At 62.3% G+C, this 115,343-nt stretch carries 99 protein-coding genes, 3 tRNA genes and 4 pseudogenes (2 of these 106 running past the window's edge); 54 read left to right on the top strand and 52 right to left on the bottom strand.

Annotation, left to right across the window (positions count from 1 at the left end; genetic code table 11):
- A pseudogene (locus VC352_RS25250) lies at positions 1–590 on the top strand (HAMP domain-containing protein); its annotated part reaches 163 nt to the left of the window's first position; the annotation flags it as partial.
- Positions 582–1,445 (top strand): methyl-accepting chemotaxis protein, encoded by an 864-nt coding sequence (locus tag VC352_RS25245; RefSeq protein ID WP_416340065.1) that lies wholly within the window; start codon positions 582–584, stop codon positions 1,443–1,445. The pseudogene VC352_RS25250 and the gene VC352_RS25245, both read left to right, overlap by 9 nt.
- Here the strand turns inward: VC352_RS25245 and VC352_RS01245 are convergent.
- Positions 1,435–1,635: a hypothetical protein gene (locus VC352_RS01245; RefSeq protein ID WP_322977763.1), complete on the bottom strand. Its 201-nt coding sequence runs from the start codon at positions 1,633–1,635 to the stop codon at positions 1,435–1,437. The two genes, VC352_RS25245 and VC352_RS01245, sit on opposite strands and share 11 nt — an antisense overlap.
- A 116-nt stretch (positions 1,636–1,751) precedes the next feature.
- Here VC352_RS01245 and VC352_RS01240 point away from each other — a divergent pair, with 116 nt between their 5' ends.
- On the top strand, positions 1,752–3,005 hold the full coding sequence (locus VC352_RS01240; protein WP_322977762.1) for an OprD family porin: 1,254 nt from the start codon (positions 1,752–1,754) through the stop codon (positions 3,003–3,005).
- A gap of 37 nt (positions 3,006–3,042) precedes the next feature.
- Here the strand turns inward: VC352_RS01240 and VC352_RS01235 are convergent, their stop codons facing one another.
- The gene (locus VC352_RS01235; RefSeq protein WP_322977761.1) at positions 3,043–4,542 is read right to left on the bottom strand and encodes a PLP-dependent aminotransferase family protein; all 1,500 of its coding nucleotides are present in this window, start codon (positions 4,540–4,542) and stop codon (positions 3,043–3,045) included.
- A 120-nt stretch (positions 4,543–4,662) separates the two neighbouring features.
- On the opposite strand from VC352_RS01235, the gene VC352_RS01230 reads away from it, so the two are divergent.
- Positions 4,663–5,868, top strand: coding sequence for an NAD(P)/FAD-dependent oxidoreductase (locus tag VC352_RS01230; protein WP_322977760.1), 1,206 nt, complete (start codon positions 4,663–4,665; stop codon positions 5,866–5,868).
- Between the two features lie 39 nt (positions 5,869–5,907).
- On the opposite strand, the gene VC352_RS01225 is transcribed toward VC352_RS01230, so the two are convergent.
- Together VC352_RS01225 and VC352_RS01220 are read right to left on the bottom strand one after the other, a co-directional pair.
- Complete coding sequence (locus VC352_RS01225) at positions 5,908–6,798, bottom strand: chemotaxis protein (RefSeq protein WP_322977759.1); 891 nt, start codon at positions 6,796–6,798, stop codon at positions 5,908–5,910.
- Positions 6,799–6,855: 57 nt separating this feature from the next.
- Positions 6,856–7,878, bottom strand: a complete 1,023-nt coding sequence (locus tag VC352_RS01220; RefSeq protein ID WP_322977758.1) for a zinc-dependent alcohol dehydrogenase family protein — start codon at positions 7,876–7,878, stop codon at positions 6,856–6,858.
- 218 nt (positions 7,879–8,096) lie between these two features.
- Between VC352_RS01220 and VC352_RS01215 the strand changes: the two genes are divergently transcribed.
- From VC352_RS01215 to VC352_RS01200, 4 genes are all read left to right on the top strand, one after another.
- On the top strand, positions 8,097–9,011 hold the full coding sequence (locus VC352_RS01215; protein ID WP_322977757.1) for a LysR family transcriptional regulator: 915 nt from the start codon (positions 8,097–8,099) through the stop codon (positions 9,009–9,011).
- Between the two features lie 243 nt (positions 9,012–9,254).
- Positions 9,255–10,493, top strand: coding sequence for a multidrug efflux RND transporter periplasmic adaptor subunit MexE (gene mexE, locus VC352_RS01210; protein ID WP_322977756.1), 1,239 nt, complete (start codon positions 9,255–9,257; stop codon positions 10,491–10,493).
- Positions 10,494–10,522: 29 nt separating this feature from the next.
- The gene (locus VC352_RS01205) at positions 10,523–13,702 is read left to right on the top strand and encodes an efflux RND transporter permease subunit (RefSeq protein ID WP_322977755.1); all 3,180 of its coding nucleotides are present in this window, start codon (positions 10,523–10,525) and stop codon (positions 13,700–13,702) included.
- The gene (locus VC352_RS01200) at positions 13,699–15,087 is read left to right on the top strand and encodes a TolC family protein (protein ID WP_322977754.1); all 1,389 of its coding nucleotides are present in this window, start codon (positions 13,699–13,701) and stop codon (positions 15,085–15,087) included. Before VC352_RS01205 ends, VC352_RS01200 begins: the two co-directional genes overlap by 4 nt.
- Before the next feature lie 71 nt (positions 15,088–15,158).
- On the opposite strand, the gene VC352_RS01195 is transcribed toward VC352_RS01200, so the two are convergent.
- The 3 genes from VC352_RS01195 to VC352_RS01185 all read right to left on the bottom strand — a co-directional run bounded on the left by VC352_RS01195 (position 15,159) and on the right by VC352_RS01185 (position 17,854).
- The gene (locus VC352_RS01195; RefSeq protein WP_322977753.1) at positions 15,159–17,009 is read right to left on the bottom strand and encodes a diguanylate cyclase; all 1,851 of its coding nucleotides are present in this window, start codon (positions 17,007–17,009) and stop codon (positions 15,159–15,161) included.
- Positions 17,010–17,108: 99 nt separating this feature from the next.
- Positions 17,109–17,531: an MAPEG family protein gene (locus VC352_RS01190; protein ID WP_322977752.1), complete on the bottom strand. Its 423-nt coding sequence runs from the start codon at positions 17,529–17,531 to the stop codon at positions 17,109–17,111.
- Positions 17,528–17,854, bottom strand: coding sequence for a DUF2834 domain-containing protein (locus tag VC352_RS01185; protein ID WP_322977751.1), 327 nt, complete (start codon positions 17,852–17,854; stop codon positions 17,528–17,530). The genes VC352_RS01190 and VC352_RS01185 overlap by 4 nt, the downstream gene beginning before the upstream one ends.
- Before the next feature lie 106 nt (positions 17,855–17,960).
- Between VC352_RS01185 and VC352_RS01180 the strand changes: the two genes are divergently transcribed.
- Together VC352_RS01180 and VC352_RS01175 are read left to right on the top strand one after the other, a co-directional pair.
- Positions 17,961–18,773, top strand: a complete 813-nt coding sequence (locus tag VC352_RS01180) for a helix-turn-helix domain-containing protein (protein WP_322977750.1) — start codon at positions 17,961–17,963, stop codon at positions 18,771–18,773.
- Positions 18,774–18,801: 28 nt separating this feature from the next.
- Positions 18,802–19,149 carry an MmcQ/YjbR family DNA-binding protein gene (locus VC352_RS01175; RefSeq protein ID WP_322977749.1) on the top strand — a complete coding sequence of 116 codons (348 nt, stop codon included), beginning with the start codon at positions 18,802–18,804 and terminating at the stop codon, positions 19,147–19,149.
- Here VC352_RS01175 and VC352_RS01170 read toward each other — a convergent pair.
- The 3 genes from VC352_RS01170 to VC352_RS01160 form a co-directional block, all read right to left on the bottom strand.
- Positions 19,138–20,001: a hypothetical protein gene (locus VC352_RS01170; protein WP_322977748.1), complete on the bottom strand. Its 864-nt coding sequence runs from the start codon at positions 19,999–20,001 to the stop codon at positions 19,138–19,140. The genes VC352_RS01175 and VC352_RS01170 overlap by 12 nt on opposite strands.
- 100 nt (positions 20,002–20,101) lie before the next feature.
- Positions 20,102–20,815, bottom strand: a complete 714-nt coding sequence (locus VC352_RS01165) for a DUF1294 domain-containing protein (protein ID WP_322977747.1) — start codon at positions 20,813–20,815, stop codon at positions 20,102–20,104.
- Complete coding sequence (locus tag VC352_RS01160; protein ID WP_322977746.1) at positions 20,812–21,642, bottom strand: undecaprenyl-diphosphate phosphatase; 831 nt, start codon at positions 21,640–21,642, stop codon at positions 20,812–20,814. Before VC352_RS01160 ends, VC352_RS01165 begins: the two co-directional genes overlap by 4 nt.
- Positions 21,643–21,744: 102 nt before the next feature.
- On the opposite strand from VC352_RS01160, the pseudogene VC352_RS25240 reads away from it, so the two are divergent.
- From VC352_RS25240 to VC352_RS01140, 5 genes and pseudogenes are all read left to right on the top strand, one after another.
- Positions 21,745–22,647 (top strand): annotated as a pseudogene (locus VC352_RS25240) (cache domain-containing protein); the annotation flags it as partial.
- A gap of 123 nt (positions 22,648–22,770) precedes the next feature.
- Positions 22,771–23,505: a methyl-accepting chemotaxis protein gene (locus tag VC352_RS25235; protein WP_416340064.1), complete on the top strand. Its 735-nt coding sequence runs from the start codon at positions 22,771–22,773 to the stop codon at positions 23,503–23,505.
- Between the two features lie 10 nt (positions 23,506–23,515).
- Positions 23,516–24,130 carry a hypothetical protein gene (locus VC352_RS01150; RefSeq protein ID WP_322977744.1) on the top strand — a complete coding sequence of 205 codons (615 nt, stop codon included), beginning with the start codon at positions 23,516–23,518 and terminating at the stop codon, positions 24,128–24,130.
- Between the two features lie 50 nt (positions 24,131–24,180).
- A complete protein-coding gene (pnuC, locus tag VC352_RS01145; RefSeq protein WP_322977743.1) occupies positions 24,181–24,750 on the top strand; it encodes a nicotinamide riboside transporter PnuC in 570 nt (189 codons plus the stop codon).
- Positions 24,747–25,271 carry an AAA family ATPase gene (locus tag VC352_RS01140; RefSeq protein WP_322977742.1) on the top strand — a complete coding sequence of 175 codons (525 nt, stop codon included), beginning with the start codon at positions 24,747–24,749 and terminating at the stop codon, positions 25,269–25,271. The genes pnuC and VC352_RS01140 overlap by 4 nt, the downstream gene beginning before the upstream one ends.
- Here the strand turns inward: VC352_RS01140 and VC352_RS01135 are convergent.
- Positions 25,265–25,732: a DUF3429 domain-containing protein gene (locus VC352_RS01135; RefSeq protein ID WP_322977741.1), complete on the bottom strand. Its 468-nt coding sequence runs from the start codon at positions 25,730–25,732 to the stop codon at positions 25,265–25,267. The two genes, VC352_RS01140 and VC352_RS01135, sit on opposite strands and share 7 nt — an antisense overlap.
- A 65-nt stretch (positions 25,733–25,797) precedes the next feature.
- On the bottom strand, positions 25,798–27,048 hold the full coding sequence (locus VC352_RS01130) for a sigma-54-dependent transcriptional regulator (RefSeq protein WP_322977740.1): 1,251 nt from the start codon (positions 27,046–27,048) through the stop codon (positions 25,798–25,800).
- A 227-nt stretch (positions 27,049–27,275) separates the two neighbouring features.
- Between VC352_RS01130 and VC352_RS01125 the strand changes: the two genes are divergently transcribed.
- From VC352_RS01125 to VC352_RS01100, 6 genes are all read left to right on the top strand, one after another.
- Positions 27,276–29,150 (top strand): di-heme-cytochrome C peroxidase, encoded by a 1,875-nt coding sequence (locus VC352_RS01125; RefSeq protein ID WP_322977739.1) that lies wholly within the window; start codon positions 27,276–27,278, stop codon positions 29,148–29,150.
- Between the two features lie 39 nt (positions 29,151–29,189).
- Positions 29,190–30,356: a catalase family protein gene (locus VC352_RS01120; RefSeq protein WP_322977738.1), complete on the top strand. Its 1,167-nt coding sequence runs from the start codon at positions 29,190–29,192 to the stop codon at positions 30,354–30,356.
- Between the two features lie 221 nt (positions 30,357–30,577).
- Positions 30,578–30,847 carry a hypothetical protein gene (locus tag VC352_RS01115; RefSeq protein WP_322977737.1) on the top strand — a complete coding sequence of 90 codons (270 nt, stop codon included), beginning with the start codon at positions 30,578–30,580 and terminating at the stop codon, positions 30,845–30,847.
- Positions 30,848–30,964: 117 nt separating this feature from the next.
- Positions 30,965–31,966 (top strand): GlxA family transcriptional regulator, encoded by a 1,002-nt coding sequence (locus VC352_RS01110; RefSeq protein ID WP_322977736.1) that lies wholly within the window; start codon positions 30,965–30,967, stop codon positions 31,964–31,966.
- A 10-nt stretch (positions 31,967–31,976) separates the two neighbouring features.
- Complete coding sequence (locus tag VC352_RS01105; protein ID WP_322977735.1) at positions 31,977–32,213, top strand: DUF1272 domain-containing protein; 237 nt, start codon at positions 31,977–31,979, stop codon at positions 32,211–32,213.
- Positions 32,207–32,716, top strand: a complete 510-nt coding sequence (locus VC352_RS01100) for an HPP family protein (RefSeq protein ID WP_322977734.1) — start codon at positions 32,207–32,209, stop codon at positions 32,714–32,716. Before VC352_RS01105 ends, VC352_RS01100 begins: the two co-directional genes overlap by 7 nt.
- Positions 32,717–32,774: 58 nt before the next feature.
- Here the strand turns inward: VC352_RS01100 and nfuA are convergent, their stop codons facing one another.
- From nfuA to VC352_RS01085, 3 genes are all read right to left on the bottom strand, one after another.
- The gene (gene nfuA, locus VC352_RS01095; protein WP_322977733.1) at positions 32,775–33,359 is read right to left on the bottom strand and encodes a Fe-S biogenesis protein NfuA; all 585 of its coding nucleotides are present in this window, start codon (positions 33,357–33,359) and stop codon (positions 32,775–32,777) included.
- Between the two features lie 66 nt (positions 33,360–33,425).
- The gene (locus tag VC352_RS01090) at positions 33,426–34,448 is read right to left on the bottom strand and encodes an acyltransferase (protein WP_322977732.1); all 1,023 of its coding nucleotides are present in this window, start codon (positions 34,446–34,448) and stop codon (positions 33,426–33,428) included.
- A gap of 149 nt (positions 34,449–34,597) precedes the next feature.
- Complete coding sequence (locus VC352_RS01085; RefSeq protein WP_322977731.1) at positions 34,598–36,877, bottom strand: fatty acid cis/trans isomerase; 2,280 nt, start codon at positions 36,875–36,877, stop codon at positions 34,598–34,600.
- 281 nt (positions 36,878–37,158) lie between these two features.
- Here VC352_RS01085 and metH point away from each other — a divergent pair, with 281 nt between their 5' ends.
- Both metH and osmE read left to right on the top strand, forming a co-directional pair.
- Positions 37,159–40,878: a methionine synthase gene (gene metH, locus VC352_RS01080; protein ID WP_322977730.1), complete on the top strand. Its 3,720-nt coding sequence runs from the start codon at positions 37,159–37,161 to the stop codon at positions 40,876–40,878.
- 149 nt (positions 40,879–41,027) lie between these two features.
- The gene (gene osmE / locus VC352_RS01075) at positions 41,028–41,360 is read left to right on the top strand and encodes an osmotically-inducible lipoprotein OsmE (protein WP_322977729.1); all 333 of its coding nucleotides are present in this window, start codon (positions 41,028–41,030) and stop codon (positions 41,358–41,360) included.
- 205 nt (positions 41,361–41,565) lie between these two features.
- Here osmE and VC352_RS01070 read toward each other — a convergent pair whose 3' ends face one another.
- Positions 41,566–41,865 (bottom strand): DUF1883 domain-containing protein, encoded by a 300-nt coding sequence (locus VC352_RS01070; RefSeq protein WP_322977728.1) that lies wholly within the window; start codon positions 41,863–41,865, stop codon positions 41,566–41,568.
- A 138-nt stretch (positions 41,866–42,003) separates the two neighbouring features.
- On the opposite strand from VC352_RS01070, the gene VC352_RS01065 reads away from it, so the two are divergent.
- The 3 genes from VC352_RS01065 to VC352_RS01055 are packed head-to-tail and all read left to right on the top strand — an operon-like array spanning position 42,004 to position 45,028.
- Positions 42,004–43,029 carry a DUF5924 family protein gene (locus VC352_RS01065; RefSeq protein WP_322977727.1) on the top strand — a complete coding sequence of 342 codons (1,026 nt, stop codon included), beginning with the start codon at positions 42,004–42,006 and terminating at the stop codon, positions 43,027–43,029.
- A gap of 15 nt (positions 43,030–43,044) precedes the next feature.
- Positions 43,045–44,103 carry an RNA methyltransferase gene (locus VC352_RS01060; RefSeq protein ID WP_322977726.1) on the top strand — a complete coding sequence of 353 codons (1,059 nt, stop codon included), beginning with the start codon at positions 43,045–43,047 and terminating at the stop codon, positions 44,101–44,103.
- A 28-nt stretch (positions 44,104–44,131) separates the two neighbouring features.
- A complete protein-coding gene (locus VC352_RS01055) occupies positions 44,132–45,028 on the top strand; it encodes an alpha/beta hydrolase (protein ID WP_322977725.1) in 897 nt (298 codons plus the stop codon).
- A 17-nt stretch (positions 45,029–45,045) separates the two neighbouring features.
- Here the strand turns inward: VC352_RS01055 and VC352_RS01050 are convergent, their stop codons facing one another.
- Genes VC352_RS01050 through VC352_RS01035 form a run of 4 tightly spaced genes read right to left on the bottom strand, consistent with a single transcriptional unit; the run spans position 45,046 to position 48,835 of the window.
- Entirely contained in the window at positions 45,046–46,122 is a 1,077-nt protein-coding gene (locus tag VC352_RS01050) for a polyamine ABC transporter substrate-binding protein (protein WP_322977724.1), read from the bottom strand.
- 52 nt (positions 46,123–46,174) lie between these two features.
- The gene (locus tag VC352_RS01045) at positions 46,175–46,516 is read right to left on the bottom strand and encodes a cupin domain-containing protein (protein ID WP_322977723.1); all 342 of its coding nucleotides are present in this window, start codon (positions 46,514–46,516) and stop codon (positions 46,175–46,177) included.
- 39 nt (positions 46,517–46,555) lie between these two features.
- Entirely contained in the window at positions 46,556–47,962 is a 1,407-nt protein-coding gene (locus tag VC352_RS01040; RefSeq protein WP_322977722.1) for an FAD-binding oxidoreductase, read from the bottom strand.
- Positions 47,963–48,007: 45 nt separating this feature from the next.
- On the bottom strand, positions 48,008–48,835 hold the full coding sequence (locus VC352_RS01035) for a nuclear transport factor 2 family protein (RefSeq protein ID WP_322977721.1): 828 nt from the start codon (positions 48,833–48,835) through the stop codon (positions 48,008–48,010).
- Between the two features lie 108 nt (positions 48,836–48,943).
- Here VC352_RS01035 and VC352_RS01030 point away from each other — a divergent pair, with 108 nt between their 5' ends.
- Positions 48,944–49,156, top strand: a complete 213-nt coding sequence (locus tag VC352_RS01030) for a DUF2970 domain-containing protein (RefSeq protein WP_322977720.1) — start codon at positions 48,944–48,946, stop codon at positions 49,154–49,156.
- Here the strand turns inward: VC352_RS01030 and VC352_RS01025 are convergent, their stop codons facing one another.
- Positions 49,157–50,221: an ABC transporter substrate-binding protein gene (locus VC352_RS01025; protein ID WP_322977719.1), complete on the bottom strand. Its 1,065-nt coding sequence runs from the start codon at positions 50,219–50,221 to the stop codon at positions 49,157–49,159.
- Positions 50,222–50,640: 419 nt separating this feature from the next.
- Between VC352_RS01025 and VC352_RS01020 the strand changes: the two genes are divergently transcribed.
- Entirely contained in the window at positions 50,641–52,299 is a 1,659-nt protein-coding gene (locus tag VC352_RS01020; RefSeq protein WP_322977718.1) for a nitrite/sulfite reductase, read from the top strand.
- Positions 52,283–52,780, top strand: coding sequence for a DUF934 domain-containing protein (locus VC352_RS01015; protein ID WP_322977717.1), 498 nt, complete (start codon positions 52,283–52,285; stop codon positions 52,778–52,780). The genes VC352_RS01020 and VC352_RS01015 overlap by 17 nt, the downstream gene beginning before the upstream one ends.
- Before the next feature lie 57 nt (positions 52,781–52,837).
- On the opposite strand, the gene VC352_RS01010 is transcribed toward VC352_RS01015, so the two are convergent.
- Together VC352_RS01010 and sohB are read right to left on the bottom strand one after the other, a co-directional pair.
- Positions 52,838–53,827, bottom strand: a complete 990-nt coding sequence (locus VC352_RS01010) for a YhdH/YhfP family quinone oxidoreductase (protein WP_322977716.1) — start codon at positions 53,825–53,827, stop codon at positions 52,838–52,840.
- Between the two features lie 30 nt (positions 53,828–53,857).
- Positions 53,858–54,877 carry a protease SohB gene (sohB, locus tag VC352_RS01005; RefSeq protein ID WP_322977715.1) on the bottom strand — a complete coding sequence of 340 codons (1,020 nt, stop codon included), beginning with the start codon at positions 54,875–54,877 and terminating at the stop codon, positions 53,858–53,860.
- 230 nt (positions 54,878–55,107) lie between these two features.
- Between sohB and VC352_RS01000 the strand changes: the two genes are divergently transcribed.
- The 4 genes from VC352_RS01000 (at position 55,108) to VC352_RS00985 (ending at position 58,290) form a co-directional block, all read left to right on the top strand.
- Positions 55,108–55,806 carry a histidine phosphatase family protein gene (locus VC352_RS01000; RefSeq protein ID WP_322977714.1) on the top strand — a complete coding sequence of 233 codons (699 nt, stop codon included), beginning with the start codon at positions 55,108–55,110 and terminating at the stop codon, positions 55,804–55,806.
- A gap of 56 nt (positions 55,807–55,862) precedes the next feature.
- Positions 55,863–56,174 carry an SCP2 sterol-binding domain-containing protein gene (locus tag VC352_RS00995; protein ID WP_003459932.1) on the top strand — a complete coding sequence of 104 codons (312 nt, stop codon included), beginning with the start codon at positions 55,863–55,865 and terminating at the stop codon, positions 56,172–56,174.
- A gap of 265 nt (positions 56,175–56,439) precedes the next feature.
- Entirely contained in the window at positions 56,440–57,507 is a 1,068-nt protein-coding gene (locus VC352_RS00990; protein ID WP_322977713.1) for a phosphotransferase family protein, read from the top strand.
- 15 nt (positions 57,508–57,522) lie between these two features.
- The gene (locus VC352_RS00985; protein WP_322977712.1) at positions 57,523–58,290 is read left to right on the top strand and encodes an SDR family oxidoreductase; all 768 of its coding nucleotides are present in this window, start codon (positions 57,523–57,525) and stop codon (positions 58,288–58,290) included.
- Between the two features lie 129 nt (positions 58,291–58,419).
- Here the strand turns inward: VC352_RS00985 and VC352_RS00980 are convergent, their stop codons facing one another.
- A complete protein-coding gene (locus tag VC352_RS00980; protein WP_322977711.1) occupies positions 58,420–59,067 on the bottom strand; it encodes a hypothetical protein in 648 nt (215 codons plus the stop codon).
- Positions 59,068–59,168: 101 nt separating this feature from the next.
- On the opposite strand from VC352_RS00980, the gene VC352_RS00975 reads away from it, so the two are divergent.
- On the top strand, positions 59,169–59,948 hold the full coding sequence (locus VC352_RS00975; protein ID WP_322977710.1) for a TSUP family transporter: 780 nt from the start codon (positions 59,169–59,171) through the stop codon (positions 59,946–59,948).
- Positions 59,949–59,978: 30 nt separating this feature from the next.
- Here the strand turns inward: VC352_RS00975 and nudC are convergent, their stop codons facing one another.
- The 7 genes from nudC to VC352_RS00940 form a co-directional block, all read right to left on the bottom strand.
- Positions 59,979–60,800 (bottom strand): NAD(+) diphosphatase, encoded by an 822-nt coding sequence (nudC, locus tag VC352_RS00970; RefSeq protein WP_322977709.1) that lies wholly within the window; start codon positions 60,798–60,800, stop codon positions 59,979–59,981.
- Complete coding sequence (locus VC352_RS00965) at positions 60,800–62,479, bottom strand: ferrous iron transporter B (RefSeq protein WP_322977708.1); 1,680 nt, start codon at positions 62,477–62,479, stop codon at positions 60,800–60,802. The genes nudC and VC352_RS00965 overlap by 1 nt, the downstream gene beginning before the upstream one ends.
- Positions 62,480–62,525: 46 nt before the next feature.
- Positions 62,526–63,338 carry a crotonase/enoyl-CoA hydratase family protein gene (locus VC352_RS00960; protein WP_322977707.1) on the bottom strand — a complete coding sequence of 271 codons (813 nt, stop codon included), beginning with the start codon at positions 63,336–63,338 and terminating at the stop codon, positions 62,526–62,528.
- A 201-nt stretch (positions 63,339–63,539) separates the two neighbouring features.
- Entirely contained in the window at positions 63,540–65,783 is a 2,244-nt protein-coding gene (locus VC352_RS00955; protein ID WP_322977706.1) for an arginine/lysine/ornithine decarboxylase, read from the bottom strand.
- A 192-nt stretch (positions 65,784–65,975) separates the two neighbouring features.
- Positions 65,976–66,710 carry a DNA polymerase III subunit epsilon gene (gene dnaQ, locus VC352_RS00950; protein ID WP_322978137.1) on the bottom strand — a complete coding sequence of 245 codons (735 nt, stop codon included), beginning with the start codon at positions 66,708–66,710 and terminating at the stop codon, positions 65,976–65,978.
- 100 nt (positions 66,711–66,810) lie between these two features.
- Complete coding sequence (rnhA, locus tag VC352_RS00945; RefSeq protein ID WP_322977705.1) at positions 66,811–67,260, bottom strand: ribonuclease HI; 450 nt, start codon at positions 67,258–67,260, stop codon at positions 66,811–66,813.
- Between the two features lie 43 nt (positions 67,261–67,303).
- Positions 67,304–68,062 (bottom strand): class I SAM-dependent methyltransferase, encoded by a 759-nt coding sequence (locus VC352_RS00940; protein ID WP_322977704.1) that lies wholly within the window; start codon positions 68,060–68,062, stop codon positions 67,304–67,306.
- A 138-nt stretch (positions 68,063–68,200) separates the two neighbouring features.
- On the opposite strand from VC352_RS00940, the gene gloB reads away from it, so the two are divergent.
- Positions 68,201–68,974: a hydroxyacylglutathione hydrolase gene (gene gloB / locus VC352_RS00935; protein WP_322977703.1), complete on the top strand. Its 774-nt coding sequence runs from the start codon at positions 68,201–68,203 to the stop codon at positions 68,972–68,974.
- 156 nt (positions 68,975–69,130) lie between these two features.
- Positions 69,131–70,723: a lytic transglycosylase domain-containing protein gene (locus VC352_RS00930; RefSeq protein ID WP_322977702.1), complete on the top strand. Its 1,593-nt coding sequence runs from the start codon at positions 69,131–69,133 to the stop codon at positions 70,721–70,723.
- Positions 70,724–70,734: 11 nt separating this feature from the next.
- Here the strand turns inward: VC352_RS00930 and VC352_RS00925 are convergent, their stop codons facing one another.
- Positions 70,735–72,177 carry an HDOD domain-containing protein gene (locus tag VC352_RS00925; protein WP_322977701.1) on the bottom strand — a complete coding sequence of 481 codons (1,443 nt, stop codon included), beginning with the start codon at positions 72,175–72,177 and terminating at the stop codon, positions 70,735–70,737.
- 181 nt (positions 72,178–72,358) lie between these two features.
- On the opposite strand from VC352_RS00925, the gene VC352_RS00920 reads away from it, so the two are divergent.
- The 7 genes and pseudogenes from VC352_RS00920 to fabI all read left to right on the top strand — a co-directional run bounded on the left by VC352_RS00920 (position 72,359) and on the right by fabI (position 80,876).
- Positions 72,359–74,188: an extracellular solute-binding protein gene (locus VC352_RS00920; protein WP_322977700.1), complete on the top strand. Its 1,830-nt coding sequence runs from the start codon at positions 72,359–72,361 to the stop codon at positions 74,186–74,188.
- A pseudogene (locus VC352_RS00915) lies at positions 74,185–74,832 on the top strand (ABC transporter substrate-binding protein); the annotation flags it as partial. The gene VC352_RS00920 and the pseudogene VC352_RS00915, both read left to right, overlap by 4 nt.
- Positions 74,833–75,087: 255 nt before the next feature.
- Positions 75,088–76,341 (top strand): annotated as a pseudogene (locus VC352_RS00910) (extracellular solute-binding protein); the annotation flags it as partial.
- A gap of 1 nt (position 76,342) precedes the next feature.
- Positions 76,343–77,416: a microcin C ABC transporter permease YejB gene (locus VC352_RS00905; RefSeq protein WP_322977699.1), complete on the top strand. Its 1,074-nt coding sequence runs from the start codon at positions 76,343–76,345 to the stop codon at positions 77,414–77,416.
- Between the two features lie 2 nt (positions 77,417–77,418).
- Positions 77,419–78,438 (top strand): ABC transporter permease, encoded by a 1,020-nt coding sequence (locus VC352_RS00900; protein ID WP_322977698.1) that lies wholly within the window; start codon positions 77,419–77,421, stop codon positions 78,436–78,438.
- Position 78,439: 1 nt separating this feature from the next.
- On the top strand, positions 78,440–80,053 hold the full coding sequence (locus tag VC352_RS00895; protein ID WP_322977697.1) for an ABC transporter ATP-binding protein: 1,614 nt from the start codon (positions 78,440–78,442) through the stop codon (positions 80,051–80,053).
- A gap of 28 nt (positions 80,054–80,081) precedes the next feature.
- Positions 80,082–80,876, top strand: coding sequence for an enoyl-ACP reductase FabI (gene fabI / locus VC352_RS00890; protein ID WP_322977696.1), 795 nt, complete (start codon positions 80,082–80,084; stop codon positions 80,874–80,876).
- 89 nt (positions 80,877–80,965) lie between these two features.
- On the opposite strand, the gene VC352_RS00885 is transcribed toward fabI, so the two are convergent.
- The 9 genes from VC352_RS00885 to VC352_RS00845 form a co-directional block, all read right to left on the bottom strand.
- Positions 80,966–82,813, bottom strand: coding sequence for a SurA N-terminal domain-containing protein (locus tag VC352_RS00885; protein WP_322977695.1), 1,848 nt, complete (start codon positions 82,811–82,813; stop codon positions 80,966–80,968).
- Between the two features lie 200 nt (positions 82,814–83,013).
- Entirely contained in the window at positions 83,014–83,286 is a 273-nt protein-coding gene (hupB, locus tag VC352_RS00880; RefSeq protein ID WP_003282502.1) for a nucleoid-associated protein HU-beta, read from the bottom strand.
- Positions 83,287–83,421: 135 nt separating this feature from the next.
- Positions 83,422–85,818 carry an endopeptidase La gene (gene lon, locus VC352_RS00875; protein ID WP_322977694.1) on the bottom strand — a complete coding sequence of 799 codons (2,397 nt, stop codon included), beginning with the start codon at positions 85,816–85,818 and terminating at the stop codon, positions 83,422–83,424.
- Positions 85,819–85,967: 149 nt separating this feature from the next.
- Positions 85,968–87,248 (bottom strand): ATP-dependent Clp protease ATP-binding subunit ClpX, encoded by a 1,281-nt coding sequence (gene clpX / locus VC352_RS00870; protein WP_159971142.1) that lies wholly within the window; start codon positions 87,246–87,248, stop codon positions 85,968–85,970.
- A gap of 107 nt (positions 87,249–87,355) precedes the next feature.
- Entirely contained in the window at positions 87,356–87,997 is a 642-nt protein-coding gene (gene clpP / locus VC352_RS00865) for an ATP-dependent Clp endopeptidase proteolytic subunit ClpP (RefSeq protein ID WP_024308001.1), read from the bottom strand.
- A 94-nt stretch (positions 87,998–88,091) separates the two neighbouring features.
- Positions 88,092–89,402, bottom strand: a complete 1,311-nt coding sequence (tig, locus tag VC352_RS00860) for a trigger factor (protein ID WP_322977693.1) — start codon at positions 89,400–89,402, stop codon at positions 88,092–88,094.
- 127 nt (positions 89,403–89,529) lie between these two features.
- A tRNA-Leu gene (locus tag VC352_RS00855) sits at positions 89,530–89,614 on the bottom strand.
- A gap of 56 nt (positions 89,615–89,670) precedes the next feature.
- Positions 89,671–89,746 (bottom strand) — tRNA-His (locus tag VC352_RS00850).
- A 37-nt stretch (positions 89,747–89,783) separates the two neighbouring features.
- Positions 89,784–89,860 (bottom strand) — tRNA-Arg (locus VC352_RS00845).
- A gap of 269 nt (positions 89,861–90,129) precedes the next feature.
- On the opposite strand from VC352_RS00845, the gene folD reads away from it, so the two are divergent.
- Positions 90,130–90,984 carry a bifunctional methylenetetrahydrofolate dehydrogenase/methenyltetrahydrofolate cyclohydrolase FolD gene (gene folD, locus VC352_RS00840; RefSeq protein ID WP_322977692.1) on the top strand — a complete coding sequence of 285 codons (855 nt, stop codon included), beginning with the start codon at positions 90,130–90,132 and terminating at the stop codon, positions 90,982–90,984.
- Positions 90,985–91,121: 137 nt separating this feature from the next.
- Here the strand turns inward: folD and VC352_RS00835 are convergent, their stop codons facing one another.
- The 6 genes from VC352_RS00835 to VC352_RS00810 are packed head-to-tail and all read right to left on the bottom strand — an operon-like array spanning position 91,122 to position 97,061.
- Positions 91,122–92,864, bottom strand: coding sequence for an ABC transporter substrate-binding protein (locus VC352_RS00835; protein WP_322977691.1), 1,743 nt, complete (start codon positions 92,862–92,864; stop codon positions 91,122–91,124).
- A gap of 51 nt (positions 92,865–92,915) precedes the next feature.
- Positions 92,916–93,188: a DUF2160 domain-containing protein gene (locus VC352_RS00830; RefSeq protein WP_119691160.1), complete on the bottom strand. Its 273-nt coding sequence runs from the start codon at positions 93,186–93,188 to the stop codon at positions 92,916–92,918.
- 12 nt (positions 93,189–93,200) lie between these two features.
- The gene (locus VC352_RS00825; protein ID WP_322977690.1) at positions 93,201–94,001 is read right to left on the bottom strand and encodes a carbohydrate ABC transporter permease; all 801 of its coding nucleotides are present in this window, start codon (positions 93,999–94,001) and stop codon (positions 93,201–93,203) included.
- Positions 94,002–94,009: 8 nt separating this feature from the next.
- Positions 94,010–94,873 (bottom strand): carbohydrate ABC transporter permease, encoded by an 864-nt coding sequence (locus tag VC352_RS00820; protein WP_268183774.1) that lies wholly within the window; start codon positions 94,871–94,873, stop codon positions 94,010–94,012.
- The gene (locus VC352_RS00815) at positions 94,870–95,967 is read right to left on the bottom strand and encodes an ABC transporter ATP-binding protein (protein ID WP_322977689.1); all 1,098 of its coding nucleotides are present in this window, start codon (positions 95,965–95,967) and stop codon (positions 94,870–94,872) included. Before VC352_RS00815 ends, VC352_RS00820 begins: the two co-directional genes overlap by 4 nt.
- Positions 95,967–97,061 carry an ABC transporter ATP-binding protein gene (locus VC352_RS00810; RefSeq protein ID WP_322977688.1) on the bottom strand — a complete coding sequence of 365 codons (1,095 nt, stop codon included), beginning with the start codon at positions 97,059–97,061 and terminating at the stop codon, positions 95,967–95,969. The genes VC352_RS00815 and VC352_RS00810 overlap by 1 nt, the downstream gene beginning before the upstream one ends.
- A gap of 260 nt (positions 97,062–97,321) precedes the next feature.
- On the opposite strand from VC352_RS00810, the gene VC352_RS00805 reads away from it, so the two are divergent.
- Together VC352_RS00805 and blaPRC are read left to right on the top strand one after the other, a co-directional pair.
- Positions 97,322–99,157, top strand: a complete 1,836-nt coding sequence (locus VC352_RS00805; RefSeq protein WP_322977687.1) for a sigma-54-dependent Fis family transcriptional regulator — start codon at positions 97,322–97,324, stop codon at positions 99,155–99,157.
- Positions 99,158–99,251: 94 nt separating this feature from the next.
- Entirely contained in the window at positions 99,252–100,391 is a 1,140-nt protein-coding gene (gene blaPRC, locus VC352_RS00800) for a PRC family class C beta-lactamase (protein ID WP_322977686.1), read from the top strand.
- A 177-nt stretch (positions 100,392–100,568) separates the two neighbouring features.
- Here the strand turns inward: blaPRC and cysS are convergent, their stop codons facing one another.
- Together cysS and VC352_RS00790 are read right to left on the bottom strand one after the other, a co-directional pair.
- Entirely contained in the window at positions 100,569–101,954 is a 1,386-nt protein-coding gene (gene cysS, locus VC352_RS00795; RefSeq protein WP_322977685.1) for a cysteine--tRNA ligase, read from the bottom strand.
- Complete coding sequence (locus VC352_RS00790; RefSeq protein WP_322977684.1) at positions 101,954–103,618, bottom strand: glutamine--tRNA ligase/YqeY domain fusion protein; 1,665 nt, start codon at positions 103,616–103,618, stop codon at positions 101,954–101,956. Before VC352_RS00790 ends, cysS begins: the two co-directional genes overlap by 1 nt.
- A gap of 159 nt (positions 103,619–103,777) precedes the next feature.
- Between VC352_RS00790 and VC352_RS00785 the strand changes: the two genes are divergently transcribed.
- Both VC352_RS00785 and lpxH read left to right on the top strand, forming a co-directional pair.
- The gene (locus tag VC352_RS00785) at positions 103,778–104,275 is read left to right on the top strand and encodes a peptidylprolyl isomerase (RefSeq protein WP_322977683.1); all 498 of its coding nucleotides are present in this window, start codon (positions 103,778–103,780) and stop codon (positions 104,273–104,275) included.
- Positions 104,276–104,279: 4 nt separating this feature from the next.
- Entirely contained in the window at positions 104,280–105,002 is a 723-nt protein-coding gene (gene lpxH, locus VC352_RS00780) for a UDP-2,3-diacylglucosamine diphosphatase (RefSeq protein WP_322977682.1), read from the top strand.
- A gap of 57 nt (positions 105,003–105,059) precedes the next feature.
- Here the strand turns inward: lpxH and VC352_RS00775 are convergent, their stop codons facing one another.
- Positions 105,060–105,911, bottom strand: a complete 852-nt coding sequence (locus tag VC352_RS00775) for a LysR substrate-binding domain-containing protein (protein WP_322977681.1) — start codon at positions 105,909–105,911, stop codon at positions 105,060–105,062.
- Positions 105,912–106,044: 133 nt separating this feature from the next.
- Here VC352_RS00775 and VC352_RS00770 point away from each other — a divergent pair, with 133 nt between their 5' ends.
- A complete protein-coding gene (locus VC352_RS00770) occupies positions 106,045–107,241 on the top strand; it encodes an MFS transporter (RefSeq protein ID WP_322977680.1) in 1,197 nt (398 codons plus the stop codon).
- 9 nt (positions 107,242–107,250) lie between these two features.
- On the opposite strand, the gene VC352_RS00765 is transcribed toward VC352_RS00770, so the two are convergent.
- Positions 107,251–107,904 (bottom strand): tRNA-(ms[2]io[6]A)-hydroxylase, encoded by a 654-nt coding sequence (locus tag VC352_RS00765; RefSeq protein ID WP_322977679.1) that lies wholly within the window; start codon positions 107,902–107,904, stop codon positions 107,251–107,253.
- Between the two features lie 155 nt (positions 107,905–108,059).
- Between VC352_RS00765 and VC352_RS00760 the strand changes: the two genes are divergently transcribed.
- Complete coding sequence (locus VC352_RS00760; protein WP_322977678.1) at positions 108,060–108,923, top strand: universal stress protein; 864 nt, start codon at positions 108,060–108,062, stop codon at positions 108,921–108,923.
- A 64-nt stretch (positions 108,924–108,987) separates the two neighbouring features.
- Here the strand turns inward: VC352_RS00760 and VC352_RS00755 are convergent, their stop codons facing one another.
- Positions 108,988–109,464: a DUF1289 domain-containing protein gene (locus tag VC352_RS00755; protein ID WP_322977677.1), complete on the bottom strand. Its 477-nt coding sequence runs from the start codon at positions 109,462–109,464 to the stop codon at positions 108,988–108,990.
- 403 nt (positions 109,465–109,867) lie between these two features.
- Between VC352_RS00755 and acnB the strand changes: the two genes are divergently transcribed.
- From acnB to alaC, 4 genes are all read left to right on the top strand, one after another.
- A complete protein-coding gene (gene acnB, locus VC352_RS00750) occupies positions 109,868–112,477 on the top strand; it encodes a bifunctional aconitate hydratase 2/2-methylisocitrate dehydratase (RefSeq protein ID WP_322977676.1) in 2,610 nt (869 codons plus the stop codon).
- Positions 112,478–112,714: 237 nt separating this feature from the next.
- Positions 112,715–113,926: a CmpA/NrtA family ABC transporter substrate-binding protein gene (locus VC352_RS00745; protein ID WP_322977675.1), complete on the top strand. Its 1,212-nt coding sequence runs from the start codon at positions 112,715–112,717 to the stop codon at positions 113,924–113,926.
- An 18-nt stretch (positions 113,927–113,944) separates the two neighbouring features.
- Complete coding sequence (locus VC352_RS00740; protein ID WP_322977674.1) at positions 113,945–114,523, top strand: ANTAR domain-containing response regulator; 579 nt, start codon at positions 113,945–113,947, stop codon at positions 114,521–114,523.
- Positions 114,524–114,652: 129 nt separating this feature from the next.
- Positions 114,653–115,343, top strand: the 5' portion of a protein-coding gene (gene alaC, locus VC352_RS00735; protein WP_322977673.1) for an alanine transaminase. It continues 539 nt past the right edge of the window; 691 of the gene's 1,230 nt are visible here — the first part of the coding sequence; its start codon is at positions 114,653–114,655; its stop codon lies off the right edge, out of view.

Below are 115,343 nucleotides of genomic sequence, written 5' to 3'. Positions count from 1 at the left end.
TGCACGACGCCCTGCGTGCCGATGTGCTTGCCGCCTTCACTACCTCGCCGAGCGACAAGGCCGGCGTGCAACAGGTGCGCGACGACCTGGCCGAGCACAGTGCGTGGTTCCAGAAGGCCATGGATGCCAATGCCAAGCTGCCGTTGCCGACGGAGATCCGCAACGCCATCGATGCGTCACAACCGGCCCTGGCGGCCTATATCAGCCAGGCCAAAAGCATTGTCGACAAAGCACTGGCCGACCCTGTTGCAGCGCGGGCCGACATGCCGGCCTTCCTCGCCAGTTTCAGTGCGCTGGAGGACAAGAACGAGGCGCTCAGCAGCCTGATCGAGGCGCACACCGTCGAGGCCCGTGAGGCGGGTCAGGCTGCCGTCAGCCAGGCGGCGATCATGCTGGTGTTGGGCATCGCCCTGACCTGCGCCCTGCTCGGTCTGATCACCTGGCAACTGATGCGTAGCGTCCTACGTCCGCTGGAAAAATCCGTGCAGGCTGCGCGGGCCATCGCTCGTGGCAATCTGCGTGAACGGATCGACGTCGACAGCGATGACGAGACCGGTCAATTGCAGCGTGCGCTGGTCGAGATGCAGAGCAATCTGCGGCAGATGATCGACAACATCCGCCAGCAAAGCGAGCAGTTGCAACAGACTGTCGGCAGCCTGGATGACACCTCGCAGCATATCCTGCACTCCGCCAACGCGCAGTCCGAGGGTGCGACCAGCATTGCGGCAGCGATGGAGCAGATGATCCAGAACATTGCCCAGATCGCCCACCATACTCGCGATGCCCAGAGCATTTCCGCACAGTCCGAAGGGCTGGCCGGCAGCGGCGGCCAGGTGATTCTCGACGTGGTCGAGGGTATGAATCGCATAGCCACAGCCGTCAACGAATCGTCCACGACCATCACCGCCCTCGGCCAATCGTCCGAGCAGATCTACTCGATCATCCAGGTGATCAAAGGCATCGCCGAACAAACCAACCTGCTTGCGCTCAACGCGGCCATCGAGGCGGCGCGTGCCGGCGAAGCCGGGCGCGGCTTCGCCGTGGTCGCGGATGAAGTACGCAGCCTGGCGGCGCGCACCGCGCAATCGACGCAGGAAATCACCGCGATGATCGAGCGCATCCGCAGCAGTACCGGGGATGCTGTTACCAGCATGCAGACCGGCGTGACCAGCGTTGGCGAGGGCGTGGCGCTGGCGCGCCAGGCGGGTGAGTCGATCAGCGCGATTCGCAGTGGCACGCAGCACGCGGCGCAGGTGGTGGAGGAGATTTCGCACAACATCGACGAGCAGAGCAAGGCCAGCCAAGAGGTGGCGCAGCGCGTCGAGCAGATCGCGCAGCTGTCGCAGCACAACACCCAGACCGTCCATCAATTGACCACAGCGGCGCATGATCTCGGCCTGGTCGCTCAGGGCATGCAGAGCTCGGTGCAGCGCTTCAGTACCTGATGCAGGGTAACGGCACATAAAAAAGGCCGCCGGGAAAACCCGAGCGGCCGAAGTCATAACCAAAGGAGATGAAGCGGAGCCAGAACAGCGGCTCAAGGGAGGAGTCGAGCCGCTGTCCGAAAACTTCATCGGGGGCAAGCCTAACGCCATCCGGCCGATTCGCCCCATCGAAGGGATCGATAGTGTTCATCGATCATCATCAATGGCCCACCTCAAGCACCGGTGATAACTCTTAGCGGCCGCTCTAGGCCGGGCCTTGCCTCGATGCAGGGCGCGCTCAAGAACACACCGACACCGGGAGCAATCATGTTCAAGAAACACAGCCTGACGCTGGCCTGTGGCCTCGTGCTCGGCCTGCCACTGGCACATGCCAGCAGCCAGTCCGACGCCAATGGCTTCATCGAGGACGCCAGCCTCGACCTGTTGCTGCGCAACAGCTACTTCAATCGCGATTACAAAGACCGCACTGCCGATGCCAAAACCTGGGGGCAAGGTTTCATTGCCACCTTCGAGTCCGGCTTCACTCAGGGTACGGTGGGCTTCGGCGTCGACGCCTTCGGCCTGCTCGGCATCAAGCTCGACAGCGGCCGTGGCCGCAATTACAGCGCCTTCTTCGACACCTACGATGACGGCCATCCGGTCGATGAACTGTCCCAGGCCGGCGGTGCGGTGAAGATGCGCATCTCCAACACCGTGATCAAGTACGGCAACCAATTCCCTTCCCTGCCCGTGCTGGCCTATGACGACAGCCGCCTGCTGCCGCAGTCCTTCACCGGCACCCTGATCACCAGCAATGAGATCGAAGGGCTGGAACTCAATGCCGGCCGCTTCACCGCCGACAGCCCGATGGGCGACTCGGCGCGCGACCCCAACCGCCTCAAGAGCATCGACGTGCTCGGTGGCAGTTACCAGTTCAACGATGATTTGAGCGTGGCGCTGTATCACTCCGACCTGGAGGATCAGTACAAGCGCTACTACGCCAATGCCAACTACACCCTGGCCCTGGCAGCCGAACAGGCGCTGAATTTCGACTTCAATATCTACCGCACCAAGTACGACAACGGCTCTACCGCAGCACAAGCCTTCGGCGGTGACGGCCAGGGCGATCGCAACACCATCTGGAGCCTGGCAGCGAAATACAGCGTGGGCGCCCATGCGTTTATCGTTGCCCATCAGCGCAGCAGCGGCGACGCGGGCTTCGCCTATGACTTCGGCGATGGCGGCAGCAGCATCTACCTGGCCAACTCCTACTACTCGGACTTCAACCTGAAGGACGAGAACTCCTGGCAGGCCAGCTACGAGCTGAACTTCAGCGAGTACGGCGTCCCCGGCCTGCGCTACAAGTTCGCCTACGTGCGCGGTGACAACATCGACACCGGCAGCGATAACGAAGGCACCGAGCGCGAGATTTTCAACCAGGTCAGCTACACGGTGCAGAACGGCCCGGCCAAGGATCTGTCGCTGCGCCTGCGCAACTCCATCTACCGCTCCAGCACCGATGTAGGGCCTGATCTGAACGAGATTCGTGCCTTCGTCGAATACCCGCTGAGCATCCTCTGACGGCGCCCTGCCCCGGCGACTATCGCCGGGGCAGGCATCACGCCCGCAACGCGTTGCCGAGCACCCTCGCCGCTTCGTCGATGGCGCGCTCGTCATAGGGCGCGAAGCCCATCACCAGCCCCGGTGAGCGTGCGCTGACGCAGTAGCGCGCTAGCGGTATTGCCTCGATGCCAGCAGCCTGGATCTGCGCGAAAGCCTTGGCCTCGTCGTCCACCTGCAGGTTACAGGCGATGTCCAACCCGGCGCGGATCTCGGGTACCTCGATCACCCCCTGCCAATGGCGCTGCGCCGCTTCGGCGAATGCCTCGGCACGCAGGGCGTAAATCTTGCGCATGCGCCGCACGTGGCGGTCGAAATGCCCCTCATGGATGAAGTCGGCCAGCACGGCCTGCGACAGGCTGTTGGCGTGCCGTGCGGTGAGAGCCGCAGCGCGGGTAAAACACTCCACCAGATGAGCCGGCAGCACCAGATAGGCCAGGCGAATGGCCGGAAACAACAGCTTGCTGAAGGTGCCGGCGAGTATCACCGAGTGCTCGGATGCCGCCATCGAGCGTAGCGCCGGGATCGGCTTGGCGATGAAGCGGTACTCGCTGTCGTAATCGTCTTCGAAAATGTAGCTGCCTTCGCGCTGCGCCCATTGCAGCAAGGCCAGGCGCCGCGAGGGCGACAGCTCACCACCAAGCGGTGCCTGGCGCGACGGCGTGACATAGGCCAGACGCGCCCGTGGCGCCAGACGCATACCGTCGTCCACACACAGCCCCTGGCTATCCACCGGTACGTCAATACGGCGCACACCCGCTACGTCGAGCAACTGGCGCGCGCCGGGGTAGCCCGGATCTTCCATCCAGACCTGCGAATCGCCGGGTACCAGCAGGCGCAAACACAAATCGAGCCCCTGTTGCACGCTGGCGATCACCAGGATGCGCTCGGCCGACACCTGTACGCCGCGGGCGATGGACAGGTAGCTGGCAATGGCTTCACGCAGCGCCGGCAGGCCGGCAGGATCGGAGTCGAGCAATAGCGACAGGCGCGATGCGCGCAGTTGCTGAGTATGCAACTTGCGCCAGGTGTCGATGGGAAAAGCCTGGACATCACCCCGATGCGGAAAGAACGGCCGCAATCCTGGCGCCGATGAGCGTCTGGCGAAGATGGGGTCGATGGCATCAAGACGTTCGATCCAGGGCGTGTCTGGTGCCGTGCGTGACATCTCCTGGTGCGGCAACACCTTGCGCCGTACGTAACCGGCGTTGAGCGTGGCATCCGGCAATACGGCGCTGACCCGCGTACCACTGCCGGTACGAGCCTGCAGATACCCCTCCGAAAGCAATTGCTGATAGGCCGCCTGCACCGTGCCACGCGCGATCTGGTAGTGCTCGGCGAGTTGTCGCGTGCTGGGCAGCTTGCTGTCCGCCGGCAACCGGCCACTGAGTATCGCCGTGCGCAGTGCTTCGTAGAGCCAGCGCTGCAGACTGATGCCCGGCTCCGGTGTGCTCAAGGGCAGAAAGAGCACTTGCGGTGGTACAGGTGGAGTTGGCATGGGGCCCCCAATTGGGTCAATACTTTTCAGCAATAATGGATCATTACACTGATCCAAGCCAACGCCAGAATCGCCCAGCAATCGATCGGAACTCATCCTTTCCCTGACTGGAGCGAAACCATGAAGCAACAGATCCTGATCATCGGCGCCGGCTTCGGCGGTATGTGGAGCGCACTCAGCGCCGTCCGCCTGCTGGATCGCCACCAGCGCCTCGACATAGCGGTCACCGTGCTGGCCCCGCAAGCCGAATTGCGTGTACGTCCACGCTTCTACGAAGCCGACCTGGCCACTACCGTCGCCCCATTGGGCCCGTTGTTCGATGCCGTTGGCGTGCGCTTCATGCAGGGCTGCGCGACCCGCATCGACAGCGCTGCACGTCGCGTAAGTTACCGAGACGCCAGCGGTAACAACGCCCATCTGCCTTATGACCGGCTAATCCTGGCCAGCGGCAGCCAGGTCTCACGCCCGCCTGTCGCAGGGATCGACCGTTTCACCTTCGATGTCGACAGCCTGGAGTCGGCGCAGAAGCTCGATGCTCATTTGCAGAGCCTGCGCCAGCAGCCGGACAGCCCGGCGCGCAATACCGTGGTGGTGGTTGGTGGCGGCTTCACCGGTATCGAAACCGCCATGGAAATGCCGGCCCGCCTGCGCGCCATCCTGGGCGAACAGACCGATATTCGCGTGATAGTGATCGACATGGCGAAACAGATAGGCGGCGCCATGGGCCAGGAGATCGCCACGGTGGTCGCGCAGGCCAGTGACCAGCTCAGCCTCACCTGGAAGCTCGGCAGCCCGGTTACACAGGTCGAGGCGGATGCTGTGGTGCTCGACAACGGCGAGCGTATCGCCGCCAGCACGGTGATATGGGCGGTCGGCGTGCAGGCCTCGCCGCTCACCCAGCAAATCACGGGCGAACGTGATTTGCATGGCCGCCTGCATGTCGACCGCAACCTCAAGGTGCTTGGCCAGGACGCGATCTACGCCACCGGTGACACGGCCTACGCGGCCGTAGACGATGCCGGCAACCATGCGCTGATGACCTGCCAGCACGCCATCGCCCTGGGACGTTCGGCGGGCAACAATGCCGCCGCCGATCTGCTCGGCGTGGCACCGATCCCCTACAGCCAGCCCAAGTACGTCACCTGCCTGGATCTCGGTGCCTGGGGCGCGGTGTACACCGAAGGCTGGGAACGCAAGGTGGTACTCACTGGCCAGGAAGGCAAGGCACTGAAGACGCAGATCAACACCGAGTGGATCTACCCACCAGCGGCCGAACGTGACACTGCACTGGCCGCTGCTGATCCACTGATTCCTGTGGTGGCCTGAAGACAGGTGCGTAACACCGTTAGAGATCGAGCGCGGACCTCAGCGCTCGCTCATATGACGGAAAGCATCCAGCGTGGCACGAGTCAGATCCACTGCGGAGAACTTGGTCAGCACGGCATTGGCGCCGACCAGGCGGGCTTTCTCGGTGTTCATGGTGCTGTCGAGGGAGGTGTGCAGGAGGACGTAGGTGCCACCGATGTCGTGGCTGCGGCGAATTTCCTGAACCAGGTTGTAGCCATCCAGCTCAGGCATCTCGATGTCCGACACCAGCAGCTCGAAGGGCATGCCGGCCTGCTGGTAATCATGCAGTTGCTGCAGCGCCGCCTGGGCGCTGCGCACGGCCGTGCAGTCCAAACCCAGTTGGCGCAGGACGTTGAGCGTCTGCTGCAGAGCAACCTGGGAATCGTCGACGATCAGTACGCGCCGGCCTTGGAGCAGTTGCGCGTCCTGTTGCTCCAGCAACTGGCCAACTGGTGCTTCTTCCACTGGAGGCGCGATGTCGTGCAGCACCTTCTCGATATCGAGCACCTGAACGATGCCGTCTTCGAGTTGCGTGACGCCGGTAATGAAGGCGCGACTGCCAGAGCCGGCAGGTGGTGGGCGCACGTCGCGGGTCGAGCACTGCACGATGCGCTCGACGTTCTTCACATGCAGGCCCTGACGCGAGCGGCTCAGCTCGGTGACGATCAGGCAGCCGTCATCTTCGCTGTTGCCGCCACGCTCGCCGATGGCGCTGGCCAGGTCGATCACCGTAACCGCCGAGCCACGCAGCGTGGCGATACCCAGGACATTGGGGTGACGGCTGGGCAGCTTGGTCAGGGGCGGACAAGGGATGATCTCGTTGACCTTGAGCAGGTTGATCCCGAGCAGCCTGCCGCTATGCAGACGAAACAACAATAGCGATAGCGCGTCGCCGGTGACGAGACTCATTGGGGGTTCCTTGAACTGTCGAAATCTAGGGGTATAGCGACCGCATGGCCGCGGACTTTAATCCGCAGCCAGCTTAAGCGCGACCCGCCCACGATCCGGGCAGGTTTCCATGTAACGGTGCGCAGCGACAAAATCGTTGAAATCGAACACCTTGTCGATCACCGGCGTCAGCAGGCGATCAGCCGTCATCTGGTTGATGTGCGTAAGGGCACGTTGCACGGCTTCGTCATTGGGCTCGATGCCCAACTCCGGACAGCCGGTGAAATCCAGCACGCAATGACGGAAGAACTGCAGGTGTTTCTTGAATGCGGCACAGGCCGGGAAAGCGGTGTCATTGCCACCGTTGTTGCCGTACAGAATCAGCTTGCCGCGTGGTGCGGCGATGTCGCCGAGCAGCTTCATCTGCGGGCCGGCACACTGATCGAGGATGACTTCGACACCCTTGCCCTCGGTGTAACGCTCGATCTCCAGCACCAGATCCTGCTCTTCGGTGACGATCACCTTGTCCGCTCCCAGCGAACGCAAGAACTCGCGGTCGTCCGGCGAGCTGGTGGAGACGACCACCTTCGCACCCAAGGCCTTGGCCAGTTGCACGGTCTGCGGTGCCAGGCAGCGGGACGCCTCGGTGATCAGCACATGCTGACCGGGCTTGAGGTGAGCAAGATCGATCAGAGCCAGGTAGCCGAACAGCAAGGCGCTGTAATGCACGCTGGCTTCGACCGGGCTGAGCACATCCGGGTAACGAGTCAGGGCATGCCGGGGCATCAATACCAGATCGCCCCAGGTCGGATAACGGTTAGGCGTGCTGGCGGGAAAACCCGCAACGGCGGTGCCGACTTCCAGGCCTTCTACGCCTTCGCCCAGCGCGGCCACGGTGCCAGCCAGTTCGAAGCCGGTACCGGCCGGCAACTTGGCCTGCTCGGCCGCCAGGTTCTGCCGCCACAACACGTCCTTCCAGCCCAGCCCGACGGCCTGCACGCGCACCAGCACTTCACCCGGACCGGGTACAGGCGTCGGAACCTCTTCGTACTGGAGCACATCGGCATCGCCGAACTTATGAAAACGGATCATGCGGGACATCGCTTACCTCGAGCTTGATCGCGGATTAACACTTCAATGACTGTGGACTCTATCCGCTGTGTGGCGGTGGCACTATCCGACTCTATCGATAGTCGTCATGCCTGTCAGTGATTCGGCGCCTTTCAATACGCCTCGCACTGCCCGTACTATTGCCGGGGCAAAGGCTCTCATTTGCACCGCCGTGCTGACAAGGCCCGTTTTCCTCGGATGGTATCTGGATGAATCGCAACGACCTGCGTCGCCTCGATCTGAACCTGCTGATCGTCTTCGAAACATTGATGCACGAGCGCAGCGTAACCCGGGCAGCAGAGAAGCTCTTTCTCGGTCAGCCAGCGATCAGCGCCGCGCTCGCACGCCTGCGCACCCTGTTCGATGATCCGCTGTTCGTCCGCACCGGCCGCAGCATGGAGCCGACTCCGCGTGCGCAGGAGATCTTCGCCCTGCTCTCGCCGGCCCTGGACTCCATCTCTACGGCGGTCAGCCGCGCCGCGGACTTCGACCCGGCCACCAGCAAGGCGGTATTTCGCATCGGTCTGTCCGACGATGTCGAGTTCGCGCTGCTGCCCGCCCTGCTCCGCCGTCTGCGCGCCGAAGCGCCTGGCGTGGTGCTGGTGATCCGCCGCACCAACTACCTGATGATGCCGAGCCTGCTGGCCTCCGGCGAAATCTCCGTGGGCGTGGCCTACACCGACGAGCTGCCCGCCAACGCCAAGCGCAAGGTGCTACGCCGCAGCAAGGCCAAACTGCTGCGCGCCGATTCCATACCTGGCGCACTGAGCCTCGATGACTACTGCGCCCGCCCCCATGCGCTGGTGTCCTTCGCTGGCGACCTCACTGGCTTCATCGACGACGAGCTGGCCAAGCTCGGGCGCAAACGCCACGTGGTGCTGGCCGTGCCGCAGTTCAACGGCCTCGGCACGCTGCTGGCGGAAACCGACATCGTCGCCAGTGTGCCCGACTACACCGCCGCCGCTCTGACCGCCGCCGGCGGCCTGCGTGCCGAGGATCTGCCGCTGCAAACCCAGACCTTCGAGCTGCACATGGCCTGGCGTGGCGCCCAGGACAACGATCCGGCCGAGCGCTGGCTGCGTTCGCGCATCCAGATGTTTTGTGGCGATCCGGACAGCCTGTAGCGCACTTCAGGCGTTACATTTAACCGATTGGCGAATGCCTCAGCGCATTACTGTTTTCAATGCAATGCGACACTGCTAACCCTCTCGCCCGCATGATGCTCCTCGATTCATCGATCACAGCAGCACTTCAAGCGCTCCATAATCATTGACGATGATATTGAACTTCATGGCGTTCGATTAGTCGCTCGCCATGCCTCGCCGCAGACTCCGCCCATTCACAAATCCGACTGGCGGAGTCACCCCATGGAACAGCATCACAAGAACATCTGGATATTCCCCCTGGCCCTCGCCGGCGCCCTGCTGCTGAGTGGCTGCGAGCAAGCGCCGCAAGCCCAGGCGCAGATGGCGGCGCCCAAGGTCAGCGTGGCCGAGGTCATCGAACAATCCGTCAACGAGTGGGACGAGTTCACCGGCCACCTGGAAGCGCCGCAATCGGTTGAGATTCGCCCACGTGTGTCCGGCTACATCGACCGCGTCGCCTTCGATGAAGGCAGCCTGGTGAAGAAAGGCGATCTGCTGTTCCAGATCGACCCGCGCCCGTTCCAGGCCGAGGTCAAACGTCTCGAAGCGCAGCTGCAACAGGCACGCGCCAACCAGGCTCGCGCCGTCAACGAAGCCCGTCGTGGCGAGCGTCTGCGCCAGAGCAACGCCATCTCCGCCGAACTGGCCGACGCGCGTGCCAGTGCCGCCACTGAAGCCCAGGCGCAGGTCGCGTCGATCCAGGCGGAGTTGGACAACGCCCGCCTCAATCTGGGCTTTACCCGCATCACCTCGCCTATCGACGGACGTGTCAGCCGTGCCGAAATCACGCGGGGCAACCTGGTGGGTGCCGGCGAAAGCCTACTGACCTCGGTGGTGTCCACCGACAAGGTCTACGCCTACTTCGATGCCGATGAGCGCGCCTTCCTCAAATACACCGAGCTGGCTCGTGAAGCCGGTACCGATGCTCGTGGCGCCAGCCCCGTGTACCTGGGGCTGTCCGACGAAGCCGGTCACCCGCATCTGGGCCAACTGGACTTTCTCGACAACCAGGTCAACCCACGCACCGGCACCATCCGTGGCCGCGCCGTGTTCGACAATCAGGACGGCCGCTTCACTCCGGGCCTCTACGCACGCCTGAAGCTGGTGGGCAGCAAGCCCTACGCCGCCACCCTGATCAAGGACGAAGCGGTCGGCACCGACCTGGGCAAGAAATACGTGCTGGTACTCGGCAACGACAATACCGTGGCCTACCGCCCAATCGAGCTGGGGCCGAAGCTCGAGGGCCTGCGCATCGTTCGCGGCGGCCTGAGCGAGGGCGAGAAGATCGTCGTCAACGGCCTGCAGCGCGCCATGCCGGGCGCCACCGTCGATCCGCAACCGGTGGCCATGGCCGATGCCGACACCCTGGCGCAACTGGCGCGCATGCGTGAAGCCGCCGCTGACAGCCAACCGCCACGCGTTGCCGCCGAAACCACCGCTACCCGCTCGCCGCGCGGCTGATCGCGCCTGCGCGACTTGAGGACAGAGCCATGAATTTCTCGCAATTCTTCATCCAGCGGCCAATCTTCGCCGCCGTGCTGTCGTTGCTGATCCTGATCAGCGGCGCCATCTCGTTGTTCCAGTTACCGATCAGCGAATACCCGGAAGTGGTGCCGCCCACCGTGGTGGTGCGCGCCAACTTCCCCGGCGCCAACCCCAAGGTGATCGGTGAGACCGTCGCCTCGCCGCTGGAGCAGGCCATCGTCGGCGTGGAAGGCATGCTCTACATGTCGTCGCAGTCGACCAACGACGGCAAGCTGACCCTGACCGTGACCTTCGCCCTCGGCACCGATCTGGACAACGCCCAGGTGCAGGTGCAGAACCGCGTCACCCGCACCATGCCGACGCTGCCCACCGAAGTGCAGCGCCTCGGCGTAACCGTGGACAAGGCCTCCCCCGACCTGACCATGGTGGTGCACCTGACCTCGCCGGATAACCGCTACGACATGCTCTACCTGTCCAACTACGCCGCGCTCAACGTCAAGGACGAGCTGGCACGCCTGGACGGCGTGGGCGACGTGCAACTGTTCGGCATGGGCAACTACTCGCTGCGCGTGTGGCTGGATCCGAACAAGGTAGCTTCGCGCGGGCTGACCGCCACCGATGTGGTCAATGCCATCCGCGAACAGAACCGCCAGGTCGCTGCCGGTGCCCTCGGCGCGCCGCCGTCGGACGCCGGCAACAGCTTCCAGCTATCGATCAACACCCAGGGCCGTCTGGTCAGCGAGGAAGAGTTCGAGAACATCATCATCCGCGCTGGCGACGACGGCGAAATCACTCGTCTGCGCGACATCGCTCGGGTCGAGCTGGGCTCCAACCAGTACGCCCTGCGTTCGCTGCTGAACAACCAGCCAGCCGTGGCCATCCCGGTGTTCCAGCGCCCTGGTTCGAATGCCATCGCCATCTCCGATGAGGTGCGCGCACGCATGGCCGAGTTGAAGCAGAGCTTCCCGCAGGGCATGGACTACGAGATCGTCTACGACCCGACCATCTTCGTCCGTGGCTCCATCGAGGCGGTGGTGCACACCCTGCTCGAAGCCATCGTGCTGGTGGTACTGGTAGTGATCCTGTTCCTGCAGACCTGGCGCGCCTCGATCATTCCGCTGGCCGCCGTGCCGGTGTCCTTGATCGGCACCTTCGCCGTGATGCACCTGTTCGGTTTTTCCCTCAACGCCCTGTCGCTGTTCGGCCTGGTGCTGGCCATCGGTATCGTGGTGGACGACGCCATCGTCGTGGTGGAAAACGTCGAACGCAACATATCCCTGGGCAAGTCACCGGTCGAAGCTACGCGCCAGGCCATGAAGGAAGTCACCGGCCCGATCATCGCCACTGCCCTGGTGCTGTGCGCCGTGTTCGTGCCGACCGCGTTCATATCCGGCCTCACCGGGCAGTTCTATCAGCAGTTCGCGCTGACCATCGCCATCTCCACGGTGATCTCGGCGATCAACTCGCTGACCCTGTCGCCGGCGCTGGCGGCCGTGCTGCTCAAGGATCACCACGCGCCCAAGGATGGTTTCTCGCGTCTGCTCGACAAGCTGTTCGGCGGCTGGTTGTTCGGCCCGTTCAACCGCGTATTCGACCGCGCCAGCCATGGTTACGTCGGCACCGTACGCCGCGTTCTGCGTGGCAGCAGCATCGCCATGCTGGTCTATGGTGGCCTGCTGGTGCTCGGCTACCTGGGCTTCTCCAGCACCCCGGCCGGCTTCGTGCCGCAGCAGGACAAGCAGTACCTGGTGGCATTTGCCCAACTGCCCGATGCTGCCACCCTCGACCGTACCGAGTCGGTGATCAAGCGCATGAGTGAGATCGCCGCCAAGTACCCGGGCGTGGAAAACACCGTGTCCTTCCCGGGCCTGTCGATCAATGGCTTCACCAACAGTCCGAACAGCGGCATCGTCTTCGTCACCCTCAAGGACTTCGACCAGCGCAAGGACAAAAGCCTGTCGGCTGGCGCCATCGCGGCCGCACTCAACGGCCAGTTCAGCGAGATCCAGGACGCCTACATCGCCATCTTCCCGCCGCCACCGGTACAGGGGCTGGGCACCATCGGCGGCTTCCGCCTGCAGATTCAGGATCGCGGCAACCTGGGCTATGAGGAGCTGTATACGCAGACGCAGAACATCCTCAACAAGGCCCGCCAGTTGCCGGAGCTGAACCCGATGTCGGTGTTCACCAGCTATCAGGTCAACGTGCCGCAGGTCGATGCCGCCATCGACCGCGAAAAGGCCAAGACCCACGGCGTGGCCATCAGCGACATCTTCGACACCCTGCAGGTGTACCTGGGTTCGCTGTATGCCAACGACTTCAACCGCTTCGGCCGCACCTATCAGGTCAACGTCCAGGCCGACCAGCAGTTCCGTCTGGAACCGGAGCAGATCGGCCAGCTCAAGGTGCGTAACAACCGTGGCGAGATGGTGCCGCTGTCGACCTTCGTCAAGGTCGATGACAGCGCCGGCCCTGACCGGGTGATGCACTACAACGGCTTCCTCACCGCCGAGATCAATGGTGCCGCCGCGCCGGGGTACAGCTCGGGCCAGGCCGAGGCCGCCATCGCCAAGTTGCTGGAGGAGGAATTGCCCAACGGCATGACCTACGAATGGACGGATCTGACCTACCAGCAGATCCTCGCCGGCAACACCGCCGTGTTCATCTTCCCGCTCTGCGTGCTGCTGGCCTTCCTCGTGCTGGCCGCCCAGTACGAGAGCTGGAGCCTGCCGCTGGCGGTGATCCTGATCGTGCCGACCGTACTGCTCTCGGCTATCACCGGGGTGATCCTGGCCGGTAGCGACAACAACATCTTTACCCAGATCGGCCTGATCGTGCTGGTGGGCCTGGCATGCAAGAACGCCATCCTCATCGTCGAGTTCGCCAAGGAAAAACAGGAAGAAGGCCTCGATCGCGTCGCCGCCGTGCTGGAAGCCTGCCGTCTGCGTCTGCGCCCGATCCTGATGACCTCCATCGCCTTCATCATGGGTGTGGTGCCGCTGGTACTGAGCTCCGGGGCCGGTGCCGAGATGCGCCATGCCATGGGTGTGGCGGTGTTCAGCGGGATGATCGGCGTGACCTTCTTCGGCCTGCTGCTGACGCCGGTGTTCTACGTACTGATCCGCGCCTTCGTGGAGAAACGCCAAGCGCGCAAAGCCACCCGCCTGCAGGAGGTACACGCATGAAGGCCTTCACCCCCGCCCTGCTCGCCCTGGCCCTGTCGGCCTGCGCCGTAGGCCCGGACTACCGGGCACCCGAAACCGACCCGGCGCGCATTGCCGCGCTGGAGGCCGGTGACTACGACCGCACACGCTTCGATGCGGCCTGGTGGCAGCAGTTCGACGACCCGACGCTGAACCAGTTGGTGCAGCGTTCGCTGGCGGACAACCGTGAGCTGCGCGTGGCCTTCAGCCGCCTGCGCGCAGCGCGGGCGATCCGCGATGACGTGGCCAACGACCGTCTGCCCACCGTCACCAGCCGCGCCAGCGGTGAGTTCGGCAAGGCCCAGCAGCCGCCGACCACCGAGCAGCGCGTGCGCCAGGAACGCTACGACCTGGGCCTGGACACGGCCTGGGAGCTCGACCTGTTCGGCCGCATTCAGCGCCAACTGGAGGCCAGTGAGGCGCGCATCGAAGTGGCCGAGGCCGACTACTACCAGATTCAGGTCAGCCTGATCGCCGAACTGGTGGATGCCTACGGCACGCTGCGCGGTGCGCAGTTGCGTGAACATATCGCCCTGGAAAACCTGAAGAACCAGCAGGAATCGCGCGCCATCACCGAACAACTACGCGATGCCGGTATCGGCAGCGAGCTGGACGTGCTGCGCGCCGATGCCCGCCTGGCGGCGGTGGAAGCCAGCGTGCCGCAGTTGCAGGCGCAGCAGGTGCGTGCGCGCAACCGCATCGCTACCCTGCTCGGCCAGCGTCCGGAGCAACTGGAGGTGGATCTGGCGCCCAAGCCGCTACCAGCCATCGCCAAGGCACTGCCGATCGGCAACCCGGCCGAGCTGCTGCGCCGACGCCCGGATGTGCAGGCGGCCGAACGGCAACTGGCGGCGGCTACAGCCGAAGTCGGTGTGGCCACAGCTGACCTGTTCCCCCGGGTGAGCCTGTCGGGTTTCCTCGGTTTCACCGCCGGACGCGGCTCGCAGCTTGGCGCCTCGGCTGCGCGGGCTTGGGCCGTGGCCCCAACTATCAGTTGGGCAGCCTTCGACCTGGGCAGCGTGCAGGCGCGCCTGCGCGGTGCCGAGGCTGAAGCCGATGGCGCCCTGGCGCAGTACGAGCAACAGGTGCTGCTGGCCCTGGAAGAATCGGAGAACGCCTTCAGCGACTACGGCAAGCGCCAGCAACGCCTGATCGCCCTGGTGCGCCAGGCCGAAGCCAGCCGTGCAGCGGCGCAGCAGGCGGCAATCCGTTACCGCGAAGGCACGGTGGACTTCCTCGTGCTGCTCGATGCCGAGCGTGAGCGCCTGGCCGCCGAAGACGCCCAGGCCTCGGCCGAGGTCGAGCTGTACAGCGGCATCGTCGCCATCTACAAGGCGCTCGGTGGCGGCTGGCAACCACAGGCCTGAAACGGCTCTCCCCGGTCGGCAGCCTTGCCGACCCTCCTCAGCCTCAGGCGCTTCGTGCTCCTGAGGCTTTTTTACGCGCCTGAATCACACTCCACGCGGTTACGCCCTTGCTGCTTGGCGCGGTACAGCGCAGCGTCAGCCCGCTGCACCAGAACCTGGGGCTGCATACCAGGCGTAACGGTCAGCGCGGCCACGCCGATACTGAGCGTCACTCGGGCTAAGGGTGAGCCCTGGTGCGGCAAATCCAGCGCAGCGACGGCATCAGCCAGTTTTTCCGCCAACAGGCGAGCACCGGCGAGATCGGTCAATGGCGCGAGCAGGACGAACTCCTCGCCGCCGTAGCGCGCCACCAGATCCGTAGAACGGCTGAGCGTGGCCTGCAATGCCTGGGCGATCTGACGCAGACAGGCATCCCCGGCGGGATGCCCATAGAGGTCGTTGTAGGGCTTGAACCAATCGACATCCAATACGACCAGGGCCAGCGGCGCCGAGCTGCGCTGAGCCTGGTGCCACTGCTGCTGCAACAGCTCGTCGAACTGCCGACGGTTGGCGATACCGGTCAGAGCGTCGGTCAAGCTCAGGGTTTCCAGGCGCTGGTTGAGTACCTGCAACTCCTCGGTGCGCTGGGCAACACGCTGCTCCAGTTCACGCTCGGAGCGCTGCAGGGTTTCCACCAGTTGCTCCTGGGCCAGCAGTAACTGTGCCTGGGTTTGCAGCTTTTCCTGGCGCATCACGTTGATCCGGTCGGCCAGGGCGAAGGCCAGCAGGAGCATTTCCAGGGATGAGCCCAGTTGCAGGCCGTCCTCGGTGAAGACATTGGTGGGCAGAATACCCATGGCCCGCAGGCTGGTAGAGGCGCCGCCAAGGATCAGCAGGCCGAAGGCGGCCAGGAAGAAATAAGCACTACGCTGCCGCTTCAATGCACAGGCCAGCGCGAGCCCGACCATGGCAACGGCCGCGAACAGGAAGGACAGGATGGCGAAATGGGCTACCTGGGGCAACGCCAGCACGTAGATGCAGGGGCTCAGCAGATAGAACAGGGTCATGCCCTGCAGCAGGCGATCCCCCCAGGGCAGCAACTTCTCCGTCTGCAGCATGCGTCGCATGAACATCATCAGCATGCTCAGCGACACCGCGCCGCTGGAGTAGTACATCACGTTGGAGTTAAGCGACTGACCGAACAGCGTCCAGTCCGGCGCCATGCCGTTCTTGATGGTCAGGCAGCACACGGCGCTCAGTACGAAGGTCACGTACAGCAGATAAATGCGATCACGCAGGGCGATGAACAGCATCAGGTTGAACAGGATCATCGCTACGGCAATGCCCACATAGCCGCTGCGCGCCATGTAGTCATCGCGCTCATGAACATGGAAAGCCTCCACCGACCACAGCTGCAACGGCACCAGCAAACCGATGCTCGATTGCACGCGCAGGTAAATCACCTGCTGCGAGTGCGCAGACAAGGTGACGGGGAAGACGAAGTTGCGATTGTCATAAGCCTTGGTGCTTTGCGGCCGGTCGGCACCGGTAAGCCAGCGGCGATAACCGCCCTGCCCATCCGGCACATAGGCGTCAACGAGGGAGATGCGCGGGTTGTTCACCACCACCAGGCGCGTCGTCGACTCATTACCAGGATTGTCGAGACCAAGGCGAAACCAGTAGGCCGAACGGGTGAAACCCAAGGCAAAGGCGGTGCTGGGTAGCTGCTCATGCTGAAAGCGCCCGGCCATCTCGTCCGAGCGAACGCTCTCCAGCGTCGCCTCACCCGTGACGTCCTCCAGCATGTCGACATGGGTGGTTAGCGACAGCGGCGATTGCTCGACCTGCGTGATGTCGACGAAGCTAACATCGGCCAGCGTCGACAGGGGCAACAGCAGGCCCAGCAACAGCCAGACGAAGCGGAAATGGCGAGCGATATTCATGGACGATGATGGCTCGCACGCTGCGCGGCGTGCTCATGGATATGGGAGTGCCTGGCAGTCTACAAGACCGCCCCGAAGCACGCCAAAACAGCAGGCACGTTACACACAGGCACCTGCGACCATCACGGCCAGTGCAAGCAGACATACCACTCCCACGCCATAGGCCAGAGTTCGCCATGGCTGCCAGCCGCTCAGGTAGGCCAAGGTGTGCAGGACACGGGCGCAGGTGAAAGCGACAAAGGCAGCAGCGCTCGCCTCCCCTGGAGCCTTCAACGCAATGGCCAGGGCGCCAAGCACGAAGAATGAGGGAATATTTTCCAGATCGTTCGCCCAGGCCTTGGCCGCATGCCTGACTTGGGGCAGTTCCTGGCTCCGTGCTTGCCGACCCAGAAAGGCAGCGTCCTCGGCGTTAACAAATGCCTTGTTCCGCAGGCGGAAATAGCCCTGATAACAGGAAATCGCCAGCATCTTCAAGAAAAGCACCACGACGCACAGGCCATATAGAGACTGGAGGCTGCTCATGCCCGCCCCCTTGACGAGAGCTGCTTGCGAAAACCTTCGACCACGATATAGGTCAACGGGCCAAGGGAGGCGAAAACTGCCGTCAACGCGAGATATGGCAGTATCGCCAGCAGTGAACGGCCTTTGCCTCGTGCATCCCGATACATCCAGAGCGCTGCCAGCGAGGCCAGCAGATAGAGATCGATGACGACCTGAGCGGTGTCGGGCCGCGACAGCAGCTCCAGGCCGAACGCCAACAGCGATTGCTCGCTGATCGCGATGCTCCAGGCGGTATAGAAGGAAAATGCCAGCAAGGCGAAGAGCGCGAAGTAAGGTCTGTTCATCACAGGCTCCTGATCGAAGTCTGAGACACATTAGTGATAAGGTCGCGACGGCTCTATGACCTGTCAGGTCATGGAGCGCGCCTCGATGAACTGCAAGAGTCCGTGCATGAACGCTCATCTGCCGCCTCGAATGCCTGCGAAACCGGTTGGACTGCAACTGCGCCAGTTACGCAGACAGGCTGGCCTGAGCCAGCTCGACCTGGCCTTGATCACGGGCATTTCCCAGCGCCATCTGAGCTGCATCGAAACGGGTCGAGCCAGACCAAGCCCTGCGACCCTGCATGCCCTGCTGATGACCCTCGAAACACCACTGGAACAATGCAACGCCGCGTTCCTGGCGGCCGGTTACGCCCCACGTTATGGCGCAGCGGCACTCGATTCGCAGGCGCTCGATGCCATTCGTGGCGCCATCGACCATGTGCTGCAGGCCAACAACCCAGCCCCGGCAATCCTGCTGGACAGCCAGTGGCAGGTATTGGCCGCCAACGCCAGCACAGCGGCACTGTTCAGGCTTCTCGAACTGCCGATGACTAGCGTCGAAGGGCTCAACCTGCTAGCCACGCTGCTGCAGCCAGGCGGCCTCGGTGATCACCTGCTCAATGCCGAAGAGATCCGCGCCGTGGCCTGGCAACGTGCATCCCGCGAGGCACTGGAAAACCCGGACTTGGCGAAGCTGCTGGAAAACCTATCCCCGCCCTGCGCACCGACGACGCTGTCGCAGGCGTCACCGCCACTGGTGATGACCCGTATCGAGTCGCCGCAAGGAACGCTGAGCTTTCTCTCCACCTTCACCACGTTCGGTATGCCGTTGGACATCACGGTTGCCTCGTTGCGCATCGAGCACCTGATCCCAGCCGATCCGCAGACCTGGCAAGTGATGACCCAGGCCCATGAACGCGTGGAGGCCCCCTCGTCCTGATCGAGAGCTCATCATCCGGAGTACGCCCATGACACCCGACCAGATCGCCCGTTTCTGCCTGAACCTGCCCGGTGCCCGTGAAGACCTCAAATGGGGCAGCAACCGGGTGTTTTCCATCGCCGGAAACAAGATGTTCGCGATCCTCGACTTCCTCGGTGAGGATCTCGCGTTCAAGGTCGACAACGACCTGTTCCTGGGTTACGTGGATCGCCCTGGAATCCGTCCGGCGCCCTACCTGGCACGAGCGCACTGGGTCAGCATGAGCGCGCGCCAGTTGCCGCTGGGTGAGGCGGAACTGTGCGAACTATTGACCCGCTCGCATCAATTGGTGGTACGCCGCCTGCCCAAGCGCCTGCAACCGGGGCTATTGCTGTAGAAGCTCTGGCATTTCCAGGCGAATGACTCGCCGCTGTTGCAGGTTCACCGGCGGCTCGAAGACTTGGTGGTAGTACGCCTTGGCCAGACGCTTTATCAGCCCCTTGCGCTGTGCCTGCGGCAGCAGTTCCTGCAGCAAACGATGCAGCTCCGGGCGCGCTGGGGAGACGTAGAGAATGTGATCCTGCGCGTAGGTGAATACCAGATTCTGCTCCACCTTCAACTCGTCGTGCTGCCTCCATTCGAGTGCCATTTCGTGAGCACCGCGAGGCAGATAATCGATCCGCCGCGCAGGTGCGGCCAGCATGCGGTAGAGCCGTTTCCAGTCACCGTCGATGGTCGCCACCGGCAGGCCGTTGGCTTCCCAGATGGCTCGATCCGCCCAGGCCGTGCCCATGCCTGCCACCTGCTGCAGGGCACGGAAATCGTCCAGGCTCTGCACCGGGTCGTACAGCGCCTGGCTGCCACTGGGAATGAACAGGATGCGCTGGTTGACCAGGTTGTCGGTCATGGCCACGCGGACGGGCAGAAACCTGCGATCACGTTCGGCCGTTGGCCCAAGGATCAGTACGCTGATATCGCCACGTTGCAGCATGAGTTCCAGGCGCGTCATCGGCAGGTTGCCAAGCTCTCGCACAGTGGCTGAATGCTCCCCGAGGGCCAGGGTCTGTTCGAGCACCATACGGGTATAGGCAACCGACTCAGGTGTACCGCCCAGGCTCAGTTGCACCGTCGCAGAGGCTTGCAGCGAACCAAGGAAGCCACCCAGTAGAAACAGTCCCAGCGCATGGATACAGAGCCCAAGGCGCTGGGCGATACGGGCTTTGCCCGGGTTTCTTGTTATTGTTTTCATGACAACGTTGCTCTCGCCAGGCAGGCGGAATCGGTCACAGGCAGACTCCGAGCCTCAACATAGCCGCTTGACACGCTGCAAGGCCAGCGTGCCCATCTGGCTACGGCATGAGCAACGGGATGTGCCGGGCAATGTAGACGCCGTCGAACAACAACAGATCGATCCAGAACACCTGATGCGCGGCCACGATCAGCCAGAAGACAGACTGATAGGACGCCTTGCGCGTCTTGTGGCGAAAGGTCTGCTGCGCAATCAGCGCGCCAGGCCAGCCACCCGCCAGCTCGACCAGATGCAAGGTCTGCTCCGGCGTACGCCGCCCGCCTTGCTGTGCGCTGCGCTTGTCCATCCAGTACTGCAGGAAGCTGATCAGGCTGGCGCCGAGGTACAGCGGCAATAGCCACCATAAGGTGCCGCGCAGTTGCAGCGCAGCGCCGAACAGCGGCAGCGCACACAGCAGCACGAACAACACCGCCTTGGCGGTGAAATGACGGATGGGGCCTTCAACCTGACTGCGTCGCTTGGCGCGCGGCGCCTTGCTTGGCGCACTGGCTTTGGCGCTCTGCCTGGTCGGTTTGCGGCGGATTGCCTGGCGATCCAGGCTCAACTCACCGGCCAGGCGCATGTGCTCGGCACGCGGCCTGCCCTGCCCATCGCGCCCCTCGACATAGAGCACGTCATCGCCAGCCTGGGGCCGCCGCTCTCCGCGCATCACCGAGACATGGGCGAACAGCTCGGTACCGCCGTCTTGCGGCTGGATGAAGCCGAAGCCCTTGTCGTCGTTCCAGCTTTTCAGGCGTCCCTGGCGTTCCTTCACGGTTGCGCGGTGCTCCAGTCGATCAGATGCAGTTGCCAGGTCGCCAGAATCACCAGGCCAAAGGCGATGCGGTACCAGGCGAATACGGCGTAGCTGTGATTGGCGATGAACTTGAGCAGCACGCGCACGGTGATCATCGCCACGATGAAGGTGGTGACGAAGCCGATGGCGAAGATCGGCAAATCCGAAAGCTGCAGGATGTGGCGATACTTGAACAGCGAATACACGGTCGCCGCGACCATGGTCGGCATCGCCAGGAAGAACGAGAACTCGGTGGCCGCCTTGCGTGACAGGCCGAAGACCAGGCCGCCGATGATGGTCGCGCCGGAACGCGAGGTGCCGGGGATCAGCGCCAGGCATTGGGCGAAGCCGACTTTCAGGGCCAGGCTCCAGGTCATGTCGTCGACCGTTTCAGCCTTGATCGCGTGCTGACGCTTCTCAGCCCAGAGCATGATCACCCCACCGACGATGAGCGCCGTGGCCACGGTGATCGGGTTGAACAGCCAGTGTTCGATGAGACTGGCGAACGCCAGGCCGAAGACCACGGCAGGGATGAACGCCAGCAGCAGGTTGAGGGTGAAACGCTGCGCCTTGCGCTCCCTCGGCAAGCCCCAGATCACGCCCAGTACGCGGGCACGGAACTCCCACATCACCGCCAGGATGGCACCCAGCTGAATGATGATCTTGAACGCGGTGGCGGTTTCACCATTGAAGCCCAGCAGGTCACCCACCACGATCAGGTGGCCGGTGCTGGAAATTGGCAAAAACTCGGTTAGACCTTCGACTACGCCCAGAATCAGGGCCTGAAAGGCCAGCCAGATATCCATCATTCCCCCAGAAGTCGCGGCAAATGCCAAAAATAGTAGAAGCGTTGTCCCGGCGCTGGGACAGAGGCCTACCGCAGAGGTTCCTTGCAACGGTCTGGCTCGATGAAGATTCAGCTTCCCTGCCACGCTGCCGAAATGCTATCAGAGAACCCGAGTAAAAGAGCGCTCCGCTTCAGTACAGCGCTTTTTGGATCTCCGAGCATAACGACAAAAAACGGGGAATCACCCATGAACAGTTTGCGCAGTATCCCCATCAGCCGTCGCCTCTGGCTGATCCTTGCCCTGGCCATCTGCATGCTGGTGGTGCTTGGCTGCTTCATGCTGCAACAGATCAACACCGACCTTTACGCCGGCAAGTCGGAAAAGACCGAGCATGTGGTGCAGACCGCTGCCGGGATTCTCAAGTATTACCAGGGGCTCGAAGCCGCCGGCACGTTGAGCCGGGATGAAGCCCAGAAGCAGGCCATGGCAGTGATCCGCGAGCTGCGCTACGACGGCCAGGAGTACTTCTGGATCAACGACCAGCAGCCGGTCATGATCATGCACCCGACCAACCCCAAGCTTGAGGGCCAGAATCTGTCGGGTCTGAAGGATCCGGACGGCAAGGCACTGTTCAACGAGATGGTGGCCATCACGCGCAGTCAGGGTGCCGGACACGTGGACTACCGCTGGCCCAAGCCTGGCGCCAGTGAGCCAATTCCGAAGATTTCCTATGTGGAGTTGTTCAAGCCCTGGGGCTGGATCATCGGCTCTGGCGTTTACGTCAACGACGTACAGGCCGAGTTTCGCACCCAGGCGCTGAAGGCATCGGCCATCGGCCTGTCGATTGCCGTGCTGCTGGCCGCTCTGGTCTTGCTCATCTCGCGCAGCATCTCGCGCCCGCTGCAGGATGCCGTGGCGGCCATGGCCAATATCGCCAGTGGCGAAGGCGATCTGACGCGCAACCTCGACACTCACGGCCGTGACGAGCTCACCGCACTGGCAGGCCATTTCAACGTCTTTACCGACAAGCTGCGGGGTGTCATCCGCCAGTTGCTCGACTCCTCCAGTTCCCTGGATCAGGCGGCACGTAGCCTGGGCGACATATCCAGCGAAGCGCAGCTGCATAGCCAGCAGCAAGCACAGCAGATGGAGTTAGTGGCCACCGCCGTCAACCAGGTGACCTATGGTGTACAGGACGTAGCCAAGAATGCCGAGCAGGCGTCCAGCGAAGTTCACACAGCCGAGGATCAGGCCAGCCAGGGGCAACAAAGCATCGATGCCAGCCTGCAGCAGATCGAGCAGTTGTCCGGCACCATCGCCAAGGCGGTCGAGGTGATTCAGTCGCTGGCCACCGAGAGCACGCAGATCGGCGGTGTGCTGGAGGTGATTCGTTCGATCGCCGAGCAGACCAACTTGCTCGCGCTCAACGCCGCCATCGAGGCGGCGCGTGCCGGTGATCAGGGCCGAGGTTTCGCCGTGGTGGCCGACGAGGTGCGCCTGCTGGCCCAGCGTACGCAACAGTCCACCTCCGAGATCCAGACCATGATCGAGCGCCTGCAGAACAACTCCGAGGCGGCGGTCAAGGTCATCAACGACAGCAACCAGGCCTCCCAGCGGACTATCGAACAGGCCAGCCTGGCTGGCCAGAGCCTGACTCAGATCACCCAATCGCTGCGCAACCTGACCGGTCTAAACGCCTCGATCGCCAGTGCTACGCTGCAGCAGACACACGTCGTTGACGACATCAACCGTAACGTCACCCAGACGGCCAGCCTTGCCCGGAACACGGCAGAAGCGGCCGAGCAGTCAAGTGCCGCCAGCCAGCACCTCAAGCAGTTGGCCGAGCAGATTCATCGCTTGCTTGGCCAGTTCCGCGTGTAGAGAGAAGCTCATGAGCACAATGGAACACCAGGAAGTCGACTTCAGCAGGCCGCAGAACCAGGATCTGGTCTGGGATCTCGACAGCATGGCGCGCCGTGAACTGGCGGAACGCTTCATCAAGCTGTTCGAGAACCGCCTGTGCGTCTACTCCGAGTCGGTGGGCCAGCTCTACACCAACTACAGCCTGCACTTTCCCAGCGAGCTGGGGCGCAAGATGGTTGTGTTGCCCAACCCCTATGCCTTTCATGACACCTTGCACGGCATCGACGCCCAGGCCATTCGCAAGACCGGCCTGTGCGTGTTGCCAGGCAAGGTGCAAGGCAAGGCGGGCCTGTTGCTCAGCACGCAGATCAAAGGGCAAGGCCCGGCCCCACGGTGCATGCCATTCAAAGCGGCCCTGGCCCAGATCATCAGCCAGCAGAAAAAGGTCGGCGACCTGTTCCTGCCGGTGCTGGTCAAAGGCGACCTGCGTGAATTCAACCAGCAGATGCCCTACCTGCATCTGCACAGGCTGCAGGTGGCGCGATTGACGCGGCTGTCCAGTTTCGAGCGCGACGACATCCAACACACCATCACGCGCAAGCTGCTGCTTCTCTATCGTCAGGCCGACAGCCTGGTGTGCTGAGCCCGCCAGCCCGCTACAATCGCGCCCCGCCTTTTTCCTGAGGATGCCGGATGTCCTGGCTCGAACTCGTTGCTGCCGCTCTCGGCATCGTCTCGGTGTGGTTGACCGTACGCCAGAACGCCTGGTGCTGGCCCATCGGCCTGGTGATGGTGCTGCTCTATGCCTGGCTGTTCTTCGACTGGCGTCTGTACTCCAACCTGTTGCTGCAGGTGCTGTTCGCCGCGTTGCAGATTTATGGCTGGTGGCAGTGGACACGCGGCGGTGAGCGCCACGACGGCCGCCAGGTCAGCCTGTTGCCCGCTGCCGGTGTGACAAGGGATCTGGCGGCGGGTGTTGCCGGCGCCCTGCTGCTCGGCTACCTGATGGCCAGTTTCACCGATGCCAGCTCGCCTTGGCTGGATGCTGCGCTGACTGCATTCAGCCTGGTGGCGCAATGGTGGATGGCGCAGAAGCGCCTGCAGTGCTGGGCCCTGTGGATCGTAGTCGATCTGTGCTACGTGGCCTTCTTCATCGCCACGGATCTGTACCTGACTGCCGGCCTCTACGCGGCCTTCACCTTGCTGGCCATCAGCGGCTGGCTTGGCTGGCGCCAGGATCCTGCGCTACGCGGCGCGGCATGAAGGTCATCGTCCTGACCGGCCCGGAGTCGGCCGGCAAGAGCTGGCTGTCGGGGCTTATCGCCGAGCGCTTTGGCGGCGTGGTGGTCGGCGAATACGTTCGCCACTTCATCGAGCAGGAGCAGCGTGATACCTGCTACGCCGACATCCCGGTGATCGCGCGCGGACAGTTGGCCTGGGAAGATCAGGCGCGCGCCCAGCGCCCGCCGTTGCTGATTCTGGATACCCATCTGCTGAGCAACATCCTCTGGAGTCGCAGCCTGTTCGGTGCGGTACCGGATTGGCTGGAAAGCGAGTTGCTTAGCCGTCATTACGACCTGCACCTGCTTCTCGACCCACGCGACGTGCCCTGGGTTCAGGATGGGCAGCGCTGCCAACCGGAACTGGCCGACCGCCTGGCATTCCACCAGGCCTGCCGGGACTGGCTGGAAGCCACGGGTCAACGCTTCAGCGCGATCAGCGGCGACTGGCTGCAACGGCGACACCAAGCACTGCAGCAGGTCGAGGCGCTATTGGCTCAGTGACGCAGCACGCTGGCCCAAGCCACCAGCAGGCTGAGGCACACCACCCACGTCAGCGGTTTGCGCAACAGCGGGTACCAGCGCGGTGCCAATCCGATCCTGACCGCATGCAGATCAGCCAGGTACAGGCCGATGAAGGCCAGCAGGAAGATCGGTAGCACCAGCCCCACCATCAAGCCACTGGACAGCGCCAGCCACCCCAGCAGCGGCGGAATCACCGAAAGCCCCAGTTGCAGTTGGGCACGACTGTCCGCTGCCTCCGCACGCATCGCCAGCCCCCAATGAATCGCGCCCATGAAGGCCAGGATCACGGCGGCATAGTCGAGCAGCGCAGCGAGCACGAACGCACGCCAACCGAGCGGTATCAGCCAGATACCCAGGGCGCCACCGATAAAGGGAAGCAAGCCGGCATAACCGAGCATTAGGGCCAGGCGTGGCGGTTTTTCGGCATCGAAGGGATGCATGGGGAATTCCTTGCGCGAGACGAGTTACAGCACATTAGCAGCGTTGCCTGGCTGCTGCTGCGTGATCAGCGCATCCGGTGCTTGTGCAGCAACCGATAGAAGGTCGGCCTCGACACCCCGAGCGCCCGCGCGGCCTGGCTCATGTTGCTGGAATAGCGCGTCAGCGCATCGTTGAGCGCCTGGCGTTCGGCACGCAACACGTAATCGGCCAGGGTGTTACCGCTGTCGTCCAGAAGCGAAGGCGCTGCCAGTTGCAGATCCTCGGCCGCCATCTGCCGCCCTTGGGCACTCACCAGCGCGTGCAGGACGCGATTACGCAGCTCATCGAGATTGCCCGGCCAGAGGTGCTCAAGCATGGCCTCGATGGCATCGTCGGCAAACAGGCCCTCGAAGCGATTCGATCCCGCGCCATAGCGCTTGGCGAAATGCTCGGCCAGTAACAGGATATCGCCGCGCCGGCTCCTGAGCGGCGGAACCTCGATTTGCAAGCGTCCCAACTCGCCGTACAACGGCTCGAGAAAACGTCCGGCGGCAACGGCCGCGGCCAGTTCACCCTGCTCCAGCGTCAGTACCCGTGCCGCAGGCGCGCGACGAAGGTAATCGAGCAGCTTCTCCTGCAACAGCACGGGCATGGCGTCAGCCCCTTCGAGCACCACGCTGGTGCCCGGCTGCCGGAGTGCCCCCACGGATTCATCGAATAGACGTACGTGCAGTTGCTCGACGGCAAGCGCACGGCAATCCAGCTCGACCAGAGGATCGTTGGCGTGAGCGGATCGGCCATGAAGCAAGCGCGCCAACAACGACTTGCCACTGCCCGTCTCGCCACGGATCAGCACGGGCGCCGACTGCGTGGCGTGCTGCTCCACCTGGCGTCGCAAGGTGCGCACCTGGCTGCTGTTGCCAATGAGCTGAGCCACCTGGCATTCCGCCAGACGCCGCTGCAGACGGGTGCACGCACGCGCCTCACGCAGCGCCTCATGCAAACCGTCCAGCCCCTGTGGCAATAGCACCTGTTCGACGCAACCGGCAGCGAAAAACGCCCCCTGGTATGCGTCGAACGGTTGTCTTTCATCGAGCGCGGCAACCCAGCACCAGCCACTGCGCCGCAGCACGCGCAGAATCTCAGGCAGCGCAGCGGCGGAGTCGGCATCGAGGCGAACCAGGGCAACGTCGACCGCGTACTGTGCCGCCTCGGCCAGGCTGGCTTGCTCCACGGCCCATCCATGTGCGTGCAGACGCGGCAGCAGAGCCGCGCAATCGGCAGTGGGATTAATCAACAGCACCGGGTGATACGCGGCGAACGGAGCCTCGGACATATTCCTTCCTTGGCGCCAGTATTTTGTAAAACCAATAAAAACAATATGTTGGCGCGCTTAGCTGTAAAACTAGCAATTACTTTGACACCTCTTGGAACGTTTCTCTATATCCATGCTTCCCGTTGGTTATTGCGAGCACCGGGTTATTTGCCTGATGGCAACTTGCCAAGTGCGCAATGGATTGGCATAACAGCGCAATTCATAAGAACGCCACAAGGAAGTCCCCGATGCGCATGCTCCGCCGTATCATCAAACTTGTCCTGGCAATGGCGCTGATCCTGCTGGCCGTGGTGCTCTACTACGTCGCCTACCCCAACCTGCCGGCCTATGAAAAGCCCGAGCAGCTGCATTACCTCGATCAATGGAGCGAGGCGCAACGCCAGACCTACTACTACACACCGCAAGGCACCCAGGTTAAGGGGCTGCGCTACGAGTGGTTCACGGCGCTGGAATTGCCCTTCGGCACGGACAAGTTCGCCCGCCCCGAATACCTGGCCCGATTCGGCTTTCTGATCGACCCGCAGCAACAGCCAACGGTGCTCAACCCTGGCAACCTGCCGGTCGGGTTCACCCGCCACCAGGATGACGAAAACGGCGAGCGCTTCCTCGATATCAGCTGCGCGGCGTGCCATACCGGTGAGCTGCGCTATCGTGGCCGGGCCGTGCGCATCGACGGCGGTGCGGCGCTGCACTCGCTGGCCTCGACAGTGCCAACCCTGCGTGGCGGCGGCTTCGGCCAGGCACTCGGCATGAGCATGGCCTTTACCTACTACAACCCGCTGAAATTCCGCCGCTTCGCCCGCGAGGTTCTGGGCGACCAGTATCCGCAAGGGCGCGAGCGTTTGCGTGAGGATTTCAAACAGGTACTCGATACCCTGCTGGGCACCGCCGCCAATGACTGGCATCGCGGGCTCTACCCCACCGAAGAAGGCTTTGGCCGCACCGATGCCTTCGGGCGCATCGCCAATACCGTGTTCGGCGGCGCCATCGACGAGGCCAACTACCGCGTTGCCAATGGCCCTGTGAGCTATCCGCAGCTCTGGGATATCTGGAAGTTCGACTGGGTGCAGTGGAACGGCTCGGCCATGCAGCCGATGGCCCGCAACATCGGCGAAGCGCTGGGCGTGGGAGCCACTCTGCAGTTGCTCGATACCCACGGCCAACCCATTGCCGAGGCCGATCGTTATGCCTCCAGCGTTCGCCCGCAGGATCTCTACACCCTCGAAGAGACGCTCAAGCAACTCAAGCCGCCGCACTGGCCGGAACAGGTGCTGGGCAACATCGATCTGCCCCTGGCCAGCCGTGGCAAAGCCCTGTTCAAGGAAAACTGCGCCTACTGCCACGCGCCCGATCCCAAGCCGAAAGATCAGCGCCTGGCGCCCTCGCGCGATCCGGAGTGGCGCATGCATATCGTGCCGACCAGCGTGGTCGGCACCGACCCGACTACGGCCGACAACATCGCTGACCACCGTTTCGACATCAGCCGCCTGGGCTGGACCAAGGCCGAGTTGAGCCGGCTTGACGTCAAGCTATTCGGCGCCAGCCTCGACGACGTCGACTTCAAGAGCATCTCCAGTGCCAAAGGGTTGGCCTACATCACCGCCTACGTGGAGAACCGTGCCTATCAGGACGCCGGCATCCAGCCCCCTCAGCGTCAGCAGATGGATGGCTACGGTCTGCCCATCGGCGTGCGGGAGTTGCGCGGCTACAAGGCGCGCCCGCTGGACGGCATCTGGGCGACGCCCCCCTTCCTGCACAACGGCTCCGTACCGACGCTGTTCCAGTTGCTCTCGCCTGTCTACGAGCGGCAGAGCAGCTTCTGGGTCGGTAACTTCGAGTTCGATCCCAAGTTCGTTGGCTTCCAGACGGAAAAATTCCCGGGCGGCTTCTTCTTCGACACGAGCGTGACCGGCAATGGCAATGGCGGCCACGAGTTCCGTGACGGTTGCCGCCAGCAGGGCGTGATCGGCCGCGCTCTGGCGCCGGAAGAACGCTTCGCGCTGATCGAATACCTCAAGGTGCTGGGCAACGAACGCCTGGAGGCGCAGTTGGGCGAGGTTCCGGCTCGCTCATGGACACCGGGGCCGAGCTGTGAAGGCTGATACCTGCGACTCACGAAAACGATAAAAAGGAATGCGCGCATGTTGAAACGTTTCTGGCTCTGGCTCGGTCGCCTGATCGGCAAGCTCGTGTTCTTTTTCGCCGTGGTCGGCATGCTCGGCTGGGGCGCTGGCGAGGCCTACTACGCCTGGAAGTTTTCCGGCCCGGTGTCGAGCGAGGAACAGATCCCACCGAATGAAGCGGCGCTGACCCGCGCGATCATCGAGGATACCGTGCGCGTGGTCGAACAGCACCGCGACAACACCCGTGTACTGCGTGATGCCCACGCCAAGGCTCACGGTTGCGTAAAGGGCGAGGTGCAGGTGCTCGATGATCTGGCCGCCGAGCTGCGCCAGGGCGTGTTCAGCGAACCGGGAAAAACCTGGCAAGCCTGGGTGCGCCTGTCCAACGGCAACGCCTACCCGCAGTTCGACAGTGCGCGCGACGCGCGCGGCATGGCGGTCAAGCTGCTCGACGTGCCTGGCGAAAAACTGATGCCGGGCGCCGCTCATGCAGGGGAACAGGACTTCGTGATGTTCAATCACCCGGTGTTCTTCGTCAGCGATGTGGCCGAATACCGCAGCAACTTCGCCGCCCAGGCCGACGGCAAGAAGGTGCTGGCCTTCTTCCCCAGCTGGGATCCGCGTACCTGGGAAATCCGTCACCTGATCATCGCTCTGAAGACTCTGGCGCCGGCACCGGAGACGCCCGTGGCGACCACCTACAACTCCATCGCGCCTTACAAGCTGGGCCCGCTCAACGTCAAATACCGTGTGGTACCAGCTCCGCAGAACTGCCCGCCCTACCAGTTGCCCGAGCAGAACACCGAGCTGCCGAACTTCCTGCGTAATGCGCTATACCAGCAACTCTCGCTGGATCGCGCTCCGGCGTGCTTCGAGCTGCAGGTGCAAACGCAGAATCCGCAGTACTACATGCCCATCGAAGACACCAGCGTGCAGTGGAGCGAAAAGATCTCGCCGTTCCAGACCGTGGCACGCATCACATTGCCACCTCAGGACTTCGATAGTCGGGAACAGAATCTCTTCTGCGACAATTTGTCCTTCAATCCCTGGCATGCACTTCCGGAACATCGCCCCATTGGCGGAATAAACCGTCTGCGCAAGGCCGTATATGAAGCGGTCAGTGCTTACCGCCATGAGCGCAACGCCGCCCCACAAGCGCAAGCCCCCGCAAGCTCTGGCCTGTAGCCCTGACGCGGCGAAAATGCGCGGGAACTTTTTATCCAAAAAGTTGCCTTTACCGCCGCGCCGAAGTTGTTCGGTGCGGCACTTTTACGCAGTTCTAAAACTTTTTCCGAAAGCATGTGACTTAACGCTTGTGTCAGCTCATCAACAGAACTGACAGGTCAGCTAATTAGCTGCCAGACCACCCTACAAGTTGTTGGGAACTATTCGGAGAAACCGACCCCATGAATGCACCGCTGCGTTTTAATGAAGCCCTGCTGATCGCCGATCGCGCCTTCCAACCCTTTCAATGCGTTGCCTGGTCGCCGCAAGATGGCACCGGCCTGGTGAGCATCAGCGTCATCGACCGCACCAACACCCGCGTACTCGGCCGCACCCAGCTGTCCAGCGCCACTTACAGCGACCCGCAACAACTGGCCAGTGCCCTGACCCACTCCCGCGAAGAACTGCGACGCAAGGGCTTCGACCTGGCTCCCTGGAGCATGCCCGAGTAAACCCTGCCGGGGCGCCATTCGGCGCCCCTAAAAAATTGGCAATATCTGTGGGCTTAATGTCCTTGTTGCCACGCCTGCCCCGGCGCACACTGCCTCCAATTTCCGCGGAGGCTCCAGATGGATGCGCTCAGAACCATTGCCTGCCTGATCTACCCCGACGTGATGAGCCTGGACGTCACGGGGCCGCTGCAGGTCTTCGCCTCCGCCAATGTCGAACGCCAGCGCCAGGGTCTCTCACCCTGCTACCGTCTGTGCCTGCTCGCCGAAGAGGCTGGCCCGGTCGCCACGTCCGCTGGTTTTCAACTCGTCGCCGACCACAGCTGGCGCACCTTCGACAGCACCACGCTGGACACCCTGCTGATTCCCGGCGGACTGGGCGAGGCCGCGCAATGCAGCAATCCGGCGCTATTGGCCTGGCTGCGTGACAGCGAACCGCATATCCGCCGCTTGGGCTCGGTCTGCTCCGGTGCGCTGATCCTCGCCGCCGCCGGCCTGCTCGATGGTCGCCGCGCCACCACCCATTGGGCAGATGCCGAGCGACTGGCGCAGCGGCACCCCAAGATCACCGTTCAGGCCGACTGCCTGCACACCTTCGACGCACAGGACGAGCAGCAGTCGCACCTCTTTACCTCGGCTGGAGTGACCGCCGGCATCGACCTTGCCCTCGCGCTGCTGGAAGCCGATCTGGGTCGACCGATGGCGTTGGCAGTCGCGCGCCGCCTGGTGCTATTCCTGCGCAGGCCAGGTGACCAGGCGCAGTTCAGCTCACTGCTGAGCCCGGAGCCCAGTCGCACCCCCAAGCTGGCCGCCCTGCTGGACTGGATTCCCGCCAATCTGGCAGCAGATCTTTCGCTTCAGCGCCTGGCCGAGCAGGCCTGCATGGCGCCACGCAGCCTGTCACGCGCCTTCGTCGACGAACTGGGCATGGGGCCTGGGCGTTATGTGGAACGTGTACGCCTGGAGGCCGCACGTCTGCTGCTGCATGACGCCCAGGCATCGATCGCCACGGTGGCACGCCTGACTGGCTTCGGGCACGCCGAGAATCTGCGACGCTGCTTTCACAAACACCTGGCCATCAGCCCTCAGGAATATCTGCAACGCTTCGGTCAACGCCACTAGGAAATCACTCATGCTCGAACTGCGCCCCAATTGCGAATGCTGTGATCGCGATCTACCTCCCGACAGCCTGGACGCGCGCATCTGCTCGTTCGAGTGCACTTTCTGCAGCGATTGCGCCGAACATCGGCTTGCTCAACACTGCCCCAACTGTGGTGGCGAGTTGCTGCGACGGCCGATCCGTCCGCACAACAAACTGGCCAACAACCCGGCTTCGACCACTCGCATCAACAGGGCCACGCCATGCTGAAATTTCTGAGCAAACTACGCGGCGATGGGGCAGCGTTGCCGCCTCGAGCGCCGGCTCGCCAGATCGCCCTGGCCTGGCTCGGCGGCTTTTTCGCCATCGGCAGCATCGCGCTCAGCGCCGATCTGCTGTCGGCCAGCCTGCTGCTGGGCTCCTTCGGCGCCTCGTGCGTGCTGGTGTTCGGTTTTCCTGACCTGCCCTTCTCGCAACCGCGCAACGTGCTGCTGGGGCATGTGCTGAGTAGCCTGGTCGGCCTGCTCTGCCTGCATCTGCTGGGGCCAGGGGTGTGGTCACTGGCGATTGCGGTGGGCAGCGCCATCGCCCTGATGATGTTCACCCGCAGCGTGCACCCACCAGCGGGCTCGAACCCGGTGATTATCTTCCTGACGCAACCGGGCTGGAGCTTCCTGCTGTTCCCCACCCTGAGTGGTGCGCTGATCCTGATACTGGTGGCATTGCTGTACAACAACGCCACGCGCCCAGGGCGTTATCCCAAGTACTGGTGAACGCCGGCACAACGAGAAAAGGCGACCCAAGGGTCGCCTTTTTCGCACACGCAAGCCGTCAGTAGTAGGCGTTCTCGCGGTTGCTGTGGTCGGTCACGTCACGCACGCCCTTGAGTTCCGGGATGCGCTCGAGGAGGGTCTTCTCGATGCCTTCCTTGAGGGTGTAGTCGGCCTGGCCACAGCCCTGGCAGCCGCCGCCGAAACGCAGTACGGCGATGCCCTCTTCCACCACATCGACCAGCGATACCTGGCCGCCATGGCTGGCCAGGCCCGGGTTGATCTCGGTCTGCAAGTAGTAGTTGATGCGCTCGTTGAGCGGGCTGTCTTCATTGACCATCGGCACCTTGGCGTTCGGCGCCTTGATGGTCAGTTGGCCACCCATACGGTCAGTCGCGTAATCGACTATGGCGTCTTCGAGAAACGGCTCGCTGACGGCGTCGATCCAGGCAGTGAAGCTGGCCAGACCATGCGGGGTATCCTCCGGCTTCTGCTCGCCCGGCTTACAGTAGGCGATGCAGGTTTCCGCGTAAGGCGTACCCGGCTGGGTGATGAAGATACGAATGCCGATACCCGGAGTGTCCTGCTTGCTCAGCAGCTCGGCCAGGTAATCATGGGCGGCATCGGTAATGGTAATGGTGCTCATGGCAACTCCTCACGGTCATGCGGCGCAGTGTACGCCAAGTGACGCGATGATTATAGTCCTACTAAATTACTCAGGATAAGGCTGCAGCACTCGACGATCTGAACGCGCCTCGACCCAAGCCTTGGCACGAACGAAGAACCGCCGCTCGATCAACTCGTAACTGCCCCAGGCGGCCACTGCAATCAGCGGTATGCACGCAGCGATGACCAGCGCTGGCGCAAGATCCAGGCTGGCCTGCACGTACCAGCCCAGCGACAGGATGATCACGTGTAGCAGGTACACCGAGTAAGAACAGTCACCCATCCGCACCAGCAGGCGATTGTCCTTGAACCAGGGCTCCATGGCGATGCAGGCCGCGACGATCAATGCACTGGGAACGCCCCAATGCAGCAGGCGCATGGAGTTGTCGAAGTGGTAGAGGGTCAGCAACGAGCCGGCGATGACCAGCAACGGCAGCCAGAGGCCCTGACGAATCCAGCCACGGCTGTAGAACACGCCCAGCAGCATGCCAAAAACGAATTCGTAGACGATGCTGTTGCGATAGAAATCGCTCATCCAGGGTTGAGTCGCCAGCCCGCCGAAGACCACCAGGGCGATGACGACGAACGCCAGGCGCAGTCGCTCGGTCAACATGAATGTCAGAGCGAACAGCAGGTAGAAGAACATCTCGTAGTTCAGCGTCCAGCCGACGTTTAGCGTGGGATAGAGGCCGAAGCCGCCAGGATTTTCGGCCGGAATGAACAACAGCGAAAGCAACAGATGGTGCAGATCGAACGCCTGTACGGGCATCACCGGGTTGGCGAAGGCGATGATCGCGGCGGCGATCAGTGAGTACAGCCAATAGGCGGGAACGATGCGCAGTACACGGTTGAGCATGAAGCGCCAAGGCGTGATGGCCTTGCCCTGAGTGGAGAGATAGATCACCAGCCCGCTGATGACGAAGAAGATGTCGACGCCAACGGCGCCTCGCTCGGCGAACAGCCGCCCGATGAAACTGTCAGCCTGAAAATTGAAGAACACCTGCATGACATGGTGAAAGACCACGACCCAGGCTGCCAATGCGCGCAACGCCTGTACTGAAACCAGCATGGAAACGCCGTTCCCCCTCTCGTTGAAGTTGTCACGAGACTGCCTGCAAGCAGGCAACCACAGCGTCCGACCGCTGTGGCTAGAGAAAGGTCGACGAAACCCGACGAGCGTCGGCAGCAGCACAACGCCACTGCCGACTGCCAATGACTTTACAGGTTCTCGTAGCGGTTCATGTCCAAGACGCCGGCTTCGATGGGCTGGGTTTCCCGAATGCGCGCGCTCAGGTCATGAAAATAGAACCAGAACTGCGGATGACTGCGGCGAATGCCCCAGCGTTGCGTGATGGCTTCGAAGCCCTTGGCGTCGCTCACCTGTTGCATCTGGCCGACGAAATCCTCGACTTCACTCGCCTTGAGGTTGAAGAGGAAGTTCGGATAGCTGCTCAGCACTTCCGGGTAGACCGTCAGGGTGTCCAGACCCGGCTGATAGCGCAGTTCCTCACCGAGCATGAAAGCCACGTTGCTGTGCGCGCGGTTGCGCAGCAGGCTGTAGATCTCACGCGAACCATCGGCGAATTCGACCCGCACCATCGTCGCCTCAGGCATCTGTTCGATCACCTTGAGTCCCGCTGCCGGACGACTGGCCAGGCGGCTGAGACTCTGCTCGACATCGCGCTGCTCAGCCTTGAGCCCTTCACGGTAGCAGCGACCGTTACTGCAGCGGTTGATCGGATCAGGCCGCGCATCGAGGCTGGCATAGCGGCTGAGCAATTGGCTGGCGAAGCTGCGCTTGGCATCCGGGCCGGGCAGATACAGAGCGCTCGGGGTGCGATGGTCGATGTGGGTGTAATCGAGCCACATCTTCAGCTTGCCGCTGTTCTGGTACCAATCGTCCAGATAGGCCTGGCGCGATTCGGCGGGCAACAGACGGAGGAAATTGACCTCGGCGCCATTGCGGATCAGGTCGAAGTACAGGCGCGTCTGCGCCTGGTGGGAGACATTGCCGAACACATCGAAGTTGACCACCAGTTGGTAGTAGGTGCGTTCCAGCAAGGGGTAGTCCAACAGCCAGAGGGTCTGCGGAATCTCGCCCAGCAGGCCTTTGCGCACCGAGGCGCTGTCATGCTGACGGAAGATCGACAACAGTGCGTTGTCGTTGCCCGTCCAGATCGTCGACCAGCCCGGCAGCGGTGCATCGGCATAGGTATCGCGGCGCAGGTCTTCGTATTCGTTGCGCTTGTCGCGGTAGTTGCGCCACAGCCCCAGCAGATCGCCGATGTCGTCGAACTGCCCGGGCATCGCCAACAGCGGCGTAGCCTGCTCGCGATACTCGGCATCGGTGATATAGAGGTCATGGGCCGGATCCTGGAACAGCGCCCAGAAGTTGTCGCGGATCACGTCGGTGGCGATCTGCCCACGGCACACGGGGCCACGGATGAAGGTGCGGACGAAATACTCGGCGTTATCCAGCATGAACTGATAGCGCGCCTGTGCCGGTATGGCAGCGAAGGTCTCGAACGGATTGGCGCGGCGCTGGGCGCCATAGCCGGGCACGGCATCGACCGTCCAGTCGCTGGCGAAGAACAGCTGGCGTACGCGTTCGAGCTGCTTGTTGCCAATCGGGTAGGTGATGTGGGTCTTGTGCACGATCACACCCTGGATCGGCCACAGGCGGTAATAGAAGGTCGTGCCTGGATCGTCATTGGGGCGGCGGGTGGCGATCGGGTCGATGGGCTGACCACTGGGCGTGCGCGAACGCACCATCTGGAAGAAATGACGCTGATCCCCACCCTCGATATACAGATGCGCGAGGAACAGGTGCTCGTAGATCCAGCGCGACACCAGGTTCTCGCGCGCACCCGGTGCATTGAGGAAACGCTCCCACGCCTCCACCTGGCTGAGTTCGGCAGCCGTTGGCGTGATGGCCTGCTCTTGTACAGGAGCGCCCTGCTGCAGCCATTGGCTCAGGGTGGCGTATTCGCCATCGGTCAGCCCGGTCACGGCGAACGGCATGCCGCCGTGCGGGTTCTTGCTGGCGTACTCGGCGAACTCCCCCGGCAGCGGGCAGGTGTTGCTGCGGGTGATGGCGATATCCAGATCCTCCGGCAGCTTGGCGTTGGCCGGTAACGGATTGCTCCGCCCCAACTCCAACATGCGCGCGATCAGCGCGGCCTGGCCGCCCTGCGCATCGAGTACGGAATGGAAATCCCGCCGGCGCCAGGCCGCCTCGCCGTGCGCGTCATAGTAAAGGCGAGTGGTCGCCTGCGCCTCGGTACGCGTGCCGTCATACACCAGTTGCTTGCTGGCGCCCCGCAGTGCGCCTTCACCACTGCCCAGGTTGAGCTGGCAGGGTGCGTCGTAGCAGGTATGGCAGGCCACGCACTTCTGCGTGAGGATCGGCTGCACGTCATCGACATAGGAAATGGCGGCGGCGCGCACGCCCAGAGAAGCCAACAGCAGCGCGAAGGCGAGCAACAAGCGGGTGGGCATGGAATGGCATCCGGAATCGATGAGAGCGCAGATTCTACCGGTAACGACGTTCATTGATAGCGCGATACGTGCCACGAAGGCCCTGAAAGAGATTCACGCACCCGCCGAATTGCGCGCGCGCCCAGGTCACACGCTACCTGGCGCAGCCCCGCAATCCACTGCCCTGGCGACCTACCCCGCGAGCAACATGAATGAAATTCATGGAAACCCAGCATGCGTCCGAAAGCCCTGCATCCTTGCTATGATTTGCGCCCTTTTTCTCCAGGCCAGACAGGTTGCCCATGTCCACGCTCCCCGATCGCAGCGCCCGACTGCATGCCCTCCAACAAGCCCTCAAGGAACGCATCCTGATCCTCGATGGCGGCATGGGCACCATGATCCAGAGCTACAAGCTGGAAGAGGCCGACTATCGCGGCGCGCGTTTTGCCGACTGGCCGAGTGACGTCAAGGGCAACAACGACCTGCTGTTGCTGACTCAGCCGCAGATCATCGCCGAGATCGAGAAAGCCTACCTGGATGCCGGCGCCGATATCCTGGAAACCAACACTTTCAACGCCACCCGCGTGTCGCAGGCCGACTACGACATGGAGGAGCTGGTTTACGAGCTGAACGTCGCTGGCGCCCGCGTGGCCCGTGAAGTGGCAGACGCCAAGACCCTGGAAACCCCGGATCGCCCGCGTTTCGTAGCGGGCGTGCTTGGCCCGACCAGCCGCACCTGCTCGATCTCCCCGGACGTCAACGACCCTGGCTACCGCAACGTCACTTTCGACGAGTTGGTGGAGAACTACACCGAAGCCACTCGCGGCCTGATCGAAGGCGGCGCCGACCTGATCCTGATCGAAACCATCTTCGACACCTTGAACGCCAAGGCGGCGATCTTCGCCGTGCAGCAGGTGTTCGACGAGGACGGTGTCGAACTGCCGATCATGATCTCCGGCACCATCACCGACGCCTCCGGCCGCACCCTCTCGGGCCAGACCACCGAAGCGTTCTGGAACTCGGTGGCGCACGCCAAGCCGATTTCCGTGGGCTTGAACTGCGCCCTTGGCGCCGCCGACCTGCGTCCGTACCTGGAAGAGCTGTCGAATAAAGCCGGCACCCATGTGTCCGCCCACCCCAACGCCGGCCTGCCCAACGCCTTCGGTGAATACGACGAAACCCCGGCAGAAATGGCCGCAGTGGTCGAAGAATTCGCCGCCAGCGGCTTTCTCAACATCATCGGCGGCTGCTGCGGCACCACGCCGGGGCATATCCAGGCCATCGCCGAAGCGGTCGCCAAGTATCAGCCGCGCCCGATTCCGGAGATTCCCAAGGCCTGTCGCCTGTCCGGCCTGGAGCCGTTCACCATCGATCGTCAGTCGTTGTTCGTCAACGTCGGCGAGCGCACCAACATCACCGGCTCGGCCAAGTTCGCCCGGCTGATCCGCGAGGAGAACTACACCGAGGCCCTGGAAGTCGCCCTACAGCAGGTGGAAGCCGGCGCCCAGGTGATCGACATCAACATGGACGAGGGCATGCTCGACTCCAAGGCGGCCATGGTCAGGTTCCTCAACCTGATTGCCGGTGAGCCGGACATCTCCCGCGTGCCGATCATGATCGACTCCTCCAAGTGGGAAGTGATCGAGGCGGGCCTCAAGTGCATCCAGGGCAAGGGCATCGTCAACTCGATCTCCATGAAGGAAGGCGTCGAGCAGTTCAAGCACCACGCCAAGCTGTGCAAGCGCTATGGCGCCGCCGTGGTGGTGATGGCCTTCGACGAAGTCGGCCAGGCCGACACCGCCGCGCGCAAGAAGGAAATCTGCCAGCGCAGCTACGACATCCTGGTCAACGAAGTGGGCTTCCCGCCGGAAGACATCATCTTCGACCCGAACATCTTCGCCGTCGCCACCGGCATCGAGGAACACAACAACTACGCCGTCGACTTCATCGAAGCCTGCGCCTATATCCGCGACAACCTGCCGTTCGCCCTGTCCAGCGGCGGCGTGTCCAACGTGTCGTTCTCCTTCCGTGGCAACAACCCGGTGCGCGAAGCGATCCACTCGGTGTTCCTCTACTACGCGATCAAGAACGGCCTGACCATGGGCATCGTCAACGCCGGCCAGCTGGAAATCTACGACGAGATTCCCAAGGAGCTACGCGACGCGGTCGAGGACGTGGTGCTCAACCGTAACGACGGCGCTACCGAGGCGCTGCTGGCCATCGCCGACAAGTACAAGGGCGACGGCGCCGCCAAGGAAGTCGAGAACGAAGAGTGGCGTTCGCTGCCGGTAGGCAAGCGCCTGGAACACGCGCTGGTCAAGGGCATCACCGCCTTTATCGTCGAGGACACCGAAGAGTGCCGCCAGCAATGCGCGCGCCCCATCGAGGTCATCGAAGGCCCGCTGATGAGCGGCATGAACGTGGTCGGCGACCTGTTCGGCTCGGGCAAGATGTTCCTGCCCCAGGTGGTCAAGTCCGCTCGCGTGATGAAACAGGCCGTGGCGCACCTGATCCCCTTCATCGAAGCCGAGAAAGGCGACAAGCCGGAAGCCAAGGGCAAGATCCTCATGGCCACCGTGAAAGGCGACGTGCACGACATCGGCAAGAACATCGTCGGTGTGGTGCTGGGCTGTAATGGCTACGACATCGTCGACCTGGGCGTGATGGTGCCGGCGGAGAAGATCCTGCAGACCGCCATCGCCGAGAAGTGCGACATCATCGGCCTGTCCGGGCTGATCACCCCGTCGCTGGACGAGATGGTGCATGTGGCCAAGGAAATGCAGCGCCAGGGCTTCCACCTGCCGCTGATGATCGGCGGCGCCACCACCTCCAAGGCGCACACGGCGGTGAAGATCGATCCGCAGTACAGCAACGATGCCGTGGTTTACGTCACCGACGCTTCGCGCGCCGTGGGTGTGGCCACCCAGTTGCTGTCCAAGGAGCTCAAGGCCGACTTCGTGCAGAAGACCCGCGACGAATACGTAGTGGTACGCGAACGCACCGCCGCCCGTGCGACCCGCACCGAGCGCCTGAGCTACGACAACGCTATCGCCAACAAGCCGGCCTTCGACTGGAACGGCTATGTCGCGCCCAAACCGAGCTTCACCGGCGCACAAGTGCTGGACGATATCGACCTCAACGTGCTGGCCGAGTACATCGACTGGACGCCGTTCTTCATCTCCTGGGATCTGGCCGGCAAATACCCGCGCATTCTCACTGACGAGATCGTCGGCGAAGCGGCCACCAGCCTGTTCAACGATGCCCAGGCGATGCTGCGCAAGCTGATCGACGAAAAACTGATCAAGGCCCGCGCCGTATTCGGCTTCTGGCCGGCCAATCAGGTGCGTGACGACGATATCGAAGTCTACGGCGACAACGGCGAACAGCTCGCCACCCTGCACCACCTGCGCCAGCAGACCATCAAGCCGGACGGCAAGCCGAATCTGTCCCTGGCCGACTTCGTTGCGCCGAAAGACAGCGGCGTGACCGACTATGTCGGCGGTTTCATCACCACCGCCGGCATCGGCGCCGAGGAAGTCGCCAAGGCCTACGAGGCCAAGGGCGACGACTACAACTCGATCATGGTCAAGGCCCTGGCCGACCGCCTCGCCGAAGCCTGCGCCGAATGGCTGCACGAGCGCGTGCGCAAGGACTACTGGGGTTATGCGAAGGACGAGCAACTGGACAACGACGCGTTGATCCGCGAGCAGTACAAGGGCATCCGCCCGGCACCCGGCTACCCGGCCTGCCCGGATCACACCGAGAAAGGCACGCTGTTCAAACTGCTCGACCCCGAAGCGGACTACAACAAGGCGGGCCGCAGCGGCGTGTTCCTTACCGAGCACTACGCCATGTTCCCGGCGGCCGCCGTATCCGGTTGGTACTTCGCTCACCCCGAGGCGCAGTATTTTGCCGTCGGCAAGGTCGACAAGGATCAGATCGAAAGCTACACAGCGCGCAAGGGCCAGGACATCGCCGTCAGCGAACGCTGGCTGGCGCCGAATCTCGGTTACGACGACTGATGCAAACGAGCCCGCGAAAGCGGGCTCTTTTCATTCATAGGCATGTACACGAGGTGATTCGCGCCGATCATCGAAAAACGCGAACTCCGCACACGAACTCTGCTCCAACGACTGTCGAGCCATCTCGGCTCATTCGACGGAGCGATGACATGTACAAACGCAGCCTTGCAGTGCTGACCGTGGCGGCCGTGATGAGCGGTTGCTCGACGATAGAGAACCCGGTCGACTACGTGACCTTCCGCAACGAGCCGCTGGTCAAGCAGGTCGACCACGGCATGAGCAAGGAACAGGTGCTCACCCTCGGCGGCCCACCCTCCTCGGAAGTGCACAACAACGTCAGCGGCGGCACCTGCAACAACTACGTGCTGAATGTCGACGGCCTGGAGCAGCCCTACTACGTGGACTTCGATGTCAACGGCCGGGTCGACAGCAAGGGTTTCATGAGCTGCGCACAGCACCAGGACAACCAGCGCCGTCTGTGACAGCCAGCCGCCCGGCCGAAAGACAGCCGGGCGGCTGCAGTTAGAAGATCAGCTTGAACAGGCCAATCACCACGATCAGGCCAATGATGAAGATGATGCCAACGGTACCGACGAGAAACTTCAGCATGGAGCGCTCCTTGTTTGTCAGGTTCACACAGGTGTGACCTGTCCAGGCGCGCCAGGGTTTAGAGTTTTTGCCCCTCGGTCAGATACCCTCGCGCCGCTGACGCTTGATGGTGATGCTGTACTCGAGTTGTGGCTTGCGCGTCACGCTCACCGCTTTCCGACTCACGGTATCCAGGGTGATGTTCCAGAAACCACTGGAAGGCACGCGGATCTTCGCCGGGAACTTGATGAAGGCGCCGCCGTGGTAGGTATGCCGGCCACGGTTTCTGAAGGCGCGGAAGTTGGCATCGTTCATCAGGCGGATATTGCAGGGCTGCGAACACTGGATGACCACCAGATCGCCCTCTTCCAGTTGCTCGCGTTGATGGATGAATTTCATCGATTCGGACTCGGTGGTGAAACGGGGGCGCAATAGTGCCGCAAGCGGCGCAGCATCGCCAGCACGAGCGACGAGCCGCTTGCACCCAACGCGCCAGCTGCCTAGCATGCGCGCCCAGTTCATCTGCGTTCGATCCCCATGAAAGCCCTGCTCGCCAAGATCCCCACCCTGCTCGCCTGGCTCCACCGTTATCCGGGGCTGATCGCCATTTTCGGCTTCTGTTCGGGCGTCGCCAGCTTCCTCCTGGTGGATCGCCAGGCGCACCTGGCCAAGGTACTCGGGCTGGTTCTGCTGCTCAGTTGGGTCTGGCTGATACTGGAAAACCTGCTGCGTGAGCGCATCGCTCGACGCTTCGGTTTCGAGCTGCCATTGCCGCTGCTACGCTACGCCACCCAGGTGATCCACCAGGAAAGCCTGTTCTTCGTCCTGCCGTTCTTCTTCATCACCACCACCTGGAACAGCGGGCAGCTGCTGTTCAGTGGCCTGCTGGCAGCGGCCGCGCTGGCCTCGATCACCGACCCCATCTACTACCGCTGGCTGGCACCGCGCCGCTGGCTGTTGCTGAGCTTCCACACCCTGACGCTGTTCGCGGTAATGCTCACCGCGCTGCCGATCATCTTCCATCTGAGCACACCGCAGAGTTACGGCATCTCGCTGGCACTGGCGACCCTGCTGGCGCTCCCCAGCCTGGCGGGCGTGATCGGCTTCAGCGGCTGGCGCCGTGTGCTCGCCTTTACCCTGCTGCCGCTGGTACTGGCCGCCGGCGGCTGGATGGCGCGCGTCTGGGTACCGCCTGCGACGCTGTGGCTGAACGAAGTGGCCATCAGCGATCGCTTCGACGGCCAGTTGCGCACGCCGGGGGAACAGCTGGAAAGCGTAACTCTGGCGCAATTGCAGGACGACGGCCTGTACGCCTACACGGCGATCAATGCGCCTCGCGGGCTCAACGAGCGCATCTACCATGTCTGGCGCCACAACGGACGCGAGGTCGACCGCATCGCCCTGGATATCCATGGTGGGCGCAAGCAGGGTTACCGCGCCTGGACGCACAAGCTGCGCTTCCCCTCGGACGCTGCAGGCCAGTGGCAGGTACAGGTGGTCACGGAGGCTGGGCAGATGATCGGTGTGCTGCGCTTCGACGTGGTCGACACCCCGGCCAAGTGATAGCATCCGCGCCCCATGCAGCTCTCCGATATCACCCAACGCCTCGCCGACCTCGGCGCCAAACCCCAGCACATCGGGCGCATCACCCGTGCCTGGCTGCAGGGCAAGCCGCTGGACACCGGCACCAAGCACCAGAAAACCGAGAATTTCCTGCCGCTGACGGTGCGTGAGGCACTGCCGGCGCTGGCGGCTGATCTTGATGGCCTGGCCCGCCTGCGTTCCGAACACCCGGGAGCCGACGGCTCGGCGCGCCTGCTGGTGGAACTGGCCGACAAGCAGATGGTGGAAAGCGTGCTGCTGCCGCGCGACGGCCTGTGCATCTCCAGCCAGGTCGGTTGCGCCGTCGGTTGCGTATTCTGCATGACCGGCAAGAGCGGCCTGCTGCGCCAGCTCAGCAGCGCCGAGATGGTCGCCCAGGTCGCTCTGGGCCGACGCTTCCGCCCGGTGAAGAAAGTGGTGTTCATGGGCATGGGCGAGCCGGCGCACAACCTCGACAACGTGCTGGAGGCCATCGACCTGCTCGGCACCGAGGGCGGCATCGGCCAACGCAATCTGGTGTTCTCCACGGTCGGCGACCCGCGCGTATTCGAGCGCCTGCCACAGCAGCGTGTACGTCCGGCACTGGCCCTGTCGCTGCATACCACAGATGCCGAACTGCGCCAGCGTTTGCTGCCGAAGGCGCCGCGTATCGACCCCGAGGAACTGATAGAGCTGGGCGAGGCCTATGCCCGCACCATCGACTACCCCATCCAGTACCAGTGGACGCTGCTCAAGGGCATCAACGACAGCCAGGAGGAGATGGATAACATCCTGCGCCTGTTCAAAGGCAAGTTCGCCGTGCTCAACCTGATCCCCTACAACAGCCTGGAAGCGGACGATTATCAGCGCCCGGATGGCGAGCGTATCGTCGAGATGGTGCGCTACTTGCACAGCCGTGGCGTACTGACCAAGGTGCGCAACTCAGCGGGCCAGGATGTCGATGGAGGCTGCGGACAATTGCGCGCCCGCGCCACGGAATTGATCAAGGTTCGTAATCTGGATCGCAAATCGCCGAGCCGCCCTGCACTAACATGAGGCCTGGCGTTCTCTGAAGGAGTGCTCCATGCCCCGCTTTCCCGCTTTGCTCATCCTCGCCTCGCTGTGCCTGCCCATCGTCAGTCAGGCCGGAGTCCTGCGCGATAAACTCCAGGAACGCCGCGAAGCACGCGCCGAGCAACAACTGCTCGGCGAGCTACCGGCCGGCAGCCGCATCCTGCACGAGCAAACCTACGGCACAGATCCACGACAGGTTTTCGACGTTTACCTGCCGCCTAATGCGCAAACCGCACCCATTCTGTTCATGGTGCACGGTGGCGGCTGGTACACCGGCGACAAGGCCCGCGACGCGGTGATCGAGAACAAGGCCCGACACTGGCTAGGCAAGGGCTACATCCTGGTATCGAGCAACTACCGCCTGCTACCGGATGCCGACCCGCTGACCCAGGCCAGTGACGTGGCGCAGGCCATAACAGCCGTGCAACGCCAGGCCCGTGGCTGGGGCGGCGATCCGGCGCGCCTGGTGCTCATGGGCCATTCCGCCGGCGCTCACCTGGTCTCATTGCTGAGCAGCGACCCGCAACTGGCACCCGGGGTGTCGCCTTCTTGGCTCGGCACCGTCGCCCTGGACAGCGCCGCCTTCGACGTGCCGGCCGTGATGCAGGGTCGCCATCTGCCGCTGTACGACCGCGCCTTCGGCAAGGACAACAGCTACTGGCAGAAAGCCTCGCCGCTACATGTCCTGCGCAAGGACGCCCGCCCGCTGCTGGCCGTCTGCTCGACCCGGCGCAGCGACGCCTGCCCGCAGGCCGACGCCTATGCGGACAAGGCGCGCCAGCTGGGTGTGACGGTCAGCGTGGTGCGCGAGGATCGCTCGCACGGCGAGATCAACGCGGATCTCGGGGCCGATCCGACCTACACGGCGCGAGTCGATAGCTTCCTGAACACGCTCGGCCTGCCCTGAGGCAGGCCGAGCGTCCTTCACACGCCGCTCTTGACCTTGCTCCAGATACGCGTGCGCAGCCGGTCGATCTGTAGCGGCATGGCCTCCAGCGTGTACAGCTTGTCCATCACCGACTCCGGCGGGTACACGGTGGGATCGGCTTTCAGGGCCGGATCGACCAGGGCGTCGGCCTTGGCATTGCCGTTGGCGTACTTCACATGGTTGCTGATGGCCGCCATCACCTCGGGCTGCAGCAGGTAGTTCATGAAGGCATAGGCGCCCTCCTCGTTACCCGCATCGGCCGGCATGGCCACCATATCGAACCAGATTGGCGCGCCTTCCTTGGGAATCTCGTACTGGATCTTCACGCCGTTGCCCGCCTCGGCCGCGCGCGCACCGGCCTGCATGATGTCGCCGGAGAAGCCGACCGCCATGCAAATCTCGCCATTGGCCAGGTCGCCAACGTACTTGGAAGAATGGAAATACCGCACGTTCTTGCGCATCTCCATCAGCAGCGCTTCGGCGCGCTTGTAGTCTTCGGGGTTCTTGCTGTGGTGCGGCAGCCCCAGATGATGCAGGGCGATCGGCAGCATTTCCGGGCCATTGTCGAGGATCGCCACGCCGCACTGGCTCAGTTTGGCCAGTTTGGCCGGGTCGAACAGCACATCCCAGCTGTCCATGGCCACGTCATCGCCCAGCACCGCTCGCACCTTGTCGACGTTGTAGCCGATGCCAGTACTGCCCCAGAGGTAGGGGAAACCGTGTGCGTTGCCCGGATCGTTCACTTCCAGTGCCTTCATCAGCACCGGGTTGAGGTTGTTCCAGTTGGGCAACTTGCTGCGGTCGAGGGCCTTCAGTGCGCCGCCCTGGATCTGCCGGGCCATGAAGTGGTTGGAGGGGAACACCACGTCATAGCCGGAGCGGCCAGCCATCAGCTTGGCATCCAGGGTCTCGTTGCTGTCGTAAACGTCGTAGTGGGTCTTCAGACCGCTGGCCTGCTCAAACTGCTTGAGGGTGTCCGGGGCGATGTAGTCAGTCCAGTTATAGATGCGCACACTGTCAGCGGCATGGGCGGTGCCGGCCAGCAGCAGGCACGGAAGAAGTTTCTTCAGCATGGGAATACCTCGTTGAGTTGTTGTTCTAGGCAGTCACTGAAAAGGTGCTGATTCAGAAGATCAGCACATAGGTCTTGCGCACCGTTTCTTGTATGTCCCAGATGCCGGTGGTGTTGGCCGGCATCATCAGCGCGTCACCGGCGCAAATTTCGATAGGCTCACCGCCGTCGGGAGTGAAGGTGCAACGCCCGGCGACGAAGTGGCAGAACTCCTGCTGCACGATCTGCCGGCGCCAACGCCCCGGCGTGCATTCCCAGACACCGGTTTCCACGCCATCGCTGCGCTCGACGCTGGTGGTCGAAGTGACGGCCAGCGGCTCGCCCAGCGGGACAGCCACCGGATTGGAATCCTCCAGGGCGATCTCTGGTGTGTTACGGAAGTGAGTGATGTTCATGTGGGCTCCAGTAAAAGGTCGGCGGATACGAATGCTCGCTCAGCACATCAGGCTTTCCAGCCGTCCAGCCAGCGCTTGCGCCAGGCGTCGCCGCCAGGCCGGACTGCGCGGGCTGGCAAGCACCTCGTCTTCATGGACGAAGCTGCGGATGATCGCGTTGTAGCCGAGCCAGCGGCAGGGCTCGGGCTCCCAGCGACTCAGACGGGAAATCGGGCTGTCACTCAATACCCAGGGCTGCTGCAGCAACTCGCTGTCGCGCCCGAGGATGAGGTCGGCCAGGGTCCGGCCGCCAAGATTGGTGGCACCCACACCCTCACCGCCGTAGCCACCGGACAGCGCAATGCGGGTGCGCGTGTCGCGCAGCATGTGCGGCTGGAAACGCCGCGCCATGCCGAGGTTGCCGCCCCAGGAGTGGCTGAAGCGCACGTTGCGCAGCTGCGGGAAGAGTTCCCCCATCAGGTAGCGACGCAGACCGAGTTCATCTTCGGTCAGATTGAAGTCGTGACGCAGCCGGCCGCCGAAGCGGTAGCCGCCACGTGCACCGAAGATCAACCGATCATCGAGGCTGCGCTGACCATAGGTGACCTGCCGGCTGAACTCGCTGAAAGCCTGGCCACGTTCCAGGCCGATACCGGCCCAGACATCCGCCGGCAATGGCTCGGTGGCGACGATCAGGCTCTGCACCGGCAACTGGTGATGGCCCAGTGGCGGCAGGCTCGCGGCATAGCCTTCGATAGCCGGCACGACCCAGTCAGCCGAGACGCGGGCCTGGGCGGTGCGCACCAGGCCGGGCTGCCAGTCGATCACCGGGCTGCGCTCATAGAGTTCGACGCCCATGCGTTCAACGCAGCGCGCCAGACCACGCACCAGCTTGGCCGGCTGAATGGTCGCGCAATGCGGGCTATACAGCGCGCCGTAGGCATTGGCGACACGCAGTTGCGCGGCCAGTTCGCTCGCCGATAGCCAGCGGTAATCGTCCTCACCGAGGCCCAGTTCACGCAAATGCTGGAGGTAATCCCGCAGGCGTACTTCCTGCTCGGGGTAACGCGCGGCGCAATACAGCACGCCGCCTTTGCGCAGGTCGCAGTCGATACCTTCACGAGCCACCACTTCGGCCACTTCATCGGGAATGCCGTGCAGCAGGTCGAAGGATGCCTTGCGCTCAGTCGCAGGCAGAGCGCCCAGCAGGCGATCCTCGCCGAGCAGGTTGCCCATCAGCCAGCCGCCATTGCGCCCGGACGCGCCGAAACCGGCCGTCTCGGCCTCCAGGATCACCACACGCAGTTGCGGGGCATGCCGCTTGAGGTAATAGGCCGCCCACAACCCGGTATAACCGGCACCGATGATCGCCACATCGACCTGCAGGTCGGCCTGCAGGCTAGGCCTGGCCGGTAGCGGATCATCGAGCTGATCCATCCACAGGCTGATAGTGCGCCAGGAATTCATCCGCGCCTCCGTCATCCAACGATGACACAAGGCTAGTCGTGGCGATCAGTCGCTGTCTTGCGTGCGTGCACGCGCGGAAATCTCTTTCAGGTAGGCCTTCGGTGACAAGCCGGTATGTCGCTTGAAACAGCTGTAGAACGCCGACAGGGAGTTGAAGCCGGCGGCGAATGCCAGCTCGTCGATACGCTTGAGATCACTCCCAGCCTGCAGGCCATCCAGCAGATATTGCAACCGCGCGCGGTTGACGTAGCGATAGAAGCTCTCGCCGAGCACCTGGTTGAGCAGGTGGGAAATCTGATTGCGGCTGTAGCCGGTGGCGACGGCGACCTGCTGCAGATCCAGCTCAGGGTCGAGGAACGGCTGGCTGCGCTGGAAATAATCCTGAAGATCCTGCGCCAGCTGCCCGAGCTGGCGCGTGGACAGGCCCAACCGGCTGATCGCCGGACGTGAGCTGGCCGTTTCCGCACCGTCACGCCCCTCGCGCACCAGGGTCGCATATTCATTGATTCGCCAGATCAGCCCCTCACGCACGGTGATGGCCTCGCCGGTACGAAACGAGACCAGCCCCTCTCCGCCCTGCAGACTGGTGCGGTACTGGATGAAGGCGGTATGCCCATCGATACGGATACGGTCGACGTGCTCCAACAGCTCCCCTGGCCGACGCGGCAGGTTGTGCTCGACATACTCGCGCAGGTCACTCAAGCGCATGCAGCGCTGCTGGTAGAAGTCGTTGTACTCGATGTCCGGATGATAGAGCGCCAGCACCGCCTCGAGGTCGCGGTGCTTCCAGCTCAGGTGATAACGCAGGATGGTCTCGCGCGTGCGCTCGGTTTGTGCAGCGTCATCGGGGAATGAGGGGTCGGCGGGAAGCATGGAAAACCTGTCAGCGAAGCCTGCCGGCAGCTTGCCTGATTCGCTTTCAATCGCCCAGCCTCGGACGGGCTAGACTCAATGGCGAGATTTCTTCTACCGGAGGTCAACATGGAAAAGGACGAAAAGCCCCTGACCCTTCTGGAAATGCTGCAGAGCGTTCTGGCTGCCGCCTTTGGCGTGCAGAGCGGCAAGAACCGCAGCCGGGATTTCAGCCGGGGCAAGCCCAGCCACTTCATCCTGCTCGGCGTGATCTTCACCAGCTTCTTCGTCCTGGTGCTACTGGGCGTGGTGAAACTGATCCTGCATCTCGCCGTCGGCTGATCACTCCAGCAGCGCGTCGACCGAACAGGCACTGCCGCCCGGGTTGAGCACGGCGCTGAAACGGGTGAAATCGACATCCGCTTGCGCCCGCTTCAGGTGCTTGGCCAGGCTTCGCGCCTGATCGCCGCTGATCAAGCGCAACAGCCGCGCGATCTGATCCTTGCCACCTCGGCTGGCGAAGTCGGCGCCATGCGCATGATCGTAGAGCATCACCAGAGCGCAGCCACCCAGCAGGAAGTGCCCGCTGGCGAGAATGTCGATACGCCCATCCGCATGGGCCTGCAATACGCGTTGCGAATTGTTCAGCGCTGAGTAATGCAGCTTGCGCCCCAGCTCCTGCGCGGCCTGCATCACTCCAAAGGCCATTTCGTCGTTGGCCGACCAGATCAGGTCGAGCCTGGGGTAACGCGGTAGCAGCGCCCTGGCCTGCTCATAGGCACGACGCTGCTGCCACTCGCCGTACAAGGCCTGTTCAAGGCGCACGTTCGGCGCCTCAGCCAACGCCCGGTGCAATCCATCCAGGCGCAAGGTAGCCGAAGGAGTCTGCTTGACCCCGGTAAACGCCAGCATCTGCGCGGGCCGCCCGCCGGCCTGCTCGATCAGCGCACGCCCCATCAGGTAACCCGCCTCTTCATCATTGGGCACCAGGCTGCCGATCCAGTTGCTGTAACGCTCGCGGCTACCACCGGTGAGCGCCCGCTGCTCCGGGTTGAGCGTGCTGTGCAAGGCGAACAGGCGGGTACGCCGCCCCTCGAACAGACGCAGTATCTGTGGGCCGGCGAATTGTTCGTTGGTAAAAATCAGGTAATCCGGAGGGGTTGCCGAGTGGCTGAGCTGACGAGCCACTTGCAGCATGCGCGGCACGTCCCGCTCGCCATAGATGACCTCGAACTGCATGCCGAGCTGCGCGGCCGCCTCGTGCATGAAGCGACTGTAGTCGCCCCAGAACAGCTCGTTGCTGTAACCGGGATTGATGAAAACGACCGAGACGGGCTTATCCGCCGCTCCGGCAACGGCGACCCACAACATCACGCACAGGCCCAGCACCCACCTGATCACCGACACACATCCTCCACAAGTCGGCGCAGTATAGGGCTAACGGCAGAAAAACGCCGAGCCGTGATCAGCAGGTCAGCGGCCGCTGACCCAGAACACTGCAGTGGAGACGACGATGAGGATAAGCAAAAGAATTGCCCAGGCGTCGACGACACTGTCGCCACGTTCGCTATCACTCTGACTGCTCATATGTCCCCCTTCGTTCTTGTCGGTGTAGGTGGTTGATAGGAGTTAAGACCAGCCTTTGTCATCGCTCAAGGCCGTATCGATGCAACGCCGAGCCGGCTTATTACCAAATCATCGGCTGATATACTCAAACTTCACTTTTACGCATAAAGCTGAGCTGGTATCGTGCCCCGGCTCCGTGTTCATACGGGGTGCGCGGCCGTGCGCGCTGATTGGCAGTTGCCTGAAAAACAGGACCCTTCATGTACGTATATGACCAGTACGATCAGAAGATCGTCGAGGATCGCGTCAAGCAGTTCCGCGATCAAACCCGTCGCTACCTCGCTGGTGAGCTGAGTGGCGAGGAGTTCCGCCCGCTGCGCCTGCAAAATGGCCTCTATATCCAGCGCTTCGCCCCGATGCTGCGCATCGCCGTTCCCTACGGCCTGATGTCCTCGACGCAAGTGCGCATGATGGCCAAGATCGCCCGCGATTATGACAAGGGCTATGCGCACATCAGCACCCGGCAGAACGTGCAGTTCAACTGGCCGGAGCTGGAAGACGTGCCGGAGATTCTCGCCGAGCTGGCCACCGTGCAGATGCACGCCATCCAGACCAGCGGCAACTGCATCCGCAACACCACCACCGACCAGTTCGCTGGCGTGGCCAAGGACGAGATCGTCGATCCGCGCCCCTGGTGCGAAATCATCCGTCAGTGGTCGACCTTCCACCCCGAATTCTCGCACCTGCCGCGCAAGTTCAAGATCGCCGTCAACGGCGCTGTGAGCGACCGCGCCGCTATCGAAGTGCATGACATCGGCCTGGAAGCGGTGAAGAACGAAGCCGGGGAACTGGGCTTCCGCGTTTCCGTCGGTGGCGGCCTGGGCCGTACCCCGATCGTCGGCAGCTTCATCAATGAATTCCTGCCGTGGCAGCACCTGATCAGCTATCTCGACGCCATCCTGCGCGTGTACAACCGCTACGGCCGTCGTGACAACAAGTACAAGGCGCGCATCAAGATCCTGGTCAAGGCGCTGACCCCCGAGGTGTTCGCCGAGCGCGTCAACGCCGAGTGGGCACACCTCAAAGACGGCCCGATGACCCTGACCGAGGCCGAAGTGGCGCGCGTCGCTGCGCACTTCGTCGATCCGGCCTACCTGGCCCTGCAGGACGAAGACGCCCTGCTCGCCCAGCAGGACGCCGAGCACCCGGGTTTCGCCCGCTGGCGCCAGCGCAACACCTTCGCCCACAAGAAGCCCGGCTACGTCGCCGTGACCCTGTCGCTCAAGCCCACCGGCGTGGCGCCAGGCGACGTCACCGACAAGCAGCTCGACGCCATCGCCGAGCTGGCTGACCGCTACAGCTTCGGCGAGGTACGTAACAGCCACAACCAGAACATCATCCTCGCCGACGTCGAGCAGCGTCAGTTGTTCACCCTCTGGGGCGAGCTGCGCGAGCAAGGTTTCGCCACGCCGAACGTGGGCCTGCTGACCGATATCATCTGCTGCCCGGGCGGCGATTTCTGCTCGCTGGCCAATGCCAAGTCGATCCCGGTGGCCGAAGCCATTCAGCGCCGCTTCGACGATCTCGACTACCTGTTCGATATCGGCAACCTCGACCTGAACATTTCCGGCTGCATGAATGCTTGCGGCCACCACCACGTCGGCCACATCGGCATTCTCGGCGTGGACAAGAAAGGCCAGGAGTTCTACCAGGTATCGCTCGGCGGCAGCGCCGGACGTGATGCCAGCCTGGCGCAGATCCTCGGCCCGTCCTTCGCCCAGGACGACATGCCGGACGTGGTCGACAAGATCATCAAGGTCTATGTCGAGCAACGTACCGAAGAAGAAAGCTTCCTCGATACCTACCGCCGCATCGGTATCGACCCGTTCAAGGAGCGCGTCTATGCAGCGAATCATTAAGAACGGCCAGGTGCTCGACGAAACCTGGCACCTGCTGGCCAAGGACGTGACCCTGGACGCCATCCCCAACTGCGACGACGTCATCGTGCCACTGGCACTGTGGGTCGAGCACGGCCACGCCCTCAAGGCCCGCGATGGCGGCCTGGGTGTTTGGCTGGAAGCTGGCGATGAAATCGAGGAAATCGCCGATGACCTGGCGAATTTTCAGGTGATCGCTCTGGAGTTCCCGGCTTTCACCGACGGCCGTCACTCCTCCACCGCCTACCTGCTGCGCACCCGCTACGGCTACAAAGGTGAAGTGCGTGCCATCGGCGACGTGCTGCGCGATCAACTGTTCGCACTGCGCCGGGTCGGTTTCGATGCCTTCGCCCTGCGTGCGGACAAGGATCCCATCGACGCCCTCAAGGCCTTCGAGGAGTACGACGAGGTTTATCAGGCCTCTGCCGATCAGCCACTGCCGCTGTTCCGTCGCCGCGCCTGAATCGCCTGCAGAAACGCAAAGGCCCCGCACTGCGGGGCCTTTTCATTGGCGTGGCACTTAGTCCAGATGCACCAGCACCCGACCGACCATGCCGCCAGCAAGGATCTGCTCGATAGCATCAGGCAGTGCCTCGAGCGCGACTTCATGAGCCAGCGGCGCCAGATCCAGCTTCCACTGTAGCGACAGCTTGTCCCACATGGATGCCTTGACCACCAGCGGCAACTCCACCGAATCCACGCCCAGCAGGTTGACGCCACGCAGGATGAACGGCAGCACCGACGCCTGGAAAGCGACTCCTGCAGTCAGGCCGCAGCAGGCCACGCTACCACTGTGACGCAGTGACTTGACCACGTTGAACAGGATATCGCCACCCACCGTATCCACCGCTGCCGCCCAGAGCTCCTTGAGCAGTGGCCGCTCGACGCCCTGCTGCAGCTCCTCACGCGTGACGATCTCATCGGCACCCAGGCCGCGCAGGAACTCGGCCTGGTCCGCCTTGCCGGTGGCAGCCGCGACGCGATAACCGAGCTTCTTCAGCAGCATCACGGCAACGCTACCAACGCCACCTGTAGCGCCAGTGACCAATACGACGCCATCACGCGGCGCGACGCCGACACGCTCCAGTTTGTCCACGCACAGCGCCGCCGTCAGGCCAGCAGTACCCAGCAACATGGCTTCACGCAGCGACAGCCCCTGCGGACGCTTGATCGCCCAGGCCGCCGGTATGCGAATGTATTGGCCAAAGCCGCCAGCTGTATTCATGCCCAGGTCGTAGCCGGTAACGATCACCTCGTCGCCGACGGCGAACTCGCCCACGCTGGAGGCCTCGACCACCCCCGCAGCATCGATGCCCGGCGTGTGCGGGTACTGCTTGGTCACGCCACGATTGCCGCTGGCCGACAAGGCATCCTTGTAGTTGAGCGAGGAATAACGCACGCGAATCAGCAATTCGCCATCCGCGAGATCGGTCAGTTGGCGCTGCACCACCTGGCGCTGGAAGCTGCCATCAGCCTTTTCACTGACCAGCAATGCCTTGAATTCAGTCATCTCCGTCTCCTGTCGTCGTGATTCTTCAAGCTACCAGAAGCGCTGCTGTTGCAGGCGGCTCAGCCAGGTCAGCACGAAGCGGTCGAGTGCCACGCTGGCGGCCAGGCCGACACGCTCCTGCAGGCTTTTCTTCTGGGCGAAATGCAGATGGAACAGCTCGGCCTGCGCCGCACGCTCGGCCAGGTATTGATCGCTGGTCTTGAGCTCGTCGACCAGCAGGCGTTCCTGCGCCGCCATACCCAACCAGACCTCGCCGGTCGCCACGGCATCGATGTCCAGCTGTGGGCGGTAGCGGGCGACGAAGCCCTTGAACAACTCATGGGTGATCTCCAGGTCTTCCTGGAACTTCTCCCGGCCCTTGTCGGTGTTCTCACCGAATACGGTCAGGGTGCGCTTGTATTCGCCGGCAGTCAGCACCTCGAAGTCGATATCGTGCTTTTTCAGCAGACGATGTACGTTGGGCAACTGCGCGACCACGCCAATGGAGCCGAGAACGGCAAACGGCGCACTGAGGATCTTCTGGCCGATGCAGGCCATCATGTAACCGCCGCTGGCCGCCACCTTGTCCACGCACACGGTCAGCGGAATGCCGGCCTCACGGATGCGTGCCAGTTGCGACGATGCCAGGCCATAGCTGTGCACCATGCCGCCACCGCTTTCCAGGCGCAGCACCACTTCGTCCTCGGCCTTGGCCATCGACAGCAGTGCAGTGACTTCATGGCGCAGATTGTCGGTGGCAGAGGCCTTGATATCGCCATCGAAGTCCAGCACGAAAACCCGCGGCTTGCTGCTCGGCGCCTTCTTCTCCAGCTTGGCCGCCTTGGCTTCGGCCTTGCGCAGGGCTTTCAGTTCGTCCTTGCGCAACACCGAGTGCTCCAGATGCTCGCGCAGGTTCTTGTAGAAATCGTTGAGTTTTTCGACCTGCAACTGTCCGCCAGCTCGGCGCCCCTTGCCGCGCAGGGCCGCGATGAAGACCAGCACCACGACGATGGCGACCACGACGGTCAAGGTTTTGGCGAGAAAGCCGGCATACTCACTAAGAAACTCCACAGATCCCCCTTGGAAAACGATTCAGTCAGGCGCGCGGGCCAAAGATTTGCGACGCTGGGCGCCTGAACGAGCATTCAAGCATACCGACGCAAGCGCACATCCACCATTGGCTTACGGACGCGCATCGAGGTTTTTACGGCAATTCAAACAAGCGTATGTTTTTTCGTTGACAGTGCTTCGGCTTCCTCATAACCTCGCGAAACTTTCAACGTGCCGGGAAGACGACGGACGTGGGCAGCATCTACCTGATTCGACATGGCCAGGCTTCATTCGGCGCAGACGATTACGACGTGCTGTCCCCCACCGGCGTGCGCCAGGCAGAGGTGCTCGGTGCGCACCTGGCACAGCTGGGCGTGCGCCTGGATCGCTGCATAAGCGGCAGCCTGCGCCGCCAACAGCACACCGCACGAGCCGCCCTGGAACAACTGGCCACAGCGCCTGCCCTGGAAATCGACGACGCGTTCAACGAGTTCGATGCCGATGCGGTAATCCGTACGCTGGTGCCCGGCATCCTCGCTGAAGAACCCGAAGCGCTGGATATCCTGCGCAATGGCGCGAATAACCGCGCCGAGTTCCAGCGCCTGTTCGCCAAGCTGATCCAGCGCTGGGTGTCCGGCGAATACGATGTACACGGACTGCAGAGCTGGCAGGCGTTCGTCAACCAGGTCGAAGGTGGCCTGCAACGTATTCTCGAGCAGGCAGACAGCAAGCAGAACATCGCGGTGTTCACCTCCGGTGGCACCATTACCGCCCTGCTGCGCCTGATCACCGACGTACCGGCCTGCAAGGCGTTCGAACTGAACTGGCAAATCGTCAATACCTCGCTCAGCCTGCTGAAGTTTCGCGGGCGCGAGGTGAGTCTGGCTTCCTTCAACAGCCATGTGCATCTGCAGCTGCTGAAGGCGCCTGAGCTCATCACCTACCGATGAGCCTGGCCCCATGCGGCTTCGTGCCGCGCGAAAAACCTGAAAAGAAGGATAAGACCATGAGTGTTGCTGACATCGCCCAAACCATGCAATCCAAGTTCAACGCCAGCGCCGCTGCCGGCCTGGATCTGGTGTTCCAGTTCAACATCGAAGATGGCGAGAACTACGCGCTGATCGTCAAGGACGGCACCTGCGCCCTCGAGCAAGGCGACAACCCGAACGCCAACGTGACCCTGATCATGGACAGCGAAACCCTCAAAGGCATCGTCAGCGGCGAGACCGACGGCATGCAGGCCTTCATGGCTGGCAAGCTGCGCGCCGAAGGCGACATGATGCTGGCGATGAAGCTGGGCGAACTGTTCCCGGTCTGATCAGCGAGCTGATTGCAAGACACGAAAACCGGAGTCCTGGCACTCCGGTTTTTTATTGCCTGCATCCCTGGCGCCGCCCCTTCGTGTCGTCGCTGCGCGACGCCTGCAGACGGCTGAACCGGGCCACTCCAAGGTGACTGATCAGGCAGTTTGATCGAGGGGCAACACGCCCACCTATAACGGCGCGTATTGCTTGTGACGACCCGGGTGCAGCATTAAATTAGAAAATTATCTGGGGCACCCATCATAAGTAGAAGGGATAGACATGGCGCTCACTGATCAATCCACTGGCATCCGCGCAGGTGAAGAACTTGACGCAGGCACCATCGACGCCTATCTCAAGGCCCACATCTCCGGTCTCGAAGGCGCACCACGTATCAGCCAGTTTCCAGGCGGCGCATCGAACCTGACCTACCTGATCGAATACCCCCAGCAGGAATTCGTGCTGCGTCGCCCGCCGTTCGGCCACAAGGCCAAATCCGCCCATGACATGGGCCGTGAGTACCGCATCCTCAATCAGCTCAATGCCGGCTTCCCCTACTGCCCCAAAGCCTATGTGCACTGCACCGACGAGTCGGTGATCGGCGCCGAGTTTTACGTCATGGAGCGGGTCAAGGGCATCATCCTGCGCTCGGAGATGCCGGCCGAGCTGAGCTTCAGCGCCGAGCAGACCACGACCCTGTGCAAGAGCTTCATCGACAAGCTGGTCGAGCTGCACAATGTTGATTACAACGCCTGCGGCCTGGGCGACCTGGGCAAGCCAGAGGGTTATGTCGAACGCCAGATCAAGGGCTGGAGCGACCGCTACGAGAAAGCCCTGACCCCTGACGCACCGACCTGGGAACCGGTCAAGGCCTGGTTGAACGACAAGATGCCGGCCGACCACCACAAGCCGGGCATCGTGCACAACGACTACCGCTTCGACAACGTGATCCTCGACCCGAATAACCCGATGCAGATCATCGGCGTGCTCGACTGGGAGATGACCACCATCGGCGATCCGCTGATGGATCTGGGCAACACCCTGGCCTACTGGATCGAAGCCGGCGATCCGCCACCGGTACAGCTGATGCGCCGCCAGCCGAGCAACGCGCCGGGCATGCTCACGCGCCAGCAGTTCGTCGACTACTACGCCGAAAAAGCCGGCATCGCGATCAACAGCTTCGACTTCTACTACACCTACGGCCTGTTCCGCCTGGCCGGTATCGTGCAGCAGATCTACTACCGCTTCTATCACGGCCAGACCCAGGACAAGCGCTTCGCCCAGTTCATTCACATGAACAAGCTGCTGGAGCAGATGTGCCTGCAGGTCATCGCTAAATCCACTCTCTAACCCGGGGTAATCACAATGTCCAAGACCCACCTGTTCGACCTCGACGGCAAGATCGCCTTCGTCTCCGGCGCCAGCCGCGGCATCGGCGAGGCCATCGCCAAGCTGCTGGCCCAGCAAGGCGCCCACGTGATCGTCTCCAGCCGCAAGATCGACGGCTGCCAGGCCGTGGCCGATGCCATTATCGCCGACGGTGGCAAGGCCACCGCCATCGCCTGTCACATCGGCGAGATGGAGCAGATCCAGAACGTCTTCGCGCAGATCAGAGAACAGTTCGGTCGCCTCGACATCCTGGTCAACAACGCCGCCACCAACCCGCAGTTCTGCAACGTGCTGGACACCGACCTCTCCGCCTTCCAGAAGACCGTCGACGTGAACATCCGTGGCTACTACTTCATGTCCATCGAAGGCGGCAAGTTGATGAAGGAAAACGGCGGCGGCTCGATCATCAACGTCGCCTCGATCAATGGCGTCTCCCCGGGCGAGTTCCAGGGCATCTACTCGGTGACCAAGGCCGCCGTGATCAGCATGACCAAGGTCTTCGCCAAGGAATGCGCGCAGTTCGGCATTCGCTGCAACGCGCTGCTGCCGGGCCTGACCGACACCAAGTTCGCTTCGGCGCTGACCAAGAACGACGCGATCCTCAAGCATGCCCTGCAGCGCATTCCGCTCAAGCGCGTGGCCGACCCGAGCGAAATGGCCGGTACCGTGCTGTACCTGGCCAGCGACGCCTCCAGCTACACCACTGGCGTAGCCCTGAACGTGGATGGCGGCTTCCTTTCCTGAGGGCCGATGCCATGAACGACAAAGGCACCTTGTAGGTGCCTTTTTTGTAAGTGGGCGGAGCTCGTCTCTAGACCATCCTGGTCAATGTGGGCTGAAGCCCACCCTACGCCCTCGCCATACGCCCTGCCGCTACCAATCCTTCAGCGCGGCCTTGGCGGCTGAGTTCATCGGCTCGGCAAGAAGGCCAGTTGGCGTCAGGCTGACGCTGTATACCGCGTCATCGGCAATCGGCAGGTAGGTTACGCGCAAGGCCTGCGCATCGAACAGAAACAGGTCACGCTGATTCAGGCGCAGCCAACGCCACAGATCGACGCCATAGGGACTTTGTGCCAGTTGCACGCGCCCTCGCTGCGCCAAGGCCTGCTGTTCGATGGCGAGAAAGCGGCCGGAAAGGCGCTCCAGGCGATACCCCGGCTCCAGGCCGATCAGATTGGCCAACCCCTTCCAGCGGATCAGGCGCCCGTCGAGCTGCCACAAGTCGCCTTCCAGTGTAACGGTACGCTCCCGACCGCCCTCCAGCAGGCTCACGCTGTAGCGCTGCGGCCCGTCGGCCTTGAAGCTCAGGGTGACCAGCGGCTTGCCCTCGGGCAATCGCTCGTAGCTGTACAGATCGTAAGCCACCAATCCGACCAGAGCGGCCAGCGCGAGGAACGCCAGGCCAACGGTGCCCCGCAACCAACCGAGAAACCAGCCGGCATTGAGCAGGACGCGCAGCGCCACCAGCAGCACCAGAAGCGCCAGCAAGGCGACTGCCCAGGCCAAGCCGTTGTATTGCATCGATCACGTTCCTTCTCTGGCGAAATGCGGGCATTATGCGCAGCTCTTCTGCCCACGAACAGCCGAGACGCTGCGCACTCGCCCACAAGTCGACATTTTCCATGCACTTTCTGCTCGAACTCGCCATCGATCCCGGCACCCTGGCCGTCCTCGTACTGGTCGCCTTCATCGCCGGCTTCATCGATGCCATCGCCGGCGGTGGCGGCCTGCTGACCATCCCGGCACTGCTCACCGCTGGCCTGCCACCGCATCTGGTATTGGGTACCAACAAGCTCTGTGCGACCTTCGGTTCCGGCACGGCGGCCTTCACCTTCTACCGGCGCAAGCTCTTCGATCCGAACCAATGGCGCAATGCCTTGCTGGCAACGCTGATCGGCGCCCTGCTTGGCGCGGTGATCGCCCACTGGATGCCGGCGCAATGGCTCAATCAGATGCTGCCAGCCGTGGTCTTCGCCTGCGGCCTGTACCTGCTGTTTGGCCGCACACCACAGGCACCCAGCGAGCAGAACCTGCCCATCGCCCGTGGCCGGCAGTGGCCGCAAGGACTGGGACTGGGACTCTATGACGGCGTAGCTGGCCCCGGCACCGGAGCCTTCTGGACGGTCAGCAGCCTGCTGATGTATCCGCTCGACCTGGTGCGCGCCAGCGGGGTGGCGCGGACGATGAACTTCGTCAGCAACGCCGCTGCCCTGGTCGTGTTCATTGCTTTCGGTCAGGTCGCCTGGGTGCTGGGCCTGAGCATGGGAGCAGCGCTGATGGTCGGTGCCTTCCTGGGCGCGCGCACAGCGATCAGGGGCGGCTCGAAGTTCATTCGCCCGGTGTTCATTCTGGTGGTACTGGCACTGACTGCGCGCCTGGTCTGGCAGCACTGGCTCGCCTGACACCGCTAGGCGTGGCAGGCCAACCCCGCACTACGGCAGGATGGGTTCAGGCAAGCCTAGGCGCCGTGCGACATACAGATCGATCAAATGCCGAGCAATCGAGCGCGAAGCCGGCAGCGGCGGCAGATCATCGACGCGGAACCAGCGAGCATCCTCGATCTCGTCCTCCTGCATGACGATCTCGCCGCCGGCATATTCGGCATGGAAGCCGAGCATCAGTGAATGCGGGAACGGCCAGCCCTGGCTGCCGATGTACTGAAGGTTGTGCACCTGAAGGCCCACCTCTTCGTGCACCTCGCGTGCGACGCAGTGCTCGACCGACTCACCCGGCTCGACGAAGCCAGCCAGCGTGCTGTAGACGCCGGTGACGAAACGCGGGGAACGTGCCAGCAGGATTTCATCGCCACGGGTCACCAACACGATCATGCTCGGCGACAGGCGCGGATAATGCTGCGACTCGCACGTCTCGCAACGCATCGCCCACTCGCCCGGTACTTGGCGGGTGGCCTCACCACAACTGCCGCAGAAGCGGTGCTCGCGCTGCCAGGTACCGATTTGCGCGGCGTAGGCCAGCATGCGGAAGGTCTCGGCATCGCCCTGCAGCATGAACTGGCGCAGACTTTGCCAACTGCAGCCTTCCAGTGCGGCCGAGGACTCTACCTGCAGCAGGAAGACCGCATCCTTGCCGAAGTAGCCGATGCCCTGTTCGCTGACGATGGGCAGATCCTGGCGTTTGATCCAGTCACGCGGGAACAGCACGCCATTGCTGTCGGCCAGGAACTGCTGACGGTCATACAGCAAGGCCCAGCCGCCTGCCTGCGCAGGCTCGAGGTAGGTATGACGCCAGACCATCAGGCTGCCACCGACATGCCCAGGGCCTTGATGCTCTCCTCGGCCAGATCGAGCACGCTCGGCTGGGTTTCGGGTCGCAGTACGGCACCGGCTTCGAGGTAATACTCCAGGCTGCTCAGGGCATCGGCCAGGGTTTCCAGCATCTGCTCGGACGGCATCTGCCCGGCATCGAGCATGCGCGTCTGGATGTAATCGGCACAGGCACCGACCAAGGCGGCAGCACGGCGCTGCTCGAGGAACCACAGCCCACCGCGCACGGCCTGCAAACTGAACGGCACATTGGCCAGATGCATCTTGTCGCCGGCAGACTCGAGGTAGGCGGTAATGGCCCGCTTTGCCAACGCCAGGCCGGCCTGAGCCTCGTCGACCACGACGATACGCGCCTCGGCCAGTTGATGGCCGGCAAACGACTGCGCCTCATCGCCCGGCTCAACCGGTTGCGGCTTGCTTTCACGATGCTCGCCACGCTCCAAGCTGGCGACCATGCCCTCGACATAGAGCACGGCATCCGCCAACTGCAGCAACTGCTGCGGCTGCGGCGCTGTGCTGTCCATCCAGGCGGCGACTTGTGGCAACTGCGCACTCAACGAGTTACCCGCCGAGCTCAGCCCGACCATGCTCAGAGTCTTGGCCAGCTTGCCCAGCAGCGCATGCAGCGTTCCCAGGGTCTCTTCATGCTGAGTGCCACGTTCGAGCAGGTCGAGCATGTCCTTGACGCTGGCCAGCTCCTCGCGAATAGCGGTGGAGAGCGAGCGCATCACCGCCTGCCCAGGGCCGGACAGGCGCTTGTACTCCTCTTCCAGCATATGGTCGGTGAACGGCAGTGGCGCCAGCCCGAACACCTCACGCACGGCGCTGGCATTGGCGCCATGGCTGTCGGCCAGGGCGACCAGATAGAGCAGCTCCTTGAGCAGGCTGCGTGGCGCTTCGTACTGAGGATTGGCGAGCACCAGCTTCAGTTCGCGGTCGAGGCGCGAGAGCAGTTGCTTGCGCGACTTGCGCGGCAGCAGTTGACCATCGGCCTGGGACTCGATGGCAGCACTGCCGATCCAGCACATGCGCCCGCCCGGCTCGCCAGCGAACAGTTTGCTCAAGCGTTCCATCGCGCGCGCCATGAGCTTGAGGCTGCCCTGCAGGTTCTGTTCGCGAATCAGGCCGAGCAGACCAACCTGATACATGTGACGCAAACGCTTGGCTTCGACCTGCTTGGCGGCACTATCGATCGGCGGCGCAGGCGTATGCGGGCGCGCCTGGTCGAGGCGCACGCTGAAGAAGAAACTCTCGGGCAAAGGTTGCTGTGCGCCGGCCTGACGCAAATCGTTGATTGCCGGCAGCAGCAGCTCGGGCATTTCCTGGCGATGGGCATCGACGTTTTCGAGATAACGGCGCAGTACATGCAGCGCATTGCTCAAGGCGGCCAACTGCACGTCACGCTCCTCACCGGCACCGGCAGGGATGTCGGTGGCCTGGTCGAGCACTTCCTGGGCCAGCAGCTCGGCACCGGCCAACTCCACCAGATTGAGCGTGCCGCGCACCTGGTGCAGGCTTTCCACGGCCTGCTGCAGCAGGCTGCCGTTGTGGCGTTCAGCGATGAAGTGTTCAAGGCTCTGCTCGGCTTCTTCCATGGTGACGAACAACTCGTCGCGCACCAGGTTCAGGGACGTGGCTCCACTCACCATACGCTAGGCACCTCGTAACTCGCGACGAACAACGCTGGGCAAGGCATCAGTCGGCGAACTCCGGCTTTTGCTTGGTCATGTGCGCAGCCATGGCCAGGCGCAGGTCTTCGGACTGCAGCATGGCGGCATTCCAGGTGGCAATGTATTCGAGCCCATCGTCGACCCGGTGATCGCGCATGTAGCGAATCATTTCCTTGGTGCCGCGGATGGCGATCGGCGACTTGGCAGCGATCTCGCCAGCCAGTTGCATGACTCCGGCGAGCAGCGCCTCTTGATCGGCATAGGTACGATTCACCAGGCCGATGCGGGCGGCCTCCTCACCGTCGATGGTGCGCCCAGTGAAGGCCAGCTCACGCATCATGCCGTCACCGATGATCCGTGGCAGGCGCTGCAGGGTACCGACATCCGCCGCCATGCCCATGTCGATCTCCTTGATGGAGAACTGTGCATCGGCGGTGGCGTAGCGCATGTCGCAGGCGCTGATCAGATCGATGGCGCCGCCCAGGCAGTACCCCTGGATCGCCGCCAGGACGGGCTTGCGGCAATTGTCCACGGCATTGAACGAGGCTTGCAGTTCGAGAATCTTGCGGCGCAGCGCGTTGGCATTGCGTCCGACGTCCTTGCCCAGTTGCGCACCGACCGAGGCCAGCAGCATCAGATCGATGCCGGACGAAAAGTGTTTGCCGACACCGGACAGCACCACGACGCGCACGGCATCGGTGTCATCGATCCAGTCGAAGATGTCGATGATCTCGCGCCAGAAGTCGGCGTTCATCGCATTGACCTTCTCCGGACAGTTGATCTGCACATGGGCAATCTTGTCCGCCAGGTCGACGCGGAAGGCTTGGTAGTCGGACATGGCAGTCATCCTCGGCCGCAGGCTCGGCAATACGGTAATTATTTTGTGATTAATAACCGCGCAACTATAACAAGCACGCCATAAAAGTCGATGCTTGCCACTGTGACGCAAGGCACGCCTGAGAAGTTAAGAACTGCTTTGACTATCGCGGATAACGGGTTGATCTGCCAGGGTTCTTGTTCACCCTGGCAGAATGCCAGGCTATTCGATCAGGCAATCCACGCAATACTGCCCCTGCTCGACCTGCAAGCCGTGCACGTCGATGTCGAAGCCTGGGAAGGCTTCATCGAAGGTACGGGCGAAGCTCAGGTAATCGAGAATCGAGCGGGTCGCAGCCGTGAAGCGCTCTCCTGGCATGATCAGCGGGATGCCTGGCGGATAAGGCACCAGCATCACTGCCGCGATACGCCCTTCCAGCTCCGCCACCGGCACGGCCTCGACGTCGCCGCGCACCAGGCGGTCATAGGCATCCGCCGGTTTGATCGCCACCTCGGGGAGCGCGGTATACATGGTTTTCATGGCCTTGGCTGTGGCGTTATCGCGGTAGCAGCCATGCAGGGCATTGCAGAGATCGCGCAGGCCCATGCCATGATAGCGCACGCCGCCGGCCTGAGCGATGGAAGGCAGCACCTGGGTCAGCGGCAGATTGGCGTCGTAGCTGCGTTTGAACTCCAGCAACTCGGTGAGCAACGTGCTCCACTTACCCTTGGTGATGCCCATGGAGAACAGCACCAGGAAGGAATACAGACCGGTCTTCTCCACCACCAGCCCGCGTTCCCAGAGGAATTTGCTGACCACCGCTGCTGGGATACCTTGTTGCTCCATGCGTCCTGCTGCCGTCAGCCCGGGCATCACCAGGGTCACCTTGATCGGGTCGAGCAGCACGTAATCCTCGGCCACCTCACCGAAACCGTGCCAGTCGGCGTCGGGCTCGAGCAGCCAGTCTTCGGTGGCGACGCCTTCACTGCCCTCTTCCAGACTCGGCTGCCAGATGCTGAACCACCAGTCATTCGCAGCCAGATTGCGCCTGACGTTGGCCAGCGCACGACGGAAGCTCAGCGCCTCATCGAAGGTTTCCTGAATCAACGAACGCCCAGCCGGGCCTTCCATCATGGCCGAGGCAACGTCCAGCGAGGCGATGATGCCGTACTGCGGTGAGGTGGAGATGTGCATCATGAACGCCTCGTTGAAGCGGTCACGATCGAGCTGCCGGCGCCCGCCGTCCTGCACGTGGATCATCGAAGCCTGGCTGAAAGCGGCCAGGAGCTTGTGCGTCGAATGGGTGCTGAACACCAGCGGCGTCTGCTCGCCGCCTTCGGTGCCCATGCCGTAGCGTCCGGCATAGAACTCATGGAACGCTGCGTAGGCGTACCAGGCCTCATCGAAGTGCAGCACCTCGACGCTGTCGCCCAGGGTGCGTTTGATCAGCTCGGCGTTGTAGCACAGGCCGTCGTAGGTGGAGTTGGTCACCACCGCCAGCTTGACCTTGGGCGCACGGCCGCGTGCCAGCGGGCTGGCATCGATCTTGGACTGGATCGACTCCTTGCTGAATTCGGAAAGCGGAATCGGCCCGATGATGCCCAGCTCGTTGCGTTCCGGCGTCAGGTACAGCGGGATGGCGCCAGTCATGATGATCGAATGCAGGATCGACTTGTGGCAGTTGCGATCCACCAGCACTAGGTCGTCACGCCCGACCATCGAATGCCAGACGATCTTGTTCGCCGTCGAGGTGCCGTTGATCACGAAGAAGGTGTGATCGGCGCCGAAATTGCGCGCCGCGCGGGCTTCGGCCTCGGCCAGCGGGCCGGTGTGATCGAGCAGCGAGCCCAGTTCCGGCACCGAGACGGACAAGTCCGAACGCAGCGTGTTTTCGCCGAAGAACTGATGGAAGGCCTGCCCTACCGGACTCTTGCGATAGGCCACGCCACCGCCGTGACCTGGCGTATGCCAGGAGTAGTTGGACTGCGCGGTGTGCTGCACCAGCGCCTTGAAGAACGGCGGCAACAAGCCGTCGAGGTAATTGTGCGCGGCGCGCGCCACCTGCCGCGCGAGGAAGGAGACGGTGTCCTCGTAGAGGTAGAGGATGCCGCGCAGGTTGTTCAGATCGGCCATGGCCTCGGCCGGGGCATTCTCGATGGTGACTTGCTCACCCAGGGCGAAGATCGGCAATTGCGGCGCCCTCACCCGCGCCACGCGAATCAGCTCGACCATGTCCTGTAACAGGCGGCTGTTCTCACCAGCCCCTTCGGCGGCGACCAGGATGCAGGCCAGACCATGGTGAGTCGAGGCGACGATGCGCCCCTCGGTGGAACTGGCCGTTGGCAGGATGCTGAAACCGTCGAGCTCCAGCTCGCGCGCAATGGCCCGCACGCGATCACCGGCGACCGTATCGGCCTTGATGTCACGGTGAACGATGAGAACGGGGAACTTGAGGTCTTTGTACATGCTGACATCCTGAACGGGAGCAGGCGTTGCCTGCCTATCGACTCAGGTTAGAGGCTCCTTACTGCAGGCGGAACCCCCGATGCATCAGGCTGTACGAAAAGGTCGCAAAGAAGCAGCTACCCGCTTCAAGCGGCAAGCCCCAAGTGAGAGCAAGGACAAAAGGCGCCTTGCTGCTTGAGGCGTGCAACTGGGTTACTGCTGTTCTTCCAATTGCGCCCAGAGCGCCGGACCACCGGCGGATTTTGCGATGGCAGCCAGGCGCACAGCGTGCGCAGCCAATTCATCGGCACTGGCGCGGATCACCCGGGTGCGCGTCCGGTTCGGGTCGAGCCGGCGAATCGGCGTCGCCTGCTGGCGACCACTGCCATCTCCATCACCCTCTTCGCCCGCCAGCGATAGATGGGTCTGCCCACCAGTCATCGCCAGGTAGACGTCGGCCAGAATCTCCGAGTCGAGCAAGGCGCCGTGCAGTTCGCGGTTGGAGTTGTCGACGCCGTAACGCTTGCACAGCGCATCCAGGCTGTTGCGCTGCCCCGGATGACGCTCACGCGCCATCATCAGGGTATCGAGCACGCTGCAGTAGTCGTTGACGTCGGCTCGTTCACTCTGCCCCAGCAAAGCGAATTCGTTGTTGATGAAGCCAACGTCGAACGCCGCGTTATGGATGATCAGCTGCGCGTCCTTGATGAACTCGTAGAATTCATCGGCCACATCGCGGAAACGCGGCTTGTCGGCCACGTATTCATTGGTAATACCGTGAACCGCGATGGCGCCTTCGTCGATCTCGCGATCCGGATTGAGGTAGACATGAAAATGTCGGCCGGTCAGACGCCGGCCGAGCAGTTCGACGCAGCCGATCTCGATGATTCGGTGGCCGTCGGTGACTGGCATACCGGTGGTTTCGGTATCCAGCACGACCCGTCTGATGACGCCGTTTTCTGTACTCACGCTCACACTCTCTCTTGAAACTTGGGGGCCGCTGCCGGCGCTGGCATATTACCGCAGCCCGACACGCCGCCCCAATGACTCACTGCCCGCGGACTTCGTCGACGCCGCGGTTGGCCAGTTGATCGGCCCGTTCGTTACCGGGATGGCCGGTATGCCCGCGCACCCACTGCCAGGTGACCTGATGGCGATTCACCTCTTCGTCGAGCTTGCGCCACAGATCGGCATTCTTGACCGGTTCCTTGCTCGCGGTTTTCCAGCCGCGCTTCTTCCAGTTGGGCATCCACTCCTGGATTCCCTTCATGACATATTGCGAGTCGGTGACCAGCTTCACCGCGCAAGGCCGGGTCAGGGCGACCAGCCCGGCGATAGCCGCCATCAGTTCCATGCGGTTGTTGGTGGTACTCGGATCGCCGCCCCACAGCTCCTTCTCGGCGCCCTTGTAAACCAGCAAAGCGCCCCAGCCGCCAGGGCCGGGATTGCCCTTGCAGGCACCATCGGTATAGATCACGACTTGATCGGTTTCAGACATTCACAGGCTCTGTACACAATTGACCAGCGAGGGCGCAGCTGGATCAGCTATCGACATCACGCCGACTGATCTTCGCCACCGGCAGTGGCAGCAGCTTGCCCATGGGCTCGCGCCGCGCTTGCCGTAGCGGACGCAGCCCCACCACCAGCTTGCGCGCGACCAGCAGATAAAAGCCGGCCCCCGGCAATTGCCAGGCATCGCCCCAGCGCTCGAGTCGGCGCAGGCGCGTTTGCCAGGCAAGCGACGCGAGCGGCGGACGATAGCACCCGAAGCGACGTTTCTCCAACGCGAAACCCAGCAGCGTCAGCCAGTCACCCACCCGACTGGGAGCGATGCACCGCGCCTGACTGAGACCATCCTGCGCGAACAGGCGACGCGCGCCCCAGGCACTCCAGGGATGGATGCCGAGAATCAGCAGGTGCCCACCAGGGCGTACACTGCGCGCGGCTTCACGCAGCAGGCCATGCGGTGAAAGACTGAAATCCAGCCCATGCTGCAGCACCACCACATCGGCGGCATGCTCGCCCAGAGGCCAGGATTGTTCTTCGCAAACGATCTGCACGCCGGGCATGGGCGGCCCCAGACGCACGTTGTGTTGAATCTGTCCGGCTCTTGGCGGCCCCTCAGCACCCGGGCCATAGCTGACCAGATAACCGCCGAAGAAACGCGCCAGCTCGTCCTCCAGCAGACGCCGTTCCTCTTCCAGCAGGAGCTGACCCAGCGGCCCGGCCAGCCAGTCACGCGCATCGTCCATCAGCTTGAGCCATTGCGGGTCGGCCTGGACGCTTGGCTGATCGCTCATCGCGATTCCTCCCTTGCGGGCAATTGCATGATCGCCAGGGCGTAGCGACGCCGCCAGCGGAGGTGTTACAGCCTGAGGGGTTGCCGTCACGGGCTGCTCTTATAAGATGCACCTTTATTGCCGGCTTAGCGACCCACGATGATCCAGACAGATGCCCTGCCCGCCTTCAACGACAACTACCTCTGGCTACTCCAGGATGCCGATAGCCGCCGCTGCGCGGTGGTCGACCCGGGCGACGCCGCGCCGGTTCTGGCCTGGCTGCAGGCACACCCCGGCTGGCAGTTGAGCGATATCCTCGTCACCCACCACCACTTCGACCATGTCGGTGGTGTCGCCGAACTCAAGCAGCTTACCGGGGCGCGAGTGTACGGCCCGGCCACGGAAAAGATTCCCGAGCGGGACATCGGCCTCGCCGGTGACGAAACCATCAAGGTGCTCGGACTGGATTTCCAGGTCATCGCGGTTCCCGGCCACACCCTGGGTCATATTGCCTATTACCAGGCCGAGCAGGGCTTGCTGTTCTGTGGCGATACGTTATTCGCTGCCGGCTGTGGCCGCTTGTTCGAAGGCACGCCGCAACAGATGCATGCCTCGCTACAGCGCCTGGCTGCACTGCCCGAAGCAACTCAGGTGTATTGCACCCACGAATACACCCTGAGCAACCTGCGTTTCGCCCACGCCGTAGAGCCCGGCAACCCGCAGGTCGAGGCGCGCCTGCAACAGGTCAGCGCATGGCGCGAAACAGGCCGCATCAGCCTGCCTTCGACCATCGCACTGGAGAAAGCCAGTAACCCCTTCCTGCGCACGGCGGAGCCCGAAGTGGTCGCCAGCGCCGAGCGCAACGATGGCACGCGGTACGACGATGCACAGGACGTATTCGCCAGCTTGCGGGCCTGGAAGGATCGCTTCTGACGGCCGGTAGACGGCAGTAGCCGAACCGCGGCCCGCGCCCTTCTGGCCGGGCCAGCCAGAGGGAAACAGGTCACAAAAGCCTGGTGAAAACTTGACCACCCCCGGTTCGCTTCCTAGAATCGCCCGAACTTTTTCCCGGGGAAAACCTCTCACCCAATGCCTTTACCTACGCGCAAGCCATTGAATCTTAAGGCATTGACGCAGAGTGCACGGTTGTCCGCGCTGCTCTGCTGCGTAACCCTGGCCGGCTGTCAGAGCCTGTCGCCCTCCGCCACCGACGACAGCGTCGGCCCGCAGCGCGCGGTAGGGCTCGAGCGAGAGCCAGAATGGCTCAATACCGACGCCCGCGCTCGCGAATACGCAGATATCTGGGAGCGCCTGCGCGACGGCTACAAGCTGCAGGATGAAATCGGCACCAACCCGCGCATCGAGCGACAGCGCCTCTGGTTCGCCAGCAATCCGCGTCATGTCGACACTGTCAGCGAACGGGCCGCTCCCTACATTCATTACATCGTCGAACGCCTGGCCGAACGCGACATGCCAATGGAGCTGGCGCTACTGCCAGTCATCGAGAGCGCCTACGACCCGCAGGCCTACTCTCCTGCCCAGGCCGTTGGTCTTTGGCAATTCATCCCCTCCACCGGTCGCAACTACAACCTGCGCCAGACCAACTGGTACGACGGCCGGCGCGACGTCACCGCCTCCACACGGGCCGCACTCGATTACCTGAGCCGCCTGCACGAGATGTTCAACGGCGACTGGCTGCTTGCCCTGGCGGCCTACAACGCAGGCGAAGGTCGCGTCAGCCGTGCCATAGAGCGCAACGAGAAGCTCGGTTTGCCCAGCGATTACTGGAACCTCTCGCTGCCCAAGGAAACCGAGGAATACGTACCCAAGTTGCTGGCGTTATCCCAGGTGATCATGACCCCTGAGGCGTATGGCGTCACTCTGGCGCCCATTGCCAACGAACCCTACTTCGAACAGATCGCCATCAAGCAACACATGGATCTGTCGCGCCTGGCGCAGATGGCGAATCTCGACGAGAGCGAGCTGTTGCAACTGAACCCGGCCTACAAGCGTGGCGTCACGCTCGATGGCCCGCAGCACCTGTTGGTGCCCACCGAAAAGGCGGAAATGCTCAATGCCAGCCTGGCGATGATGAAACCTCAGGATCTGGTCGACTGGCAAACCTATCAGGTACGCAGCGGCGACAGCCTGAACAGCATTGCCAACCGCTACCACCTGAGCGTGAGCATGCTGCGCGAAGTCAATCAGCTCAGCGGCAACCGACTCAGCATCGGCCAGGAGCTGACCATCCCGACCAAACCGGGCGACCCGCCCAGCGAGCCGCTACACCAGCGCATGATCGCCCAGGCTGCTCCCGGCAGAAGCGGCAGCGCCGTTCGCACCTATCAGGTGAAAAACGGCGACAACCTCTGGCAGATCGCCCGCGCCCACCAGGTGTCGGTGCAGGAACTGCAACGCTGGAACAAGCTGCAGAATCACCAGCTCACGGTCGGGCAGACCCTGCGCATGGAATCCGAGCCCGCGCTGGCTAGCAACGCGCCCGTTCGCACCTCTTCTCGCGATAGCCGTGACAAGGCCACCTACTACCGGGTGAAGAAAGGCGACTCGCTCTATGTCATCGCCAAGCGCTTCAATATCGACACCAAGACGCTGCAGACCTGGAACAGCCTGGAGAGCCACGCCCTGCAACCAGGCCAGATGCTGACGCTTTACCTTCCATAGCTCGGCTGGCGTCAGCGCTTGCTCAATGCCCCCAGGCAGCGCCCCGCCAGCAAGGTGAAGCGCTGAAACGCGACGAACTGTTCATGCCGTAGCGCGCGGCCCGATACGCGGCAATCAGCGTAAAGCACACCGACTTCTCGATTGCCCGCCATCAGCGGCGCGATGAAGAACATTCCAGTACCCAGACTCTGGCGAATGGGCAGCGTCACCAGTTCATTGAGGCTGTAGGTCGCCGGCACGCCCATCCAGATCGCCTCACGATGGCGCAGCGCATAACTGAAGATATGCGGCTGCTCGACCTGCACGGCCGGCAGTACGAATTCCCTCAACCACTGTTCGCTCTGTTCACCCAGCACTCGCTTGACCTTGAAACAACGCTGCTCGTCGGCCAGCACAGCCAGCATCACCCGCTCCAGCCCCGCGCCGCGGTGCAAACCCTTGAGCAGGGTATCGAGGATGAGGTCTACATTGCCACGCTGATTGGCCATCAAGCCCAGATCCTGCAGGGCCTGCTGCATCACCAGCAGATCTGGCTGCAGCAGGCTGGCCTTGCGTGCCTGCTGCTGACCGACAATCTGCTCGGGGTCGGTGCTGGGGATCAGCCGGCAGAGCTTTCCGGCACCAAAGGTCGAGGCCACCTTGACCGCTTCCTCGGCGCTGGCAAGCACCTGCTGCAACGCCTCTTCGGCGTTGAGGCCGATGAAGGGCGCAACCCTGCCCAACACGGCCTCCATCTCCGACGATCCCCAGCCCTGCAACGCTGCTTCGCTGATGCGAACGCCCAGTTGCACGGCCCTGAGTGCGGGATCGGCATGCGAAGAGCCGGCATGCGCGAGGCTGACCAGCTCACCCAGCCCCCAGCTCTTGGCCAGCCCCTGAGTCAGTTGCCGAAAGCTGGTGCCCAGCACGCCGCGCACCGCCTCGTCCTCATCCACGCCAGGCACTTCCAGCGCCGCCGTCAGTTCATCGACCTGAGCGCCACCGCAACTCCAGAACGCCAGTTCGCCGAGGTGATGGAGCAGCGCCGCGATGAATACCTCTTCGGCATGATTGCCGAGTACATAGCCGCCCAGGTTGCGCGCCTGGACAGCGGCATGGAACGAGCGCGCCAGCAACTCCAATAGCTGCTGACGCGGGGCCTGTATCAACAGGCCATCGATCAGACTGACCGACAGGCTGATCAGGCGCACGTTATCGAAGCCGATCAACACGATCGCCCGCGAGATGGTGCGGATGCTTTCTTGCGAAGGGTTGTAATAGACGCTGTTGGCGACGCGCAGCACCTTGGAGGTCAGGGTCGCATCACGCAACAGAATGTCGGCCAGTTGCTGCACAGACGCGTCAGAGCGCTGTGAGAGGTGCTGCAGATCTCGCACGACGGAGGTCAGTGCGGGCAATTCGGCCTGGCTCAGACGGTCGATCCATGACTGCACACCATGACTGCGTTCGACCAAGTTTGCATCCTCATCGTTTTCGTCAGTGTATGCCAAAGTGCCGCTATCGTGCGCCGCAGGTTGCAACCGGGTGCCGAGCCACCCGGCGTTGCAAGCACCGCTCTTTTTCCTGTACGGACAAGCTGTTACTGTACCCGGCCATATAAGCCCCACAGCAGCCAAGGATCGGATTTCACCGCCGATGCGTTTTCTCTCCCTACTGTTCCTCTGCCTGGTCTTTAGCGTTACCGCCTCTGCGGCCATCAGCGAAAGCCACGGCTATGCGCAGTTCGGAACGCTGAAGTATCCGGCCAGCTTCAGTCACTTCGACTGGGTCAACCCTGACGCCCCCAAGGGCGGCACGCTGCGCGTCATGGCATCGGGCACCTTCGATACGCTCAACCCCTACACCCTCAAAGGCAGCAGCCCCATATCCACTGCGCATTTCCTGCAGTACGGCGCCAACGAGCTGAACGAACCGCTGATGGTCGGCACAGGCGCCTACGACCCATCCGGTGACGAGCCGGCATCGAGCTATGGCCTGATCGCCAAGAGCGTCGAGTACAGCGAAGATCGCAGTTGGGTGGTGTTCAATCTGCGCCCCGAAGCCCGCTTCCATGATGGCAAACCCATCACGGCCTACGACGTCGCCTTCTCCTACCGCCTGTTGCGTAACGAAGGACATCCGCAGTACCGCACCAACCTGCAGGAAGTGAAGCGCGTCGACATCCTCAACCGTCACCGCATCCGCTTTGTCTTCAAGCGCGCCGACAACCCGCTGCTGATCCTGCGCCTGGGTGAAATGCCCGTGTTGCCCCAGCATTACTGGAAAGGCCGCGATTTTCGCGCCACCACCTTCGAGCCGCCCCTGGGCAGTGGGCCCTATCGCATCGTGCAGGTCGTCCCCGGGCGACGCTTGGTGTTCGAACGGGTGAAGGACTGGTGGGGCAAGGATTTGCCCGTCAATCGCGGCAAGTACAATTTCGATCGCGTCGAAGTGGAGTTCTATCGCGATAGCAACGTCGCCTTCGAGGCGTTCAAGGCTGGCGAATTCGACTTCTACATCGAAAACCAGGCGAAGAACTGGGCCAACGGCTATCGCTTCCCGGCCGTGACACGGGGTGAGGTGATCCGCGCCGAGATACCGCATCAAATTCCAACGCAGACCCAGGCGCTGTTCATGAACACGCGCCGCGCCCTGTTCAGCGACCGGCGTGTGCGTGAGGCCCTGGGATTGATGTTCGACTTCGAATGGACCAACCGCACGCTGTTCAATAATTCCTACGTCCGCGCGGCCAGTTACTTCCCCAATAGCGAGTTTTCCGCGACGGGCAAACCGGAGGGCGCCGAGTGGCTGTTGCTCTCGCCCCATCGGGACAAGCTACCTGCCAAGCTGTTTACCCAGGCTCCGGATCAACCGGTAACCGATGGCCGCGGCATCCCCCGCGAAACCCTGCGGCGGGCTCTCGGTCTATTGGCCGAAGCCGGCTGGAAGCCCGTCGGCCAGGAGCTGCGCAACGCCCGCGGCGAACGCCTCGAATTCGAAATCATGCTGGTCAACCCGAGCCTCGAACGCATTCTTCAGCCCTATACCGCCAACCTGGCGAGCATTGGCATCAACGCCAATCTGCGCACCGTCGACCGCGCGCAATACAAGCAGCGCCTCGACCAGTACGACTACGACATGATCCTGCTGACTCTGCCCCAGACCCTGAGCCCGGGCCTGGAGCAACGGCTGTATTTTCACTCCAGCCAGGTTGGCGTTCGTGGCGGCAAGAACTACGCCGGCGTCAACGACCCGGTGGTGGACGAGATGATCGATCGCCTGATGTCCGCCAAGACCCGTGACGAACAGATCGCAGCCACCCGCGCACTGGATCGAGTGCTGCTCTGGCAGTACTACAGCATCCCCAACTGGTACATCAATTATCACCGCCTGGCGTACCGCAACCGGTTCGCCTTCGTCACCACGCCGCCCTATACCCTGGGCCTGCGCACCTGGTGGCTGAAGCCCTCGGAGAACGCCCGATGACAAACCCGCTGCGCAGTTGGCTGCTTCATGGCAGCAGCCTCATCCTGCTCGGTCTGTCCAGCCTGACCTTCGCCGCGCCCCAGCATGCGGTCACGCTGTACGACGAAGCCCCCAAGTATCCGGCCAACTTCCAACATTTCGCCTATGCCAACCCCGATGCGCCCAAGGGCGGCACCTTCCGCCAGGCCGGCTTTGGCGGTTTCGACAGCCTCAACCCCTTCATCAACAAGGGCGTGCCAGCGGACGATGTCGGCCTGATCTACGACACACTCACCGTGCAGAGCATGGATGAGCCCTTCACTGCTTACGGCCTGATCGCAGAAAAGATCGAGAAGGCGCCGGACAACGCCTGGGTGCGGTTCCACCTGCGCAAGATCGCTCGCTTCCACGATGGCACCCCCATCACCGCGGACGATGTGAAGTTCAGCTTCGACACGCTGATGAAGAAAGGCACGCCGATGTACCGGGGCTACTATGCCGACGTCGAACGGGTCGAAGTGGAGTCGCCACACAGCGTGCGCTTCGTCTTCAAGCACGCCGGTAACCGCGAGCTACCGCTGATCCTCGGGCAACTGCCGGTTCTGCCCGCGCACTGGTGGAATGCCCTCGATGACAGCCAGGCCGAGCAGCAGCCACTGCTTGGCGACGAGCGCATCAGTGCCGCGATCAAAGCCGAGGACGAAGGCCACGCCGTGATCGTGCGTCTGCAGGACGAACCACGCCTCGAAGGCGGCAAAAGACTCGATCTGGACACCCTGCGCCGCAACCTGCAGGTCGCCATCGAAAAAGCCAGCCAGGACAAATCCCCTCTGGCGGCGATCACGGCCCTCGACGAAGAAGACGCCCACAGCCTGCGCCTGAAACTGCGCAGCAGCGCCGACGATTCGCTGCTCGAAGCACTGCGCCAATTGCGCGTGCTGCCCTTCAAGCGCGAGTTCAGCAAAGGCAACCTGGACGCCCCCCTGGGCAGCGGCCCCTATCAGGTCGGCGAGGTTCAAGCCGGGCGCAGCATTCGCTACGAACGCGTCCCGGACTGGTGGGCCAGGGATCTCGCAGTCAGCCGCGGCTTCTACAACTTCGACAGCATTCAGATCGACTACTACCGCGACAACACCGTTGCCCTGGAAGCCCTGAAAGCCGGCCAGTTCGACTACTGGCTGGAAATCAGCGCGAAGAACTGGGCGACCGCCTACAGCACGCCAGCGGTTGCCAATGGCCAGTTGATCAAGGAAGAAATTCAGAACCACAACCCCACAGGCATGCAGGGTTTCATCTTCAACATCCGCAAACCGGTGTTCCAGGATCGTCGGGTACGCGAAGCCCTGGGCCTGCTGTTCGACTTCGAATGGGCCAACAAGCGCCTGTTCAACGGCGCCTACACGCGCACACGCAGCTACTTCGACAATTCCGAGCTGGCCTCCAGCGGCCTGCCGAACGAAGCCGAGCAGAGCATCCTCGAACCGCTGCGTGGCAAGATCCCCGCCGAGGTCTTTAGCGAAGAGTTTCGTGTACCGGTCACCGATGGCAGCGGCATCATCCGCGAGCAACAACGCCGCGCCTACCAGTTGCTGCAGCAGGCCGGCTGGCGCGTCGACGGCGACCGCATGCTCGACGCCAACGGCCAACCGGTAAGCTTCGAGTTCCTCCTGGCCCAAACCGAGTTCGAGCGCATACTGCTCCCCTTCAAGCGCAACCTGGCGGATTTGGGTATCGATATGGTCATCCGCCGCGTTGACGTTTCGCAGTACATCAACCGTCTGCGCTCTCGCGACTACGACATGATCGTCGGCGGTTTCGGCCAATCGAACTCGCCCGGCAATGAACAACGCGAATACTGGCACTCCTCCAGCGCGGACAACCCGGGAAGCCGCAACTACATCGGCCTCAAGGATCCAGCCATCGACCAGTTGGTCGAAGGCCTGATCAACGCCGACTCACGGCAAAGCCTGATCGACCATACCCGCGCACTGGATCGCACCTTGCTGTGGGGCTATTACGTGATCCCCAACTGGCACATCAAGACCTGGCGCGTCGCCTACTGGAACCGTTTCGAGCATCCGAAGGTGACGCCGCTCTACGACATCGGCGTGCACACCTGGTGGGTACGCAAGGATCTTCCCGCAGAACCGGCGAGCGCGGAGGCGACGCAATAAGATGCTGGCCTATATCTTTCGCCGCCTGCTGCTGATCATCCCGACCCTATTCGGCATCCTGCTGATCAACTTCATCATCATCCAGGCAGCTCCCGGCGGCCCGGTCGAGCAGATGATCGCCAAACTCGAGGGCTTCGACGGCGCCACCAGCCGCATTGCCGGCGGCGGCGCCGAGGTTTCGGTAGCTGGCTCCAACTACCGTGGCGCGCAAGGCCTGGATCCGAAGTTGATCGAGGAAATCGAGAAGATGTACGGCTTCGACAAGCCGGCACCGGAACGCTTCTGGATCATGCTCAACAACTACCTGCACCTGGATTTCGGCTCCAGCTTCTTCCGTGATGCCAAGGTACTCGACCTGATCATCGAGAAGATGCCGGTGTCCATCTCGCTGGGCCTGTGGAGCACCCTGATCATGTACCTGGTGTCGATCCCGCTGGGCATCGCCAAGGCGACCCGCCACGGCAGCGCCTTCGACGTCTGGACCAGTTCGGCCATCATCATCGGCTACGCCATCCCCGCCTTTCTCTTCGCCATCCTGCTCATCGTGCTGTTCGCCGGCGGCAGCTATTGGGACTGGTTCCCGCTACGCGGTCTGACCTCGAACAACTTCGATGACCTGAGCCTCGGCGGCAAGGTTCTCGACTATCTATGGCACCTGGTGCTGCCAGTCACGGCGCTGGTCATCGGCAACTTCGCCACCCTCACCCTGCTGACCAAGAACAGCTTCCTCGACGAGATCGGCAAGCAATACGTGACCACCGCCCGCGCCAAGGGCCTGAACAATCGGCGCGTGCTCTACGGGCACGTGTTCCGTAATGCCATGCTGCTGATCATCGCCGGCTTCCCATCTGCCTTCATTGGCATCTTCTTTACCGGCTCCCTGCTGATAGAAGTGATCTTCTCCCTCGACGGCCTGGGCCTGATGAGTTTCGAGGCAGCGATCAACCGCGACTACCCCGTGGTGTTCGGCACCCTGTTCATCTTCACCTTGCTGGGACTGGTCGTGAAACTGATCGGCGACATCACCTACACCCTGGTCGATCCACGTATCGACTTCGAAAGCCGGGAGGGTTGAGCATGAAACTGTCTCCGCTCAACCAACGTCGCTTCGCCCGCTTCAAGGCCCACAAACGCGGCTGGTGGTCGCTATGGCTGTTCCTCATCCTCTTTGGCCTGAGCCTCGGCGCTGAACTGATCGCCAACGACAAGCCCCTGGCGGTGCGTTACGACGGGCAGTGGTATTTCCCGGTGCTCAAACGCTATCCGGAAACCGTGTTCGGTGGCGAGTTTCCGCTGCAGGCCAACTACAAGAGCCCCTACATCCAGGATCTGATCGCGGCAAAGGACGGCAAGATGATCTGGCCGCCGATCCCGTTCAGCTATTCGAGCATCAACTACGACCTGGCAGTGCCTGCGCCGGCACCGCCCTCGGCGCAGAACTGGCTGGGCACCGACGATCAGGGCCGCGATGTACTGGCCCGGGTCATCTACGGGTTTCGCATTTCCGTGCTGTTCGCACTGACCCTGACCCTGGCCAGCTCGGTGATCGGCGTGATCGCCGGCGCCCTGCAAGGCTTCTACGGCGGCTGGGTCGACCTGATCGGCCAGCGCTTCCTGGAAATCTGGTCAGGCCTGCCGGTGCTCTACCTGCTGATCATCCTCGCCAGCTTCGTGCAGCCAAACTTCTGGTGGCTGCTGGGCATCATGCTGCTGTTCTCCTGGATGAGCCTGGTCGATGTGGTGCGTGCCGAGTTCCTGCGTGGTCGCAACCTGGAGTACGTGCGCGCCGCCCGCGCCCTGGGCATGAACAACGGCGCCATCATGTTCCGCCATATCCTGCCCAATGCCATGGTCTCGACCATGACCTTCATGCCCTTCATCCTCACCGGCGCCATCGGCACCCTGACCGCTCTGGACTTCCTCGGCTTCGGCCTGCCACCCGGCGCACCGTCGCTCGGTGAGCTGGTCGCCCAGGGCAAGAGCAACCTGCAGGCGCCCTGGCTGGGCATCAGCGCCTTCGCCGTACTGGCGATCATGCTGAGCCTGCTGGTGTTCATCGGCGAAGCCGCCCGCGATGCCTTCGACCCGAGGAAATGACATGAGCCAAGCTGAAATCCTGCTGCAGGTACGCGACCTGGCCGTCGAATTCGTTACCGGCGATCACGTCCAGCGCGTCGTGGAAAACGTCAGCTTCGACATCCGCAAGGGGGAAACCCTGGCCCTGGTCGGCGAAAGCGGCTCGGGCAAGTCGGTCACCGCACATTCCATCCTGCGACTGCTGCCCTACCCGCTCGCCCGACATCCAGTCGGCAGCATCGATTATGCCGGCGAGAATCTGCTCAAGCTCGGCGAGGGCCGCCTGCGCGGCATCCGTGGCAACCGTATCGCCATGGTCTTCCAGGAGCCGATGACCTCGCTCAACCCGCTGCACAGCATCGAGAAGCAGATCAACGAGGTGCTCGCCCTGCACAAAGGGCTGCGCGGCAAGGCGGCCAGTGCGCGCACGCTGGAACTGCTGGAACTGGTCGGCATCCCAGAACCAAAGAAGCGCCTCAAAGCCTATCCGCATGAACTTTCCGGCGGCCAACGTCAGCGGGTGATGATCGCCATGGCGCTGGCCAACGAACCGCAACTGCTGATCGCGGACGAGCCAACTACCGCACTGGACGTCACCGTGCAGCTGAAAATCCTCGAGTTGCTCAAGGATCTGCAGGCGCGTCTGGGCATGTCATTGCTGCTGATCAGCCACGATCTCAACCTGGTACGCAGAATTGCGCATCGCGTATGTGTCATGCAGCGCGGTCGCATCGTCGAACAGGCGTCGTGTGAACAATTGTTCCAGGCACCGCAGCATCCCTATACCCAGGAATTGCTCGGTGCCGAACCCAGCGGCGAACCTGCGGCCAACCCTGCAGGCGATACCATGCTGGCGGTCGACGATCTGCGCGTCTGGTTCCCGATCAAGAAGGGCCTGCTGCGCAAGACCGTGGATCATGTGAAAGCCGTGGACGGCATCAACTTCACCCTGCCCCAGGGTCAGACCCTGGGTATCGTCGGTGAAAGTGGTTCCGGCAAGTCCACACTGGGCATGGCGATCCTCAGGCTGCTCGGCAGTCAGGGCGATATCCGTTTCCAGGGCCAGTCGCTGCGGGGGCTTTCGCAGAAAGAGGTTCGCCCTCTGCGGCGGCAGATGCAGGTGGTGTTTCAGGATCCGTTCGGCAGTCTCAGCCCACGCATGTCGGTGGCTCAGATCGTCGGCGAAGGCCTGCGCATCCATGGCATCGGTACCGATGCGGAACAGGAACAGGCGATCATCGACGCACTTCTGGAGGTAGGGCTGGATCCGCAGACGCGGCACCGCTACCCCCATGAGTTTTCAGGCGGGCAACGGCAGCGGATTGCCATTGCTCGGGCACTGGTGTTGAAACCGGCGCTGATCCTGCTGGACGAGCCCACTTCGGCGCTCGACCGAACGGTTCAGCGTCAGGTGGTGGAACTGTTGCGCGGCTTGCAGGCCAAGTACAACCTGACCTATCTGTTTATCAGCCACGACCTGGCGGTAGTCAGAGCACTGAGTCACCAGTTGATGGTGGTCAAGCAGGGCAAGGTGGTCGAACAAGGCTCGGCGGACGCGATCTTCAAGTCACCGCAACACCCTTATACGCAGCAGTTGCTGGAAGCCGCCTTCATGGCTCCAACAACGGCTCACTGATCCTTGAAACAGGAAGAGGAATAGCACAATGGGTTTTCTAACCGGTAAGCGCGTACTCATCGTTGGCGTCGCCAGCAAACTGTCCATCGCCTCGGGTATCGCCGCCGCCATGCACCGCGAAGGTGCCGAGCTGGCTTTCACCTACCAGAACGAGAAGCTCAAGGGCCGCGTCGAAGAGTTCGCTGCAGGCTGGGGCTCCAGCGCCGACCTGTGCTTCCCCTGCGATGTGGCCAGCGACGAGGAAATCGCCGCCGTGTTCGACGCACTGAGCAAGAAGTGGGACGGCCTGGACTGCATCGTCCACTCGGTCGGTTTCGCCCCGGGTGACCAGCTCAACGGCGACTTCACCGACGTCACCACCCGCGAAGGCTTCAAGATCGCTCACGACATCAGCGCTTATAGCTTCGTCGCCCTGGCCAAGGCTGGTCGCGAGATGATGAAAGGCCGCAACGGCAGCCTGCTCACCCTCTCCTACCTGGGTGCCGAGCGCACCATGCCCAACTACAACGTCATGGGCATGGCCAAGGCCAGCCTGGAAGCCGGCGTGCGCTACCTGGCCGGCAGCCTCGGCCCGGAAGGCACCCGCGTCAACGCCATCTCCGCCGGCCCGATCCGTACCCTGGCCGCCAGCGGCATCGCCAGCTTCCGCAAGATGCTGGCCGCCAACGAGCGCCAGACTCCGCTGCGCCGCAACGTCACCATCGAAGAAGTCGGCAACGCCGGTGCCTTCCTCTGCTCCGACCTGGCTTCGGGCATCAGCGGTGAAATCATGTACGTCGACGGCGGCTTCAACACCACCGCGATGGGCCCGATGGAAGAGTAATTTTCCCGAGCCAATAAAAAACCCGCACCTGGTGCGGGTTTTTTATTGCTTGCCGTTCGGTGCGGCACCTCGAAAGGTGCCGCCTCCAATCAGAAGCGATCGATGTCGGCCTTGGCTTCCAGCTGCTTACGGTAAGCCGCAAAGTCCTGCTGGCCTTCGCGCGATGCCAGGAAGTTGCGATACATCCCCAACTCCTGCTCACTCAACGCGGCTTCCGGCACGCTGACGCCATCCAGACGCAGCACCACATAGTCACCATTGTTCAGCACGACACCTGCGAAGGACGGTGCATCCTTGGACTCCGGCTTGGGCATGCGGAACAGGGCCTGCAGTACCTTGGGCTCGACGCCCTCCTGACTGCGAGTGACCGCTTCCTGCACCGCCCAATCCTTGCGCGGGTTCTCGCCGGCCTTGGCAGCCGCGAGCAAGCGCTCACCCTCTGCCTTGGCTGCAGCACTGGCGCGCTCTTGCTGCAGATGGCCACGAATGCTTTCGGCCACCTGCTCCAGAGGCAACTGCTCGGGCTTGAGGTGCTGTTTGGCACGAATGACAACCACGGTGCTCGGGTCGAGTTCGATGGTCGAGCTGTTGTTGCCGTCTTCCAGAACCTCGGGGCTGAACGCCGCCTGCAGTACCTGACGGTTGGCGGTGATGCCGCTGGCGCCACCTTCACGACCGAAGGGCTCGGTCACCTGAACCTTCAGCCCCAGCTCCTGAGCCGGCTGAGCCAGATCAGACGCCTCGAACGCGGCATCCTCGAGCTGCTTGCTCAGCTCTACGAAACGCTGCTCGACCTGCTGCGCCTTGTAATCACGCGCCAGCTTTTCCTTGAGGCTGTCGAAGCTAGGCACTTCTGCGCCCTGAACACCGAGCAGCTTGATCAAGTGCCAGCCGAACGCGGTGTGAACGGGCTGGGAAACCTGATCGGGCTTGAGCGCATACAGGGCTTCCTCGAACGCCGGATCGTAGACCCCCTGCCCGGCATAACCGAGGTCGCCACCGTTGGCAGCAGAGCCTGGATCCTGAGAAAACTCCTTGGCCAATGCCGCAAAGTCTTCACCGGCATCGATGCGCGCCTTGATTTCCTCGATCTTCTTCTTCGCCGCGTCATCATCGCCCTCGATGAGGATGTGTGCGGCCTGACGCTGCTCGGAAAGATTGGCAATCTCGCTCTGATACAGCGGCTGCAGCTCTTCGTCGGTCACATCGACGGAGTCGAAAAGGCTGTCCTTGTCCAACTGGACATACTCGAGCACGACTTGCTCAGGGCTCATGAACTCGGCGGCATGTTCGTCGTAGTAGGACTTCACGTCTTCGTCAGAAACCTTCGTCGCTGCGCTATCAGCCTTGATCACGATGCTGGCGAAGTCACGCGTCTGACGCTCCAGGCTGGCGAAGGCGCGCGCCTGATCTTCGGTCACGAAACTGCTGGCACCCAGGCCTGCACGCAACTGACCAATCAGCATTTCCTCTTCAAGCATCTGACGGAACTGCAGACGCGTGTAGCCCATCTGGCGGATAACCTGATCGAAACGCGCAGGATCGAAGCGCCCTTCGGTCTGGAACTCGGGCGTCTTCAGGATGACCTGATCCAACGCAGGCTGCGAGAAGGCGAACCCGGCATCACGAGCACCTTGCAGCAAAAGCTTGCGATCGATAAGGCCCTTGAGCGAAGCCTCACGCAGCAGTTTCTCGTCGAGCAACGAGGCATCGAAGTCACGCCCCAGTTGCTGCAGCAGTTGACGACGCTGCATCTCGACTGCCTGGCCCAACTCGTTGAGCGTGATGGTGTCACCATTGACCTTGGCCGCGTTGTTGCGGTTGCTGGTGCCCGTGACGATGGCTTCGAAACCGGTAAAGGCCATCAGCATCACGATGAGGCCGATAATGGTTTTGGCAATCCAACCGCGTGAATTGTCCCTGATGTTTTGCAGCATGCTTCCCCCAGAACGACCGTACAGAGTCACCAGTCGCGCAGTGTGGGTAATGTCCAGATAGAAGAAAGGCGCATCCGTGGATGCGCCTTCTCGTAACGTGCCGGCAGGTCAGTGCAGAAGTGTCGGTGACGACTCGCTCCCTACTCCTCCCGGCGACCATCGAACCAATAGCGCGATGGCGAGGCAAACCCGGAAGACGCTTAGTTGACGGCGTCTTTCAGAGCCTTGCCAGCTTTGAAGCCCGGGATCTTGGCAGCAGCGATGTTGATCGGCTTGCCGGTCTGCGGGTTACGGCCGGTGCGAGCAGCACGCTCTTTGACAGCGAAGGTACCGAAACCAACCAGTACAACGGAATCACCAGCCTTCAGAGCGCCAGTGACGGATTCAATCACTGCATCCAGCGCGCGGCCAGCAACAGCTTTCGGGATATCAGCAGATGCAGCGATAGCATCGATCAGTTCCGACTTGTTCACTCTAAGTCCCCTTATTTCTGTTTAGTTTGTTTCTTGATTTTTAGTGTAAGCAAAGCGGGCGCTGGATGGCCTGCTGACACAATAAGAGCCGCTTTATATCAAGGGCTCAAAAATTGTGTCAAGGAAGCCATCTGGCTAATGCGTGCTGATTCGCTCCTTGGAATCAGACTCGCGTTTGTCATCCGTTGCAACCATCTCGGGAGCCGCATCGGGCAAGGGCTCCGGCGCGTATTGCAGCGCAATTTGCAGGACCTCGTCAATCCATTTAACCGGTTTAATCTGCAGGTCTTGCTTAATATTTTCCGGAATTTCCTTCAGGTCGCGCACATTTTCTTCGGGAATGATCACAGTTTTGATCCCCCCTCTGTGAGCAGCCAGAAGTTTCTCCTTGAGCCCGCCAATGGCCAGTACTTGACCACGCAGGGTGATCTCGCCAGTCATTGCCACATCGGCGCGCACGGGAATCTGCGTCAGCGCAGAAACCAGAGCGGTGCACAAACCGATGCCTGCGCTCGGCCCATCCTTGGGCGTGGCACCTTCCGGCATATGGATGTGAACGTCGCGCTTCTCGTTGAAATCAGCCGGGATCCCCAGACTCTTGGCGCGACTGCGCACCACGGTCATGGCGGCAGTCATGGACTCGGCCATCACATCCCCCAGAGAACCGGTCTTGATCAACACACCCTTGCCGGGCACCACTGCGGTCTCGATGGTCAGCAACTCGCCGCCCACCTGAGTCCAGGCAAGCCCGGTCACCTGACCGATCTGATCCTGCTGCTCGGCAAGGCCATAACGGTGCTTGCGCACACCCAGAAAATGCTCGAGCGAGTCAGCGCTCACGGCCACCTGGAACCGCTTCTCGCCGATGTGTTCCTTGACCGCCTTGCGGCAGACCTTGGCGATCTGCCGCTCCAGGCTGCGCACACCTGCCTCGCGGGTGTAATAGCGGATGATGTCGCGAATCGCCGCCTCGTCGAACTCCAGCTCGCCCTTCTTCAGGCCGTTGGCCTTGATCTGCTTGGGCGCCAGGTACTTGATGGCGATATTGACCTTCTCGTCCTCGGTGTAGCCCGGCAGACGGATGATCTCCATCCGATCCAGCAAGGGGCCAGGGATGTTCATCGAGTTGGCGGTGCAGAGGAACATCACATCCGACAGGTCGTAATCGACCTCGAGGTAGTGATCGTTGAAATTGTGGTTCTGCTCTGGATCGAGCACCTCCAGCAGCGCAGAGGCAGGGTCGCCACGCATGTCCTGCCCCATCTTGTCGATTTCATCGAGGAGGAACAGCGGGTTGCGCACACCGACCTTGGTCATCTTCTGAATCAAACGCCCCGGCATCGAGCCGATATAGGTACGACGATGCCCACGGATCTCGGCCTCGTCACGCACGCCGCCCAGCGCCATACGCACGAACTTGCGGTTGGTGGCAGTGGCGATGGACTCGGCCAGCGAGGTCTTGCCTACGCCGGGCGGGCCTACCAGGCACAGCACCGGCCCCTTGAGCTTCTTCACCCGCTTCTGCACGGCGAGATACTCGAGGATGCGCTCCTTGACCTCTTCCAGGCCGTAATGATCGGCATCGAGAATGCTCTCGGCGCGCGCCAGGTCGAGGCGCACCTTGCTCTCGGCCTTCCACGGCACGTTCACCAGCCAATCGATGTAGGAACGCACAACGGTGGCCTCAGCGGACATCGGCGACATCTGCTTGAGCTTGTTCAGCTCAGCATTGGCCTTGGTCAACGCCTCCTTGGACAAACCTGCGTTATCGATGCGCTTGCGCAGCTCGTCGAGCTCGTTGTGCCCTTCGTCAATGTCGCCGAGCTCTTTCTGAATAGCCTTCATCTGCTCATTCAGGTAGTACTCGCGCTGGCTGCGCTCCATCTGCTTCTTCACCCGGCCACGGATACGCTTCTCGACCTGCAGCAAGTCGATCTCGGCATCCAGCAGCGCCAACACGTGCTCGACGCGGGCGGAAAGCGAGGTGATTTCGAGAATTTCCTGCTTCTGCTCGATCTTCAGCGCCATGTGCGCGGCCATGGTATCGACCAGGCGGCTGGGCTCATCGATGCTGTTGAGCGAGGACAGCACTTCGGCCGGTACCTTCTTGCCCAACTGCACGTACTGCTCGAACTGACTGAGCAGGCTGCGGGTGAAGACCTCCGACTCACGCTCGGCCGTTTCACCCTCTTCGATCAGTTGCACCTCTGCACGGCAGTGTTCTTCGGTCTCGAAGATGCGCTCGATGGCACCGCGCTGCTCACCCTCGACCAGAACCTTGACCGTGCCATCGGGCAGCTTCAGCAGTTGCAGCACGGTGGCAACGGTACCCACGTGGTAAAGATCCTGATCGCTCGGATCGTCCACTGCCGGGTTTTTCTGGGCCACCAGCAGAATCTGCTTGTCGCCCGTCATCGCTGCCTCCAGGGCTTCGATGGATTTCTCGCGCCCGACGAAAAGCGGGATGACCATGTGCGGATAGACCACTACATCGCGCAATGGCAGGAGAGGCAATTCGATGGTTGTCTTCATGATTTCGGCTCAGCAGCGGCCATGAGGCCGTAAACAGGCGGGATTACCCTTGGCTTTTAAGATGGGGGTAGCTCCCGTAAAAAACAAGCGCAATGTCCAGAAAAGCGAAGGGGCCCAAAGGGCCCCTTCTTTGCAACGTGTGACAGCCATCAGGCGTCTGGCGCGGCCTTGGCCTGAGGCTCACTGTTCTCGTAGATCAGCAGCGGCTTGGAGGAACCTTCGATGACACTTTCGTCGATCACCACCTTGCTCACGTCTTGCTGGGACGGAATCTCGTACATGGTGTCCAACAAAATGCCTTCGAGAATCGAACGCAGACCACGTGCGCCGGTCTTGCGCTCCAGCGCCTTCTGCGCCACGGACTTCAGTGCGTCGGAGCGGAACTCCAGATCCACACCCTCCATCTCGAACAGCTTGGCGTACTGCTTGGTCAGCGCATTCTTCGGCTCGGTGAGAATCTGCACCAGGGCAGCCTCGTCCAGCTCTTCCAGCGTTGCGATCACCGGCAGACGCCCGACGAACTCGGGAATCAGGCCGAACTTGACCAGGTCATCCGGCTCGACCTCACGCAGCGACTCGCCGATCTTCTTGCCTTCCTGCTTGCTACGCACTTCCGCACCGAAACCGATGCCGCCCTTGGTAGAGCGCGCCTGAATGACTTTCTCCAGGCCGGCAAACGCGCCGCCGCAAATGAACAGGATGTTGCGCGTGTCGACCTGCAGGAACTCCTGCTGCGGATGCTTGCGCCCGCCTTGCGGCGGAACCGAGGCCACCGTGCCCTCGATCAACTTGAGCAATGCCTGCTGCACGCCCTCGCCCGATACGTCGCGAGTGATAGACGGGTTGTCGGATTTGCGCGAAATCTTGTCGATTTCGTCGATGTAGACAATGCCCATCTGGGCCTTCTCGACATCGTAATCGCACTTCTGCAGCAGCTTCTGGATGATGTTCTCGACGTCCTCACCCACATAACCGGCTTCGGTCAGGGTGGTGGCATCAGCGATGGTGAACGGCACATTGAGCAGGCGGGCCAGCGTTTCCGCCAGCAACGTCTTGCCGGAACCGGTTGGACCGATCAGCAGAATGTTGCTCTTGCCCAGCTCGACATCGTCTTTCTTGTCACGCTGATTGAGACGCTTGTAGTGGTTGTACACCGCCACCGACAGCACCTTCTTGGCGCGCTCCTGACCGATCACATACTGATCGAGGATGCCGCTGATTTCCTTGGGTGCCGGGAGTTTATGCGCGCTGCTCTCGGCCTGGGCTTCCTGCACCTCCTCACGGATGATGTCGTTGCACAGGTCGACGCATTCGTCGCAGATGAAGACGGAAGGACCGGCGATCAACTTGCGCACTTCATGCTGGCTTTTGCCGCAGAAGGAGCAATAAAGCAGTTTGCCGTTGTCCTCACCGTTACGGGTATCAGTCATTCGATCAATCCAATACGGTAGGCTTGAAACACAAGATGAAGGCAAATGCGGGCATTTTCAAGGGCGCAGCTAGCGTCAATGAACAATGCCCGCACGCAGTGCCTTATCTAGACCGGCATTTGACGCTTTTCGTGCACGGCATCGACGAGACCATATTCCACGGCGCGCGAAGCGCTCATGAAATTATCGCGATTGGTATCACGCTCGATGGTTTCCAGACTCTGACCGGTGTGCTGAGCCAGCAGCTCGTTGAGGCGCTCACGAATGAACAGGATTTCCTTGGCATGGATCTCGATATCCGAGGCCTGACCCTGGAAACCACCCAGCGGCTGGTGAATCATCACGCGCGAATTCGGCAGGCAGAAACGCTTGCCTTTGGCGCCGCCAGCCAGCAGGAACGCACCCATGCTGCAGGCTTGGCCGATGCAGGTGGTGGATACGTCGGCCTTGATGAACTGCATGGTGTCGTAGATCGCCATGCCAGCAGTCACCGAGCCACCTGGCGAGTTGATGTACAGGTGGATGTCCTTGTCCGGGTTTTCTGCCTCCAGGAACAGCAACTGGGCGCAGATCAGGTTGGCCATGTAGTCCTCGACCTGGCCAACCAGGAAGATGACGCGCTCCTTGAGCAGGCGCGAGTAGATGTCGTAGGCACGCTCGCCACGAGCGGATTGCTCGATGACCATCGGCACCAGGCCGCCAGCGGCCTGGATTTCAGGCATGTTTTGCATAAAAGGATTGCGGGACATGTCTTGCGCTCACTCCCTAACTGTCATGTCTCAAATACGCATAAGCCAGCACGGAGGCTGGCTTATGGTGGTGTGCTCGAACGAGGCTACCAGATCAGTCGGCTTTAGGAGCTTCCGCCGGCTTGACTGCGTCTTCGTAGGAAACCGCTTTATCGGTCACGTTGGCCTTCTGCAGAACAGTATCTACAACTTGCTCTTCCAGTACAACCGAACGCACTTCGTTCATCTGCTGGTCGTTCTTGTAGTACCAGGCAACCACTTGCTCAGGCTCCTGGTAAGCCGAAGCCATCTCTTCGATCAGCTCGCGCACGCGAGCATCGTCCGGCTTCAGTTCGAACTGCTTGACGACCTCGGCGACGATCAGACCCAGCACGACACGGCGCTTGGCTTGCTCTTCGAACAGCTCGGCCGGCAGTTGATCAGGCTTGATGTTGCCACCGAACTGCTGAACGGCCTGCACGCGCAGACGGTTCACTTCGTTGCCGATCAGCGCCTTCGGCACTTCGACCGGATTGGCAGCCAGCAGGCCGTCCATTACCTGGTTCTTGACCTTGGATTTGATGGCCTGACGCAGTTCACGCTCCATGTTCTTGCGAACTTCGGCGCGGAAGCCTTCCAGACCGCCTTCCTTGATACCGAACAGGGCGAAGAACTCGTCGTTCAGCTCAGGCAGTTGCGGGGCAGAAACGCTGTTCACGGTAACGGTGAACTCGGCGGTCTTACCGGCCAGATCGAGATTCTGATAATCCTCGGGGAAGGTCGGGTTGATCACGCGTTCTTCGCCAGCCTTGGCACCCACCAGGGCGTCTTCGAAGCCCGGGATCATGCGGCCGGAGCCCAGCACCAGCTGAGTACCCTTGGCGCTACCGCCAGCGAAGGCTTCGCCATCGATCTTACCAACGAAGTCGATGTTCAGCTGGTCGCCATTTTCGGCGGCGCGCTCGACAGCTTCGAAGCGGGTATTCTGCTTGCGCAGGATATCCAGCATGTTGTCGACGTCGCTGTCGACCACTTCAGCCTGCAGGCGCTCGATGGCGATGCTGTCGAGACCAGTTACTTCGAACTCGGGGAAAACTTCGAAAGTGGCGACGTACTCCAGATCCTTGCCTTTCTCGAAGGACTTCGGCTCGACGGCCGGAGCACCAGCCGGATTCAGCTTCTGCTCGACCACAGCTTCGTAGAAGGTAGCCTGGATCAGGTCACCCAGCGCCTCTTGGCGAGCAGCGTCTTCGTAGCGCTGACGGATAACGCTCATCGGCACTTTACCAGGACGGAAGCCAGGAACCTTGGCACGACGGGCAGTCTGTTGCAGACGCTTGTTGACTTCGGTCTCGATGCGCTCGACGGGTACGCCGACGGTCATGCGGCGCTCAAGAGCAGAAGTGCTTTCAACAGAAACTTGCATGGATATTCCTCGTTGCACAGACAAAAGCCGGCTCGAGCCGGCCCCGAATTCAAGGCCAAGCATTCTAGAGGGTCAATATTAAGAAGTCACCCTAGAAGCAGGCGGCAATGCGGGGGGATTTGTAAGATGGTGCGGACGGAGAGACTCGAACTCTCACACCTTGCGGCGCCAGAACCTAAATCTGGTGTGTCTACCAATTTCACCACGTCCGCGTGGCTTTGCAGCTTAAAACAAAAACGCCAGGCTTTTGGCCTGGCGTTCTGGAATATGGGGTGGACGATGGGAATCGAACCCACGACACCAGGAGCCACAATCCTGTGCTCTACCAACTGAGCTACGCCCACCATATTGCATTGCTACTCAAATTGCCTGACCGCCAAGTGGCGCACCCGGCAGGACTCGAACCTGCGACCATCCGCTTAGAAGGCGGATGCTCTATCCAGCTGAGCTACGGGCGCTTATCCATCCGCCTGAGCAGACTTACAAGCTTTCGACTCCAGCCTTACCACAAGGGCTTAGCTTTTGCCGTCTCACCCAGCGAGTGGCTGTTCCTGAGAAGCGGGGCGAATGTTATAGACGCCCCCCGAACCCGTCAACATAAATTTTCAAAAAAATTCAGCGATATAAAGGAGTTACGCGAAAACGACGGCAGGCGCCTTTGCCCACGTGAGCACCCATGCGAGAATGCGCGTCCTTTTTTCATCCCTATTAATGGTTACCCAGCGCAATGACCGCACAACTGATCGACGGCAAGGCAATCGCCGCCAGCCTCCGCCAGCAGATTGCCCAACGTGTCGCCGAGCGTCGCCAGCAAGGCCTGCGAGCACCGGGTCTGGCCGTGATCCTGGTTGGTACCGATCCCGCCTCCCAGGTCTATGTGTCCCACAAACGCAAGGATTGCGAAGAGGTCGGTTTCGTTTCCCGAGCCTATGATCTGCCGGCTGAAACCAGCCAGGCCGACCTGCTCGCGCTGATCGACGAACTCAATGAAGACCCGACCATCGACGGCATTCTGGTACAGCTACCGTTGCCGGAGCATCTGGACGCCTCGCTGCTGCTCGAACGCATTCGCCCGGATAAGGACGTGGATGGTTTCCACCCCTACAACATCGGCCGCCTGGCCCAGCGCATGCCACTGCTGCGCCCCTGCACGCCCAAGGGCATCATGACGCTGCTGCACAGCACCGGTGTCGATCTGTACGGCCTGCACGCGGTGGTTGTCGGCGCCTCCAATATCGTCGGTCGCCCGATGGCCATGGAGCTGCTGCTGGCCGGCTGCACCGTCACCGTCACCCACCGCTTCACCAAGGATCTGGCCTCTCACGTCAGTCAGGCCGACATCGTCGTGGTCGCCGTCGGCAAGCCGGGGCTGGTCAAGGGTGAGTGGGTCAAGGAAGGCGCCATCGTCATCGATGTCGGCATCAATCGCCAGGAAGATGGCAAGCTGGTTGGTGACGTGGTGTACGAGACCGCCCTGCCCCGCGCTGGCTGGATCACTCCGGTTCCGGGTGGCGTAGGCCCAATGACTCGCGCCGGGTTGCTAGAGAACACCCTGCATGCGGCCGAGCACCTGCATAAATAAGCAAGACGCTTGAATGAAAAACGGCACCCTAGGGTGCCGTTTTTTATCGCCGCTGAAACGTAATGCCGCCAGCCACTCCTACATGGGCCTTCTGCTCTTTATAGGAAGGGTTTTGGCCGCCAGTACGCCCGAGCGACTCACTTGCGTGCCTGCTCCCAGGATTTCAGCAGCTCGTCGTAGGCGATGGTTTCACCCTTGGGTTTCTCGTTGGCCAGCTTGGGCTTGGGTGCGCCTGGCTGGTCGAACCAGTACTGCGGGTCACGCGGTTCATTCAGCTTCGGCCCGCACTCGCCCAATACACCGGAGCGCTCCAGGCGACCGAGCATGGTGTCCTGCGCTGCAGCCAGGCCATCGAGCGCCTGCTGCGGGGTCTTGTCGCCACTGGCCGCCTCGGCGATGAACTGCCACCACAGCTGGGCCAGGCGCGGGTAGTCCGGCACGTTGGTGCCGGTCGGCGTCCACTGCACGCGCGCCGGACTGCGGTAGAACTCCACCAGCCCACCCAGCTTGGGTGCAATGTCGGTCATGGCCTGCGAGTTGATGTCCGACTCGCGGATCGGCGTCAGGCCGACCAGAGTCTTTTTCAGCGAGACGGTCTTGGAGGTGACGAACTGCGCGTAGAGCCAGGCGGCCAGGCGCTGTTTCTCCGGCGTGGATTTGAGGAACGTCCAGGAACCGGTGTCCTGATAGCCGAGCTTCATGCCCTCCTCCCAGTACGGCCCCTTGGGTGACGGCGCCATGCGCCACTTCGGCGTGCCGTCCGCGTTGACCACCGGCAGGCCCGGCTTGGTCATATCGGCAGTAAAGGCGGTGTACCAGAAGATCTGCTGGGCAATGGCGCCCTGCGCCGGCACCGGGCCAGCCTCGGAGAAGGTCATGCCCTGCGCTTCCGGGGGCGCGTACTGGCGCATCCAGTCGACGTATTTCTGTGTGGCAAACACTGCAGCCGGACCATTGGTATCACCGCCACGGGCAACGCTGGAGCCCACCGGACGGCAGCCGTCGACGCGAATGCCCCACTCGTCCACCGGCAGGCCGTTGGGCAGGCCCTTGTCGCCACCACCGGCCATGGAGAACCAGGCATCGGTGAAGCGCCAGCCGAGCGACGGATCTTTCTTGCCGTAATCCATATGGCCGTAGACGCGCTGACCGTCGATTTCCTTGACGTGCTTGGAGAAGAACTCGGCGATGTCTTCATAGGCCGACCAGTTGACCGGTACGCCCAGCTCGTAGCCGTAGATTTCCTTGAACTTGGCCTTCAGCTCCGGGCGCTCGAACCAGTCGGCGCGGAACCAATAGAGGTTGGCGAACTGCTGATCGGGCAGTTGATAGAGCTTGCCGTCCGGCCCTGTGGTGAAGGAAATACCGATGAAGTCTTGGAGATCCAGGCTCGGCGACGTGAAGTCCTTGGCCTCACCCTTGATCATGTCGCTGATGGCCATGGCCTTGCCGTAGCGCGCGTGAGTGCCGATCAGGTCGGAGTCGTTGACCCAGCCGTCGTAGATGTTCTTGTCCGACTGCATCTGCGTCTGCAGCTTCTCGACCACGTCGCCTTCCTGCAGCAGATCATGGCGCAGCTTGATGCCGGTGATCTCGCTGAAGGCCTTGGCCAGCACCTTGGACTCGTACTCGTGGGTGGTGATGGTTTCCGACACCACACTGATGTCCATGCCACGGAATGGTTCGGCGGCCTTGATGAACCATTTCAGCTCTTCGAGCTGCTGCTCGGGCGTCAGGGTCGAGGGGTTGAACTCATCAGCGATCCATTTCTTCGCAGCTTCTTCATAGGCATCCGCCCAGGCCGCACCGCTCAAACCGGACAACGCCAGCAAGGCAGCCAATGCCATGCTATGTCGGGTCTTGTTGTTATTGTCGAACATAGAGACCTCCATCTCAGGATATGGGGAGAGGCATACCGGCGGCAGCCCGGCTCAGCCCCAGCGCATGACTGCGCACAACCACAACAGCGATAGCAACGACGCTATCCACACGCTCCAGTCGGTCACGCCGATTACCAGCAAATGCAGGTAGGCGCTGCCGAGCAGACCGATGAACAACCGATCCCCACGGGTGGTGGTGATCGGCAGAAAACCCTTGCGCTCGACGCACGGCCAGCGCAGCTCGACCAGCGTCATGCCGGCCAGCAGCACGGCGATGCCGACGAAGAACAGTGCGGTGGGTAGAGTCCAGGCCATCCAGCTCATGACGAACCTCCCTTACACGCGACCGAGGGCGAAGCCCTTGGCCACATGATTGCGAACGAACCAGATCACCAGCATCCCCGGCAGGATGGTCAGCACCCCGGCAGCAGCCAGCACGCCCCAGTCGATGCCCGAGGCGGACACGGTACGGGTCATCACCGCGGCGATGGGCTTGGCCTCCACAGAGGTCAGGGTGCGCGCCAGCAGCAGCTCGACCCAGGAGAACATGAAGCAGAAGAAGGCCGTGACGCCGATGCCGGAGCGAATCAGCGGCAGGAAGATCTTCACGAAGAATTTCGGGAAGCTGTAGCCGTCGATATAGGCCGTCTCGTCGATTTCCTTGGGCACGCTGGACATGAAACCTTCGAGAATCCACACCGCCAACGGCACGTTGAACAGGCAGTGCGCCAGCGCCACGGCGATATGGGTGTCGAACAGGCCAATGGACGAATAGAGCTGGAAGAACGGCAACAGAAAGACCGCCGGCGGCGCCATGCGGTTGGTCAGCAGCCAGAAGAACAGGTGCTTGTCACCGAGAAAGCGGTAGCGCGAAAAGGCATAAGCCGCCGGTAGCGCCACGCTGAGGGAGATCAGGGTGTTGAGGCTGACGTAGTACAGCGAGTTGAGGTAACCCTCGTACCAGCTACGGTCGGTGAAGATCACCCGGTAGTTGTCCAGGGTGAAGCTCTGCGGCCACAGGCTGAGCCCACCGAGAATCTCGGTGTTGCTCTTGAACGACATGTTCAGCAGCCAGTAGATGGGCACCAGCATGAACAGGAAGTAGATCAGCAGTGCCAGACGTTTGCGCAGCATCATGGTCGGCCTCAGCGGGTTTTGTCGTCATGGGTCATGGCGGTGTAGAACAGCCAGGACACCAGCAGAATGATGAGGAAGTACACCAGCGAGAACGCCGCCGCCGGGCCCAGGTCGAACTGGCCGATGGCCATTTGCGTCAGGGTCTGGCTGAGGAAGGTGGTGGCGTTGCCCGGCCCGCCGCCGGTGAGCACGAAGGGCTCGGTGTAGATCATGAAGCTGTCCATGAAGCGCAGCATCACCGCGATCAACAGCACGCTCTTGAGCTTGGGTAGCTGGATATGGCGGAACACCGCCCAGTTCGAGGCACGGTCGATGCGCGCCGCCTGGTAGTAGACGTCGGGAATGGCGCGCAGGCCGGAGTAGCACAGCAGCGCCACCAGCGACGTCCAGTGCCAGACGTCCATGACCAGCACCGTCACCCAGGCGTCCATGGTGTTGGCGGCGTAGTTGTAGTCGAAGCCCAGCGCATTCAGCGCCCAGCCCATCAGGCCGATGTCGGCGCGGCCGAATATCTGCCAGATGGTGCCCACCACGTTCCACGGGATCAGCAGCGGAATGGCCATCAGAATCAGGCATAGCGAGGCCCAGCGCCCCCGCGTCGGCATGCACAGAGCGATGGCGATACCTAACGGAATCTCGATCAGCAGCACGCAGGCGGAAAAGATGAACTGGCGCAGCAGCGAGTCGTGCAGGCGCGGGTCCTGCAGCACCTGGCGGTACCAGTCGACGCCGACGAAGTAGCGGGTAGCCGGATCGAAGATGTCCTGCACCGAGTAGTTGACCACCGTCATCATCGGCACGATGGCGCTGAACGCCACCAGCAGGAACACCGGCAGCACCAGCCACCAGGCCTTGTTGTTCTGCACCTTCATGGCGCCACCTCCACCAGGTAGTCGTCGGCATAGAGCATCAGCCACTGCGCCGGGAAGCTCAGGTAGACCTGCTCGCGCGGCACGGGCTGATCCTCCTGCAGGCGCGCCTTGAGCACCTGGCCATCGAGGTCGAAAGTGAGGATCTTGTAGGTGCCAAGGTCCTCAACGTGCAGCACCCGGCCACACAGCGCATCTTCATAGGCGCCGTCCCAGACGTGCACGAACTCGGGACGAATGCCCACCTGCAGACGCTTGCCATCCAGTTCGGCCAGGCGCTGGTTGAGTGCCTCCGACAGTGGCAGCACGGTATCGGCGAAGCGCACGCCACCGTCGCAACGCTGCACCTCGATCAGGTTCATGCCCGGGCTACCAATGAAATAGCCGACGAAGGTATGGCCGGGGCGCTCGAACAACTCACGCGGGGTGCCGAACTGGACGATCTGCCCGCCGTACATCACCGCGATCTTGTCGGCGAAGGTGGAAGCCTCCAACTGGTCGTGGGTGACGTAGACCATGGTGATATTGAACTGCTCATGGATCTGCTTGAGCTTGCGCCGCAGCTTCCATTTCAGGTGTGGGTCGATCACCGTCAGTGGCTCGTCGAAGAGGATCGCCGAGACGTCGTCACGCACCAGGCCACGGCCCATGGACACTTTCTGCTTCTCGTCGGCAGTGAGGTTGCGCGCCTTCCTCTGCAGCAGCGGGTGCAGCTCCAGCACCTCGGCGATTTCATGCACCTTGCTCATCACCCGCGCCTCATCCATGCCCTGGTTGCGCAATGGGAAGGCCAGGTTGTCGAACACCGTCATGGTGTCGTAGACCACCGGAAACTGGAAAACCTGGGCGATGTTGCGTTCCTGCGGCGACAGCGTGTTGACCGCCTTGCCGTCAAACTGCACCTCACCCTGGGACGGGCTGAGCAGCCCAGAGATGATGTTGAGCAAGGTGGATTTGCCGCAGCCCGACGGCCCCAGCAGCGCATAGGCACCACCCTGCTGCCAGATGTGGTTCATCTCGCGGATTGCGTAATCTTCCGGCGCTTTCGGCGTGCCGCTGTAGCTATGCGCCAGGTTGTGCAAGCGAATCTCGGCCATCAGGCGGCCCTCCCCTGACGACGACTGGGCGCCTGCACCAACTGTCCATCGGCGGCGAAGACGAATAGCTTGTGTGTGGGGATGTAGATCAGGATCGGCGTGTCCACCGCGTACTCGTGCACACCCGGCAAATGCAGCACCAGCACGAACTGCTCGTTGCGCACGTGAAGGAAGGTTTCCGAACCACTGATCTCGGCCAGCTCGACGGTCACCGCCAGCTCCAGATCATCGTCATTCGACGGCACCAGGCCGATATGGCTGGGGCGCACACCGAAGCGGTACTCGCCCTCAGCGATGCTGCGCAGATCGGGGTTGAGCGGAAAATGCACGCAGTCGGCGAAGCTCACCTCGGAGCCGCTGATGCGCCCCGGCATCAGGTTGATCGCAGGTTCCGAGAACAGCTCGGCGGCCAGCACCTGCTGCGGGCGGTGGTAGACCTCAGCAGTTTTGCCACTCTGCACCACCCGCCCCTCGTGCAGGATGGTGGTGGTACCGCCCAGTGCCAGTGCCTCGTTGGGCTCGGTGGTGGCGTAGATGGCGATGGTGTGGCGCGCCTGGAACAGCTCGCGCATTTCTTGGCGCAGCTCCTCGCGCAGCTTGTAGTCGAGGTTGACCAGCGGCTCATCGAAGAGAATCAGCGAGGCATCCTTGACCAACGCCCGAGCCATGGCGGTGCGCTGCTGTTGGCCGCCAGAGAGTTCCAGCGGATAACGCGACAGCAGTTTCTCGATGCGCAACATGCGCGCCGTGGCCTCGACCTTCTCGACGATCTGCTCCTTGGCCACACCGGCCTGGCGCAGTGGCGAGGCGATGTTCTCGAACACCGTCAGGGTCGGGTAATTGATGAACTGCTGATAGACCATCGACACGTTGCGCTGGCGCACTGGCACGCCGGTGACATCGGCGCCGTTCATCAGTACCCGGCCGCTATTGGGCCGATCCAGCCCGGCCATCAGGCGCATCAGGCTGGTCTTGCCGGCCAGAGTGCGACCGAGCAGAACGTTGAAGGAGCCCGATTCAAAACTCAGGCAGGCATCGTCGATATGCACCTGGCCGTCGACGATACGGGTGACGTGTTCGAGCTTGAGCGACATGGCCTGTCCTTTTTCTTGTCGTGCCATTCGATTGCGAACATCGATAGCGACAAGCGTGCCAGCCCCACAAAAAACAACGCATCTCTTTGATCAGAATCGAAAAAACCGCCAAAGAACGGTGCAGCAACGGTTTTCCACTGAACACTTTTGAACAGTCGAATGTGAACAACTGAACAATTCGTTCGTTGACTTTGAACAGTCTTGAACGACACTGGATCGATCGCGGCGCAGATCGCGAACCAACAAGAAGAGATCGCACCATGACCGACGCTGCCCGCGCCCCGGCGCACGATGCCATCATCCAGGAGTCCTGGTCGCGCTGCCGTGACTACGGCCTGACCCACCAGAGCGCGCCTCGCTTCGACCCGCCGGCGCCAGGCGATCTTTCGGCGCTGCTGGAAAGCCGCCAGGCCTTGGTGCAGACCACGCATCAGGAAGTGCTGCCCTACTACGGCACCATCCTCTCCAACTCCAACTGCCTGATCATGCTCGCCGACGAGCAGGGCCGGCTGTTGCAATCCTGGGGCGACCAGCGCTTCATCGAGCCACGTCAGGCTGCAGGCTTCGTCGCGGGCGCCAGCTGGCTGGAACGCTACACCGGCACCAACGCCATCGGCACCGCGCTCAGTTGCGGCCAGGCCGTGCATATCCAGCACGATGAACACTTCCTGAAGGCCAACCGTTTCATGACCGGCTCGGCCTCGCCGATCTTCGACGAACAGCGGCGCATGATCGCCGTACTCGACGTGTCCAGCGACAGCTACCTGCCGCCGGCGCATACCCTCGGCATGGTCAAGATGATGAGCCAGTCGGTGGAGAACCGCCTGATCCTCAAGCTGTTCGCCGACCAGTACCACCTGCTCAGCTTCAATACCAGCCTCGACAACCTCGACAGCCCCTGGGCCGGCCTGGTGGTGTTCGACGAACGCGGCCACGTGGTGTCGGCCAACCGCCGCGCTGACAATCTGCTCGGCCAACCCCTGACCTACGGCGCCATCGAGCAACTGTTCGACGTGCCTCTACAGCAGTTGCTCAACCAGCCGGACGGCCAGCCGTTCAGCCTGCGCACCAGCGGCCACTTTCGTTTTCACGCACGGGTACGCCGCCCTGCCCGACCGGCCCCCATTCAGCCTCGCGATTTCCGCCCGCAGGTTGCGCAAAGCACGCCACAAGAGCCTCATCTGCATGCACTGAGCATGGGTGACGCACGCATGGACAAGGCCATCCGCCAGGCCGAACGCCTGCTGGAAAAGGACATCCCGATCCTGGTGCAGGGCGAAACCGGTGCCGGCAAGGAGGTTTTCGTCAGGGCGCTACATCGCGCCAGCTCACGCGCCGAACACCCCTTCATCGCGGTCAACTGCGCGGCCATTCCAGCGGAGCTGGTGGAGTCGGAACTGTTCGGCTACGAGAAAGGCGCCTTTACCGGCGCTAGCCAGAAGGGTCATATCGGCCTGATCCGCAAGGCGCACAAGGGCACCCTGTTTCTCGATGAGATCGGTGATATGCCGCTGCGTGTGCAGGCGCGGCTGCTGCGCGTATTGCAGGAGCGCTGCGTACAGCCATTGGGCAGCAGTGAGCTGCATCCAGTCGACGTGCGCCTGGTATCGGCCACCAACCGCCCACTGCGCCAGGACGTCGACAGCGGCCAGTTCCGCGCCGACCTGTACTACCGCATCAGCGGCCTGAATCTGGAACTGCCGCCACTGCGTGAGCGCAGTGACAAGCAGGCGCTGTTCCAGAAACTCTGGGAGCAGCACCGTGAACCTGACCAACATGCAGGTATCAGCCGCGAAGTGCTGGAGCTGTTCCAGCATCACCCATGGCCGGGCAACCTGCGCCAGCTCAGCAGCGCGTTGCGCGTGGCGCTGGCCATGGCCGACGACCAGCCCATCCGCGCCGAACACCTGCCGGATGACTTCTTCCTCGACCTGCCAACAGAGGCGCCCATGCCAGCGCATCTCGAGCCGGATGATGGCGACCTGGCCAGCCAGTACCAGGCGTGCGGCGGTAATATCTCCTACCTGGCCCGCCACCTTGGCCTGAGCCGCAATACCCTGTACAAGCGCCTGCGCGAGCAAGGCGTCCGCCCCTGAACCTTTGTTCGAAGAATCGGCCCAAGCCATACATTTGCCACCGCACTCGCCCTCGAGTAGCGCTGGCGTCGTCCCGCCACGAAAGGATCTCAGCATGCGCCACCTGTACCGCCCCCTGTTCGCCGCCCTGGCGCTGCTGGCCGCCAGCCACGCGCCGGCAGCGCCTTCACTGGAAACACAGGTGGACGCCGCTGCGAAGTCGATGATGCAGGCCTATGCCATTCCTGGCATGGCCATCGCCATCAGCCACAAGGGGCAGTCGCATTTCTTCGAGTACGGAGTGGCATCCCGTGAAAGCGGCCAGGCGGTGGATCGCCACACCCTGTTCGAGCTGGGCTCGATCAGCAAACTCTTCACCGCCACCCTCGGCGCCTACGCCGAAGCCCGCGGCACGCTGAACCTCAGCGACAACGCCAGCCAGTACCTACCAGAGCTGCAAGGCAGTGCCTTCGATAACATCAGCTTGCTGGATCTGGCGACTTACACCGCTGGCGGCCTACCGCTGCAATTCCCGGACGCTGTCAGCAACGAACAGCAGATGCTCGATTACTACCGTAATTGGCAGGCGGTGTATCCGCCGGGTACGCAACGGCTGTACTCCAATCCCAGCATTGGCCTGTTCGGCCACCTGGCCGCCGCCAGCCTGGCCGAGCCGTTTCAGCAGTTGATGGAAAAAGATCTGCTACCACAGCTGGGCATGCAGGAAAGCTACGTACAGATACCGACCGTCCAGATGAAGCGCTACGCCTGGGGCTACCGCGACGACAAGGCGGTGCGCGTGACTCCCGGTGCACTGGATGCCGAAGCCTATGGGCTTAAATCCAGCGCCACCGACATGCTGCGCTTCATCGACGCCAATCTGCACCCGGATCAACTACCCGCACCACTGCGCCAGGCGATCAGCGCAACACATCGTGGCTACTACCAGGTCGGCGACTTGACTCAGGCGCTGGGCTGGGAGCGCTACGCCTACCCCATTAGCTTGGAGAAACTGCAAGCCGGCAACTCAGCAGAAATGGCGCTGCAACCGCAGCTCGTAGAGCGTTTCGCTGCGCCGAGGCCTGCCGAGGGCGACCTGCTGCTGAACAAGACCGGCTCGACCAACGGCTTCGGCGCCTACATCCTGCTACTACCGGCGCGCGATACCGGCCTGGTGATCCTCGCCAACCGCAACTACCCCAATGCCGAGCGTGTGCGCCTGGCTTTGCAGTTGCTGGAAGCCATAGAGCAATAGGACCGCACACGCTTCCGGCCAGCAATCCTGTAGCCCGGATGAAATCCGGGAGCCAGCCGAGTGCCCACCATTCCCGAATTGCATCCGGGCTACGCTCGCTCAGAGGCATCGCTGCGTAGACGCCCATAGAAACGACAAAGGCCGCTGAAGAGCGGCCTTTGTCGTTGAGCGAACGGCTTACTCGGCCAGACGCCAGGTAGTGCCGCCCTTGCCATCTTCCAGCACCACGCCCATGGCAGTGAGCTGGTCGCGGATGCGGTCGCTTTCTGCCCAGTTCTTGTCGGCGCGCGCCTGCAGGCGCGCAGCGATCAGCGCTTCGACTTCGGCGGCATCGACTTTGCCGACAGCACCGGCCTGGAGGAATGCCTCGGGCTCAAGCTGCAGCACGCCGAGTACGCTGGCCAGTTGCTTGAGCTGCGCCGCCAGACCAGCAGCGGCCTGCACGTCCGACTCACGCAGGCGGTTGACCTCGCGGATCATCTCGAACAACACCGCGCAGGCTTCGGGCGAGTTGAAATCGTCGTCCATCGCTGCACCGAAGCGCTCGACGAAGGCTTCGCCACCGGCAGGTGCTGCTTCCGGCAGACCTTTGAGGCCATTGTAGAAACGCTCCAGGGCGCCCTTGGCTTCCTTGAGGCTCTCTTCGGAGTAGTTGATCGGGCTGCGATAGTGGCTGGACACCAGCAGGTAGCGCACCACCTCCGGGTGATACTTCTCCAGCACCTCACGAATGGTGAAGAAGTTGCCCAGGCTCTTGGACATCTTTTCGCCATCCACGCGCACCGCGCCGGCATGCATCCAGGCATTGGCGTACTGCTTGCCGGTGGCCGCCTCGCTCTGCGCGATCTCGTTCTCGTGGTGCGGGAACACCAGATCCGGGCCACCGCCATGGATGTCGAAGGTCTCACCCAGGCAGCAGGTGGACATCACCGAGCACTCGATGTGCCAGCCCGGACGACCCTTGCCCCAGGGCGAATCCCAGCTCGGCTCGCCCGGTTTGGCGGCTTTCCAGAGCACGAAGTCCAGCGGGTCTTCCTTGATTTCGTCGACTTCGATGCGCGCGCCGATCTTCAGCTCGTCGATCTTGCGGCGCGACAGCTTGCCGTAGGTCTCGAACTTGGTGACGCGGTAGTACACGTCGCCATTGCCCGGCGCGTAGGCGAAGCCCTTGTCGATCAGGGTCTGGATCATCTGGTGCATGCCGGCGATATGGCCGGTGGCGCGCGGTTCGATGTCCGGACGCAGCACGCTCAGACGCGCCTCGTCTTCGTGCATCGCAGCGATCATGCGCTCGACTAGCGCCTCGAACGGCTCGCCGTTCTCGTTGGCCCGGCGGATGATCTTGTCGTCGATGTCGGTGATATTGCGCACGTAGGTCACGTCATAGCCGCGCTGACGCAGCCAACGGGTGACCACGTCGAAGGCGACCATCACCCGGGCATGACCGATATGGCAGAAGTCATAGACAGTCATGCCGCATACGTACATACGCACGCTGTTACCGATCAGCGGCTTGAACGGTTCCTTGACCTTGCTGAGCGTGTTGTAGATCGACAGTGCCATTACTGCCCCCAGGAATCGCGCAGGGTGACGGTGCGGTTGAACACCAGCGCCTCGGCGGTCGAGTCCTTGTCGAGGCAGAAGTAGCCTTCGCGCTCGAACTGGAAGCGGTCATCGGCAGCAGCCTTGGCCAGCGACGGCTCGGCGCGGCAACCGGTGAGCACCACCAGCGATTCCGGGTTGATGTTGTCGAGGAAGCTACCACCCTCTTCCGCTTTCTCGGGGTTGGCCGAGCGGAACAGGCGATCGTACAGACGCACTTCGCACTCGACGCTCTCGGCCGCCGGCACCCAGTGGATCACGCCCTTTACCTTGCGGCCTTCCGGGTTCTTGCCCAGGGTGTTCTCGTCATAGCTGCAGCGCAGCTCGACGATGTTGCCGGCGGCGTCCTTGATGGCTTCGTCGGCGCGAATCACGTAGCTGCCGCGCAGACGCACTTCGCCACCCGGGATCAGACGCTTGAAGCCGTCCGGTGGGGTTTCCTCGAAATCGCTGGCGTCGATGTAGATCTCGCGGGAGAACGGCAGCACGCGCACGCCCATGTCCTGCTTGGGATGGCGCGGCAGTTCGAGGTTCTCGACCTGGCCTTCTGGATAGTTGGTGATCACCACTTTCAGCGGCTTGAGCACGCACATGGCGCGCGAGGCGTTGGCGTCCAGATCGTCACGGATGGCGAACTCGAGCATGCCGATATCCACCAGGCCGCCAGCGCGGTTGACGCCGATCATGTCGCAGAAGGCGCGGATCGAAGCCGGGGTATAGCCACGACGACGGTAGCCGGACAGGGTCGACATGCGCGGGTCGTCCCAGCCATTGACGTGCTTCTCGTCGACGAGCTGCTTGAGCTTGCGCTTGCTGGTGATGGTGTAGTTCAGGTTCAGGCGGGCGAATTCGTACTGACGCGGCTGCGCCGGCACCGGCAGGTTGGCCAGGAACCATTCGTACAGCGGGCGGTGATCTTCGAACTCCAGGGTGCAGATCGAGTGGGTGATGCCCTCGATGGCATCCGACTGACCATGGGTGAAGTCGTAGCTTGGGTAGATACACCACTTGTCACCGGTCTGATGGTGATGAGCGTGGCGAATGCGATAAAGGATTGGGTCACGCAGGTTGATGTTCGGCGAAGCCATGTCGATCTTGGCGCGCAGGGAACGGGCGCCATCGGGGAACTCGCCGGCTTTCATGCGGGCGAACAGGTCGAGGTTTTCCTCGACGCTGCGCTCGCGGAACGGGCTGTTCTTGCCCGGCTCGGTCAGGTTGCCACGGTATTCGCGCATTTCCTCGGCATTGAGGTCGCAGACGAAGGCCTTGCCGGCCTTGATCAGTTCGATGGCCCAGGCGTGCAGCTGGTCGAAATAATTGGAGGCGTAGCGTTCCTCACCGGCCCACTTGAAGCCCAGCCACTCGACGTCGGCCTTGATCGCGTCGATGTATTCCTGGTCTTCTTTGGCCGGGTTGGTGTCGTCGAAACGCAGGTTGCACTGGCCGCCGAACTCTTCGGCCAGGCCGAAGTTCAGGCAGATGCTCTTGGCATGGCCGATGTGCAGGTAGCCGTTGGGCTCCGGCGGAAAGCGGGTCACGATCGTGGCGTGCTTGCCGCTGTCCAGGTCTGCCTGAACGATGGGACGCAGGAAGTTGGCAGCTTTTTCGACGGTAGGCTTGCTCATGGTGTCCTTAACAATACTGGCGCGGCACAGGGTAGGCCGCTTCGGGCAAAGTCCGTATCATAACCAACCTGTCAAGCCCCTGACAGGGTGCATGCCAACCTGTCAGGGCTGTTCACCCACGAGCCACTGGCTCGAATCTGCCTCATCACGGATACGATCATGATCAAACTGCACACCAACCACGGCGTCATCACCCTGAACCTGTTCGCCGACAAGGCCCCGGAAACCGTGGCCAACTTCGAGCAATACGTGAAGGAAGGCCATTACGACGGCACCATTTTCCACCGTGTGATCGGCAACTTCATGATCCAGGGCGGCGGTTTCGAGCCGGGCATGAAGCAGAAGCCGACCCGCGCACCGATCAAGAACGAGGCCAACAACGGCGTCGCCAACAAGGTCGGCACCATCGCCATGGCGCGCACCATGGAGCCGCATTCGGCCAGCGCACAGTTCTTCATCAACGTCGCCGACAACAGCTTCCTCAACCACAGCGCACCGACCGTTCAGGGCTGGGGCTACGCCGTATTCGGTGAAGTGGTCGAAGGCATGGACGTGGTCGAGAAGATCAAGGGCGTCGCCACCACCATGAAATCCGGCCACCAGGACGTACCGGTGGAAGACGTGATCATCGAGAAGGCTGAAATCGTAGCCGAGTAAGTCGATGATCCTGCTGATCTCCGATCTGCACCTCGAAGAGAAACGCCCGGACATCACCCGGGCGTTTCTGCATTTTCTCGCCACCCGCGCGCGTCAGGCCGAGGCGCTGTACATCCTCGGTGACTTCTTCGAAGTCTGGATTGGCGACGACGGCATGACGCTATTCCAGTACGAGATCGCCCGCGCCCTGCGCGAGCTGAGTGATGCCGGCACGCGTATCTACCTGATGCACGGCAATCGCGACTTTCTCATCGGCAAGCGCTTCTGCCGCGAGGCGGGTTGCACCCTGCTGAAGGATCCGACCCTGGTGCATTTGGGTGGCGAGCCGGTGCTGCTGATGCACGGCGACAGCCTGTGTACCCTTGATGTCGGCTACATGAAACTGCGCCGCTGGCTGCGCAACCCGCTCTCGCTGCTGATTCTTCGTAACCTGCCGCTCACTACCCGGCAGAAGCTGGCGCGCAAGCTACGCAACGAAAGCCGCGCGCAAACGCGGACGAAGGCCAGCGAGATCGTCGATGTCACGCCAGAGGAAGTGGTCAAGGTGATGGCCGAGCACGGCGTGCGCACGCTGATCCATGGCCATACCCACAGGCCGGCGATGCATGAGCTGGAAGTCAACGGCCAACCGGCACGGCGCATCGTGCTGGGGGACTGGGATCGCCAGGGCTGGGCATTGCAGATTGACGGCGCGGACTGGCAGCAGGCGCCCTTCCCGCTCACCTGATCACGGCCAGGATCTGTTGACGCTTCGCTCGCGGTCGCGCCGAAACGTCAACAGCCCCTAACCCACGCGATATTGCGGGCTTTCCTGGATGGTCTGTGCCAGGCGCCGGGCGGCCTCATTGACCTGATCGGCGACAAACAGGGTGATATCCGTCGCGGGCAGCCCAGGCAGGGTTTCGATCACCCGCAGATCCGGCTCCAGGGTCGAACGTGGCACGATGCCTACCCCGATTCCGGCACGCACCGCAGCCAATACCCCGGCGCGGCTTTGGCTGGCAAAGGCGATGCGGTAAGGAATGCCGGCTGCCGCGAGTGCCAGGCAGGCCGAGTCACGGTGCAGGCAACCCTCGACGAATACCGCCAGCGGCAAGGGCGTACGCTCGTGGAGCGCATGGGCATCGGTGCGCACCCAGACCAACTGATCGCGAAACAACCGGTTCCCGCCGCCGGAAGCCACGGACATCTCCGCCAACGCCAGATCCAGCTTGCCCTCTGCCACGCATGCCGCCAGGTATTCGGGGCGATGATCACAGAGCACCTCCAGGCTGGCCTCGGGATAACTCAGCACGAAGGCTTCCAACAGCGGCGTGAGCGTGCGCGTGGCGTACTGGTCATGGGTGCCCAGGCGCACCCGCCCACCCACATCGGCATGGCGAAAGCTTCCCAGCACGCGGTCATGCAGGTTGAGCAATTGCTGGGCGTGGGCTTTCAACTGCTCCCCGGCATGCGTCAGCCGCACGCCGTACTGCCCACGCTGCAGCAACTCGGTCGCCACCAGGGCCTCCAGACGGCTGAGTTGCATGCTGATGGTCGACGGGGCGCGATGCAGGCGCAAGGCCGCACTGGTCAGGTTGAGCGTCTCGGCGACCACCACGAAGGTACGCAGCAGGGCTATGGGCAGGTCGCGCATCGCAGAATTCAGCTTTGTTGAAGGCGGCGATCAATATTTATCGTTTCCGCGAACTCTGGCAAGTCTCTATGTTAGGCACCATCCGCTGCCTGCGGATGCCCAGCCAATCTTCTCGGAGCCTGAATCCATGCGGATGCCCGCCACGTTCGCCTTGAACCAGATCGTCAGCCATGGATTCGGCATGTTCCTGTTCGCTGCCGTACTGCCCTTCATGGGGGCATCGATCGGCTTCAGTGCCTGGCAACTGGCGACCATCGGCGCCCTCACCCAGTTGGCCTATCTGGGCGGGGCCCTGCTGCTGGGCACGCTTGGCCATCACCTGGGCACCAGCCGCCTGGCACTGCTGACCGGCATCGTCAGCAGTTGCCTGCTGTTCATGATGTCGCAACTGCGCGACCCCATCGTTATCAGCCTGGTGCTGACCTGCCTGGCGGCCAGCGCTGCGATCAGTTGGGGCTGCATCGTCGAGATTCTCAGCCGCTGCGCCCGCCCCGAGGATCGCGCCACCTACCTCTCCTGCGCGTCCAGCGGTACGGCCTGGGGGTATGCCATCAACGGCCTGCTGATACTACTGGTGGTACCGGCGCTCGGCTGGCAGATGAGCTGGCAGCTCGCCTCGCTGTTCGGCGCGCTGGTGGTGTGCCTGACCTGGCACCTGCTGCGGCACCTGCCGAAGATGCCGGGAGCGCAGCAGGACAATCACGAGGCGATGCTTGCGCCCCGCCGCCTGCTGGCTGTCATCCTCGGTGAGCGCACCGCCCTGATCGCCTGCCTGATCTGCCTGCTGGTCGGGTTCACCACCATGCCCTTCTCCTACTGGCTCAACACCTATCTGGATGAACTCGGCTTGCCAGCCACGCTGGGCGGTTACACCTGGGCGATGGTCGGCGGCACCGGCATGCTCGCCGGCCTGATCATTGGCAGACTGGCCGACCGCAAGGGCCATGGCATGGCACTGCTGGTGATCTTCAGCGTTTTTGCTCTGGGCCTCTGGGCCTTTGCCCAGGATCCAGGGCGCTGGGCACTGGCGGCGGGCTTTGGTTATGGCCTGATGTATTTCCCGATGTGGGGCATCGTTGCCGGCTGGGTCAATCGCCGCTACGCATCCACGGCCACCATGCAGATCAGTGGTATCTGCATGGTGACTTTCGGCCTGGGCGGAGCATTGGGCAATCTGCTGACCGGCTATGTGCGCGACACCACCGGTTCACTGGAAAGCGTGTTCTTCGCTCTGGCCGGCATTTCCTCGCTGCTGGTGCTACTGGCGTTGCTCATCCTGCGCGGGGACAAGGCCTCGTTGGCGCCGCCGACAGCGGCGGGTACCTGCTGATGTAGAACGCTAAAGGGGTATGCCACTGTGGAAACGGAACTGCTCATCCGGCGAGGTGATCAGTTCCTGCTCCATCGCACGTACCACCTCGATACGCGCATCCACGTCAGCGGCGTCACCATACAGATAGGCAAGCTTGAGATAGCCGCGGTAGTGACGCCCTTCACTCTCCAGCAAGCCGGCGTAGAACTTGGCCAACTCGGCATCCAGCCGCGGCACCAGCGCGGCGAAGCGCTCGCAGGAGCGCGCCTCGATGAAGGCGCCGACCACCAGTACGTCCACCAGGCGCTCGACTTCACCACCGCGCAACAAGGCCCGCAGCCCAGCAGCATAGCGCGAGGCGGAAACATGGCGAACCTCGATACCGCGCCCGCGAATGATCTTGCTCACCTGCTCGAAGTGCACCAGCTCCTCACGGGCCAAACGCGACATTCTCGCGGTCAATTCGGTCTTGGTCAGGTAACGCCCCATCAGACTCAGGGCCGTTTGCGCGGCCTTGTATTCCAGGTTGCGGTGGTCCAGCAGAAGGATTTCCTGCTGGCGCAGAGCCTCGTCCAGCCAGGCGTCGGGGGTAGCAACGCCACCGAGAAACGCGAGAATTTCCTGCAGGATAGTGACAGGTTCCTCGGTATTACTCGGAACATGCTGGGCATTTGACATCATGATTGAAGCGCTCTCGGTGCTGGCGAGGTTGAACATGGCGGGCCATTATACGAGTGGCAGGCCGCACGACCAGCGCGCTTGATACAGGTCAAGAAGTCGCTGGCGACGACGCACCTATAGTTGAACGATCGATGTTCATTCTCAGGGAGACGACCATGCAAGCGATCCGTAGCATTCTGGTGGTGGTGGAGCCCCAGCATCCCGAAGGCCTCGCCCTGAAGCGGGCAAAACTGATAGCAGGCGTTACCCAGTCGCACCTGCACCTGCTGGTCTGTGACAAGAAGGGCGATCACAGTGCCCTGCTCAACGACCTGCGCAGCAACCTGGCCCAGGAAGGCTTCAGCGTCACCACCCAGCAAGCCTGGCATGACAACCTGCACCAGACCATCATCGCCATCCAGCAAGCCGAAGGCTGTGGCCTGGTGGTCAAGCAACACCTGCCGGACAACCCCTTGAAGAAGGCGATCCTCACCCCGGAGGACTGGAAACTGCTGCGCTACTGCCCGGGCCCGGTGCTGATGGTCAAGACCGACACGCCCTGGACCGGCGGCATCATTCTCGCCGCCGTCGACGTCGGCAACGCCGACAGCGAGCACCGCACGCTGCATGCCGGCATCATCAGTCATGGCTACGACATCGCCGGCCTGGCCAAGGGCGATCTGCATGTGATTGCCGCTCACCCATCGCCGATGCTCTCCGCTGCCGACCCAACCTTCCAGCTCAAGGAAACCATCGAGGCTCGCTACCGTGAGCAATGCAAAAGCTTCCAGGCCGAATACGACATCAGCGACGAACGCCTGCATGTCGTGGAAGGCCCGGCAGACGTCCTGATCCCGCAGGTCGCCCATCAACTCAAGGCGGCGGTCACGGTAATCGGTACGGTCGCTCGCACCGGCCTTTCCGGTGCGCTGATCGGCAACACGGCGGAAGTGGTGCTGGATTCGCTGGAAAGCGATGCCCTGGTGCTCAAGCCAGATGAAGTCATCGCCCACCTCGAAGAACTGGTGGCACAGCGCTGACCCGTGCCGGAAACGAAAATGCCGCTCTGCAACGAGCGGCATTTTTCTTTACCCAGGAAGCGGACTAGACCCGCAGTTCCAACCCTTCGCAGAGAAACTTCGGCGCGATATAGCGCTCGTAATGCGCCTCGGACAACAGGAAGAACTCGCGGTCGATGGCATCGCGCAGCTCGGTTAGTGCCCAACCGCGAAACTCCGGCAGCAGCACCATGCCATAGGCCTCCAGTTGATTGATCATCCGCGCACCGCGCGCAATCAACTGGTAAGCCCAGCAGTAAGGGGACTGCTGCGGCAGGAAGCGGATCTGCCGCTGCTCGAGCTGCGTCCGCAGGCGCCCCTCATCGAAGACCTCCAGCTTGGCCGTCATGACCTGCACAAGGAGCGCCTCGAGACGAGACCAGACCGCGCGCTTCTCTTGCTCGTCATAGCTGTTCCAGTTGATCACTTCGTGATGGAAACGCTTGCATCCGCGGCAGACGACATCGCCGTAGACGGTCGAGCAAAGACCTACGCAAGGTGTCTTGATACGCTGATTGGACATGGCAGGGCGATACGAAAGGCAGAACGGCCCCGCATCTTAGCCCTTTGTCTAATCCAGTTCACCCCTGGCGAGCGCTGGACATCGGCTTAACTTTATCTGCACTTTCCAGTAGAATCGGCCCGCCTTTTAAGGCGCCAATGTCCGTTGGAAGCTGTTTTCAAAGCGTCACGAGCACAGTCGATCCTTGTAGGTACGATGGCGATGCAGCCGTTTGGAGTCCCCCCGAACGTCTGCATCGACCAGCAACGCTACCGTCCTACAGGCGTAAAACTTTGAAAGCAGCTTCTGGAAGAAACTCGTGAAACCTCGGCTGCTCGGCCCATAAAGCCGAAATGCGCTTGGTTCATGGCTTTCTGGATCGCGTCCCGGACAACCCTTTGGGACCACTGATGAGGGTAATACTGTGCTTGAAGCCTATCGCAAACACGTAGAAGAGCGTGCCGCCCTGGGAATCGTTCCCCAGCCGCTGAACGCCGAGCAGACTGCTGGCCTGGTCGAACTGCTGAAGAACCCGCCGGCTGGCGAAGAAGAATTCCTGCTGGATCTGATCACCAATCGCGTGCCGCCAGGCGTCGACGAAGCCGCCTACGTCAAGGCCGGTTTCCTCTCCGCTGTCGCCAAGGGCGAAGCCTCCTCCCCGCTGATCAGCAAGGCCCGCGCAGTCGAACTGCTGGGCACCATGCAGGGCGGCTACAACATCGCCACCATGGTCGAACTGCTGGACAGCGCCGAGCTGGCCACTGTTGCCGCCGAGCAACTCAAGCACACCCTGCTCATGTTCGACGCCTTCCACGACGTCGCCGAGAAAGCCAAGGCTGGCAATGCCAACGCCAAGGCCGTGATGCAATCCTGGGCTGACGGCGAGTGGTTCAAGGCCCGTCCGGCCATCGCCGAGAAGTACACCCTGACCGTATTCAAGGTGCCTGGCGAAACCAACACCGACGACCTGTCCCCTGCCCCGGACGCCTGGTCGCGCCCTGACATCCCGCTGCATGCCCTGGCCATGCTGAAGATGGCCCGTGACGGCATCGAGCCCGAGCAGCCGGGCTCGGTTGGCCCGCTGAAGCAGATCGAAGCCGTTCGCGCCAAAGGCTTCCCGGTTGCCTACGTCGGTGACGTGGTCGGTACCGGTTCTTCCCGTAAGTCCGCCACCAACTCGGTGCTGTGGTTCTTCGGTGACGACATCCCCTACGTGCCGAACAAGCGCGCTGGTGGCTTCTGCTTCGGCACCAAGATCGCCCCGATCTTCTACAACACCATGGAAGATGCCGGCGCCCTGCCGATCGAATTCGACTGCACCAACCTGGCCATGGGCGACGTCATCGACGTCTACCCGTACAAGGGCGAAGTTCGCCGTCATGGCAGCGATGAGCTGGTCACCAACTTCGAACTGAAAACCGAAGTGCTGCTCGACGAAGTCCGCGCTGGCGGCCGTATCCCGCTGATCATCGGCCGCGGCCTGACCGAGAAGGCTCGTGCCGAACTGGGTCTGGGCGCTAGCGACCTGTTCAAGAAGCCGGAAGCACCGGCTGACAGCGGCAAGGGTTTCACCCTGGCACAGAAGATGGTTGGTCGCGCCTGCGGTCTGCCGGAAGGCCAAGGCGTACGCCCAGGCACCTACTGCGAACCGAAGATGACCACCGTCGGCTCGCAAGACACCACCGGCCCGATGACCCGTGACGAGCTGAAAGACCTGGCGTGCCTGGGTTTCTCCGCTGACCTGGTGATGCAGTCGTTCTGCCACACCGCTGCCTATCCGAAGCCAATCGACGTCACCACCCACCACACCCTGCCGGATTTCATCCGCACCCGTGGCGGCGTATCCCTGCGTCCGGGCGACGGCATCATCCACAGCTGGCTGAACCGCATGCTGCTGCCGGACACCGTCGGCACCGGCGGTGACTCGCACACCCGCTTCCCGATCGGCATTTCCTTCCCGGCCGGTTCCGGCCTGGTGGCCTTCGCCGCTGCTACCGGCGTCATGCCGCTGGACATGCCGGAATCGGTGCTGGTGCGCTTCAAAGGCAAGCTGCAACCGGGCATCACCCTGCGTGACCTGGTACATGCCATTCCTTACTACGCCATTCAGCAAGGCCTGCTGACTGTCGAGAAGAAAGGCAAGAAGAACATCTTCTCCGGCCGCATCCTGGAGATCGAAGGTCTCAACGAGCTGACCGTCGAGCAGGCTTTCGAGCTGTCCGACGCCTCTGCCGAGCGTTCCGCTGCCGGTTGCACCATCAAGCTGCCGGAAGAATCGATCGCCGAGTACCTGAAGTCCAACATCACCCTGCTGCGCTGGATGATCAGCGAAGGCTACGGTGATCCGCGCACCCTGGAGCGCCGCGCCCAAGCCATGGAAGCCTGGCTGGCCAAGCCGGAGCTGCTGGCTGCCGACGCCGATGCCGAATACGCCGCCGTGATCGAGATCGATCTGGCCGACGTCAAGGAGCCGGTACTCTGCGCGCCGAACGACCCGGACGACGCCCGTCTGCTGTCCACCGTCGCTGGCGACAAGATCGACGAAGTGTTCATCGGCTCGTGCATGACCAACATCGGTCACTTCCGCGCTGCCGGTAAGCTGCTGGACAAGGTCAAGGGTGGCATTCCGACCCGTCTGTGGCTGGCCCCGCCAACCAAGATGGATGCTCACCAACTGACCGAAGAAGGCTACTACGGCATCTACGGCAAGGCTGGCGCGCGTATGGAAATGCCGGGCTGCTCGCTGTGCATGGGTAACCAGGCGCGCGTACAGACCGGTTCCACCGTGGTCTCCACCTCGACCCGTAACTTCCCGAACCGCCTGGGCGACGCCACCAACGTCTATCTGGCTTCGGCTGAGCTGGCCGCAGTGGCCTCGATTCTCGGCAAACTGCCGACCGTCGAGGAGTACCTGCAGTACGCCAAGGACATCGACAGCATGGCTGCCGACGTCTACCGCTACCTGAGCTTCGATCAGATCGCCGAGTTCCGCGAAGCCGCCGAAAGCGCCAAGATCCCGGTCGTTCAGGCCTGATCCTCTAGCGTTTGAAAGAGCCCCGCCCCGTGCGGGGCTTTTCATTTGTGCCTGCCTTGCTCGACCTCTACGGCCTGGCATAGGCATTGCTTCGTTGCGAGACATAAGTCCTTCCAACGGTGGAAGGTGCTTTCGACAATGGCGTCGTTCTGGTGCGTACCTGTTCTGCAGGCACGCCTCGGTACGACGCTTTTTTATGGCCGACGCCCGCCGGCGACGGTCTTGCAAGGGACTCATATGAGCGAATTCGACACTCCACGCAGTGACGCACTGGCCTGGGCCCATGGCAGCGGCGCCCCGGAAAAGCGCGTGTTGAACATCGGTTTCATGGCCTTGAGCGATTCGGCATCCGTGGTCGTCGCGGCCACTCAGGGCTTTGCCGAAAAGCACGGCCTTAGTCTGCGCCTGCAGCGCCAGGCATCCTGGGCCGCCTTGCGTGATCGCCTGATCAGTGGCGAGCTGGATGCCGCTCACTGCCTCTACGGTTTGATCTATGGCGTGCAGTTGGGGCTCGACGGTGGAATGCCGAGCAACATGGCGGTACTCATGGGCCTCAATCAGAATGGGCAGAGCATCAACCTGTCGCGAGCCCTGCAACAGGCCGGCGTGACCAGCGGTGAGGCACTGGCACAGCGCACGCACCAAAGCAGCGCACGCCTGAAGTTTGCCCAGACCTTCCCCACCGGCACCCATGCCATGTGGCTCTATTACTGGCTTGCCAGCCAGGGCATTCACCCACTGCAGGATGTGGACAGCGTCGTGGTACCGCCGCCCCAGATGATCGAGCACCTGAAAGCGCAGCGTATCGATGGCTTCTGTGTCGGCGAGCCCTGGACCGCCAAGGCCGTAGAGGATGATCTCGGCTGCATGCTCACCACTACCCAGGCGATCTGGCCGGATCATCCAGAGAAAGTACTTGGCAGCACCCGCGCCTTTGTTGAGCAGCACCCCAATACTGCGCGCGCCCTGATCATGGCCGTGCTGGAAGCCAGCCAATTCATCGATGCCAACGAGGAAAATCGACGCAGTACGGCGCAACTGCTTAGCGGCAGCGAGTATGTCGATGCGCCGTTGTCCGCAATCCTGCCGCGCTTTCTCGGCCATTATCAGGACGGTCTCGGCAACGCCTGGCAAGACGCTCATCGCCTGCGCTTTCACGGCGACGGCGCAGTCAACCTGCCCTACCTGTCCGACGCCATGTGGTTCATGACCCAGTTCCGTCGCTGGGGGTTGCTGCGCGAGGATCCTGACTACCTCGGCATCGCCCGGCAGGTGCAACAACTGGAACTCTACCGACAGGCTGCAGAGGCACTGGGCATCGCCTGCCGCGAACCGATGCGCAGCAGCATGCTCAAGGACGGCCCACGCTGGGACGGCAGCGATCCGGCAGGTTACGCGCGCAGCTTCGCCCTGCATGCCATGACCAACCACCCCGCGCTCAGCGCCTGACGTGCAGGAGAGCCCATCATGCTGCGCATCCTGCTGATCGATGACACCCCGAAAAAAGTCGGCCGCCTGAAGAACGCCCTGATCGAGGCGGGCTTCGAAGTAATTGACGAATCCGGCCTGACCATCGACCTGCCTGCTCGCGTCGAAGCCGTGCGCCCCGACGTGATCCTCATCGACACCGAATCCCCCGGCCGCGATGTGATGGAACAGGTGGTTCTGGTCACGCGTGACCAACCTCACCCCATCGTCATGTTCACCGACGAACACGACCCCGGCGTGATGCGCCAGGCGATCAAGAGCGGCGTCAGCGCCTACATCGTCGAAGGCATCCATGCGCAACGCTTGCAACCGATCCTCGACGTCGCCATGGCGCGCTTCGAAAGCGACCAGGCGCTACGCGCCGAGCTGCAGGCGCGTGATGCTCAGTTGGCCGAGCGCAAGCGCATCGAACTGGCCAAAGGCCTGCTGATGAAGATGAAAAGCTGCGACGAAGAAGAGGCCTACACCCTGATGCGCCGCCAGGCCATGAGCCGCCAGCAGAAGCTGATCCAGGTGGCCGAACAGATCATCGCCATGCACGACATGCTCGGGGGCTGACTGTTACGCCTGCGCAGCGCCTGACTGTGCTGGACAGCCCTATTCATCGCGACGTATTGTCGGCGGCGGCCACAGCAGTGGCCAACGTCGCTCGGACGGTTCCGGGCGCTTACGTCTCTCGAGGAAATCATGGCTGATAACGCCAAGCGCCGCTTTGCGCGCATCGATCGTCTCCCCCCCTACGTTTTCAACATCACCGCTGAACTGAAGATGGCTGCACGTCGTCGCGGTGAGGACATCATCGACTTCTCCATGGGCAACCCCGATGGTGCGACTCCGCCGCACATCGTCGAAAAGCTCGTGCAGGTCGCCCAGCGTGAAGATACCCACGGTTACTCCACCTCCCGCGGTATTCCGCGCCTGCGCCGCGCCATCTCGCGCTGGTATCAGGAACGCTACGCGGTAGAGATCGACCCGGAAAGCGAGGCCATCGTCACCATCGGCTCCAAGGAAGGCCTGGCCCATTTGATGCTGGCCACCCTCGATCATGGCGACACCGTGCTGGTGCCCAACCCCAGCTACCCGATCCATATTTATGGTGCGGTGATCGCTGGCGCGCAGGTGCGCTCCGTGCCGCTGGTGCCGGGCGTGGATTTCTTCAACGAACTGGAACGCGCCATCCGCGAGTCGATCCCGAAGCCGAAGATGATGATCCTCGGCTTCCCCTCCAACCCTACCGCACAGTGCGTGGAGCTGGACTTCTTCGAGCGCGTGGTCGCCCTGGCCAAGCAGTACGACGTGCTGGTGGTGCACGACCTGGCCTACGCCGACATCGTCTATGACGGCTGGAAAGCGCCGTCGATCATGCAGGTACCGGGCG

Source organism: Pseudomonas sp. C11 (genome assembly GCF_034683865.1).
In the GTDB taxonomy this organism is placed as follows: Bacteria; Pseudomonadota; Gammaproteobacteria; order Pseudomonadales; family Pseudomonadaceae; genus Aquipseudomonas.
Note: the sequence above shows the minus strand (reverse complement) of the source record. Positions and strands in the feature narration are given on the sequence as shown.

Coding starts and splice junctions, on each gene's coding strand:
- VC352_RS25245 (WP_416340065.1), top strand. CDS start 582: ATGCAGAGCAATCTGCGGCAGATGATCGACAACATCCGCCAGCAAAGC.
- VC352_RS01245 (WP_322977763.1), bottom strand. CDS start 1,635: ATGAACACTATCGATCCCTTCGATGGGGCGAATCGGCCGGATGGCGTT.
- VC352_RS01240 (WP_322977762.1), top strand. CDS start 1,752: ATGTTCAAGAAACACAGCCTGACGCTGGCCTGTGGCCTCGTGCTCGGC.
- VC352_RS01235 (WP_322977761.1), bottom strand. CDS start 4,542: ATGCCAACTCCACCTGTACCACCGCAAGTGCTCTTTCTGCCCTTGAGC.
- VC352_RS01230 (WP_322977760.1), top strand. CDS start 4,663: ATGAAGCAACAGATCCTGATCATCGGCGCCGGCTTCGGCGGTATGTGG.
- VC352_RS01225 (WP_322977759.1), bottom strand. CDS start 6,798: ATGAGTCTCGTCACCGGCGACGCGCTATCGCTATTGTTGTTTCGTCTG.
- VC352_RS01220 (WP_322977758.1), bottom strand. CDS start 7,878: ATGTCCCGCATGATCCGTTTTCATAAGTTCGGCGATGCCGATGTGCTC.
- VC352_RS01215 (WP_322977757.1), top strand. CDS start 8,097: ATGAATCGCAACGACCTGCGTCGCCTCGATCTGAACCTGCTGATCGTC.
- mexE (WP_322977756.1), top strand. CDS start 9,255: ATGGAACAGCATCACAAGAACATCTGGATATTCCCCCTGGCCCTCGCC.
- VC352_RS01205 (WP_322977755.1), top strand. CDS start 10,523: ATGAATTTCTCGCAATTCTTCATCCAGCGGCCAATCTTCGCCGCCGTG.
- VC352_RS01200 (WP_322977754.1), top strand. CDS start 13,699: ATGAAGGCCTTCACCCCCGCCCTGCTCGCCCTGGCCCTGTCGGCCTGC.
- VC352_RS01195 (WP_322977753.1), bottom strand. CDS start 17,009: ATGAATATCGCTCGCCATTTCCGCTTCGTCTGGCTGTTGCTGGGCCTG.
- VC352_RS01190 (WP_322977752.1), bottom strand. CDS start 17,531: ATGAGCAGCCTCCAGTCTCTATATGGCCTGTGCGTCGTGGTGCTTTTC.
- VC352_RS01185 (WP_322977751.1), bottom strand. CDS start 17,854: ATGAACAGACCTTACTTCGCGCTCTTCGCCTTGCTGGCATTTTCCTTC.
- VC352_RS01180 (WP_322977750.1), top strand. CDS start 17,961: ATGAACGCTCATCTGCCGCCTCGAATGCCTGCGAAACCGGTTGGACTG.
- VC352_RS01175 (WP_322977749.1), top strand. CDS start 18,802: ATGACACCCGACCAGATCGCCCGTTTCTGCCTGAACCTGCCCGGTGCC.
- VC352_RS01170 (WP_322977748.1), bottom strand. CDS start 20,001: ATGAAAACAATAACAAGAAACCCGGGCAAAGCCCGTATCGCCCAGCGC.
- VC352_RS01160 (WP_322977746.1), bottom strand. CDS start 21,642: ATGGATATCTGGCTGGCCTTTCAGGCCCTGATTCTGGGCGTAGTCGAA.
- VC352_RS25235 (WP_416340064.1), top strand. CDS start 22,771: ATGGAGTTAGTGGCCACCGCCGTCAACCAGGTGACCTATGGTGTACAG.
- VC352_RS01150 (WP_322977744.1), top strand. CDS start 23,516: ATGAGCACAATGGAACACCAGGAAGTCGACTTCAGCAGGCCGCAGAAC.
- pnuC (WP_322977743.1), top strand. CDS start 24,181: ATGTCCTGGCTCGAACTCGTTGCTGCCGCTCTCGGCATCGTCTCGGTG.
- VC352_RS01140 (WP_322977742.1), top strand. CDS start 24,747: ATGAAGGTCATCGTCCTGACCGGCCCGGAGTCGGCCGGCAAGAGCTGG.
- VC352_RS01135 (WP_322977741.1), bottom strand. CDS start 25,732: ATGCATCCCTTCGATGCCGAAAAACCGCCACGCCTGGCCCTAATGCTC.
- VC352_RS01130 (WP_322977740.1), bottom strand. CDS start 27,048: ATGTCCGAGGCTCCGTTCGCCGCGTATCACCCGGTGCTGTTGATTAAT.
- VC352_RS01125 (WP_322977739.1), top strand. CDS start 27,276: ATGCGCATGCTCCGCCGTATCATCAAACTTGTCCTGGCAATGGCGCTG.
- VC352_RS01120 (WP_322977738.1), top strand. CDS start 29,190: ATGTTGAAACGTTTCTGGCTCTGGCTCGGTCGCCTGATCGGCAAGCTC.
- VC352_RS01115 (WP_322977737.1), top strand. CDS start 30,578: ATGAATGCACCGCTGCGTTTTAATGAAGCCCTGCTGATCGCCGATCGC.
- VC352_RS01110 (WP_322977736.1), top strand. CDS start 30,965: ATGGATGCGCTCAGAACCATTGCCTGCCTGATCTACCCCGACGTGATG.
- VC352_RS01105 (WP_322977735.1), top strand. CDS start 31,977: ATGCTCGAACTGCGCCCCAATTGCGAATGCTGTGATCGCGATCTACCT.
- VC352_RS01100 (WP_322977734.1), top strand. CDS start 32,207: ATGCTGAAATTTCTGAGCAAACTACGCGGCGATGGGGCAGCGTTGCCG.
- nfuA (WP_322977733.1), bottom strand. CDS start 33,359: ATGAGCACCATTACCATTACCGATGCCGCCCATGATTACCTGGCCGAG.
- VC352_RS01090 (WP_322977732.1), bottom strand. CDS start 34,448: ATGCTGGTTTCAGTACAGGCGTTGCGCGCATTGGCAGCCTGGGTCGTG.
- VC352_RS01085 (WP_322977731.1), bottom strand. CDS start 36,877: ATGCCCACCCGCTTGTTGCTCGCCTTCGCGCTGCTGTTGGCTTCTCTG.
- metH (WP_322977730.1), top strand. CDS start 37,159: ATGTCCACGCTCCCCGATCGCAGCGCCCGACTGCATGCCCTCCAACAA.
- osmE (WP_322977729.1), top strand. CDS start 41,028: ATGTACAAACGCAGCCTTGCAGTGCTGACCGTGGCGGCCGTGATGAGC.
- VC352_RS01070 (WP_322977728.1), bottom strand. CDS start 41,865: ATGAAATTCATCCATCAACGCGAGCAACTGGAAGAGGGCGATCTGGTG.
- VC352_RS01065 (WP_322977727.1), top strand. CDS start 42,004: ATGAAAGCCCTGCTCGCCAAGATCCCCACCCTGCTCGCCTGGCTCCAC.
- VC352_RS01060 (WP_322977726.1), top strand. CDS start 43,045: ATGCAGCTCTCCGATATCACCCAACGCCTCGCCGACCTCGGCGCCAAA.
- VC352_RS01055 (WP_322977725.1), top strand. CDS start 44,132: ATGCCCCGCTTTCCCGCTTTGCTCATCCTCGCCTCGCTGTGCCTGCCC.
- VC352_RS01050 (WP_322977724.1), bottom strand. CDS start 46,122: ATGCTGAAGAAACTTCTTCCGTGCCTGCTGCTGGCCGGCACCGCCCAT.
- VC352_RS01045 (WP_322977723.1), bottom strand. CDS start 46,516: ATGAACATCACTCACTTCCGTAACACACCAGAGATCGCCCTGGAGGAT.
- VC352_RS01040 (WP_322977722.1), bottom strand. CDS start 47,962: ATGAATTCCTGGCGCACTATCAGCCTGTGGATGGATCAGCTCGATGAT.
- VC352_RS01035 (WP_322977721.1), bottom strand. CDS start 48,835: ATGCTTCCCGCCGACCCCTCATTCCCCGATGACGCTGCACAAACCGAG.
- VC352_RS01030 (WP_322977720.1), top strand. CDS start 48,944: ATGGAAAAGGACGAAAAGCCCCTGACCCTTCTGGAAATGCTGCAGAGC.
- VC352_RS01020 (WP_322977718.1), top strand. CDS start 50,641: ATGTACGTATATGACCAGTACGATCAGAAGATCGTCGAGGATCGCGTC.
- VC352_RS01015 (WP_322977717.1), top strand. CDS start 52,283: ATGCAGCGAATCATTAAGAACGGCCAGGTGCTCGACGAAACCTGGCAC.
- VC352_RS01010 (WP_322977716.1), bottom strand. CDS start 53,827: ATGACTGAATTCAAGGCATTGCTGGTCAGTGAAAAGGCTGATGGCAGC.
- VC352_RS00995 (WP_003459932.1), top strand. CDS start 55,863: ATGAGTGTTGCTGACATCGCCCAAACCATGCAATCCAAGTTCAACGCC.
- VC352_RS00990 (WP_322977713.1), top strand. CDS start 56,440: ATGGCGCTCACTGATCAATCCACTGGCATCCGCGCAGGTGAAGAACTT.
- VC352_RS00985 (WP_322977712.1), top strand. CDS start 57,523: ATGTCCAAGACCCACCTGTTCGACCTCGACGGCAAGATCGCCTTCGTC.
- VC352_RS00980 (WP_322977711.1), bottom strand. CDS start 59,067: ATGCAATACAACGGCTTGGCCTGGGCAGTCGCCTTGCTGGCGCTTCTG.
- VC352_RS00975 (WP_322977710.1), top strand. CDS start 59,169: ATGCACTTTCTGCTCGAACTCGCCATCGATCCCGGCACCCTGGCCGTC.
- nudC (WP_322977709.1), bottom strand. CDS start 60,800: ATGGTCTGGCGTCATACCTACCTCGAGCCTGCGCAGGCAGGCGGCTGG.
- VC352_RS00965 (WP_322977708.1), bottom strand. CDS start 62,479: ATGGTGAGTGGAGCCACGTCCCTGAACCTGGTGCGCGACGAGTTGTTC.
- VC352_RS00960 (WP_322977707.1), bottom strand. CDS start 63,338: ATGTCCGACTACCAAGCCTTCCGCGTCGACCTGGCGGACAAGATTGCC.
- VC352_RS00955 (WP_322977706.1), bottom strand. CDS start 65,783: ATGTACAAAGACCTCAAGTTCCCCGTTCTCATCGTTCACCGTGACATC.
- rnhA (WP_322977705.1), bottom strand. CDS start 67,260: ATGTCTGAAACCGATCAAGTCGTGATCTATACCGATGGTGCCTGCAAG.
- VC352_RS00940 (WP_322977704.1), bottom strand. CDS start 68,062: ATGAGCGATCAGCCAAGCGTCCAGGCCGACCCGCAATGGCTCAAGCTG.
- gloB (WP_322977703.1), top strand. CDS start 68,201: ATGATCCAGACAGATGCCCTGCCCGCCTTCAACGACAACTACCTCTGG.
- VC352_RS00930 (WP_322977702.1), top strand. CDS start 69,131: ATGCCTTTACCTACGCGCAAGCCATTGAATCTTAAGGCATTGACGCAG.
- VC352_RS00920 (WP_322977700.1), top strand. CDS start 72,359: ATGCGTTTTCTCTCCCTACTGTTCCTCTGCCTGGTCTTTAGCGTTACC.
- VC352_RS00905 (WP_322977699.1), top strand. CDS start 76,343: ATGCTGGCCTATATCTTTCGCCGCCTGCTGCTGATCATCCCGACCCTA.
- VC352_RS00900 (WP_322977698.1), top strand. CDS start 77,419: ATGAAACTGTCTCCGCTCAACCAACGTCGCTTCGCCCGCTTCAAGGCC.
- VC352_RS00895 (WP_322977697.1), top strand. CDS start 78,440: ATGAGCCAAGCTGAAATCCTGCTGCAGGTACGCGACCTGGCCGTCGAA.
- fabI (WP_322977696.1), top strand. CDS start 80,082: ATGGGTTTTCTAACCGGTAAGCGCGTACTCATCGTTGGCGTCGCCAGC.
- VC352_RS00885 (WP_322977695.1), bottom strand. CDS start 82,813: ATGCTGCAAAACATCAGGGACAATTCACGCGGTTGGATTGCCAAAACC.
- lon (WP_322977694.1), bottom strand. CDS start 85,818: ATGAAGACAACCATCGAATTGCCTCTCCTGCCATTGCGCGATGTAGTG.
- clpX (WP_159971142.1), bottom strand. CDS start 87,248: ATGACTGATACCCGTAACGGTGAGGACAACGGCAAACTGCTTTATTGC.
- clpP (WP_024308001.1), bottom strand. CDS start 87,997: ATGTCCCGCAATCCTTTTATGCAAAACATGCCTGAAATCCAGGCCGCT.
- tig (WP_322977693.1), bottom strand. CDS start 89,402: ATGCAAGTTTCTGTTGAAAGCACTTCTGCTCTTGAGCGCCGCATGACC.
- folD (WP_322977692.1), top strand. CDS start 90,130: ATGACCGCACAACTGATCGACGGCAAGGCAATCGCCGCCAGCCTCCGC.
- VC352_RS00835 (WP_322977691.1), bottom strand. CDS start 92,864: ATGTTCGACAATAACAACAAGACCCGACATAGCATGGCATTGGCTGCC.
- VC352_RS00830 (WP_119691160.1), bottom strand. CDS start 93,188: ATGAGCTGGATGGCCTGGACTCTACCCACCGCACTGTTCTTCGTCGGC.
- VC352_RS00825 (WP_322977690.1), bottom strand. CDS start 94,001: ATGATGCTGCGCAAACGTCTGGCACTGCTGATCTACTTCCTGTTCATG.
- VC352_RS00820 (WP_268183774.1), bottom strand. CDS start 94,873: ATGAAGGTGCAGAACAACAAGGCCTGGTGGCTGGTGCTGCCGGTGTTC.
- VC352_RS00815 (WP_322977689.1), bottom strand. CDS start 95,967: ATGGCCGAGATTCGCTTGCACAACCTGGCGCATAGCTACAGCGGCACG.
- VC352_RS00810 (WP_322977688.1), bottom strand. CDS start 97,061: ATGTCGCTCAAGCTCGAACACGTCACCCGTATCGTCGACGGCCAGGTG.
- VC352_RS00805 (WP_322977687.1), top strand. CDS start 97,322: ATGACCGACGCTGCCCGCGCCCCGGCGCACGATGCCATCATCCAGGAG.
- blaPRC (WP_322977686.1), top strand. CDS start 99,252: ATGCGCCACCTGTACCGCCCCCTGTTCGCCGCCCTGGCGCTGCTGGCC.
- cysS (WP_322977685.1), bottom strand. CDS start 101,954: ATGGCACTGTCGATCTACAACACGCTCAGCAAGGTCAAGGAACCGTTC.
- VC352_RS00790 (WP_322977684.1), bottom strand. CDS start 103,618: ATGAGCAAGCCTACCGTCGAAAAAGCTGCCAACTTCCTGCGTCCCATC.
- VC352_RS00785 (WP_322977683.1), top strand. CDS start 103,778: ATGATCAAACTGCACACCAACCACGGCGTCATCACCCTGAACCTGTTC.
- lpxH (WP_322977682.1), top strand. CDS start 104,280: ATGATCCTGCTGATCTCCGATCTGCACCTCGAAGAGAAACGCCCGGAC.
- VC352_RS00775 (WP_322977681.1), bottom strand. CDS start 105,911: ATGCGCGACCTGCCCATAGCCCTGCTGCGTACCTTCGTGGTGGTCGCC.
- VC352_RS00770 (WP_322977680.1), top strand. CDS start 106,045: ATGCCCGCCACGTTCGCCTTGAACCAGATCGTCAGCCATGGATTCGGC.
- VC352_RS00765 (WP_322977679.1), bottom strand. CDS start 107,904: ATGATGTCAAATGCCCAGCATGTTCCGAGTAATACCGAGGAACCTGTC.
- VC352_RS00760 (WP_322977678.1), top strand. CDS start 108,060: ATGCAAGCGATCCGTAGCATTCTGGTGGTGGTGGAGCCCCAGCATCCC.
- VC352_RS00755 (WP_322977677.1), bottom strand. CDS start 109,464: ATGTCCAATCAGCGTATCAAGACACCTTGCGTAGGTCTTTGCTCGACC.
- VC352_RS00745 (WP_322977675.1), top strand. CDS start 112,715: ATGAGCGAATTCGACACTCCACGCAGTGACGCACTGGCCTGGGCCCAT.
- VC352_RS00740 (WP_322977674.1), top strand. CDS start 113,945: ATGCTGCGCATCCTGCTGATCGATGACACCCCGAAAAAAGTCGGCCGC.